105 protein-coding genes and 2 tRNA genes (2 of these 107 running past the window's edge) are annotated in these 115343 nt (G+C 48.9%); 52 read left to right on the forward strand and 55 right to left on the reverse strand.

Annotated elements, in window-relative coordinates; all coding sequences use genetic code 11:
• Together H6F72_RS18850 and H6F72_RS18855 are read right to left on the reverse strand one after the other, a co-directional pair.
• Positions 1-192 carry the 5' portion of an alpha/beta fold hydrolase gene (locus tag H6F72_RS18850; RefSeq protein WP_190439106.1) on the reverse strand. 567 nt of this gene lie to the left of the window's left edge, so the window shows 192 of its 759 coding nt (coding positions 1-192); its start codon is at positions 190-192; its stop codon lies beyond the left edge, outside the window.
• 69 nt (positions 193-261) lie between these two features.
• Positions 262-594: a hypothetical protein gene (locus H6F72_RS18855; protein WP_199299177.1), complete on the reverse strand. Its 333-nt coding sequence runs from the start codon at positions 592-594 to the stop codon at positions 262-264.
• Between the two features lie 127 nt (positions 595-721).
• Here H6F72_RS18855 and H6F72_RS18860 point away from each other — a divergent pair, with 127 nt between their 5' ends.
• The 3 genes from H6F72_RS18860 to H6F72_RS31185 all read left to right on the forward strand — a co-directional run bounded on the left by H6F72_RS18860 (position 722) and on the right by H6F72_RS31185 (position 4191).
• Positions 722-1048, forward strand: a complete 327-nt coding sequence (locus H6F72_RS18860; RefSeq protein WP_190439107.1) for a carbohydrate porin — start codon at positions 722-724, stop codon at positions 1046-1048.
• A 106-nt stretch (positions 1049-1154) separates the two neighbouring features.
• On the forward strand, positions 1155-3383 hold the full coding sequence (locus H6F72_RS18865; RefSeq protein WP_190439109.1) for an ATP-binding protein: 2229 nt from the start codon (positions 1155-1157) through the stop codon (positions 3381-3383).
• 178 nt (positions 3384-3561) lie between these two features.
• Positions 3562-4191 carry a PspC domain-containing protein gene (locus H6F72_RS31185; protein ID WP_348252030.1) on the forward strand — a complete coding sequence of 210 codons (630 nt, stop codon included), beginning with the start codon at positions 3562-3564 and terminating at the stop codon, positions 4189-4191.
• Between the two features lie 40 nt (positions 4192-4231).
• Here H6F72_RS31185 and H6F72_RS18875 read toward each other — a convergent pair whose 3' ends face one another.
• The 5 genes from H6F72_RS18875 to H6F72_RS18895 all read right to left on the reverse strand — a co-directional run bounded on the left by H6F72_RS18875 (position 4232) and on the right by H6F72_RS18895 (position 9890).
• Entirely contained in the window at positions 4232-4864 is a 633-nt protein-coding gene (locus H6F72_RS18875) for a glutathione S-transferase family protein (protein WP_190439111.1), read from the reverse strand.
• 341 nt (positions 4865-5205) lie between these two features.
• Positions 5206-6909 carry an NAD(P)H-quinone oxidoreductase subunit 4 gene (locus tag H6F72_RS18880; RefSeq protein WP_304940952.1) on the reverse strand — a complete coding sequence of 568 codons (1704 nt, stop codon included), beginning with the start codon at positions 6907-6909 and terminating at the stop codon, positions 5206-5208.
• A 209-nt stretch (positions 6910-7118) separates the two neighbouring features.
• Positions 7119-8510, reverse strand: coding sequence for a sensor histidine kinase (locus H6F72_RS18885; RefSeq protein ID WP_242017018.1), 1392 nt, complete (start codon positions 8508-8510; stop codon positions 7119-7121).
• Positions 8476-9027 carry a heme NO-binding domain-containing protein gene (locus H6F72_RS18890; RefSeq protein ID WP_190439113.1) on the reverse strand — a complete coding sequence of 184 codons (552 nt, stop codon included), beginning with the start codon at positions 9025-9027 and terminating at the stop codon, positions 8476-8478. Before H6F72_RS18890 ends, H6F72_RS18885 begins: the two co-directional genes overlap by 35 nt.
• A gap of 281 nt (positions 9028-9308) precedes the next feature.
• A complete protein-coding gene (locus H6F72_RS18895) occupies positions 9309-9890 on the reverse strand; it encodes a hypothetical protein (protein WP_190439116.1) in 582 nt (193 codons plus the stop codon).
• Between the two features lie 300 nt (positions 9891-10190).
• Here H6F72_RS18895 and H6F72_RS18900 point away from each other — a divergent pair, with 300 nt between their 5' ends.
• Positions 10191-10727 (forward strand): hypothetical protein, encoded by a 537-nt coding sequence (locus tag H6F72_RS18900; RefSeq protein WP_190439119.1) that lies wholly within the window; start codon positions 10191-10193, stop codon positions 10725-10727.
• A gap of 103 nt (positions 10728-10830) precedes the next feature.
• Here the strand turns inward: H6F72_RS18900 and H6F72_RS18905 are convergent, their stop codons facing one another.
• Positions 10831-11040 carry a hypothetical protein gene (locus H6F72_RS18905; RefSeq protein ID WP_190439122.1) on the reverse strand — a complete coding sequence of 70 codons (210 nt, stop codon included), beginning with the start codon at positions 11038-11040 and terminating at the stop codon, positions 10831-10833.
• Between the two features lie 102 nt (positions 11041-11142).
• Positions 11143-11895 carry a hypothetical protein gene (locus tag H6F72_RS18910; protein WP_190439124.1) on the reverse strand — a complete coding sequence of 251 codons (753 nt, stop codon included), beginning with the start codon at positions 11893-11895 and terminating at the stop codon, positions 11143-11145.
• Positions 11896-12015: 120 nt separating this feature from the next.
• Between H6F72_RS18910 and H6F72_RS18915 the strand changes: the two genes are divergently transcribed.
• Entirely contained in the window at positions 12016-12276 is a 261-nt protein-coding gene (locus tag H6F72_RS18915) for a hypothetical protein (protein ID WP_190439131.1), read from the forward strand.
• Between the two features lie 175 nt (positions 12277-12451).
• Here the strand turns inward: H6F72_RS18915 and H6F72_RS18920 are convergent, their stop codons facing one another.
• Positions 12452-13222, reverse strand: coding sequence for an ATP-grasp domain-containing protein (locus tag H6F72_RS18920; protein WP_190439134.1), 771 nt, complete (start codon positions 13220-13222; stop codon positions 12452-12454).
• Between the two features lie 123 nt (positions 13223-13345).
• Between H6F72_RS18920 and gntT the strand changes: the two genes are divergently transcribed.
• Complete coding sequence (gene gntT, locus H6F72_RS18925) at positions 13346-14686, forward strand: guanitoxin biosynthesis MATE family efflux transporter GntT (protein WP_199299178.1); 1341 nt, start codon at positions 13346-13348, stop codon at positions 14684-14686.
• Between the two features lie 74 nt (positions 14687-14760).
• On the opposite strand, the gene H6F72_RS18930 is transcribed toward gntT, so the two are convergent.
• On the reverse strand, positions 14761-15096 hold the full coding sequence (locus H6F72_RS18930; protein ID WP_190439136.1) for a hypothetical protein: 336 nt from the start codon (positions 15094-15096) through the stop codon (positions 14761-14763).
• 431 nt (positions 15097-15527) lie between these two features.
• Here H6F72_RS18930 and H6F72_RS18935 point away from each other — a divergent pair, with 431 nt between their 5' ends.
• Both H6F72_RS18935 and H6F72_RS18940 read left to right on the forward strand, forming a co-directional pair.
• Positions 15528-16043, forward strand: coding sequence for an HNH endonuclease (locus H6F72_RS18935; RefSeq protein ID WP_242017019.1), 516 nt, complete (start codon positions 15528-15530; stop codon positions 16041-16043).
• A 52-nt stretch (positions 16044-16095) separates the two neighbouring features.
• A complete protein-coding gene (locus tag H6F72_RS18940; RefSeq protein ID WP_190439142.1) occupies positions 16096-16479 on the forward strand; it encodes an alr0857 family protein in 384 nt (127 codons plus the stop codon).
• Between the two features lie 130 nt (positions 16480-16609).
• Here H6F72_RS18940 and H6F72_RS18945 read toward each other — a convergent pair whose 3' ends face one another.
• Positions 16610-17164: a GNAT family N-acetyltransferase gene (locus H6F72_RS18945; RefSeq protein WP_190439145.1), complete on the reverse strand. Its 555-nt coding sequence runs from the start codon at positions 17162-17164 to the stop codon at positions 16610-16612.
• A 191-nt stretch (positions 17165-17355) separates the two neighbouring features.
• A complete protein-coding gene (locus H6F72_RS18950) occupies positions 17356-17925 on the reverse strand; it encodes a DUF6438 domain-containing protein (protein ID WP_190439150.1) in 570 nt (189 codons plus the stop codon).
• Positions 17926-18178: 253 nt separating this feature from the next.
• Here H6F72_RS18950 and H6F72_RS18955 point away from each other — a divergent pair, with 253 nt between their 5' ends.
• Positions 18179-19318: a glycosyltransferase gene (locus tag H6F72_RS18955; RefSeq protein ID WP_190439152.1), complete on the forward strand. Its 1140-nt coding sequence runs from the start codon at positions 18179-18181 to the stop codon at positions 19316-19318.
• 24 nt (positions 19319-19342) lie between these two features.
• Here H6F72_RS18955 and H6F72_RS18960 read toward each other — a convergent pair whose 3' ends face one another.
• Positions 19343-20359 carry a glycosyltransferase family 2 protein gene (locus tag H6F72_RS18960; protein ID WP_190439154.1) on the reverse strand — a complete coding sequence of 339 codons (1017 nt, stop codon included), beginning with the start codon at positions 20357-20359 and terminating at the stop codon, positions 19343-19345.
• A gap of 582 nt (positions 20360-20941) precedes the next feature.
• On the opposite strand from H6F72_RS18960, the gene H6F72_RS18965 reads away from it, so the two are divergent.
• Entirely contained in the window at positions 20942-22558 is a 1617-nt protein-coding gene (locus H6F72_RS18965) for a glycosyltransferase family 39 protein (RefSeq protein ID WP_206755449.1), read from the forward strand.
• Here H6F72_RS18965 and H6F72_RS18970 read toward each other — a convergent pair.
• A complete protein-coding gene (locus H6F72_RS18970) occupies positions 22536-23267 on the reverse strand; it encodes a C40 family peptidase (RefSeq protein WP_190439160.1) in 732 nt (243 codons plus the stop codon). The two genes, H6F72_RS18965 and H6F72_RS18970, sit on opposite strands and share 23 nt — an antisense overlap.
• A gap of 242 nt (positions 23268-23509) precedes the next feature.
• Here H6F72_RS18970 and H6F72_RS18975 point away from each other — a divergent pair, with 242 nt between their 5' ends.
• Together H6F72_RS18975 and H6F72_RS18980 are read left to right on the forward strand one after the other, a co-directional pair.
• Positions 23510-24460 (forward strand): serine hydrolase, encoded by a 951-nt coding sequence (locus H6F72_RS18975; RefSeq protein WP_190439162.1) that lies wholly within the window; start codon positions 23510-23512, stop codon positions 24458-24460.
• Between the two features lie 243 nt (positions 24461-24703).
• On the forward strand, positions 24704-25639 hold the full coding sequence (locus H6F72_RS18980; protein WP_190439164.1) for a hypothetical protein: 936 nt from the start codon (positions 24704-24706) through the stop codon (positions 25637-25639).
• 138 nt (positions 25640-25777) lie between these two features.
• Here H6F72_RS18980 and H6F72_RS18985 read toward each other — a convergent pair whose 3' ends face one another.
• Positions 25778-27124 carry an ABC transporter substrate-binding protein gene (locus tag H6F72_RS18985; RefSeq protein WP_190439166.1) on the reverse strand — a complete coding sequence of 449 codons (1347 nt, stop codon included), beginning with the start codon at positions 27122-27124 and terminating at the stop codon, positions 25778-25780.
• 138 nt (positions 27125-27262) lie between these two features.
• Positions 27263-27354 (reverse strand) — tRNA-Ser (locus H6F72_RS18990).
• Positions 27355-28510: 1156 nt separating this feature from the next.
• On the opposite strand from H6F72_RS18990, the gene H6F72_RS18995 reads away from it, so the two are divergent.
• On the forward strand, positions 28511-29785 hold the full coding sequence (locus H6F72_RS18995) for a glycosyltransferase family 1 protein (RefSeq protein ID WP_190439168.1): 1275 nt from the start codon (positions 28511-28513) through the stop codon (positions 29783-29785).
• A gap of 185 nt (positions 29786-29970) precedes the next feature.
• Positions 29971-31407 (forward strand): TIGR04222 domain-containing membrane protein, encoded by a 1437-nt coding sequence (locus H6F72_RS19000; RefSeq protein ID WP_190439170.1) that lies wholly within the window; start codon positions 29971-29973, stop codon positions 31405-31407.
• Positions 31408-31585: 178 nt separating this feature from the next.
• On the opposite strand, the gene H6F72_RS19005 is transcribed toward H6F72_RS19000, so the two are convergent.
• Complete coding sequence (locus H6F72_RS19005; protein ID WP_242017020.1) at positions 31586-32422, reverse strand: mechanosensitive ion channel family protein; 837 nt, start codon at positions 32420-32422, stop codon at positions 31586-31588.
• Positions 32423-32641: 219 nt separating this feature from the next.
• Between H6F72_RS19005 and H6F72_RS19010 the strand changes: the two genes are divergently transcribed.
• From H6F72_RS19010 to H6F72_RS19020, 3 genes are all read left to right on the forward strand, one after another.
• Positions 32642-34555 (forward strand): OPT family oligopeptide transporter, encoded by a 1914-nt coding sequence (locus tag H6F72_RS19010; protein ID WP_190439171.1) that lies wholly within the window; start codon positions 32642-32644, stop codon positions 34553-34555.
• A gap of 191 nt (positions 34556-34746) precedes the next feature.
• Positions 34747-35040 carry a hypothetical protein gene (locus H6F72_RS19015; protein WP_190439173.1) on the forward strand — a complete coding sequence of 98 codons (294 nt, stop codon included), beginning with the start codon at positions 34747-34749 and terminating at the stop codon, positions 35038-35040.
• Between the two features lie 119 nt (positions 35041-35159).
• Positions 35160-35756: a DUF3177 family protein gene (locus tag H6F72_RS19020; RefSeq protein ID WP_190439174.1), complete on the forward strand. Its 597-nt coding sequence runs from the start codon at positions 35160-35162 to the stop codon at positions 35754-35756.
• A 13-nt stretch (positions 35757-35769) separates the two neighbouring features.
• Here H6F72_RS19020 and H6F72_RS19025 read toward each other — a convergent pair whose 3' ends face one another.
• The 3 genes from H6F72_RS19025 to H6F72_RS19035 form a co-directional block, all read right to left on the reverse strand.
• On the reverse strand, positions 35770-36306 hold the full coding sequence (locus tag H6F72_RS19025; protein WP_190439177.1) for a DUF2243 domain-containing protein: 537 nt from the start codon (positions 36304-36306) through the stop codon (positions 35770-35772).
• Between the two features lie 98 nt (positions 36307-36404).
• The gene (recQ, locus tag H6F72_RS19030; protein ID WP_348252031.1) at positions 36405-38264 is read right to left on the reverse strand and encodes a DNA helicase RecQ; all 1860 of its coding nucleotides are present in this window, start codon (positions 38262-38264) and stop codon (positions 36405-36407) included.
• A gap of 20 nt (positions 38265-38284) precedes the next feature.
• Complete coding sequence (locus H6F72_RS19035; RefSeq protein WP_190439179.1) at positions 38285-38479, reverse strand: hypothetical protein; 195 nt, start codon at positions 38477-38479, stop codon at positions 38285-38287.
• 45 nt (positions 38480-38524) lie between these two features.
• Between H6F72_RS19035 and H6F72_RS19040 the strand changes: the two genes are divergently transcribed.
• Positions 38525-39784 (forward strand): lipid-A-disaccharide synthase-related protein, encoded by a 1260-nt coding sequence (locus H6F72_RS19040; RefSeq protein WP_190439180.1) that lies wholly within the window; start codon positions 38525-38527, stop codon positions 39782-39784.
• Positions 39785-39843: 59 nt separating this feature from the next.
• On the forward strand, positions 39844-40608 hold the full coding sequence (locus H6F72_RS19045) for a hypothetical protein (RefSeq protein ID WP_190439184.1): 765 nt from the start codon (positions 39844-39846) through the stop codon (positions 40606-40608).
• Positions 40609-40645: 37 nt separating this feature from the next.
• Here the strand turns inward: H6F72_RS19045 and H6F72_RS19050 are convergent, their stop codons facing one another.
• Positions 40646-40870, reverse strand: a complete 225-nt coding sequence (locus H6F72_RS19050; protein WP_190439189.1) for a hypothetical protein — start codon at positions 40868-40870, stop codon at positions 40646-40648.
• 218 nt (positions 40871-41088) lie between these two features.
• Positions 41089-41823, reverse strand: a complete 735-nt coding sequence (locus tag H6F72_RS19055; protein ID WP_190439193.1) for a 2-phosphosulfolactate phosphatase family protein — start codon at positions 41821-41823, stop codon at positions 41089-41091.
• A 146-nt stretch (positions 41824-41969) separates the two neighbouring features.
• On the opposite strand from H6F72_RS19055, the gene H6F72_RS19060 reads away from it, so the two are divergent.
• Positions 41970-42551, forward strand: a complete 582-nt coding sequence (locus H6F72_RS19060) for a thioredoxin family protein (protein ID WP_190439196.1) — start codon at positions 41970-41972, stop codon at positions 42549-42551.
• Between the two features lie 228 nt (positions 42552-42779).
• Here the strand turns inward: H6F72_RS19060 and H6F72_RS19065 are convergent, their stop codons facing one another.
• Entirely contained in the window at positions 42780-42965 is a 186-nt protein-coding gene (locus tag H6F72_RS19065; RefSeq protein WP_190439199.1) for a hypothetical protein, read from the reverse strand.
• 78 nt (positions 42966-43043) lie between these two features.
• Between H6F72_RS19065 and H6F72_RS19070 the strand changes: the two genes are divergently transcribed.
• The 3 genes from H6F72_RS19070 (at position 43044) to H6F72_RS19080 (ending at position 46236) form a co-directional block, all read left to right on the forward strand.
• Entirely contained in the window at positions 43044-43727 is a 684-nt protein-coding gene (locus tag H6F72_RS19070; RefSeq protein ID WP_190439202.1) for a Crp/Fnr family transcriptional regulator, read from the forward strand.
• Between the two features lie 117 nt (positions 43728-43844).
• A complete protein-coding gene (locus tag H6F72_RS19075; RefSeq protein ID WP_190439204.1) occupies positions 43845-45632 on the forward strand; it encodes a M61 family metallopeptidase in 1788 nt (595 codons plus the stop codon).
• Positions 45633-45756: 124 nt separating this feature from the next.
• Complete coding sequence (locus tag H6F72_RS19080; RefSeq protein WP_190439207.1) at positions 45757-46236, forward strand: TerB family tellurite resistance protein; 480 nt, start codon at positions 45757-45759, stop codon at positions 46234-46236.
• A 197-nt stretch (positions 46237-46433) separates the two neighbouring features.
• Here the strand turns inward: H6F72_RS19080 and nadA are convergent, their stop codons facing one another.
• Positions 46434-47405 (reverse strand): quinolinate synthase NadA, encoded by a 972-nt coding sequence (gene nadA, locus H6F72_RS19085; protein WP_190439209.1) that lies wholly within the window; start codon positions 47403-47405, stop codon positions 46434-46436.
• Positions 47406-47726: 321 nt separating this feature from the next.
• Between nadA and H6F72_RS19090 the strand changes: the two genes are divergently transcribed.
• The 5 genes from H6F72_RS19090 to cobA all read left to right on the forward strand — a co-directional run bounded on the left by H6F72_RS19090 (position 47727) and on the right by cobA (position 53300).
• Positions 47727-48791 carry a hypothetical protein gene (locus tag H6F72_RS19090; RefSeq protein ID WP_190439212.1) on the forward strand — a complete coding sequence of 355 codons (1065 nt, stop codon included), beginning with the start codon at positions 47727-47729 and terminating at the stop codon, positions 48789-48791.
• A gap of 598 nt (positions 48792-49389) precedes the next feature.
• Positions 49390-50319 (forward strand): TIGR04168 family protein, encoded by a 930-nt coding sequence (locus tag H6F72_RS19095; RefSeq protein WP_190439215.1) that lies wholly within the window; start codon positions 49390-49392, stop codon positions 50317-50319.
• Between the two features lie 107 nt (positions 50320-50426).
• Positions 50427-50511, forward strand: a tRNA-Ser gene (locus tag H6F72_RS19100).
• 107 nt (positions 50512-50618) lie between these two features.
• Positions 50619-51473 carry a DUF72 domain-containing protein gene (locus H6F72_RS19105; protein ID WP_190439218.1) on the forward strand — a complete coding sequence of 285 codons (855 nt, stop codon included), beginning with the start codon at positions 50619-50621 and terminating at the stop codon, positions 51471-51473.
• A gap of 111 nt (positions 51474-51584) precedes the next feature.
• Positions 51585-53300, forward strand: a complete 1716-nt coding sequence (gene cobA, locus H6F72_RS19110; protein WP_370527537.1) for a uroporphyrinogen-III C-methyltransferase — start codon at positions 51585-51587, stop codon at positions 53298-53300.
• A gap of 8 nt (positions 53301-53308) precedes the next feature.
• Here the strand turns inward: cobA and H6F72_RS19115 are convergent, their stop codons facing one another.
• Positions 53309-54874 (reverse strand): hypothetical protein, encoded by a 1566-nt coding sequence (locus tag H6F72_RS19115; RefSeq protein WP_199299180.1) that lies wholly within the window; start codon positions 54872-54874, stop codon positions 53309-53311.
• Positions 54875-55379: 505 nt separating this feature from the next.
• On the opposite strand from H6F72_RS19115, the gene H6F72_RS19120 reads away from it, so the two are divergent.
• Complete coding sequence (locus H6F72_RS19120; RefSeq protein ID WP_190439220.1) at positions 55380-56210, forward strand: tetratricopeptide repeat protein; 831 nt, start codon at positions 55380-55382, stop codon at positions 56208-56210.
• 18 nt (positions 56211-56228) lie between these two features.
• Here H6F72_RS19120 and H6F72_RS19125 read toward each other — a convergent pair whose 3' ends face one another.
• Positions 56229-57569: an ankyrin repeat domain-containing protein gene (locus H6F72_RS19125; RefSeq protein ID WP_190439223.1), complete on the reverse strand. Its 1341-nt coding sequence runs from the start codon at positions 57567-57569 to the stop codon at positions 56229-56231.
• A 65-nt stretch (positions 57570-57634) separates the two neighbouring features.
• The gene (locus H6F72_RS19130; protein WP_190439226.1) at positions 57635-57829 is read right to left on the reverse strand and encodes a hypothetical protein; all 195 of its coding nucleotides are present in this window, start codon (positions 57827-57829) and stop codon (positions 57635-57637) included.
• 385 nt (positions 57830-58214) lie between these two features.
• Here H6F72_RS19130 and H6F72_RS19135 point away from each other — a divergent pair, with 385 nt between their 5' ends.
• Entirely contained in the window at positions 58215-59426 is a 1212-nt protein-coding gene (locus H6F72_RS19135; RefSeq protein ID WP_190439229.1) for an SGNH/GDSL hydrolase family protein, read from the forward strand.
• Here H6F72_RS19135 and H6F72_RS19140 read toward each other — a convergent pair.
• Complete coding sequence (locus H6F72_RS19140; protein WP_190439232.1) at positions 59383-60186, reverse strand: creatininase family protein; 804 nt, start codon at positions 60184-60186, stop codon at positions 59383-59385. The genes H6F72_RS19135 and H6F72_RS19140 overlap by 44 nt on opposite strands.
• Positions 60187-60572: 386 nt before the next feature.
• On the opposite strand from H6F72_RS19140, the gene H6F72_RS19145 reads away from it, so the two are divergent.
• From H6F72_RS19145 to H6F72_RS19165, 5 genes are all read left to right on the forward strand, one after another.
• Positions 60573-61187, forward strand: coding sequence for a lytic transglycosylase domain-containing protein (locus H6F72_RS19145; protein ID WP_190439235.1), 615 nt, complete (start codon positions 60573-60575; stop codon positions 61185-61187).
• A 236-nt stretch (positions 61188-61423) separates the two neighbouring features.
• Positions 61424-62386 carry a polyphosphate kinase 2 family protein gene (locus H6F72_RS19150; RefSeq protein ID WP_190439237.1) on the forward strand — a complete coding sequence of 321 codons (963 nt, stop codon included), beginning with the start codon at positions 61424-61426 and terminating at the stop codon, positions 62384-62386.
• Positions 62387-62512: 126 nt separating this feature from the next.
• Positions 62513-63856: a cytochrome P450 gene (locus H6F72_RS19155; RefSeq protein ID WP_190439242.1), complete on the forward strand. Its 1344-nt coding sequence runs from the start codon at positions 62513-62515 to the stop codon at positions 63854-63856.
• A gap of 447 nt (positions 63857-64303) precedes the next feature.
• Complete coding sequence (locus H6F72_RS19160) at positions 64304-64729, forward strand: TIGR02391 family protein (protein ID WP_190439245.1); 426 nt, start codon at positions 64304-64306, stop codon at positions 64727-64729.
• 163 nt (positions 64730-64892) lie between these two features.
• A complete protein-coding gene (locus H6F72_RS19165; protein ID WP_190439249.1) occupies positions 64893-66431 on the forward strand; it encodes a tetratricopeptide repeat protein in 1539 nt (512 codons plus the stop codon).
• 6 nt (positions 66432-66437) lie between these two features.
• On the opposite strand, the gene H6F72_RS19170 is transcribed toward H6F72_RS19165, so the two are convergent.
• From H6F72_RS19170 to H6F72_RS19195, 6 genes are all read right to left on the reverse strand, one after another.
• Complete coding sequence (locus H6F72_RS19170; protein ID WP_190439252.1) at positions 66438-67793, reverse strand: FAD-binding oxidoreductase; 1356 nt, start codon at positions 67791-67793, stop codon at positions 66438-66440.
• Positions 67794-69131: a cytosine deaminase gene (locus H6F72_RS19175; RefSeq protein ID WP_190439254.1), complete on the reverse strand. Its 1338-nt coding sequence runs from the start codon at positions 69129-69131 to the stop codon at positions 67794-67796.
• Positions 69132-69146: 15 nt separating this feature from the next.
• A complete protein-coding gene (locus H6F72_RS19180; RefSeq protein WP_190439255.1) occupies positions 69147-69947 on the reverse strand; it encodes an ABC transporter permease in 801 nt (266 codons plus the stop codon).
• Positions 69948-70132: 185 nt separating this feature from the next.
• A complete protein-coding gene (locus H6F72_RS19185; RefSeq protein WP_190439257.1) occupies positions 70133-71008 on the reverse strand; it encodes an ABC transporter ATP-binding protein in 876 nt (291 codons plus the stop codon).
• A gap of 83 nt (positions 71009-71091) precedes the next feature.
• Entirely contained in the window at positions 71092-72147 is a 1056-nt protein-coding gene (locus H6F72_RS19190) for an ABC transporter substrate-binding protein (RefSeq protein ID WP_190439259.1), read from the reverse strand.
• A 90-nt stretch (positions 72148-72237) separates the two neighbouring features.
• On the reverse strand, positions 72238-73017 hold the full coding sequence (locus tag H6F72_RS19195; protein ID WP_190439263.1) for a sulfite exporter TauE/SafE family protein: 780 nt from the start codon (positions 73015-73017) through the stop codon (positions 72238-72240).
• Between the two features lie 152 nt (positions 73018-73169).
• On the opposite strand from H6F72_RS19195, the gene H6F72_RS19200 reads away from it, so the two are divergent.
• The 4 genes from H6F72_RS19200 to H6F72_RS19215 are packed head-to-tail and all read left to right on the forward strand — an operon-like array spanning position 73170 to position 77412.
• Complete coding sequence (locus H6F72_RS19200) at positions 73170-74480, forward strand: ABC transporter substrate-binding protein (RefSeq protein WP_190439265.1); 1311 nt, start codon at positions 73170-73172, stop codon at positions 74478-74480.
• Positions 74481-74502: 22 nt separating this feature from the next.
• A complete protein-coding gene (locus H6F72_RS19205; RefSeq protein ID WP_190439268.1) occupies positions 74503-75417 on the forward strand; it encodes a carbohydrate ABC transporter permease in 915 nt (304 codons plus the stop codon).
• Positions 75414-76313 (forward strand): carbohydrate ABC transporter permease, encoded by a 900-nt coding sequence (locus H6F72_RS19210; RefSeq protein WP_190439270.1) that lies wholly within the window; start codon positions 75414-75416, stop codon positions 76311-76313. The genes H6F72_RS19205 and H6F72_RS19210 overlap by 4 nt, the downstream gene beginning before the upstream one ends.
• Positions 76314-76326: 13 nt before the next feature.
• Positions 76327-77412: an ABC transporter ATP-binding protein gene (locus H6F72_RS19215; protein WP_190439273.1), complete on the forward strand. Its 1086-nt coding sequence runs from the start codon at positions 76327-76329 to the stop codon at positions 77410-77412.
• A gap of 21 nt (positions 77413-77433) precedes the next feature.
• Here the strand turns inward: H6F72_RS19215 and H6F72_RS19220 are convergent, their stop codons facing one another.
• The 3 genes from H6F72_RS19220 to H6F72_RS19230 all read right to left on the reverse strand — a co-directional run bounded on the left by H6F72_RS19220 (position 77434) and on the right by H6F72_RS19230 (position 79020).
• A complete protein-coding gene (locus H6F72_RS19220; protein WP_190439276.1) occupies positions 77434-78300 on the reverse strand; it encodes a bifunctional 2-polyprenyl-6-hydroxyphenol methylase/3-demethylubiquinol 3-O-methyltransferase UbiG in 867 nt (288 codons plus the stop codon).
• Positions 78301-78419: 119 nt separating this feature from the next.
• Positions 78420-78704, reverse strand: coding sequence for a hypothetical protein (locus H6F72_RS19225; RefSeq protein WP_190439278.1), 285 nt, complete (start codon positions 78702-78704; stop codon positions 78420-78422).
• A 79-nt stretch (positions 78705-78783) separates the two neighbouring features.
• A complete protein-coding gene (locus H6F72_RS19230) occupies positions 78784-79020 on the reverse strand; it encodes a hypothetical protein (RefSeq protein ID WP_190439931.1) in 237 nt (78 codons plus the stop codon).
• Between the two features lie 297 nt (positions 79021-79317).
• Between H6F72_RS19230 and H6F72_RS19235 the strand changes: the two genes are divergently transcribed.
• Entirely contained in the window at positions 79318-79551 is a 234-nt protein-coding gene (locus tag H6F72_RS19235; protein WP_190439281.1) for a helix-turn-helix transcriptional regulator, read from the forward strand.
• A 1-nt stretch (position 79552) separates the two neighbouring features.
• On the opposite strand, the gene H6F72_RS19240 is transcribed toward H6F72_RS19235, so the two are convergent.
• The 15 genes from H6F72_RS19240 to H6F72_RS19310 all read right to left on the reverse strand — a co-directional run bounded on the left by H6F72_RS19240 (position 79553) and on the right by H6F72_RS19310 (position 95291).
• Entirely contained in the window at positions 79553-81781 is a 2229-nt protein-coding gene (locus H6F72_RS19240) for a tetratricopeptide repeat protein (RefSeq protein ID WP_190439875.1), read from the reverse strand.
• Positions 81782-81883: 102 nt separating this feature from the next.
• A complete protein-coding gene (locus H6F72_RS19245) occupies positions 81884-82285 on the reverse strand; it encodes a hypothetical protein (protein WP_190439283.1) in 402 nt (133 codons plus the stop codon).
• 85 nt (positions 82286-82370) lie between these two features.
• The gene (locus tag H6F72_RS19250; RefSeq protein WP_190439285.1) at positions 82371-82931 is read right to left on the reverse strand and encodes a Uma2 family endonuclease; all 561 of its coding nucleotides are present in this window, start codon (positions 82929-82931) and stop codon (positions 82371-82373) included.
• A gap of 146 nt (positions 82932-83077) precedes the next feature.
• Complete coding sequence (locus H6F72_RS19255; protein WP_199299196.1) at positions 83078-84691, reverse strand: NAD(P)H-quinone oxidoreductase subunit 4; 1614 nt, start codon at positions 84689-84691, stop codon at positions 83078-83080.
• Between the two features lie 80 nt (positions 84692-84771).
• The gene (locus H6F72_RS19260; protein WP_190439291.1) at positions 84772-86856 is read right to left on the reverse strand and encodes an NAD(P)H-quinone oxidoreductase subunit 5; all 2085 of its coding nucleotides are present in this window, start codon (positions 86854-86856) and stop codon (positions 84772-84774) included.
• Between the two features lie 382 nt (positions 86857-87238).
• Positions 87239-87598, reverse strand: a complete 360-nt coding sequence (locus tag H6F72_RS19265) for a co-chaperone YbbN (protein WP_190439293.1) — start codon at positions 87596-87598, stop codon at positions 87239-87241.
• A gap of 41 nt (positions 87599-87639) precedes the next feature.
• Positions 87640-88353 (reverse strand): NnrU family protein, encoded by a 714-nt coding sequence (locus H6F72_RS19270; RefSeq protein ID WP_190439298.1) that lies wholly within the window; start codon positions 88351-88353, stop codon positions 87640-87642.
• Positions 88354-88459: 106 nt separating this feature from the next.
• A complete protein-coding gene (locus H6F72_RS19275) occupies positions 88460-90457 on the reverse strand; it encodes a protein kinase (protein ID WP_190439301.1) in 1998 nt (665 codons plus the stop codon).
• A 13-nt stretch (positions 90458-90470) separates the two neighbouring features.
• Complete coding sequence (locus H6F72_RS19280) at positions 90471-91127, reverse strand: V4R domain-containing protein (protein ID WP_190439303.1); 657 nt, start codon at positions 91125-91127, stop codon at positions 90471-90473.
• 91 nt (positions 91128-91218) lie between these two features.
• A complete protein-coding gene (locus tag H6F72_RS19285) occupies positions 91219-91689 on the reverse strand; it encodes a hypothetical protein (protein ID WP_190439305.1) in 471 nt (156 codons plus the stop codon).
• Positions 91690-91800: 111 nt separating this feature from the next.
• Positions 91801-92121, reverse strand: coding sequence for a hypothetical protein (locus H6F72_RS19290; protein ID WP_190439308.1), 321 nt, complete (start codon positions 92119-92121; stop codon positions 91801-91803).
• Complete coding sequence (locus H6F72_RS19295) at positions 92118-92801, reverse strand: V4R domain-containing protein (protein ID WP_190439311.1); 684 nt, start codon at positions 92799-92801, stop codon at positions 92118-92120. The genes H6F72_RS19290 and H6F72_RS19295 overlap by 4 nt, the downstream gene beginning before the upstream one ends.
• Before the next feature lie 367 nt (positions 92802-93168).
• Complete coding sequence (locus H6F72_RS19300; RefSeq protein WP_190439313.1) at positions 93169-93651, reverse strand: phycobilisome protein; 483 nt, start codon at positions 93649-93651, stop codon at positions 93169-93171.
• Positions 93652-93825: 174 nt separating this feature from the next.
• Positions 93826-94308: a 2Fe-2S iron-sulfur cluster-binding protein gene (locus tag H6F72_RS19305; RefSeq protein WP_190439315.1), complete on the reverse strand. Its 483-nt coding sequence runs from the start codon at positions 94306-94308 to the stop codon at positions 93826-93828.
• Between the two features lie 29 nt (positions 94309-94337).
• On the reverse strand, positions 94338-95291 hold the full coding sequence (locus H6F72_RS19310) for a hypothetical protein (RefSeq protein ID WP_190439318.1): 954 nt from the start codon (positions 95289-95291) through the stop codon (positions 94338-94340).
• 247 nt (positions 95292-95538) lie between these two features.
• Between H6F72_RS19310 and H6F72_RS19315 the strand changes: the two genes are divergently transcribed.
• The 5 genes from H6F72_RS19315 (at position 95539) to H6F72_RS19335 (ending at position 103779) form a co-directional block, all read left to right on the forward strand.
• A complete protein-coding gene (locus H6F72_RS19315; protein ID WP_190439320.1) occupies positions 95539-96546 on the forward strand; it encodes a LysR family transcriptional regulator in 1008 nt (335 codons plus the stop codon).
• A gap of 25 nt (positions 96547-96571) precedes the next feature.
• Positions 96572-98005 carry a serine/threonine-protein kinase gene (locus tag H6F72_RS19320; RefSeq protein WP_190439322.1) on the forward strand — a complete coding sequence of 478 codons (1434 nt, stop codon included), beginning with the start codon at positions 96572-96574 and terminating at the stop codon, positions 98003-98005.
• 9 nt (positions 98006-98014) lie between these two features.
• Entirely contained in the window at positions 98015-99091 is a 1077-nt protein-coding gene (locus H6F72_RS19325; protein WP_190439324.1) for a PstS family phosphate ABC transporter substrate-binding protein, read from the forward strand.
• A gap of 6 nt (positions 99092-99097) precedes the next feature.
• Positions 99098-100516, forward strand: coding sequence for an ABC transporter substrate-binding protein (locus H6F72_RS19330; RefSeq protein WP_190439328.1), 1419 nt, complete (start codon positions 99098-99100; stop codon positions 100514-100516).
• 572 nt (positions 100517-101088) lie between these two features.
• The gene (locus tag H6F72_RS19335) at positions 101089-103779 is read left to right on the forward strand and encodes a GAF domain-containing protein (protein WP_190439331.1); all 2691 of its coding nucleotides are present in this window, start codon (positions 101089-101091) and stop codon (positions 103777-103779) included.
• A gap of 120 nt (positions 103780-103899) precedes the next feature.
• On the opposite strand, the gene H6F72_RS19340 is transcribed toward H6F72_RS19335, so the two are convergent.
• The gene (locus H6F72_RS19340; RefSeq protein WP_190439334.1) at positions 103900-104583 is read right to left on the reverse strand and encodes a Crp/Fnr family transcriptional regulator; all 684 of its coding nucleotides are present in this window, start codon (positions 104581-104583) and stop codon (positions 103900-103902) included.
• Between the two features lie 460 nt (positions 104584-105043).
• On the opposite strand from H6F72_RS19340, the gene H6F72_RS19345 reads away from it, so the two are divergent.
• Positions 105044-105907 carry a DALR anticodon-binding domain-containing protein gene (locus H6F72_RS19345; RefSeq protein WP_190439337.1) on the forward strand — a complete coding sequence of 288 codons (864 nt, stop codon included), beginning with the start codon at positions 105044-105046 and terminating at the stop codon, positions 105905-105907.
• A 277-nt stretch (positions 105908-106184) separates the two neighbouring features.
• Here the strand turns inward: H6F72_RS19345 and H6F72_RS19350 are convergent, their stop codons facing one another.
• Entirely contained in the window at positions 106185-107057 is an 873-nt protein-coding gene (locus H6F72_RS19350) for a Cof-type HAD-IIB family hydrolase (RefSeq protein WP_190439340.1), read from the reverse strand.
• Positions 107058-107245: 188 nt separating this feature from the next.
• Between H6F72_RS19350 and H6F72_RS19355 the strand changes: the two genes are divergently transcribed.
• From H6F72_RS19355 to H6F72_RS19380, 6 genes are all read left to right on the forward strand, one after another.
• Positions 107246-108457, forward strand: a complete 1212-nt coding sequence (locus H6F72_RS19355) for a chromate efflux transporter (protein ID WP_190439342.1) — start codon at positions 107246-107248, stop codon at positions 108455-108457.
• A gap of 88 nt (positions 108458-108545) precedes the next feature.
• Positions 108546-109490 carry a cation diffusion facilitator family transporter gene (locus H6F72_RS19360; RefSeq protein ID WP_190439344.1) on the forward strand — a complete coding sequence of 315 codons (945 nt, stop codon included), beginning with the start codon at positions 108546-108548 and terminating at the stop codon, positions 109488-109490.
• 38 nt (positions 109491-109528) lie between these two features.
• Positions 109529-112528: a DNA polymerase I gene (gene polA, locus H6F72_RS19365; RefSeq protein ID WP_190439346.1), complete on the forward strand. Its 3000-nt coding sequence runs from the start codon at positions 109529-109531 to the stop codon at positions 112526-112528.
• 51 nt (positions 112529-112579) lie between these two features.
• Positions 112580-112891, forward strand: a complete 312-nt coding sequence (locus H6F72_RS19370; protein WP_190439348.1) for a hypothetical protein — start codon at positions 112580-112582, stop codon at positions 112889-112891.
• Positions 112892-113003: 112 nt separating this feature from the next.
• Positions 113004-113843 carry a transporter substrate-binding domain-containing protein gene (locus tag H6F72_RS19375; RefSeq protein WP_242017022.1) on the forward strand — a complete coding sequence of 280 codons (840 nt, stop codon included), beginning with the start codon at positions 113004-113006 and terminating at the stop codon, positions 113841-113843.
• A gap of 23 nt (positions 113844-113866) precedes the next feature.
• Positions 113867-115343, forward strand: partial view of an ATP-binding protein gene (locus tag H6F72_RS19380; protein WP_206755450.1) — the 5' portion only. The gene runs 428 nt beyond the window's last position; only the first 1477 of its 1905 coding nucleotides appear in the window; its start codon is at positions 113867-113869; the stop codon falls past the right edge of the window.

The raw sequence follows: 115343 nt of genomic DNA on the forward strand, positions 1-115343 counted from the left end.
CGCAGCTTGGCTCGTTTCTCCCGCATCTCGGTTATCAAACAAAATGACTTTGTAATGCCGTGAGAGCAGTTCCGGTAGCTCAGTTCCCCAATCTAACAAACTAAAACTGAGCCCCATAATCATTAGGAGTGGATCTCCTTCACCATAAATTTTGTAGTTGATATCAAGACCATTCACATGAATTTTGGGCATATCAGCTGATTAAAAAAGTAATGTGGGGTCATCGCAGAACCCATGCTATGAACAATGCGATCGCCTCCATCATAAATCCCGGTCGCTAATGATCTCGTATTCGTCACCCAGCTCTGTACGGATCAGCGCCAATAGCTGGCTCACTGCCGTATTGAAGCGCTCGCATTCTTCTAGTGGCCAAGGGCTAGGGCCAAGGGGATCGCTCCAATCTAGTGCGGTGTCGTGCCATGCGCCGAGCGATCGCAACTGCTCAGAAATTTCAGCGCTTAGTCCTAACTCCTCAGGCTCAATAGGACCGACACCAAAGCGATCGCGGGCTGCATCATTGCCACACCAAAACGGTGAATCACATCCCCAATCATAAAAAAATCGAATTTGGCAATGCCGCTTTGAGCTACTCACAATGTTTTTAGTCAATTAGGAGGGCACAAAGTTTACGGCAAGTTGCATTAAGTTTCATTTTGCTAATGATGTCGCTTACTTCAAGAACAAGTTTGGCAGAATACTGAGGCTTAATGTCGTTATAGCTATGGCGATATTAAGCCTCAAACCGATTGATGAAGCTGTTAATACCCAGTCGTTCCAAGTTGGATTAGGATTTCCTGATTTAGGCAAACCAGGAGCGTTACGGGTACTCACTTTTGTTGTGCCGATAGATATTGTCAAAGGGCGAAAATATTTCGTGTCAGATGGGGGAGATGGCGGCACGATGTTAGAGCTAGAAGCTTCCTATTATTACCCTCTCACGGATAATTTGGCGATCGCTCCAGCCTTCTATGTCATCTTTAACCCCAATAATTTCGATAGAAATCCCGGTATTTACGTAGGCAATCTTCGCACCCAATTTAACTTTTAAATTCCCCTACAAAAAGAATCATTTCTAATTGATTGGAGCGGTATATCACAGAACTTGCTGGGAACTCTGATCTGGATCACATCGGTACGAGCCGTAAATTCTGGTCATGAAAATGCGTCGTTCCAGCAAAGTCAAAGCGCTGTCTCTCCAACTAGTCCTCATTGTTCCCTTCGTGCTCCAAATCTTTGGGGCAGTGGGGCTAGTTAGCTACCTGTCCTTTAGAAACGGACAGAAGGCGGTGAATGATCTAGCGGCTCAGTTGATGGAACGCAGCAGCGGTAAGGTCAATCAGCATTTGGATTCTTATCTCTCAGTTCCTCACAAAGTAGCTCAGATTAATGCGGATGCCATTCGGATGGGGCTGCTGGATACTCGCGATCGCCAAACCGTAGGCAAGTATTTCTGGCATCAGATGCAAGCCTATGATGTGAGCTACATTGGCATTGGGCTGACGACGGGAGAAGGAGTGGGAGCCGCTCGTTATGACGGCAAAACAGTCACAATGGACGACTGGGATGCCCGCCCGCGCAACAATTGGATCAGCTACGCTCTCGATGACCAAGGCGATCGCACCCGTGTGCTAGAAACCTTGGATTGGAGCAACTTTGAACAACCGTGGTACACAGGCCCTGTCAAAGCGGGTAAACCCGTTTGGTCCCCAATCTTTGTAGTCAATTATCCTAACCAAGTCTATATTGCCACCTCAGCAGGTCGCCCGATCTACGACGCGAATAAGCAGTTGCTGGGTATGGTAAGTATCGATGTTTCTCTCCTCAAGCTGAGCGACTTCCTGAGGAGTTTAGCCATCAGTCGCTCAGGTCAAGTTTTTATTCTGGAGCGAGACGGCACACTCATTGCTAATTCTGGCCAAGCTCAACCGTTCAGCTTGGTGAAGTCAGAAATCAAGCGGTTGGAGGCAATCAATAGCCCTGATCCTGTAGTTCAGCAAGTTGCCCAACAAGTTCAACAACGCTTTAACGGCTTCCAAAATATTGCTGGGTCTCAAGAGCTACGGCTGAAATTAGAAGGAGAGCCGTATTATGTCCATGTCACTCCTTGGCGCGATGAGTATGGCTTGGATTGGTTAGTCGTCATGAGTGTGCCAGAGAACTCATTTATGGCACAAATCAACACCAACACTCGCACCACCATTTGGCTTTGCTTAGGTGCTTTGGCAGTTGCTTCGGTGATGGGCATTCTCACCTCCCGCTGGATTATCCGTCCTATCTTGCGGCTCAACCGTGCTAGCGAAGCGATGGCATCTGGCAACTTGAACCAAGCCGTCGAGCAGAATGGCATTGAAGAATTCAACATCCTCGCTACCTCTTTTAACCACATGGCTCGTCAGTTACGCGAGTCATTTACAGCTCTAGAGCAAAGCAACGAAGAACTCGAAGACCGAGTAGAGCAACGTACCCTGGAATTAAAAAACGCCCTAGGAGAGTTGCAGCGAACCCAAGCCCAAGTAGTTCAAAGCGAAAAAATGTCTAGCTTGGGACAGTTAGTTGCTGGCATTGCCCACGAAATCAATAATCCAGTTAACTTCATTCATGGCAATCTGAGCCATGTGCAGGCATACACCCAGGATCTGTTGGAGTTCATGCAACTATATCAACAGCAATACCCCAACCCTAGCCCTGAGATTCAGGCGACAGCAGAAGAGATCGATTTAGAGTTCTTGCAGGCAGACTTACCCAAAATGCTGTCCTCAATGCGGGTGGGTACCGATCGCATTCGCCAAATTGTCTTGTCTCTGCGCAACTTCTCCCGCATGGATGAATCCGAGATCAAGCCAGTCGATATTCATGAAGGACTTGATAGTACGCTGATGATTTTGCAGCATCGCCTCAAAGCCCACCCAGAACGGCCAGAAATTGAGGTGATCAAAGAGTACAGCTCTCTACCTCACGTGGAATGCTATGCGGGGCAACTGAATCAAGTATTTATGAACATTCTCACAAATGCCATTGATGCGATGGAAGAGAGCAATGCCAGCAAGAGCTTTCAGAAGCTTCAGGTTAACCCTAATCGGATTACCATTCGCACCTCGATTGTGAGCGACCAATGGGTGCAAATCGCGATCGCGGATAATGGCCCAGGTATTCCCGACCTAATACAGCAACGTGTCTTCGACCCCTTCTTTACGACAAAATCGGTTGGGAAAGGAACAGGCATGGGAATGTCGATCAGCTATCAGATCATCACTGAAAAACATCACGGCAAGCTGGAATGTCTTTCCACGGTGGGACAAGGAACTGAATTTTTAATTCGAATTCCGATCTGCCAGCAGAAACAGTCAGTAGCGTTGGTGGGTGGAAGGCAAGAGAAAGGATGAGGAATAGCAAAGAACGACTAGTGATCGCTGCCTTGATCGCTCTACAGGATGACCTAACTGGGCGATTTCAGTTGGTTACAGAAAACATAAGCTGACTAGGTAGGAGCGGCTTTGCCAGGTCATCAAACCTCTTACGCTCATCCTAGACTAAATACCAACGATTCCCCCAACGACTGCCGTGGTTGAAGCTTTTAACGCTTTTCTGACTCAGGTTCTCTTTTTTGTCAGCTCCACTTTATCCTTTGGCTTGATTGGATTACTATTTTTCATTGGGCCAGCTTTGGGAGCGATCGCCGTTCGGCGTTCTCTGTCACTGCGTTGGCATTTATTTCTGTTGAGTATTTGCATTTTCTACGGGGTTGTGCCACTGCTCATGGGCTGGGGAGGACTAGCTCTGGCTGAACACTTTAGCTGTGATGTAGAAATCACGATCTACAAGTGTGTGGGAAATCCCCAACTAGGGAATTTAATCACAGGCATGACCTTCGCCCCTTGGGGATTGATGCTCACCATTCCATCTAGTGTGTTGGGTACATTTGGACTCTTAATCTCTTTCGTTCTCAAAGTTACTAGGCCAAACCAAGGGATACAAACATCCCCAAGACCAACTGCTGCTTTTTATCGCAGCCACCGCCATCAGGTAATTGCAGGGGTTTGTACAGCGATCGCCCAGCGTTGGCATCTACCACTTTTAGGCGTCAGGATTGCCACAGTTGCCTTAGTAGTCATCATGCCAATGCTGGGACTACCGTTGTATCTCTGGTTGTGGTTGGCATTTCCATTTGAGCCAGCGGCAGAGTCCACTTAGGCGATCGCTCTCCTTATCCCTGGCACAGGCGCGATCGCCCTTAAGCACAAACCTTCTTAACCACAGGAAGTTGGCTCACTTCCTGCCACCATGCCTGGATTTTAGGAGACTGAGCAGTAATGGTGTTAAACTCCGGAGTTTGAGAAAAGTAAATAAAGATGGGAACTAAGAAGAAATCAGCAATGCTGATCTCACTACCCAAGAGATAAGGGCTACCAACGGTTAAAGCTTCAATCGCTTCTAAAGCTGTTTTTGCCGGCGCGATCGCGGCTTGAATTTTACTTTCATCGGGTTGACCACCCTGACTAGGCACAATGAGACGCTGGATCACGATAGTACCAATCACAGGTGCGTAAAGATAGCTATCAATGATGGCCATAATCTGCTGCATGCGAGCACGAGCCAGCGGATCAGTAGGACTAAATTTATGGTTGGCAACTACGCTGTCCAGATAACCCGTAATCGCAGAAGTTTCGTAAATGACTTCTTCGTCTACCTGTAAAGTTGGTACTTTGCCAAAAGGATGCTTGGCAAGATACTCCGCTGATTGATTTTCACCATTGAAGATATCAACACTCTCAAGGTCATAGTCTGTGCCTGCTTGCTCTAGCAGTAGCCGAACCGTCCGCACATAAGTACTAATAGGAGTGCCGTAAAGGGTAAGCTGGGTCATAATCTGTAGAGTATTAATTAGAAATTGAACAGCAACCTGAACAATCTGGCATTAATGTAAACCGATTTCGTGCTCCTTAGGTATAGCTTTGAATCAAATATTCTATTTTTGAAGAAATTAGCCAGAGACCAACATTGCAGTGGAAGCGCGATCGCTTCCTAGGCTACTCAATCCAGTTTTAGAAACTACAAAAAAGCGATTATTGCTGAGGGCAATTGTAAAACAACAAGCCACAAAACAATAATCGCTACGTCTAACTCTAGACTTTGGTTTAAATAGATTTTGAGGAGTAAAAAAACTTAGCGCTTTATTTCACTCCTCAAAATCAAGGCAGTCAAGTATTACTGCACCACTCCCAAAAGCGGAGGTGCTTTAGATTCTGAGATAGTCGAGTTCCAAAAACCCTTGGCATAGATTTGAGGATTCGCTTGAACTGCTTGACGGTAAGACTCGCGCACCTGAGCGTTCACCGCAACTGTTTTTACGTCATACATCTGCATTGCCATTTTGGGATAGAACCCAATTCCCACAATTAGCGCTAAGAAACAAGCCGCAATAAACAGCTCACGGGGATTGGCATCCTCAAACTTAGCGTCTACAGGTAGGTCGCAGTTGGTTCCAAAGCAAGAGGCTTCGTCATTCCCTTGACTCTTCAATTCGACATCGTCCAAGTCGCAGGAAGGCACCAGATCACACATCAGTTCTGAACTTGGCCCGTAAAACACCTGTCTCAGCATTGAGAGCAGATAGATAGGCGTGAGAATGAGTCCAACTGCCGAGAAAAATACGGTTCCTGTGCGGAAGGTGGAACTGTAAACATCACTCGTCGTGATGCCCATAAAGACAGCGATCTCACTAGCAAAACCGCTCATTCCGGGCAACGCCAACGATGCCAATGCCGCAATCGTAAACAAAGCGAATACCTTAGGCAATGCCTGACCGATACCCCCCATCTGATTCATCATCATGGTGTGGGTGCGATCGTAGGTCACGCCTGCGAGGAAGAACAGTACCGCTGCGATCAACCCGTGGGAGATCATTTGCAACAGTGCCCCGCTCACCCCTACATCCGTGAAGGAAGCAATACCTAGTAAGACGAATCCCATGTGAGAAATCGATGAGTAGGCAAGGCGACGCTTCATGTTTGTCTGGGCAAAGGAGTTCAACGCGCCGTAGACAATGTTGATTACTCCTAAAATTGCCAGAATCGGCGCAAAGTAGATGTGAGCGTTAGGCAAAAGCTCAAGATTTAAGCGAATTAAGCCATAGCCGCCCATTTTCAACAGCACGCCTGCCAAAACCATCGACACTGGGGAAGAAGCTTCCCCATGAGCATCAGGTAGCCAGGTGTGGAAAGGTACGATCGCGAGCTTAACCCCAAAGGCGACTAATAGCCCTGCGTATAGCAGCAGTTCGAGCGCCAGCGGAAACTGTTTTAGGTGAAGTTCTGCGATATCGAAGGTAGTATTGCTGCCGTAAAATGCCATCGCCAGCGCCGCCACCAAAATGAAGATGGACGCGATCGCCGTATACATCAGAAACTTGGTCGCCGCATAACGACGATTTTGCCCGCCCCAGATGCAAACGAGCAGATAGACCGGAACCAGCTCGATCTCCCACATGATGAAGAACAGCAGCAAGTCTTGAGCGACAAATACGCCGACTTGGGCGGCATATAGCAATAGCATTAAGCCATAGAACAATCGCGGTCTGCGATCGACTCGCCAAGCCGCAAATATGGACAGCGTCGTCACCAGCCCAGCCAACAGCACTAACGGGGCGGACAAGCCATCAACCGAAACTGCCCAGTTCAGACCTAACTGCGGTACCCAGGCAACCTTTTCCACAATTTGGAAGGTTGCACTGCTCGTATCGTAATGCGTCCAAAAGGTGTAGCACATCAAAACAAAGTCTATGACGCCTACAGCGAGAGCATACCAGCGCACCACTTTGCCACCTTTGTCAGGCAACAAGGGGATGAACATGGCAGCAATGAGTGGCAGTAGGACGATCGCGGTGAGCCAAGGAAATCGATCCATCATCATGTCGATAAAAACAGATACTCATCTGTGTAATGAAGGTATCTTACTAGACTTTGTGAAGCATTATTAATAAGTCTTTCTCGTAGGTATAAATTCAGCAAATTTATGCTTCATAAAAAGAAAACTTACTTACGCTCACCCATTCACAGCACTGATTCACTGAGAGCTACGTTCATTGAATCAGCACGCGCTTCTAACTAGAGCTGTATTGATTAAGCTTTAGCTACCAAAGAAATTGGAATTTTAATAACAAATTCCGTTCCCTTGCCCAACTCGGAGACTACCTCAATTGTGCCTTGATGCTTTTCGATAATTTGCTGGCTGATTGATAGCCCTAATCCTGTCCCTTTGCCAGCAGGCTTTGTCGTAAAGAAGGGATTGAAAATCTTCTCTTTAATTTCCGGGGAGATGCCATGTCCATTATCTTGAATGCGGATATAGACCTGCTTAGAGTCATCTACACTGGTTTGGATCACAATCTGCTTTGATTTTATATCTGCTTCAAGTAAGGCATCAGCAGCATTAGAAATAATATTCATAAATAATTGATTTAACTGAGCTGGATAGCACAGGACTTTTGGCAAATCTCCATATTCTTGAACCACTTCAATACCCTGCTTCAGCTTGTGGTTGAGAATTAATAATGTGCTATCGATTCCTTCATGTAAGTCCACATCTTTTTGTTCTGCTTCATCCAATCTAGAAAAGTTGCGTAATGACAGCACAATATCTCTGATCCGACAGCTTCCCATTTGCATCGATGCGACTAGACGTGGTAAATCACTCAATACAAACTCCAGGTCCATCTCCTCCATGAAATCAATGATTTCAGGAGACGCTTGCGGAAAGTACTGTTGATAAAGTTCAACTAGGGTAAGTAGATCCTGAACATACTTATCCGTGTAAGTGAGATTGCCGTTGATAAAGTTAACTGGATTATTGATCTCATGGGCAATTCCTGCCACCATTTGTCCCAGCCCAGACATCTTTTCAGCCTGAATCAGTTGTGCTTGAGTTTTCTGTAGGTTTTCGAGAGCTTGTTCTACGTCTCTAGCTCTTGCCTCAGCAAGCAGAGCAATCTCTTCCTTGCCCCTCAAGGTGTCTTTTAGTTTCAGTTCCCGTTCTGCTAGCTCATCCATTAACCGACCTTTCGCTTGCAATAGAAAGAGAAAATCGGCAGCAGAGTCGTGAATGGCAAAGTCTTTTAGTTTGATGCCAATCTGGTTTAGCTGGCTAATTTCCGTAACGACCGGAGAACCCAGGAAAAAAATAGCCCCACAGTCCTCAATAGGCATCATCTGCCCCCTGAGAGTCATTTCACTATGAAGTGATTTCAGCATGAATATGCTGTTAGATTGCCTAGTAATGGCAGCAAAGTCAGCAGTTTGAATGATCGGACGCTGAATCTGGAAGCACTTGTCAAGTTGTGCCCCGATGATGTCAGGAATCAGCCGCTGCAAAACTTCCCCAGACTGGACAATGGTGCGATCGCCTTTAAACACAAAATGGAAAGGAAATGCTTTTGCCAGCAACTGAGGTGACAAGGTGAACTGAGGCTGCATCAAAGGTTCAGTTGGGGTTGTACTGGATAGTGAACTCATCATGATCTGCACCATCAGACTTGCTTTGAGTCTGGGTGACTTCAACATCCGTATTCAAGTGTGTGCCCAAGCCTTTTACCAATCCCACCACCATCGGCGCTAGTCCGTCTCGATGAGAATGATAGTGAAGATGCAGCGTTTGTTCCTCCAATTCCTCACAGGCAAAAGATGGTGGCTGAAGTTTTGGAAAACTGACTCCGACCCGGGTATGCAGGTCGTCTAGGTTCTGTAAAAATTCGGGCAGCGTATCACCGCTCATGGCCATCAGTTCACCATACCCTTCCTCAGAAGTGTATTGCACCCAAAACTCGCCAAAGGCTTGCATGATTGCTGAAGCAGGTAAATCCAAAACCAGGCTCGCAGCCTTCACCAGTCTGTGGGTCAAGTCATCTGGGTAAGACTCCATGCTGATAAACGTATCAATCTCGACTTCCGCTTTACGCTGGATCTCATTCCAAGTTTCTTCACCGAAACGAGCACACACCATGTCGTGAATTGCTTTGTTGACTAAGCCGTACATAAAAGCTCCTGTGGTGCTGTTTCAAACTGCTGCGTAGTTTGCCTACAATCCCTCTGAGATTAGGTTGCTCGAAAGTTGATCGACAAAATACTCTTTCTATAGATTGCCCACTTCTGAAGTGAAGAGGTCTACCCTCTATACCATGTTAAATCAGTTCTTAAGTGTCAGGAAAAACTGTGAAGCGATCGTCTCAGAATCTGCTCTCATTCCTTCAAGCTAACACCTAGCGTAACCACGCCCTAAGTTCTTGGAGTTGGATGGCCGCCAGACTCATGCTGTGGTTAGCTGCGACTTGCCCAACCGAGGCTGCTCAGCACCGTCTCGGCTTCTCCTTTAGAACCCAAGACATCCGCGACCCTCTCCTCTGCCTCTTTCACATACCTACTTTGTAGGTAACTCTCCTCATCCGTCAGATCATCACCCGCCCCAACGACTACATCCCCAATGATGGCGAACGTCGTCACCATTGCCTCCAAGCTCCTGAATAACTCATTGGCATCCCAAGCTCCCCGTCCATGCAGCGCGTACAAAATCCTGCTAGAGGAGCGTGAGAAGATGAAGGGATCGCCGCCCTGATAACCGACAACGAACCAATCATCCGACCAACCCTCGAACCGCTCCATTGTCTTGGGGTGGAAGCGGTACCCTGCCTGAAACTCCCATAAATCAGCCAGAGAGGGAAGGAAGAAGGGGTTGCCGTAGGCATCAATGGTTACATCATCTGGACCTAGTTCAGCGTAGTAGCAAGCGACCTCAACGGGCAGAGAAAAATCTCCGCACCACTCCCCTTCCAGTTGCGGGACTAGCCGCTCCTGAGGGAAAGCGCGGGTGATAATTTCTTTCGCTAGGCTGTATCCTGACATCCCTAATAGAAGCTGCTAACTATTTGATGGATATTTGTGGAACAATTTCTCCAAAACAATGTTAGGCGATCGTTTCAGAATCCATCTTAGCAAAAGGGATGGCTAAGCCAGTACCAAGACAATGTGAACAAGCTTCCGAAAAATCTGCTTGGCTTTTGTAGAGATTTATATTTGCAGCCGAGTAGATACTTTGTAAGGAGTCATGTTGAGATGCACTCGCTCTATCTGAAAAGACTGATGCTTTTAACTAGCATTTTTTTGCTTACGCTGTCCAGTTGCACCAAACAGCCTAGGGAAACCTTGCTAACGCCGTCAGTTGAAGCAAGCGCGACACCTCTTAGTCGTGTAGAACAGCCCAGTAGTGTAGAACAGCGATCGCCTGCCTCAACCGGAAATCTACTCTCTCCAGGACAAGTGGCAAAATTAACAAAATTACCGATTCCAATCGTCGCTCCGACCTATGTTCCAAAAGGCTTTCGACTTATCAGCGCTGATGGGGCTAGCGTGAAGTATGCCAATGGAGGTGATGATACAGGATATTCGATCGCCTACGAAGGAGAAGATGGCACTTGTTTTGCGATCGCTTCCTCAAAAGATAGCCCCCGCAAATTGAAGCAGATTGGGGAAGTGGAATCTGTGGTTGGCGCTGTGAAAATGTATGAGGAAACCTATGAAGGAAGAAGTTCTATACAAAGTTTCATTCCTGTCAAAGGCAATCCCGTGATGATTTCCCCAGTTTGGCAGTTGAATTCAGCAACGGGTAGCCATGAGTTCTGCAAAGCCCTCAATCGCGCTGAATATGAACACATTCTCAAATCGATGGAGTTGGTGAAGTAAATATCGCGGTAGTTCTTAAAACCATCAATAATAGACAGCGATCGCCTCAAACCCATCTCATCGATCAAAATAGGCTACGACATTTGCTGCTGTGATAAATCCGTTAGTGGTAATAGTCAATTTCGTTAATGAATTCACAGTATTCGGTGGGAACGGTTCTCACTCGTGGTCTGCCAAGAACCGTATCAGAAACTTGCCCATACCAAATAGCGTAATGGTCTTCCGGAATGTTTTCATCATCTGGAAGCCCCACGATAATCCCAACGGAGCCACCTACATTGACGAATTTTCCGAGCACATCCTTCTCGTTCATAGATAACGCCTAACAGTGAAAACTAACAACGGCAAGTAACCTTTGCGACCTAAACCAAGAAGCAATGTTTTGATTCTAATCCGCAGTGACTTATCATTCAGCTTAAGCAGAAGTTTTCCCAAGAAGAAAGCGTGGTAGATCTTCTTCAGAAAGCCATTTTCGGCATATGTTCAGTGTGTTTAGCCATTCGTCTACAAACAAGTTTTCCTTGTGCGAATGTTCGTTACGATATCCCACACTGAGATTAACGCCAGTAATCTCTCGGCACAACGTGACAATATCAGTATAGGCAAAGCGATCGGGCTCTGTATACCCGGTCATACGCTGCACATAGTCCCGAAATTTATCTGTGCCAACCGAGTAACATTTAAAGTCTGAGCCATGCCGACGATCCAGTTGGATCATAAATTGGTGTTGAGTATTAATCTCGTCTGCAATATCAGAATTTTTTGGATCACTCATCAACCAACTACTTCCTAAACCTCCTGCTTCCTCGCCATCAGTTATTAATAGTGAATGACCTAAGTCTTTAAGCAACCACAATATTGCACATCCTGCTCTGTCATCAGCTCCAATCCCATAGACTGAGCTTGAAGATTGAAAAACACCGTTGGAGAAAATCAGCTCATGTTTTGCATTTTCAGGTATTTCAATAGAATTATCCCAAACTGTATCAGCATGAGCCACCAGCAAAACTTTATCCTTTCGCTGTCCTCGGATGTAAAGAAATCGCTCTGGCCGCTCACCTCGAAAAACGATCTCCTTATCGGGAATACTTAGAAAGTATTGAAAAATAGGTTCTGAATTTTCTAATGGAACTTCTAGAAACTTTTTAAGAATTTCAATATCGTTCATTCTTGAAAGTTAGAAACTTTTGCAGAGTTTGCATTCCTAATATAACCGCAATTTGCAGTAGAGCCGACACAGCGCATCTTCCATGCTAATCTCGACTTTAGTTGTCTAGTGCGATCGCTGATGGGTAGCCAATCTAAAGCTAAAACCATTTTTATCCTTGCCTCTATGGTGGGCTGGCTCATTGTGGGTGCAGCACTGATATATCTTTTTCCCGTAATTGCAGATCTAGTTGTCTCCTCGGAGCGCACCCATCTTTGGATGAAAACTCTCAGCCGTGGTGATTACAACCCTATGTTGGCGGAACTTGGAGGAGGGGCTGCTCTCATTATTACCGTAGCGGCGAATATTATCTGGTATCAGCGGTTTGAAGGAAAGCTGTAGGGTGTATGTCTGCCAATTCGCCATCTCCCCATTTTTCGTGTCGCTTCTATTGGTTGGCGATCGCCAATCTCCCTTCTAATTTGATGGAGCTATTGCAAGCTCTTGGGCTAGGCGATCGCTTATGTTTTCGTGTGAGGGCGATCGCGGCATGTAATAGTGCAGCAATCGATCAAGTTCATCCAAAACTTTTCTCCAAAGCACCCACAAGACAATCTACGTCTGCTTCGTAGAATCCTGACGAAGTTAAACAATTTATCTCAATGATCTTTGGTCCGTTTGGTGTTGTGGCTATATCTATCACGAATGCCCTGTCAGGTTGCCACACTTGCGCGGCAGACTCAGCAAAAGCCCTTGCCTCTTCATCGCAATCTTGAGAATAACGTAGATGGTCTCCAGCTTTGTAAAGCGAACCTGTGATCACTTGCCCGTCAATTACAAAGAACCTGTATTCTTCATAGATCAGTTTTGGTGTTGCTGACAAAACGAGAGTTTCAGGTGTCAACGTAGCATAGCCATCGGAAATACCGAATATTTGTTCTTGCCAAGCTTGCAACTTATCAGGCTCAATAATGAAACCCGCAAAAGTTTTGTGGTCAGAGCAAGGTCGCACAAAAATAGGTTCTTTAGGGTCAAGTTTACCGAATTCTTCGATAGTGCCATCCTCATTCAGAAGCAGCCCTTTATACGCTTCCTTCCATACAGAAAAGTCAAAGTTATCATTAAGGAACGCACCGGGCTTCCAGCCTCGCTCCATAGCAATTTTCGAGAGCGCCGTTGAGCCGGAAACGATGACAGCGTCCTCAGTGATATGCGGTTCTGATACAAAGTCATGGGAAAATGGAATTATCTTGATGATCTCAAAAGGTAGCGATCTTAAATTAATCGCCTGAAGCAACCTTTCAAAACCAATCTCATTCTTTAAGTTTTCCTGAATAACCCAAAACATTCGGTCTCATCCTTAATGAAATTATTTAAATTCTGTAGATGTTTGCCTAACTATTAATTAGGTATAGTTTTCCTCTCTGAATCTATCCTTTAAAAATTGGGTTCTACCGAGTAGCTTCCATTGATGTCTACCAATCTATCAACTACTGATTTTCTACGTCGTTTTTCTCGGTTGGCGATCGTCAATATCCTTTCTAATTTGATGGTGCCATTGGCAGGATTAATAGATGTCGCCTTTTTGGGTCATTTAGCCGAGATTCAACATTTGGCAGGAGTGGCATTGGCGACAGTATTGTTCAACTATCTCTATTGGACCTTTGGCTTTCTCCGCATGGGCACCACTGGGATGACTGCTCAAGCCATTGGACGGGGCGATCGCGATTCAGCCCTCCTAGTGGGTTTGCGGCATGGATTAGTAGCTTTAGGGATAGGGCTAGTAATTCTCCTTTTACAGTTGCCATTGAGAGCCATTGGATTTACTCTGCTCAGTGCCACAGCAGAGGTCAAACTCGCGGGCCAAGCTTATTACAACGCCTTAATTTGGGGCGCTCCAGCCACACTGATTAACTTTGTGCTCATCGGTTGGTTTTTAGGGCGAGAGCAGAGTGGCAAGGTTCTGTTACTCTCTGCCATTAGCAACCTGACGAATTCCTTCATGGATTATTTCTTTGTGGTGCGTTGGGGCTGGGAAAGTGCAGGAGCAGGATATTCTACCGCCTTAAGCCAATATCTCATGTTATTCACTGGCATGTGGCTTGTATGTCGAGAGTTCCGTTGGTCGCAGATACAGGCGATCGCCCCTAAAATTTGGGAACCTATCGCCCTTAAAGCAGCCTTCACCCTGAATCGTGAAATTCTCATCCGCACCTTTGTACTGATTTCTACCTTCGCTGTTTTTACCAATCTCAGTTCTACCTTTGGCACCAACGTTTTGGCAACCAATACGGTCCTGCTGCAAGTGGTAACGCTGGCGGCTTACTTTATTGATGGTCTCGCCTTTGCCACCGAGAGCTTGGCAGGAATCTTTCGGGGTCAAGGCACCAACGAGCAATTACGGTTGTTGCTGTGCATCTCTGGTGGAACCAGTTTCGTGTTTGGGTTAGGATTTGCGATCGCCTTTATCCTCAATCCCAATCTCTTTTTTGGACTACTCACCAACCACAGAGATGTTCTAGAGCGCATCAATCAATATGTGGTGTGGCTGTTACCTGTCCTAGCTTTTGGCTCGATTGCTTATATGCTGGATGGCTATTTTATTGGCTTAACGGAAGGGAAAATACTGCGGCAGTCAGTCGTCGTAGCGACTCTAGTTGGGTTTGCACCTGTGGCGATCGCGGCTTGGTACTTGCAGAACAGTCATTTGTTGTGGCTAGCTTTGGCTTTGTTTATGGTCGTGCGGGCAGTGACATTGGGTCAGCAAGTTCCTGCGTCTCTGCGCTCAGTTGAGAAATTGAAAGGCTGCTGATTGTTCGGCAGGTTGGATTGAACTTTGCGAAACCCAACCCACCGAAAGCGATCGCCAATACACCAATATAAAATTTATCTGGATAAACTTCCTATACTCAAAGGCACCATCTCTCCTTTGGTGGTAAAGCCTAATAACATTGCTTCTTGCGGTCGAATTACCTTGCCTGTCAGAGCGCAGCGTTCTTCCTGTTGAGCTGTGGCATCGACGCTGGCCCGAATATCTGAGAGTGCAATTTGGGGCTGAGAGTTACCAGATTTCTGCTGGACAAAATCCCACAAAATATCCCGAATCAATGCCTGATAGCCTTGATTGCCTGACAATTCTTTCAGGTGCTCTTTTAGCTCCCGTTCCAAACGAATGCTGGTAACTTCCATTTCGGTGGTGGGGGTGCGAGTAATCGTATGCATGATTTTTTTCCTCCAAGATCTGGACATGCTTGTAATACAAGTGTAGTATGTAAACAGTCAAATGCAAATTTATCGGTTGAGCGAGTCTTCAGTGAGTCTTTTACCCACCACCCACAATCCACGGCATACGGCCAATTGCATCAGCAGTTGGAACCCGAGCAACATGCCCGTGGAATTTTTGTTTGCGGCAGGCTATGGCCTATCGATAACAGAAACGGGGGTAGGCAAAGGATTGGCAGGATCGCAACGAGCATTTGATGGCATTAATGATCAGCTTGGCCTCCAAAACGAGGTAGAGCTACGAAGCGGGAGGTACAGGTGAGAGATGCTGTACCCATACAAAACTAGAAAACCCACCAGTAGTGTTTTCCAGCCCCCGCTTCTACCCAGCAGAAGTGGGGGTTTTTAGTATGAGGAGTCAAACCGTGAGGATGACAACGAGTGTTTTAGATCAATCGGTGGTGGTGTTCTCCAAGAACTACCTCCCCCTCAGCCGCATCAATATCAAGCGGGCAATTTCCCTCTTGGTCATCGGCAAAGCAGAACCGATGCTCTTAGAAGATACAGCAGAAGATACGGCAGGTTGGCAAGTTCGTTCTCCCAACGCGATCTTTTATGTACCTAATCACATTCGCCTCACGGTTGCCAGTACAGAACGGCTCTGGAAAATTCCTGCTGTGAGTCGCAGAGAGATATTGCGGCGAGACCACCACACCTGCCAGTACTGCGGCAGCACAAAGCGTCTGACGATCGACCACATTCTTCCCCGATCAAAAGGCGGAAAACACACTTGGGACAACGTAGTTATAGCCTGCGAACGGTGTAATCAGCACAAAGGAGACCGCACTCCCCATGAAGCAGGCATGACCCTCCGAACTAAACCCAAAGCGCCTATCCATCCCACAATCGCCTTTGCCGAACAGTTCTGGCAAGCCCACACTGACTAGAACAGAGGAATCGCATCCTCGCCCTTAATGGTATGCACCAGAGGAAACCTCCATGCTGAAACTCACCTACACTGACATGGGTTTGTACTTAGAGCGGCTAGCTCAATCGCCCGAAGAGCTAGTAGCCCGACGTGCCATCTTAGCGCTACGGATGTCTCAGAACTTGCATCTGGAACCCAGCCGAGCTGCCTTTTTGCTGCCTGCGGATCTCCCTGAGTTACCAATACTAGAAGCTGCAATTCGGCGAGAAGGAAAGGCGATCGCGCTCTGCTCAGTCTGTGATGACTACGTTGAGGTCAGCTTGCGCGGTATGTGGATCGCCCCAGAAGTCGATGCTCATGAAGGTATCTTCGTTGCCGTAATGAGCGATCGCCTAGAGTTTCTACTCCACAAGCTCTGGCAAGTCAGCCAAACGCAAGTTTCGTTCTTGTTATGAGCGGCTGGTCTAAACCAACAGCAAAGCTAAATTTGTGCGATTAGAGAGGATAGATGGCTACCCTCTCTAATTTTTTGCTCTCTTTTTTCAGCTCCTAGAATATGCAGTGCCAACTTTGCGATCGCTAATGCTACCGAAGCAACGCCAAAATCAAAGCTGCTATTAACAAACTCATCAACATGATCAGAGGGATATAGCTAGAATGTTTTGCTGGGTTAGCAGTTGAGAAAAGCTGCTTGTCTAATACAACGCAATCAATCCACTCACCTCCCTCAGCCCGAAAGCCAGCTTTGCGAAGTAGCTTGTAGCCTCTGGCTTGATAAAAAGCAACAGCTGTGAGCGATGAGATGACCCAAATGGAGGGATATCTTTTTTCGGTCGCGGCTGCTTCTAGTGCTTGTAAAATTTGAGTTCCAATCCCCTGTCGAGCAAACTGAGGATGGGTATAAACTGCGGTAATTTGTGGTCTCTGCGTTGACAAACCAGAGAAACCGACTAGCTCACCTGCGGACTCCGCCAGAAAGATCACCTCATCGCGTCCCCGCCAAGCTGCTTGTCCTGTAACCAATGCCTGAATTTGCTGGGCATTGTAGTTAGCAGAACTGAGGATTTCTAGAGCTTGGGTTTGTAACTCAATCACGCGATCGAGGTCTTCTGGTCGAGCTAGACGGATCTGGATGTCCATGCAGTAGTGAGACTGATAATATTTGTACTGCCGAGTTTTAGAGGGAGGGTAATAGTCTCATCGGAGGTTGGCGTCGCGACGCGATCGCTGAGTTTTTTAAGTACTATTCAGCACCAATTTAGATAGTCACTACCATCTACCTGCGATTGATTGTGGAAGCTCACCCTAAAATTCCCGGAACATTAATGTAACTAGCAATACCACTGAATTGATTTTGTTTTTTGGCGATCGCTCTCTGTACCAATCCATTGCTGCACGTTGACAGTCGCATCTATTTTGGCTTCTAAATCTGTCAACGTTTGAGGCGCATCCGGTGAGGCTAGGTAATGATGTACCGTTTTAAACCTACGACCCATTTGGAAAGAAGTAATCGCCGAAGGAGCGTCCGTAGAGCCGCCTTCATATCGATCTTGCAAGTTGAAGTATTGCATCCGCTGAAATTCCAGCATTAGTTGTCTAGCCTTCAGGGGGCTGATTCGAGTAGTTTTAATTCCCTTAACTTTGACGAACTGATTCCCTTCATAAATAACTCTGCCATCAGCGTAGATAGTTAGCTTGTACATTGGGCAGAACCCAAAACAAGCGGTTCGCTCTAGAGTAACCACAGATTGCCGAACTCCACGGCGAGGTTGCGAGAAGAGTTGAGCTGACAAAGTTGAATCGTCAGCTATTAAGAACGGAGACATAGCAGCAGACGTAGCTAAAGCATTGGGGCTTAAGGCTAGCAGCAAACCCAGACTCAAAAACATTGGGAATCGCATTACAGTTCCTCCATTAAAGCGATCGCTACTGATTAAGAATCCGTTTCGCGCTTGCACGTTCCGCCCGATAGGCTGCTCTAAATGGATAAATTTGGTAACGAGATTGTGGCCAGCTAATGAAGCGATCGCCCAGCAAGGGCATAGTTCAACCTACTCGCTTTACTTCAGCTCTTGCTATAAGTAACTAAGTAACCAGGAAGCATCTGCGATCGGCGATGTTTGCTAGCAATTAAGGCGAGGGGAGTAGCAGAGGATGGCAGCCAACATCAAAGTCGCTTTGGTGCATGACTACCTGCGTGAGTATGGAGATGCAGAGCGGTTGCTCCAGGTTATCCATCGTCTTTATCCAGACGCACCACTTTACACGGCTTTTGTGGACTATCAGCAATTAGGCACTGAGGCAAAACGCTTTGCAGGCTGGGATATGCGGACCACATTTGCCCAAAAGCTACCTGGCATTGCTCATCCTCATCGCTGGAGGGGCTTGCTTCCCTACCTCTGGGAAAACATAGACCTATCTGAATTTGATTTAGTGATTTCTTCGTCTGGTGATTTCGTGAGTAAATCAGTCTTGACCAGAGCTGAAACACTACACGTTAGTTATTGCCACACACCGCCTCGCCATCTATGGGAACGCTTGCGATCGCACCCCCAATCTCTCCACTGGTATGACACTTGGTTGGATACTCGCTTGCGGCAATATGACTTTTATGCATCACAAAGAGTCGATCGCTACATCACCAACTCCCACACTGCCGCTCGCCGCATTAGTAAGTTCTATAACCGTCCAGCAGAGGTGATTCCACCCCCGATTAAAGTACATGGCGAAGGTCAGGCAGGCGATCGCTACTACCTCTATGCCGGCAAGCTAACTCGTCAAATGCAAGTAGAGCTGGTAGTTAGAGCTTGCACGCAGCTAGATCGCCCCCTGTGGATTGTAGGCACAGGCCATGATGCGGAATATTTAGACTCACTCCGTAGTCTGGCTGGCCCTGAGGTGAAATTTTTAGGAGAAGCTCCCGAAGAGGCTTTGCCCAGCCTCTATGCAGAAGCCAAAGCTTTAGTTTTTCCTTGTAGCAGTGCTGACTTTAGCCGAGAAGCCGTTGAAGCCATGGGACATGGTATCCCTGTCATTGCGTCCCAGCAAAGTGGACTGCGAGAAGTGGTGTTAGATTACCGAACTGGAATACTCTTTCCTCAACCCACAGTCGAAAGCTTGGTGGATGCACTCAATGAGTTTGAAGGACTCCGGTTCTCCTCCGTTGCCTGTATTGAGCGGGCTGAAGAATTTGCCGAATCTGTTTTTGTGGACAGGTTGCAATGGTTTATCGCTCAAGCCCTCGATGCCCACCATGCGATCGGAGTCGAGCCAGAACGCGATTCCTTTGCGTAGCGAAATTTTTTGATTTAGCGATCGCTAAACAGTTTCTGTCTCTGTGCCTACGACTTCACGCACCCGGTAGATAGGTCTATTTTGAGATTCATGATAAGTCCGCATCAGCAGTTCTGCGAGCAAACCAAAACTAAATAACTGGATTCCTGCCAGGAACAATACCACCGCCAGAATCAGCAACGGGCGATCGCCAATGCTTCGTCCCAAACCTAACTTCAGAAACGTCAAATAGCTGCCCAGCAGTACACCACCTATCATTGATGCCAGACCAAAGGTGCCGAAGACATGCATTGGGCGAGTCAAAAACTTCTTCATAAAGAAGATGGTAAACAAGTCCATCAGGACTCGTAGGGTCCGACCTAAACCATACTTACTCTGACCAAAGCGCCGCGCATGATGACGCACTGGAATTTCAGTGATCCGTGCCCCTTCAATAAAAGCTAAGGCTGGCAAGAAACGGTGTAGTTCTCCGTAGAGATTCATGTCTGCAACGAGTTCCGCTCGATAGGCTTTAAGCGAGCAGCCGTAGTCGTGCAGTTTCACTCCAGTTACATTGCCAATCAGCCAGTTAGCAATTTTGGAAGGCAGGAGTCTAGTCAAAGCCGCGTCTTGCCTTGCTTTGCGCCAGCCACTTACCAAGTCATATCCTTCATCTAAACGAGCCAGCAAGTGAGGAATATCGGCTGGATCGTTCTGCAAATCGCCATCCAATGTAATCAGCACCTTACCAGTAGCATGCTTGAAGCCAGCTGACATCGCTGCTGTTTGCCCATAGTTACGTCGCAGGATGACAGCCCGCAAATCAGTCCGAGCCTGGGCTAGGTGCTTGAGCAAATCAGTCGAGCCATCACTGGAGCCATCATCCACGCACACAATTTCATAACTAATCTGGCTCTCAGTGACAGCCGTGGCGATCGCTTCGATTAGGTGAGGGAGACTCTGGACTTCATTGTAAATCGGCACGATGACGGACACTTGAGGTGTCGGATTAGAGAAGGCAGGATTCGAAGCTTGAGAGCGGGTGCTAAGTAAGTTGCTCATTGTGGTAATTACTAATCCTCTTGACTCTTCAAGATACCTAAAGATGGCTTGCGGCAATGCTATCAGTATCCCGGCATTAACTGATTGGCTGTTAGCTTATTCACTACAGTCTCACAAACTTCTCAGAACGGCTAACTGAGTTAAAGAGTTAATAAAGTCATTGTGAAACTATAGAACCAATTTAATATGTTCGAATAAGATGTTTGCTTAGTTTAGTGTAAACAAGCGACTAAAACAAGCAAGAAATTATTAAACAAAATCCGGCCAGAACATATATTGATTCGTAAATCGCATCAATCAATACAAAAACCAGAATAATAACTACTATTCTCTTGCAATCTTTAACGCCAAGACAGGAAGTTTTTTTATATCTGAGCATGGATTAAGTTTTGAAATTCAGTTAATTGATAAGCACTCCTCATTAATGCGATGAAGCTACAATTTATTTCAAGTAAACTGCACGAAGGAGAAGACAGTCAATGCAATCAACTACATTTACTTTTTAATTGACATATTCTGCTTTCAAGCTTGATAGGCAAAAGAATCACGAAAGACTAATACTCTCTTAAGCAGCCACTCGTTATGACGTTCTCCAAATGGTTTTCATCATTCACTTGGTTTAAGGCTTTAATTATTCTAACTTTGAGCTTGAGTATTATTTTTCGGTTTATTAAACTTGATCAGAAGGTTTACACTGTTGATGAAGTGCGGGGTATTCTTCGAATCGAAGGTTATACTAGCCAAGAATTTACTGACCAAGTTTACAACGGCAAGATTATTAGCAATCAGGAAATCCAACGATATCAATATCCTAGTTTAGAAAAAAGCTTTTCTGATACTGTCAAGGCTTTGGCGGGTAATCCAGAGCATCCTCCTCTGTACTACTTAATTAGCCGATTTTGGATAGATTGGTTAGATCATCCTGTTGGTGCTAGAGTTTTGTCTGCTCTCGTCAGTCTCTTTATATTTCCTGCTTTGTACTGGCTTTGTATAGAGTTATTCGAGAGTCCTTTATCGGGTTGGATTGCGATCGCCCTTGTTGCAGTTTCTCCTTTTTATTTAATGCTGGCTCAAGAGGCACGTCAGTATAGTTTATGGACGGTTTTTATTCTAATATCTAGTGCCTCACTGCTTCGGGGACTACGTACTTTATCGAGAAATAGTTGGATAATTTACACAGCAGCGATCGCATTAGGGCTTTATACCCATTTATTTTTTGTTTTTGTATTATTAACCCACGGATTATACGTTTTACTGACTGAAAAACTCAAAAGCAAACCTACAATATTCTACTTAATTGCTTCTTTCTGTGGCTGTATTACTTTTACTCCTTGGATTTGGGTGATTTTAAGTAGCTCTAGTCGGGTGAAAACTACGACTAGTTGGGTAGCTTCTTTCAAGATTGGTTTATTTAAACGCTTTACTTATTGGCAAGCTAACTTAAGTAGTATTTTTTCGGATTTCAACGATCCTAAAATTAATCAACTTGTTTCTTTTGCTGTTCTGGTTCTAGTTTTATATGCCATTTATTTTCTTTGCCGCCATGCTCCCAAGAAAGTTTGGCTATTTGTCTTACTACTAATTGGTAGTACAGCTTTAGCCCAAATAATTCCTGACTTGATTTGGGGAGGGAGGCGATCGATTCTCTCTCGGTATTTAGTACCTTCTTATTTAGGTGTCCATCTAGCGGTTGCTTACTTATTCACTCAACAACTTTTTAGGGTCCAGGTAAAAGTAAGCCAGCAACGACTATGGCGCTCTATTTTTGCGGTTTTACTCTCTGTTGGCATCATGTCTTGTGCCGCTAGCGCTCAGGCCAAAGACTGGTGGAAGGGTTCTAGCTCAATCAACTTACAAGTGGCACCACTAATCAATCAAGCGCCTCAACCCCTGATTATTAGCGATAGCAACCTTACTTTTGTATTGCCCTTAAGCTATCTTTTAAAGCCTGAAACTCAATTTCAACTATTTGAGAGGTCAAGACTAGAAGAGCAAAATTTTCAGACTGAGCTAAAAAACTCAGTCCAGAAATTTAAATATGTTTTTCTATACTCTCCTTCAAAACAATTGCTTCAGTTGCTAGAGCAAATGAACCAGCCAAGCGATTACAAAACTACAGTTGTAGTAGGACAGTCGCAATGGTTTCAGGATCGCAATTATCTTTACCGCATCCAACTCAACTCTGCGGTTGATAACTAGCCATTACACGGCCTGCACCTCGTAATTGTCGATAATAAGTTTGGCTCACAATATCTCCTTGCTCAGACAGGCGATCGATGCCAATACCATTTCGGCCCTGCTCTTTACCTGAGCTATGGATGTAGGAATGATCCCCAACATATAAGCCCACATGAGTTGCCTTGGCAGGAGAGCCAAAGAAAACTAAATCTCCTGGCTGCAACTCTTCGATCGCCACAGGCTGAATAAATGCTTCTTGCTGATAAGCGTCTCTTGGTAGCTGGATACCCACAGAGGTGAAAGCCGCCTGCATTAATCCAGAGCAATCATAATTCGGTCCCACAGTGCCACCCCAGAGATAATAGTTTGCTTGCTGCATCGCTGCATAGGTAAAGGCAATCGCCTCTGGTAGTCGAGTTTGAATTTCTGCTGCGCTCAAAGCGATCGCTTGATACGCTGTGGCTGCAATTGCCAGTTCCGCAACATCTTCAACTCGCAGCCAGCCGGGGTAGTCGTCCTCGCACAAGCGCACTGGGATAGCTGTCGCACCATTAGAGCTTGTTGCCGTTGGAATCGATAGGATCTGTAAATGCCTGCCTTTGGCCGCTTGGGTGGCTAAGCGATCGCTTTCTGGTCCGTCGTAAAGGTTTAAGTGAGCTTGGCACTGATACTCTACTGGCTGAGAGGAGCTAGCCTCGAAAGCTGCTTGTAAATCGGTGAGAGAAACCATGAATCAAAAATTGGGAGAGAAGCACTTAGTAGTAATCACTTAGTTTTATGCATAATCGGGTCTGAAACCAGAGGCCGCGAAAAACTGCTGATTCGAGCCGCTACCCAGAGTCAGTCGGACTGGTATAAGTGATACTGCTAGAGCAATCTCAAATGGGTTGTTAGAGGCACACTCCACCAACCTGATAAATCCTTTAGGACTGCTATATCCTATTCCTCTATTAAGTTACCCATCGAGTCACAATGGCATTTTTCCGTAAAGACGAACAACTTGAAACCCTGGGCGATCGCGTCCTAGAAACGACTTGGGCCGAGTTTCCCGGATTGGCTCGCAACCAAATCGCGCTTACCTGGGTAGTTTATGATCCCCCAGTCTCCGTCAATACTGGAGGTGCCTTGAGTCCAGATGCCTTCTGGAACCATGCCGTGAGAGGGTTTAGCTATCGAGGAGTGGAGCGAATCTATCCAGCGAGTGTAGTGAAATTGTTCTACTTGGTGGCAATGCATGAATGGCTAGAAAAAGGCATGATTCAGCCGTCAGCCGAGTTAGAGCGAGCCGCCCGCGACATGATTGTGGATTCTAGCAATGATGCCACTAGCTTGGTAGTTGATGTTTTGACTGGCACAACTAGTGGCCCAGAACTACCCCTTGGCCCTTTCGAAACCTGGAAACAGCAGCGCAATCTAGTCAACCGCTATTTTCAATCGTTGGGTTGGCCAGAACTAGAAACCATCAATCTCAACCAGAAAACTTGGTGTGATGGTGCCTATGGCCGCGAGCGGGCGTTTTTAGGAGAACTGATGGAAAACCGCAATATGCTGACGACAGAAGCATCAGCTCGTCTGGTACACAGCATTGTGGGGGGGGTAGCGGTGTCATCCGAGCGATCGCAAGCCATGATGGCCTTAATGAAGCGCAGCCTCGACCCGAACGACCTAGCGGCTGATCCAGAAAATCAAGTTACTGGCTTCTTAGGCGGAGGTTTACCTCAGGCAGCCCAGGTTTGGTCAAAAGCAGGTTTAACCAGTCAAGTGCGGCATGACGCTGCTTATGTTGAGCTTGCTGGGAAGCGGCCTTATCTTCTAGTTGTTTTTACGGAAGGCAAAGCCCATAGCCAGAACGAAGCGATTCTGCCATTTGTGTCGCAGCAAGTTGCCGCTGCAATCGCTTCTATCGCGGCTGACAGTGCTTAAGATTATCCCCTAGAAGTTGCTGGATGCTGGTAAAACTGGCTACAAGCCAGTAATCCTCTCAAAACAAATTAAAACAGAATCTATGTCTTAGGAAGTGGCAAAATTGTTCAAAATTCCCTAAATTAGCGGTATGGCGGTCAATTTGCCGATACATTTACCTATAGCGAAAGATAACGAGAGCTAGCTAAAGCTTTAGGTTGGCCTAAGTTTTAGTTCAAGATACATTGAGGAGTGCTTGTGAATATGACTTTTTTTAGACGCGTTTCTTCCCTACTCAGCCTCAGCGCTCTATTGGTGATTTGTGGTACCTTGTCAGCTCAAGCCGAAACCACTACCTCCCTTGAGGCAACTTTAGCAACGCCGTCTGCTCAGCCAGAAGTAGCGACCCAGCCTGATACGGCTGACACGACAGTTACTGCGACGCAAGTTTCTGAGTCTGCCAATACTTATTCTTTCAGCGCCACTGCGCCGACGTTGTTTGCCAACCACACGGAGTCTACTAGTTCTGCTGCCGCTCAAGTAGAAGCTGCTGCTCCATTGGCAGCGACAGAAGCACTACCAGAAGCATCCGCAGAAATGTCTACGGAGATGTCTCCAGAGATGTCTGTAGAGACGGCTAAGACAGCCCCCGTTCCTGGAACCACTGTTACTTCTGCTCAAGTTTTGAACGAGCAACCAGCGATCGCTCCTACCACGGATGAAGCGGCAGTGCCTACCGCCGAAGCAGAAGCACCAAAAATTGCTCAATCTGTTGAGCCTGGTCGTGGCACTCGTTCTGGTTCTAGCTACGTCGGTGTCGGTCTTAACGTGGGCATTACTGGAGATACCGCTCTGGGCGATACGAATTTCACAGTCCTCAGCAAAATTGGTTTAACCAGAACCATTTCGGTCAGACCTTCCGTGATGATCGGGGATGATGCAGATATCTTGATCCCAGTCACACTAGACTTCCCCAGCTACACCGCTGATGAGATTGGCATCTCAGCCGCTCCTTATGTAGGTGCAGGTGTCGCGATTACAACTGGAGATAGTGATGTAGTCAGACTGTTGCTGACTGGCGGTGTTGATGTGCCTCTCACCCCACAATTCACTGCAACTGCTGCTGTCAATGCTGCCGTGTTTGATGATACGGATATTGGTCTGCTACTAGGCGTTGGCTATAACTTCACTTCTCGCTAAGGTCTTGCTCGCTGAGTGAGCCTAAGTTAATTGAACCCCCTGAAGCTGTGGTTAGCTGGCAGGGGGTTCCGTTTTAGGTGCTTGATTTTCTTTCAGGTTGAGGGCGATCGCTTGACTCTCCCTTTCTCTAAGGCTCCCTTATTCAGGCTTCACTTTGCTGATATTGGCTAACGTGCCATCATCTTTGACACTCCAGACATCGTAGCTACCGATGACATCCCCGTTTTCGTCAATATCCACGTTGCCGCTAGCACCCTGGTAGTTAATATCTTGACCAGTACGCAGTAGCTTCAACCCTTCACAAACATCCGAAACTTCTGTGCCGGGCGCATTAGCTACATCCCGCAACTTGCTCTGCACCCCTTCCCCCGTATTTGCCTTGGCTGCCTCCGCCGCTAGCATCAACAGCACTGCCGCATCCCAAGAGTGCGGTACGTAGGCGCTGACGGATTGTCCTTTCTTTTCTTGCCAAAGCTTAGCTAATGCGTCCAGAGACTTGCCATCAGCTCCGGGCACTGTCCCGATCGCGTTGGTAATGATGAATTTGCCGTCACTCGTTTTGCCTACCTGTTTCGGAAATTCATCGCTCTTGACGCCGTCGGTCAACATAACCTGGACTCCTTCCGTCAAGCCTTGCTCATAGGCAGATTTCAGCAGTAGGCTCCCTGTCTCGGCGTAAAGCACAGCCACGACCGCATCGGGTTTACCGCCAAAAGCAGCGGCGGCTTCCGTTTCAAAGGTGGTGGCTTTAGGGTCGTAACGGGTGGGTTTGGCTTCATTGACTACGGTGCCACCTTGTTTCTTAAAGGCTTCCACAAATTCTTTTTCAAACCCAACGCCGTAGTCGTTGTTAATCACGACCGTTGAAACTCGCTTGAAGCCGCGATCGCTCGCCAACTTCGCCAAAGCTCTGGCTTGATAGGTATCGGGGGGTGCGGTTCGAGCCCAATACCCTTGAAAGTCACCTTTTTTCGCCCGTTCTGTAAACACAGGGCTCGTACTTCCCGGTGAAATCAGCATCACCTTGTTGCGAGCCGCTACATCCACAGCGGCACTAGAAACGCTACTAGCAAACGAGCCGACTACACCAGCAACTTTATCTGCTTCAGCCAGTTTGGTCATCCCTTCAGCACCTGCGGTGGGATCAGTCTGATCATCCTCTGCTACCAGCGTCACAGGTTCACCATTCACGCCCCCACATTGGTTGGCTTGGTCCACGGCCAAGGGCACAGAAGCTAGCATGGCCTGGCCGATCGGCGCTAAGTCCCCTGTAGCGGGCAGCAAAGAACCAATTTTCAAGCCCTTAGCATTAGCAGTAGAGGCTGCGGGAGTCGAACCCGTCGAGCTCGTCTGGCCTTGGTTGCCTTGATTGGTGTTGGTAGCATCTTGGCAGGCAGTCGCGAGTAAACCTGTAATTAAAGTTGTGATGGCTAAAGTGATTGCTAGGCGAGGCCTCAGACCACTTGCTGAAGCAAAATTTTTCATTTGGACCTAGTACTCTTCTATGGTGCAAATGAATCATGACTGAATTGCTGGGGAAACTCAAGTTTGTTGCGAGCAGAGCGCTACAAACAAAAAAGACCCAGATAGTCCTGAGCCTCAGTCTTGAATGTTCTTTTTGAACGGAGAGGGAGGGATTCGAACCCTCGGTACGGTCTTACGATTCGTACAACAGATTAGCAATCTGCCGCTTTCGACCACTCAGCCACCTCTCCAGGGTGACGGTAAACTATCATAGCAGACTTTTCTCAGAATGAACACAGCAACCTATAACTTTCGGTAGATAGTTTGCTGGCTCTGCGGCAAGCCGTAGCCATGAAGCTCAATCATTCTACCGTACTGTTGGAATTATTTGACTATTTTTTTGCAGAGAATGTCTAAAAAGTTCATTCTGGTCAGTTACCGGGCATCTGCCAGCAAAACTGGTTGTTGTTGACCTCACTGCAACTCATGCCGAAGCTAAATGTCTATCGCTCATTGTTCAGAGTGATACAGTTTGGATTTGCTTGGGTGGCTATGCTGCTAAACGCCAGCGATCGCGCCTTCTATTCCTCAACTCATAATTAGAGTTGACCATGACCTAGCAAATTTAAGCAGTCTAGCGCTAGCCCACTGCATCTTCCAGCACGACTTTTCAGTTGCTAATAAACATATTTGGCTGCTCAAAAATTAATGTTTTCTTTATTTATCTAAATTCTACTGAGATTATCTCTCGGCTAGCACGGATGGGCTATATTGCACCAATAAATCCTGTGTAGGCACAACTCGTTTTCATGGTTAACCAGCTAAAGGTTCGATTATGGCGTGATCCCCGCTGAACTTACTAACTGTAATTCGCTAATATGTTGCTTGGATTTAATACGTAATGGTAAAGGCGATCGCTTTTTTAGATAACAGCAATAAAATTTAGATTCAAAATTAATTGAATTTCCATCGCAGCCAGCAATTTCACTTTTTTTGAAAAAAATGAATTAACGTAGTATACTATCGAGCAAACTTAATAAACCTTCTGGTACCGCAATGCTGAATCACTCAATCAGTGATTCCAAGATCTGAGATAGCTCTGTGCTCAATTTGTAGTTTTTATAGGCTACATCAGGTTTTCAAGCAAGAAGTTCATTGAAGTTTAGCGAACGGGAGAGGTTCCATGCACAAGACAAAACGTGGTTCTCCGGAGCTGTTTTTATAGGAATATCCTCAGTTAGTCTTTCGATTCTATTTGCTATCAAAAGCCTGGATTTAGCAAGATATATCCTCTGACTGATGCCTTCAGCAGCCGCTAATCCTAGTATTTGAATCGTAAGAGCAAAAGCAATTTTTGAGAGCCATTTCGCTCAGTTTTTTATTAACTTTAGGTATAAGCTTAAAGCCATGTTTTCTCTGAAAAATCAGCATGTCGCCCTGATTTCCGTCCACGGCGACCCTGCAATCGAGATTGGCAAAGAAGAGGCTGGGGGACAAAACGTTTACGTACGGCAAGTGGGTGAAGCACTAGCCCGCCAAGGGTGGCAGGTAGATATGTTTACCCGCCAGAGCAGCGCCGACCAACCCGCTATTGTGGAGCATGCTCCTAACTGCCGCACCATTCGTTTAGTTGCAGGCCCTGAGGATTTTGTACCTCGGGATGAGATCTTCGAGTTTCTGCCAGAATTTTTGCAAAAGTTTCTTGATTTTCAGGCAGAGTCTGGGATTGAGTATCCGGTTGTTCACACCAACTACTGGATGTCTTCCTGGGTGGGAATGGAGCTAAAAAAACGCAAAAAAATTCAACAAGTGCATACATACCACTCCCTAGGAGCGGTGAAGTACAAGTCAATTTCTACAATTCCTCTGATTGCTAGCACTCGTCTGGCAACGGAGAAAACTTGTTTGGAAACGGCTGAGCGTATTGTGGCAACTAGCCCTCAAGAGCGAGAGCACATGCGATCGCTGGTTTCCACTCGCGGCAAAATTGACATTATTCCTTGTGGTACTGATATTCAGCGGTTTGGCTCGTTCTCACAATTAGAAGCACGGGAAAAGCTGGGCCTTAATCCTGAAGATAAGGTGGTGTTTTATGTGGGACGATTTGACCCTCGCAAAGGCATTGAAACCTTAGTACGGGCGGTAGGTCGCTCGAAGTTTCGCGATCAAGCGAACCTGAAGTTGGTGATTGGTGGCGGTAGTCGTCCGGGACAAAGCGATGGCATGGAGCGCGATCGCATTGAGGGGATTGTCAAGGAGCTAGGTCTGAGCGACATGACTATTTTCCCTGGTCGTCTGGGTGACGACACGTTACCCGCCTTCTACGCTGCGGCGGATGTGTGTGTGGTGCCTAGCCATTACGAACCGTTCGGTCTGGTAGCGATTGAGGCAATGGCCAGCGGTACGCCTGTGGTTGCGAGTGATGTGGGTGGTTTGCAGTTTACGGTAGTCCCGGAAGAGACGGGCCTACTGGCACCTGCTCAAGATGATGCTGCCTTTGCTGAGGCGATCGATCGGATCTTGAGTGATGCAACTTGGCGCAATCAGCTAGGGGTTGCGGCGAGACATCGGGTAGAAACTTACTTCAGTTGGGAAGGTGTAGCCTCACAGTTAAGTGAGCTGTACCAGAAGCTGATGAGCCAACCTGCTGCTGAGAAGGAGTTGCAAAAGGTAGGAGCATAACCCGCAAATTCTTGAGGTGATAAGTCACTCAAACCTGATGGCTGTGCTTTGGTGCAGTTGTCAGGTTTTTTATTGACTCTCTGTACGAGCTACTTGCCAAAATTGCTACTGAAGACACTGAACTCGAAGCGTTGTTAGGCTGGGTCTGGTTTCCATCAACCTAGATTTAGGTTCAGTTAATTGTGATGAACTTGCAACAAGCAGAGCTGTATCAGCGGATTCAAGCCTTTTCACTTGACAACCCCCATGACTCACTCTCTTTTAGCAAACGCTTAGCTCGTGAGAATGATTGGATTCTGGACTATACCCACCGAGTCATTCAGGAATACAAAAAGTTGGCATTTCTGGCAGTGGTGGCAGGGCATCCAGTCAGCCCTTCACAACAGGTAGACCAAGCTTGGCATCTCCACTTGGCCTACACTCGCTCTTACTGGGAAGAATTTTGTCCCAAGGTTTTAGGCACCCCACTACACCATGAACCGACTAGGGGTGGTAGGGCAGAGCAAGCAAAGTTTGATGACTGGTACAACCAAACGCTGAAGAGTTATGCAGATTGGTTTGGTGAACAGCCACCTGTAGATATTTGGCCTCCAGCCCATCTTCGCTTTGCTCAAGATGCAGAGTTTATTAGAGTTGATCCACAGCAGTATTGGGTTTTGCCTAAACTACGACTGCCTAAGCCCGCGATCGCACTTCCGGCATTGCTTCTGGCCCTGGCGGTTGTCGGTTGCACACCACTGATGGCGTTGGAACTGGAGAATCCGCTTAATTTCAGAGGGCCAGAGTTTTTAGAATTCTATGTGCTGTTGGCAGTGCCAGTGATAGGGCTGGCTAGTTTATTACGCTGGCTGCTGCGCTATCCCAGTCAAGGTGTCGTTGCATCTAGTGATCTCGACTTGTACGAAACTGCATTTTTAGCAGGAGGACGACAGCAAGCTATCGATACTGCCATTGTTCGCTTAGCACAGCAGCAATACTTACAACCCAAATCTCGGATGCAAGCAGTATCCATCACTCAGCCTTTGCCTAGTGGGAGTCATCCTCTAGAACGGGCAGTTGAAACAGCAGTTAAGGTAAACGGAAGCGTACACCACATTAGGGGAGCCGTAACCGATGTTGCTGAAGCCATTAGCGATCGCTTGCGAGAGAAAGGATTGTTATTGCCTTATTGGCGAGCATTTCTAGGCCAATGGGTTCCAGCTTTGTTAGTTGTTGCTTTGCTCCTATTAGGGATTAGCAAAGTTAGTGTTGGTCTTGAGCGTCATAGGCCCGTAGGATTTTTGATGATTCTTTGCCTTTTCACAGGCTTTGCAGCAATTCGCTGCCTGATTCCGATGAGGTTGAGTCGCTATGGTCAGAAAATTTTGCAGAACTTATTGCAGGAGAAGGCCAGTTTGAAGCAAGCAGTTTTGAATGGCACAGTGGAGCATAGTCCAGTAGGGTTGGCATTTGCTCTCTTTGGAACTGCATCTTTGTCAGGCAAATCTTTCGCGGATTTACGCTTTGCTCTGGGGCATTCAATCAGTTCTCGTAGCAGTGGTTTTGATGGTGGGGGTGGTTGCGGTAGCAGTGGTTGCGGTAGTAGTGGTTGTGGAGGTGGTTGTGGAGGCTGTGGCGGTTAAGAAAAGGGTGTAGACTTCAACTCTCTGGAAACAGCCTTGGGGGATTCTCCCCCAACCCCTCGATTGAGGGACGGCTGCGTCCCCCAAACCCCCTCCAGAGCGCATGGTGAATATGTCGCCTCGAATTGTCAGGAGGTTGTGGGCTTGGTTTGGTTGTTATGGCTACTGGTCTGTTTTATTAGTCGATGATTTCGGATTCTGGGTCTGAGGCTATGTCGGGATCGGGTTGTTGTAGGGTTTCTTTCACCATTTGTTGGATTTCCGATCGCACTTGTTCGTAAGCTTCGGCGGCGCACCAGGGTCGTAGGTACAAGACGGTGGTGGTGGGGGAGACGGAGTGGACGTGGCAGGTGGGTTTGGGGTCGTTGAGGACGAGGGGATGGGGGAGGACTAGGGCCAGCAGCATGGTGATGGTGGAGTCGATGGAGCGATCGCCGATGTCAATTTCTAGATCGACCCGGCGGGTGCCCAAGGTGGTCATGTTTTTCAGGGTGCCGCTGAATAGGTTGCTGTTGGGAACGGTAATTTTGACGTTGTCGCGTGTGACCAGGGTGGTGTAGAACAGGCCGATACTATCCACGACGCCGAATACGCCTGCGCCTTCTACATAGTCGCCGACTTCAAAGGGACGGAAGGTGATGAGCATGATGCCTGCCGCGAAGTGGGACAAGGTGTTTTGCAGCGCTAAGCCGATCGCCAAACCTGCGGCACCCACCACAGTGACTAGGGTGGCGGTGGGAATTGCTAGAGCGGTTAAAGCAGCGCTGATGCCTACGACTAACGTGATAATTTCGGAGGCTTGCACCAAAAATTTGCGAATGGTGGGTTCGGTGCGGTTGAGGGTCCGACGCATCACCCGTCCCACCAAACCGATCGCCAAACGAGTCAGGACCAAAATGCCAATGGCCCCAAAGACTCTCGGTACGATGTCAAAAGCCAATTCAATCAGGTTTTGGGCAACCTGCGGCGTGACGGCAGCTAGCAAAACGGTCATAGGCAATGTCGAGAATGTCATGCGGATCTAACGCTCCAAAGTTTAGCGTTTTAGGGGTCTAACTAGATGCGGTCACATGGGTAGGAAGTGATGGGATCAGGCGATCGCTTCTAGACTCAGTTCGTCACTTCCGACACCGCGATTCGTCAAGAATTTTGAATAATCTATTTCGCAAAACGGAATTTAGCGATTCACTAAACACAAAAATTAGTTTCTATGCCAAGCAAGACGCAGCCGAAGATGGTACTACCACGGGAGGCTTACCAGGCGTTGCCTCCAGAGGAACGTTATACACCTGTGGTGCCCAATGAATCCGAGATGCCTGAGTTGACACCCAAGTCGTTACTGGTGGGGGTGGCGGTAGGGATTCTTTTTGGTGCGGCGAATGCTTATCTGGGATTGAAGGTAGGGCTGACGGTTTCGGCTTCAATTCCAGCGGCGGTGATCGGGGTAGCAGTGTTTCGGGCGTTGCGGCAAGGCAGTTTGCTCGAAACCAATATGGTTCAAACCATTGGCTCAACCGGAGAATCTTTAGCGGCTGGGGTAATTTTCACCTTGCCCGTGTTGTATCTTTGGGGCGAAACACCAGGTTTCTGGCCGATTTTTCCGCTGTCGCTTTCGGGCGGGCTGCTGGGCGTGCTGTTTATGATCCCGCTGCGGCGATTTCTGATCGTGCAGGAACATGGACGACTCACCTACCCCGAAGGAACTGCTTGCGCCGAAATTTTAGTGGCATCGCAGGCGGGAGGGCCACAAGCCAAGCTGTTATTCAGTGGTCTAGGTGTCGGTGCCTTGTACTCGGCTCTAGAGCGGTTCGGGCGGCTCTGGCCTGCGGAACCGGATGTGGCGATCGCCCAAGCGGGCTTTCGGACTTCGATTGGGGCGAGTGTCACGCCAGAATTGCTAGGGGTGGGTTACATCATCGGCCCTGCGATCGCGGCGGTGATTTTGGCAGGAGGGGCGATCGGTTGGCTGGTAATCATGCCCTTGATCTACTTGTTTGGTAGTGGCGTACCGACACCCATTCCACCGGAAACCGTGGCTCGCATTGCCGATATGGATAGCTTCAGCATTTGGAGCCGCTACATTCGCTATATCGGCGCAGGGGCGGTGGCCTTTGGCGGCTTGTTTAGCTTAGTCAAATCTGCCCCGACGCTATGGGAATCGGTGCGATTAACCGCGATCGCTCTCAAGCAACGCAGTACTCAGCAAGCTGAGCGGACAGATCGTGATCTGCCCTTGTCCCTAGTGGCAGCCAGCTTAATTGTGATTGGCTTGCTCGTGGCGTTTTTACCGTTGCGAACCGGAGGAGCGGGCCCGCTAGGACTATTAGCAGGTTTAGCGGTAGTCGTGTTTTCCTTCTTTTTCGTCACGGTCTCCTCGCGGATTGTTGGCATCATCGGCAGTTCTTCTAACCCAATTTCGGGAATGACGATTGTGACAGTGCTGATTTGTGCGCTGTTGTTTGGCTCAGCCTATAGTCTCCAAGAAGCTAAAGTCGCTGTGCTCACCATCGGCGCTTTAGTTTGTATTGCGGCGGCTAATGCGGGGGATACTTCTCAAGATTTGAAAACTGGGTTTTTGATCGGAGCCAGCCCCCGGAATCAACAAATTGGCGAAATTGTTGGGGTCGCTACCACTGGATTGGTGATGAGTGCAGTATTGGAGCTGTTCCGGGCTGATATTGTCTCTGGAGCCTTCAAAGCACCCCAAGCCAACTTGATTCGACTTGTGATCGATGGCGTTTTGGGTGGCAACTTACCGTGGGGCTTGGTGTTAGTTGGTGCAGCTTTAGCCGCTTGTGTGGAAATGATGCGCTTGCCCACGCTCGCGTTTGCGGTGGGGCTGTATCTACCAATTCACCTTTCAGTTCCGATTATGGTGGGTGGTTTAATTCGACTGGCGGTAGAAGCTTGGTCTCCGCCTCGGAGCTTAGAGCGCCGCCGAGAAGCAGGGGTTTTGTACGCATCAGGACTGATTGCGGGAGCGGCTTTGCTGGGTGTCGTTGGAGCCGCGATCGCTTTCTTCAACCTACCATTCGCTCAGGCAGAACCTTCAAGTCCAACGAAATGGCAAGGAGCTGCGATCGCCTTTACTCTCCTGAGCGCCAGTCTCCTTTGGGTTATCTCCCGCTCTCCACGACGACGGAAGTAACAGCAGCGCAGGATACGTCGTCCGAACTACCTGAATTCCCTCGCAAGGCTCAGGGGACTTGCTGTTGATTTTGTTGCAATGGGGATAGGTGCAATTTTAATAAATCCTGACTTTACGGACCGCTGATTTTACAGACCAAACCATTTTTTAACCTGTTTTAGGAGAACCGCCCTGGTTTCAGGGAGGCACTTATGGCACAAATCACAGAATGTCCCAATTGCGGCAAGAAAGGACTCGTGCAACGCGGTAACGACGTGTTCCAATGCCTGTCTTGTAACTTTAGTCGCGACCTCTCTGAAGCAGAGCGTGGCAATGATATTTCTTGGGTTCTCATCGTTGGGCTAGGGGTGGCTGTGTTGTTGAAGGTATTGCAAGTATTTGATTCGTCTCAGACTCCCAACTACAACAGCCCTAACTCTAGAGCTGCGATCGCTCCTCAAGTGCTGGTTTCTAAAGTTGTAACTTCTTCTGACTTTATTACGTAGTTGTTGCATTCGGTTCATGCGCCTGTTGAAGACTGCCAGAGGGTCTTAAGATAAGAGGGGCAAATCTTGGCCTCTACGGAGGTCATTGCTTTCCGTGTGAATTCCGCCGTAGATGAGTTATGCAAGATCAACTCTGGTTTGAACCGCTAGTTTGGACAGACTACCGACTGGCCCTTCTGTTTGCTGTCCTCTTTCCTTTAATTCTGCTGATTTGGGCTTTCGTGCAAAAAAATGAAACCATTCAGCATCTGTTAACCATTTACTGGCGGGTTTCGAGCTTGCTAGCCGTCACGGTCTACTTGATGATTGCAGCAGTGCCCCTCAGTTTTATCTCAGGGCTCATGGCGCGGGTACTCATTCCCATTGCACTGTGGTTTTGGGTTGACCTCAACGAAGAGATAAACGATCAATCGCGGACTCCCTTGAAGCTAGCGTTCAATTCTTGGCGTTGGGCTATGACGGTCTATAGCGCTTTAGGAGCTTTAGCCAGCTTGCCTTTCCTGCAATGTGCGATTTCTCAGACAGCCTTAAATACAAGATTTTGTCGAGTTTGGTTTGATCCACCGCTGTTGTTCAAGCAGTATTTTCATGCCAACACCAGCGTCCGCTTTCTTGGCTTTCTGGGAGTGGTAGGTCTACTCGTCTACGTAGCTTGCCTTAGCTATTTCGTCTTGGTGAAGCTGTCCAAGCAAGGCCGCTCTGCCACTCAGCAGTAAAGCTAGCGTTGCTTTATTTGTAAGTTGGTTGTTGCTGACCCGCGCGTAGCAGCAGCCAACCCAGAATGGCTAAAGTCGCTCCCAACGCTAGAAACCCCAAATCCCAAGCCAGTTCATTAGGACCTGATTTGACGTGGTGGATACCTAGAATGTGGTGATCGATGATGCCCTCTACCACATCAAATGTCCCCGCTCCAATGAGCAAAGCTCCCCCAAATACTTTTGACGACCAGGCCAAATTGCCCCGCTCCAAAGCTCGCCACAACACCACTAACCCACTGAGGGTAAAAGCGTAAGTGACGACATGAAACAGTCCGTCGGCTAGGGTATTCAGCTTCAGGCCCGCCACGGTGGTATCGGCATAGCCTGCACTGGTGAGCATATGATGCCACTGCAAGATTTGGTGCAGAACCACGCCATCAAAAAATCCACTAAATCCCAAGCCGAACAAAACTCCAGCGGCAACAACTGATTTGCGATCGCCCTTCTGGCTTGCCCTATCCAATTGGTTTGGGCTATCCAAGGGAGTTTGGGGAGGATTGGCTGTCATGAATATCACTCTAGACTTATGCTGATCGCCATCAGACTAGCCTCAGGAAATTTGCTTGTTAATCAGCATCAAGAGAGATTATTGCTAAACTTGGCCTGCTAAACTCGGCCTTGTTCTTGCCGATAAGCCCGGATTTCAGCCGTAAACTTTTCGCCATATTGCTCTAGCTTGCGGCTACCGACTCCGGAGATTTGGGCGAACTCGGTCAAGGTTTGCGGCTGCTGTTGGGCCATTAGTTTCAAGCTGGAATCGCTGAAAACCACATAGGGTGGAACAGCTTGCTGATCGGCCAATCGTTTCCGCAGCGATCGCAACCGTTGAAACAGGACTTCTACATCAGCTCTGAAGCCATCGGTATCAGTTTCTTCAGCATAGGTAGGAGTGGGAGGTACAGCAATCAAGAGCGATCGCTGCTTCTTCAAGATCTCCCAGCTTTGGGCATTGAGTTTGAGTACCGAGTAGCCGTCGCTGGTTTCTTCAACTAAGCCTTGGTGCAGCAACGCCCGCCCCAAAATTCGCCATGCATCAGCGGTCTTGTCTTTGCCAATGCCGTAGGTGGAGAGTTTGTCGTGATTATTTTGTAAAACCTTTTGATTTTTCGAGCCGCGCAACACATCAATAATGTGGTTCATGCCAAAACGCTCTTGGCAGCGAGCAATGCAAGAGAGAAACTTTTGTGCTTCAATCGTCCAGTCTTCAATCGGTTGTGGGTACAGGCAATGATCACAATTACCACAGTCCCCCGGAAAACCTTCGCCAAAATAGCTGAGTTGAATCGTGCGGCGACAGACAGTGCCTTCGGCATACCCCACGACCTGCCGTAGCTGTTGCCGAGCAATTAACTGGTCTTGCGCATCGTTTTTTTGATCAATCAAATACTCAACAGTTTTGATGTCACCTAGGCCAAAAAACAGCGTGCAGTGAGCAGGTTCCCCATCTCGCCCAGCACGGCCCGATTCCTGGTAGTAACTCTCGATGCTACGCGGCAAGTCGTAGTGAATCACAAACCGCACATCTGGCTTGTTAATGCCCATGCCAAAGGCGATCGTGGCCACCATTACCCGCACATCATCTCGAATAAACCGAGTTTGATTCGTAGCACGAGCTTCGTCGCTCAACCCCGCATGATAAGGCAACGCCTCTACCCCGTCTTGCTGCAACTTGCTGGCCAATTCTTCGACTTTGCGACGACTGAGACAGTAAATAATTCCTGAACCATCGGTTTGTTGAACCTGATGTAGCAACTCCTTGTAAGCTTGCTTTGGGCTGGGTTTGGGCCGTACTTCGTAGTAAAGATTGGGCCGATTGAAGCTGGCGGTGTGAATATAAGGCTCCTGCAGCCACAACTGTTCGATAATGTCTTGCCGCACCCGCTCTGTAGCTGTGGCGGTCAGAGCCATGATGGATACATCTGGATAGCGCTGCCGCAATCGCTGCAACTGCCGATATTCAGGTCGAAAGTCGTGGCCCCAATCGGAAACACAGTGAGCCTCGTCGATGGCAAACCCAGCGATGCCCAAGCGCGATCGCACGTAATCTAAAAACGGCAAGCACCGCTCATTCAACAAGCGCTCTGGAGCCAGATAAAGCAGTTTGATCTCGCCATCTAAAATCGCCACCTCCCGCGATCGCGCCTCCATCGGATGCAAGCTACTGTTGAGGAACGTGGCCCCAATGCCGTTGTCTTGCAATGCCTGCACCTGGTCTTGCATCAAGGCGATCAGCGGCGACACCACCACCGTTAAACCGGGTTTGAGCAGGGCGGGCAATTGAAAGCAGAGGGATTTGCCGCCGCCTGTGGGCATCACAATCAAAGCATCCCGGTTTTCTAAGGCAGACTCCACAATCTCACGCTGGCCCGGACGAAACGTTTCATAGCCGAAGAAATGTTTCAGCGCTTGTTCTAGTGAGGAGAATTGAGTTGGTGTGGCTAGGAGGTTCGCTGACATTGATTCCATCTTGGCTACCCATTGCCTCGCTACCCCGCTGATGGCGATCGCAGGTGCAGAGGAGAGAACTTGGTGAGAACTTGAAGGGGCGATCGCGGGTGAGTGCGGCTCCAGAGACTCTTTAGCTTACCAAAATCTCGGTGGTCGTCTTGCAGCCAATTGGCGGTAGTTGCCAGCCCCTGAGATAGTCTAGAAGAGTTGTGAGTCTTGGCCTGCCTCTTCATAGAGAATCGCCTGCTACAATCTGCTACGCCTGCTAATTGAACCAGATGAAGATACTTTGCCTAAGTAACGGTCACGGAGAAGATGCGATCGCGGTGCGGATCTTGCAAGCCTTGCAGCAACAGCCGCAAGCACCAGAAATTCCCGCTCTACCTCTCGTCGGCAAAGGTCAAGCCTACATCAACCACAATATTGCGATCGTTGGTCCCGTCAAACCCATGCCTTCCGGTGGCTTTGTCTATATGGATGGTCGCCAATTGGTACGGGACGTCAAAGGCGGCTTGCTGCAACTGACGCTAGCGCAGATCAAAATCGTGAAAACTTGGGCGAAAGAAGGAGGAGTCATTCTAGCGGTGGGTGACATTGTGCCGCTGTTATTCGCTTGGCTGAGTGGTGCTCCCTACGCTTTTGTGGGCACGGCCAAGTCAGAATATTATCTGCGCGATGAAGTAGGCCCACTGCCCCGGAATTCCTGGTTTGAGAAAATGGAAGCTTGGTCAGGCTCGGTTTATTTGCCTTGGGAACGTTGGCTGATGAGCCGCCCTAAATGCCGAGCGGTTTTCCCGAGAGACAACCTAACTACTGCTGGGCTAAAGCGTTGGTCAATTCCTGCTTTCGACCTCGGCAACCCGATGATGGACAGCTTGGAGCCTAGTGCCGCCGCGATCGCTACCAAAAGCCAAGAAAACCCACCCCTGACCATTGCCCTGTTGCCCGGTTCTCGGCCCCCCGAAGCCTACGCCAACTGGCACCAAATCATCCAAGCGATCGCCAGAATACTCGAAACCTTTCCCAATCGCCCCCTGCTATTTCTAGGCGCGATCGCCCCTGGCTTAGATTTGGATAAGCTGCGCGAACCCTTAGAAGCTCAAGCTTGGCGACTCAGCATCACCAATCATATTTTTAGCTCTGACCCAACTGCGCTACGTTTCACCCAACGCAAAGCCACGTTAGTCCTTACCCAACAAGCCTTTAATGACTGCTTACACTTAGCAGATTTGGCGATCGCGATGGCAGGTACCGCCACCGAGCAATTTGTGGGTTTGGGGAAACCCGCAATCACGCTACCCGGACAAGGGCCGCAATTTACCCCTGCCTTTGCCGAAGCTCAAACTCGCTTGTTGGGCTGTTCCATCACGCTAGTCCAGCAACCTGCACAAGTGCCAAAAGCGATCGAAGCTTTACTCAGTAACCCCGATCGCCTGCAAATCATTGCAGATAACGGCCAGCATCGCATGGGTGCTCCTGGGGCTGCTCAGCGTATTGCGACTCAGCTCATCCAGCAGTTCGGGAAACTTCATGTCTGACGTTGAATTCCTTAGGAGTAACCTGGGCACGCTGATTAAAGCCAGGCTTCTAAGTAGCCATGAAAGTTGTCAAAGAAACCCCGAATCAATTAACTCTGTTGCACCGCCCCATCTGGTTATGGCTATTTGGTCTCATATTTGCCGGGGCTGGTTTAGCGGCGATCGCAACTTTTGGCAAGGTCGTCACGCTCAACTGCAACCGTACTGCACCCGTACAGAGTAATTGTCAGCTCAAAGCCGCAGGACTACTGGGCTTGGCTGCTCAAGAGACGGCCCTTGATAGCTTGCAGAGCGCCAAAGTGGAACGGAGTAGCAGTAGCGATGGGGATACCTTTCGAGTCGTGCTGGTAACCAACCAAGGCGAGGTTCCTTTCACCGACTACTACAGCTCTGGAGAAAATGGCAAGCAAGAAATTGCCACCCAAATCAGTACTTTTCTCAGCAGTCCTCAAGCCTCATCCTTAACGCTTCAACAGGACGACCGCTGGTTCATGTTTATGTTCGGCAGCGTTTTTGTCATCGCGGGGCTTGCTGTCGCCATTGGCATGGGTGAAATCGTCGTCTGTGAATTTGACCGAAGCTCAGATAGCCTGATCCTCAAACGTCATGGCTTGTTTGGGACTAAAGTTTCTGAGCGCCGAATCCACGAGATTGAAGCTGTGCGAGTTGAAGAATCGCGGGATAGTGATGGCAGCACCTACCGAGTCAGCTTGATGTTTACCGTCGGCGATCGCCTCCTCCCTCTTACTTCGTACTACAGCTCCGGGAGACACTCTAAGCAAGCAATCGCGGATCAGTTACGAAAGTTTCTTCAGCTCAATTAACAACAAAACCTTGCGGATTGAGTCTAAAGTATTACAACTAGCTCTTGAAGCGAAATCTACAGCGGAAGCTATCATCCCAATAGTGCTGAGCAGAGCTGAAGGTAATGGGTAGCGTTTGGACTAAAGCGGTTAGTTCCTCTAGATTGCTGTAGAGCTTGCTGGTAAAATGCGGACTCTCTAGCCAGTAAAACTCTTGATCATTAATGGTTTCTGTTTTTAAGAGACAGCCTCTAGATACAACCAAATCAGAAACATTATTCATGGTGGTTCGAACCGTCACGTAACCAGTATTGGTTTCCAATTGTCATCATCTAATGACTCATGGGTGCAACTCATCAGCAAAGCAACTGACTTCTCTGCGCTGAATGATGGATGTTTGGTTGCTCACCTTTTGATCCTCAACCACTGCCCAAAGCCGATAAATTCGATTGGCAGGCAGTGGCTAGATTGAGCCAGCCCTAGAGCTAGCAGCAGATGCAGTTACTTGCTAACCAAGACTCCAATCTCTCGCTGAATTGGCAATACATCCAAAATGTCCGTTGTAGCGCAGTACTTCAGATCTTCATGGCAATTGAGACGGAGGAGACGTTGACCGTGGCTAGCGTGGTGCAGTAGTTCTAGTAAGCGGTCTTGCCATTGCGTATAAAGCGCGATCGCCGCAACCATTTCATCATTGCCCGCCAACTCATCCAGCTTGGCTCCACTTTCCGTCCAGACCGTATGCGCGATCGCCCCAGCACAGACCGTATCTTCCAACGAATAACTACCTTCCCAACCAGAACCCGCAATCCAGACCGTTTTTGGTTGTTGCGCTAGTAGATAATTAGCCACTGCGCGACGATTGATCAGCGCCCCCGCCAATACCGTCTTCGCCTTCTGCACCTTTTGCAGACACCGAGTGCCATTAGTCGTGCTGATGAACAACCGTCGCCCCTGAACGCGAGCAGCAGTGCAGTCCAACGGAGAGTTACCCATATCGAACCCTTCCACCGTTGCACCGCCCCGCTCCCCAGCACGAATTCGCTGCTCAGCAGGCCATTGCTCACTCACTTGCAGCAACTCTGACAAGTCACTAAAAACTTGCACCGCCTCCGCACCCTCCGCCAAGGCCGTCGCCATTGTGCTGGTGGCTCGCAAGACATCAATCGCGATCGCGCAATCGGGAATTGCGTCAGACGGAACCAACTCAGGCGTGTGATAAACAAATAGCTTCATGATCAATCGGGCTACAAAACAAAGACGACGTGGCTTCTAATTTTTACCGTTTCTCTAGAGCACATTACAAGCCATTGGCTCAACTTCCCAAGCGAAGGCGTTAAGATGCCAAGGGTGTTCGAGATGAATTGTAAGGAGTTGATCACATGGCCCGCACCGCTTCTACCATGCTGGCACTAGGCACCCAAGCCCCAGATTTTCAGTTGCCCGATGTCGTGTCTGGTCAAACCATTTCCTTATCCACCTTTGCTGACAAACAAGCCCTACTCATCATGTTCATTTGTCAGCACTGCCCCTTTGTCAAGCACATTCAAGATCAACTCGCCCAACTCGGCCAAGACTACGCTACCCAAAACCTCAGCATCATCGCCATCAGCGCCAACGACGCCGAGAAATACCCCGACGACGGCCCCGACTCCCTCAAAACCATGGCCCAAACCCTTGGGTTCACCTTTCCCCTGTGCTACGACGAAACCCAAGCCACAGCCAAAGCCTACACCGCCGCCTGCACCCCCGACTTCTTCTTGTTTGACGCCAATCACCAGCTGATCTATCGTGGTCAACTCGACGACAGCCGCCCCGGAAACAACAAACCCGTCACAGGCCAAGACCTAAGAGCCGCGATCGACGCTGCCCTAGCCAACCAACCCATCAACCCCGACCAAACACCCAGCATCGGCTGCAACATCAAATGGAAACCAGGTAACGAACCCGCTTATTACGGTTAAAGTCAAAAAGCCACTTTTGGAGGGGGTCTGGGGAACGCAACCGTCCCTCAGCGGGGGTTTGGGGGCGCGTGACCCCAAGGGCTTGGATTTAGTCAAAGGAATCTCATCAAACCCATTGATCTTTCACGCAGGGAAACCCCAACAGCCCCTCCATCGTCCACCAAACCATCAAATATTCCTATGAAAAATTATTCCTCAGGGTGCTTCATGAACCTTAGCATTAGACTCTCACTCAAGACCCCAACCGCAAGCTGTAACATAGAAGGAACAGGTTAGACAGCGCAAAAATAAGACTTTGTCCCCTAAATCTGCTGCCCAGCGATCGCTAATATTACCGAAACTCACTTCTAAGAATCCGTAAATTCCCGCTTTAGCTACATCCACCCGCCCTATCATCGTAGAGAGGAACAGCATCTTCACTGCTCCCTCTAGAGCCTCGGTTTTCTAGTTTTGAATTGCTGCTAATCCTACGTCCTATCCTAAAGATCCTTCATGCAGACTGAAGCTTTTAACGAGCTTTTTCCTCTCTTTAACGCCGCCAACCCCGAAACCTTGGAATGGCTCATGTCCATTGCCACAGAACACGACTACCCAGCGGGCCGTGCGGTTTTAATGGAAGACGCTTGGGGTAACGCGGTTTACTTTGTGGTTTCCGGTTGGGTGAAAGTGCGTCGTCACGCTGGAGAAGATGTGTTGACCTTGGCAATTTTGGGTCAAGGGGACTTCTTCGGTGAAATGGCCATCTTGGACGAATCTCCCCGCTCCACCGATGTCATCGCTCTCTCAGCCGTTCAGCTAATGAGCATCTCGGCCCAGCGATTTATCCAAACCTTATTCAAAGACTCCCAGCTTCACCATCGCATGCTGCAACTGATGGTCCGACGGCTGCGGCAAACCAACATCCGGTTTCAAATGCGGCATCAGCCTCCTGCCGTCAAACTCGCTAATACCCTTGTTTCTCTAGGCGAAAATTACGGTCAAGCCTCCAACAAAGGCACCGAAATCTTCAATATCCCATTCCAAGACTTGGCCGACGTAGCTGACATTGGGGTAGAAGAAACCGCCAAGATTATGGAAAAACTCAATGACAAAGGGTGGATCAAAATTGACTCAGCGAACCAAGTGGTTCATTTGGTGCATCAGAAACAACTGGCCCATCTAGCTGGCAAAGCCTAAACCGCCAAATTTTGCAGAATGACCTACCCTGAAGGGATGGGTTGAGTAATGCCTTAGGCTCGCTAGAGCTGCTAGCTCAAACCCTTGCTGACACTTCTTGCTGCTTAACTATCCACTATGACTGAAGCGACGCAGACGCGCCCTAGCAACCCACCCCGCACCAACCTGGAGATTCGCTACCAGGTAGCAATGCCCAACCCTCAAACCCACTTGTTTGAAGTCACCTTGCAAGTACAAGGATGGACCTCAGCAGTTTTGGACCTGAAGCTACCCGTCTGGACTCCGGGTTCTTACTTGGTGCGTGAGTATGCTAAACATCTGCAAAACTTTAACGCAGCAGGTCAAAACGCTTTACCTTGGCGCAAAGTCAGCAAAAACCATTGGCAAGTAGACACCCTAGGACAATCTGAAATCACCGTTCGCTATCGCGTCTTTGCCAACGAGCTATCTGTCCGCACAAACCATCTAGACAGTACCCACGGCTACTTTAATGGTGCGGCGCTGTTCTTTTACGTCCCTGGGTTTGAGCAACAGCCAATTCAAGTTGCGATCGCCACTCCCTATCCCAACTGGCAAGTCACCACGCCACTTCCAAGCGTCCCAGGCCAAGCCAATACCTTCTACGCCGCTGATTTTGACACCTTAGTTGATAGCCCGTTTGAAATTGGCACCCATACCCTGTACGAATTTGAAGCCCAGGGTAAGCCTCATCAACTCGCGATTTGGGGCCAAGGCAACACAGACCCTGAGCGGATTATTCAGGACACACAAAAGATTATCGACGTAGAAGCTAAGCTATTTGGTGGCTTACCTTACGACTCCTACCTGTTTTTGCTGCATTTGTCCCCTCAAGGCAACGGCGGATTAGAGCACAAAAACGCTTGTTCGCTCAACTATCCTCGCTTTGGCTTCCGCGCGAAAGAGAAGTATCAGCGGTTCATGCAGTTGGTAGCGCACGAATTCTTCCATTTGTGGAACGTCAAGCGGATTCGGCCCAAGGCGCTAGAAGTATTTGACTACGAGCAGGAAAACTACACCACCTCGCTCTGGTTTAGCGAAGGTACCACCAGCTACTACGACCTTAACATTCCCTTCCGTGCAGGCATCTACGACGCCAAGACCCTGCTGGGCAACTTAAGCAAAGAAATTACCCGCCTGCAAACCACACCTGGTCGGCAAGTACAGCCTGCTAGTGAATCCAGCTTTGATGCCTGGATCAAGCTGTATCGCCCCGATGCCAACAGTGCCAACTCGCAAATCTCCTATTACCTCAAAGGCGAAATGGTGTCATTCTTGCTGGATCTGCTGATTCGGCAACGGCATGGTAACCAGCGATCGCTCGACGACGTGCTGCGACAAATGTGGCAACAGTTTGGCAAAGACGAAATTGGTTTCACACCAGAGCAGCTAAAAGCTACCTTAGAAACCGTCGCCGACACCGATTTATCTGACTTCTTCACCCGCTACATCGACGGCACCGAAGAACTCCCCTTTGATACCTTCCTAGAACCCTTTGGCCTGCGCCTACAAGCTGAGGGCGACAACGACGATCAACCGCCATTCGTAGGGTTAACCGTCAAAACTGAAAATAGCCGCGAACTGATCAAGTTTGTCGAGACAGGTTCACCTGCTCAACAAGCAGGGATTGATGCTGGAGACGAATTATTGGCGATCAACGGCTTCCGGATTAGCACCGATCAACTGAGCGATCGCCTTAAAGACTATCAACCCGGACAAAGCGTCGAGATTACCCACTTCCATCAAGACGAGCTACGCAGCAGCACCGTTACCTTAGCGGCACCCCGCCCTACCCGTTACCAGATTGTCGCAGTTGAAAACCCCTCAGCCACTCAAGAACAAAACTTTGCGAGTTGGTTAGGAGTTCCACTCAAAGCGATCGCCTAGCTCAATCCCAGAACTCATTAAGAAGCACATCAACTCCTTCAGCGTCTCAGGAGTTGTATGTTAGCGTGAGGGCAAGCATTTGATGTTTGTCCACTTCTTGACGCTTCCCGATGGGAGGGAAACTATGCCGACTCAACCGCCCCCATCCATTACCCCTCGCCAGATGAATCTGTTGCGAGCTGTGGCTTCAATGGCTTGGTCTGACGGCCACCTGGCTACCGAAGAAATTGACCTCATGCTCGACCAATTCAGCCGCCTGTTTGCCAACGACCCTAAACAGCAGCAGAGATTGCAACAGGAATTGCGAGACTATCTACTTCAAAACATTCCCCTAGAAGAGATCATCCCAAAACTCGATCGGCAGGAAGAACGCGAATTAGTGCTACGCCTAGGTTACGAAGTCATCCGCTCCAGCGCTCGCACCCCCAACGAACCGGAAATCAACGAAGAAGAAGCCAAAGCCTACGAACGCCTAAAAAGCCTACTAAACCTGTCACCCGACGCCGTCCAGCGAGTTGAAGCCGAAGCCCAAACCAGCCTCGAAACCCAAGATGGCATTGTCGAGCTGTTAGTCGTGCAAATTCAGCACTTTATTAATGGGTAAAGAACCTAACCCCCCAGCTCCCTTCCCTAGAGGGAAGGGGAGCCAGAAGTTAAGAGGTAAGACCCCAAGCCTCGAAACACTACCGTCACGTTCGTTTAGAGAGGGTCTGGGGGACGCAACCGTCCCTCAGCGGGGATTGGGGAGCGAGTGCCCCCAAGGCGCGGATTTCTCAAAGATATTTAACTAAAGAAAGACGTTTAACTCATCTCCAGCATCCGCTGAATCGGACGCAGTGCTCTTACCCGCACATCTTCCGGTAACGTAATCTCCGGCGATCGCTGCTTCATCGCCAAATACAACTTCTCCAGCGTATTCAACCGCATGTGAGGGCATTCATTGCAGGCACAATTATTCATGGGCGGTGCAGGAATAAACCGCTTGTGAGGGGCTTGCTTCTCCATTTGGTGAATAATCCCCGGTTCCGTCGCCACAATAAAAGCTTGGCGATCGCTTTGCTCTGCGTACTTCAGCAACGCCGTCGTCGAGCCAATGTATTGAGCACGACGCAGCACCGCAGGTTCACATTCTGGGTGAGCAATCACTTCCGCGTCGGGATGCGCCATCTGCAACTGCACAATCTTCTTCTCAGAAAAAGTTTCGTGTACCATGCAGCTCCCTTGCCACAACACCAAATCTCGCCCGGTTTGCTCCATCACATAACGACCTAAGTTGCGATCGGGTGCAAAAATGATCGGTTGGTCTTCCGGGATTTGGCGCACAATCTTGACCGCATTGGAGCTAGTGCAGATGATGTCGCTCATCGCCTTAATCTCAGCAGTGCAGTTAATGTAAGACACCACCAAATGATTCGGGTGAGCTGCTTTGAACTCGGCAAAAGCTTGGGGTGGACAACTGTCTGCCAAGGAGCAACCCGCATCTAAGTCGGGCAGCAACACCAACTTGTTAGGGTTGAGAATTTTGGCAGTTTCCGCCATGAAGTGAACGCCCGCAAACACAATCACATCGGCATCAGTTTGGGCGGCTTGTTGCGAGAGGCCCAGTGAATCCCCTAAGTAGTCGGCGACATCCTGGATGTCTGGGTCTTGGTAGTAGTGAGCCAGAATAATCGCGTTCAGTTCTTGCTTCAGCGCTTGAATCGCTGCGAACAAGTCTTGGGGAAAAGCGGTGGATGGGTTGGAGCGTTGCTGAGGAAGGGCAGTGGTAAACACAGTTGCAAGCCGCCTAGAGTGCAAAGAAGTGTGAAGTATCCTTCCTATTGTACTTCAATTATAGTGTTTTTCACCAAAAAGCACAGGATTGTGGCTAAATTTCAGCAATACTGAGAGCAACTTCTATAAAACATCAAGAAAGTTCCCCACTAACAAATAATACTTCTGTTCAAAGATAAAAGGTTTTGATGAGGATATCAGGATACATACTTCACCCACCAGGGTAATGTCGCAGTTAAGCCACGTCCAACATACTTGAAGAAGTTTGCTAACGTGCCGTCTGCTAGAGCAATTAACTGACTTTAAGAGGAGTTACAGTTGATGGAGCCAGCGATTTCTCTCGTTCTACAAGCATTAGCTATTGGTGCTCAAGATGTTGTCAAAGATGTTGCTAGTAATGAGACGCGGCATCTTTATGATTGGCTAAAATCACGTATTCAGGAGAAATGGGTTGGTAAGCCTGATGCAAAGACTATTCTGAAGGCATACGAAGAAGACTCTGAGTCGTTATCAAAAGAGGTCCTTGCCCAAAAGTTGAAAGAGTCAGGTATTCATCAAGATAAAGACGTTCGTCGACAAGCAGAACTCTTGATTCAGCAAGCAAACTCCTCAACCAACATAGCAGGTTCTCAAATTGAAACGAAAAATGACTATAGTAGACGTAACTCTAATGGGGATACTCAAGTTGCAACGGAAGGAGCAAGAGTTTCCAAACATAAAGTACTTAGTCTTGGACGTGCCTCCATTAATGAAGGAACACATTATGAGACGACTCACAACTATAAACAAACTAAGCTTGCCGTATTATTTGGGCTTCTTACATTAGCTTTGGCTGGCATCATTTTCTACTTGATTAAAACCGAAAAGATTGAAATACCAGGATTAACCACGCCTCCTTCCGAGAAAACGCCTCCAGGCTCTTTGTCTCCCTCTCCTTCAATGCCAGCATATACAAGTTCTTCGCCATCCAGTGCTTTATCATCAGCACTAGTATCGGCTTCAGCATCCAATCAGGTTAATGAGTGTAGAGAGCTTTATACTGCTATCAAAAGAATGGAATCCGATCTTAATAGCCTTAATACAGAGAAAGAAGCAGGCCAGCCCGCTCAGGGAAATCAATTGGCTGACACTTTAGATCAATCCATTGGCTCAATACAATCACTAAGCTTAAGCGATGAGAAGCTAATAGAATACCAAAGACAGTTTACTACTTTATTCCGAGAAATAAGTCAATCATCCAGAACGTTAGCACAGGCTTCTCAATCATCAAACGCAATAGATGCTGCTTATACCATACAGGCTCTCACAAATCTCAATGTGTATTTTCGGGAATATCAATCATTAGCAGTCGAGTATAGTCAATTTTGCCAAAGTATCGATAAGTGAATGTGAAAAGCTGCTCATTTGGTGTGTGAGAACGTAAGTTATTAGCGTGTTATCTAGCAAAGCTACAATTTTCTCAAAGCAGATAAGTGAAAGTCAGAAATCTTAAAACTTAAGTAACTTAAATCTGCAATTCTCTCACTTTTTAATGATCTTGAGAGACTGAGATCATGTTTTTTTGACCTATTTTGACCTAGATTGTCAGCATTAGGATGAACAGCCAGAGAGTGATGTTGCAGAGGGTAAATTAGAAGCATTAGCTCAAGAGGTGAGTTAAACAGCAGGCTTTCAAACTGTCCGTGAGGGATTGCCCTGCATTGGTGATAAGTGCCATCATTGAATCTTTGCAAAGTTCTCCTAGTCCTTTATCTGAGTGCTCCAGTGCGATTAGGCAAATGCGAGGTTTACTAAAAACAGACCAGCCAGCACCAACAGATGCAGAAGTGGCTGCAATGCTAGAAGAGAAACGGTCGGAGAAATATCTTCAAGTGAGAGTTCCGATTTCCCAACTCTGTCCTAAAGTCCTGTTAAAACGCCCAATGCTTGCCTATCCTGGAAAAGGGTTGTTTTAGTCAACCCCTAGCGACGAAAAGGAATAGGCATGAGCAGTCAGAGCGATCGCAACCAAACCATCAAAATTGCAGTGATTGGTGATGTCCACGATGCTTGGGAAGCCGAAGATGGGCAAGCCTTGAAACACTTAGGCGTGGATTTAGCGCTCTTTGTGGGCGACTTTGGCAACGAATCCGTGGAAGTGGTACGCGCGATCGCTGCTGTAGACTTACCCAAAGCCGCAATCATGGGTAACCACGACGCTTGGTATAGCGCCTCCGACTGGGGTAGAAAAAAGTGTCCCTACGATCGCACCAAAGAAGACTGGGTGCAAGACCAGCTAGACTTGCTCGGTGAAACCCATGTGGGCTACAGCAAGCTCGACTTTCCTGCCTTTAACTTAACCGTTGTGGGTAGTCGTCCGTTTAGCTGGGGTGGTTCCTCCTGGAAAAACGAACAGTTTTATCGCGATCGCTATGGCGTGAACGATTTCCAAGAATCAACTGCCAAAATTTTAGAAGCAGTCCATAGTGCAGCTTACGAAACCGTGATTTTCTTAGGTCACTGCGGCCCCACAGGACTCGGCGATCGCCCAGAAGACCCTTGTGGCCGAGATTGGATGCCGATTGGGGGAGATTATGGTGATCCTGACTTTGCTGCTGCGATCGCTCAAACTCATCTCCTTGGTAAAGCAGTCCCCTTGGTTACCTTTGGGCACATGCACCATAATCTCCGCCACACCAAAGAGCGCTTAAGAACGTCTGTCTATGAAGACGTTAAAGGCACCATTTACCTCAACGCCGCCAATGTGCCTCGGATTAAGCAGGTAGAGGGCGCTCGCTTACGCAATTTCTCTTTGGTTTCTCTGCAAGCGGGAGTGGTAGAGCAAGCGTCTTTGGTTTGGGTGAATCAAGACTTTGAGGTGGTTTCAGAGCAATTGATGTACCGCAAAACCAATGCCGTAGCCGAAGCAGTGTAGGAAAAATACCGGATTGCAACAAAAACCTAACAGTTTGCAGCCGAACGGGTTAGAATATTCTTCGGTTTGGGTTCCTCTAAATGAATTGGCACCTTAACCAAACGCCTGGAGAGGTGGCAGAGTGGTCGAATGCGCTCGACTTGAAATCGAGTGTCTCGAAAGAGACCGTGGGTTCGAATCCCACCCTCTCCGTTTTAACTACTTGCTCTAGAAATTCCAGACGCTCCAGGCTTGAAAAGCGAAAATGTGAAGCGGGTCTTAGTGGAACCGGAGGGAGGTTTCAGTCTAGGATCAAAAACATGAACTTTTTTCTAGGCTGTGCCGTTTGGGCTTACAAAGATTGGGTGGGTGACTTGTTTCCTGCCAAGAGTCGTCCTACCGATTTTCTGCAACTTTATAGTCGCCGCTTCACCACGGTTGAAGGCAACACCACGTTTTACTCGGTGCCTGATGCGGAAACAGTAGCGCGATGGGCGGCTGAAACTCCTCCTGGCTTCGAGTTTTGCCTTAAGTTACCGCGCGACATTACCCATCAAGGCTTGTTAGCACCCCAAATTCCCGCAGCCTTAGGCTTTCTAGAACACATGCAAGGGTTGGGCGATCGCTTGGGGCCAATGTTTGTGCAGTTGCCACCTAGTTACAGTCCTGCTTGGCTGGACGACCTCACCGCTTTTCTCCAAGCGTGGCCGCGCGAAACCGCTCTCCTAGCCCTAGAAGTGCGCCACTTGGATTGGTTTAAGTCCACCCACGCCACGCAACTCACTGCCCTTCTGGAAGAGTTGGGCGTGGGACGAGTTTTGCTTGACACTCGCGCTGTCTACAATGGCCCTAATGATCCGCAGCTCAACTCGGAACGACGCAAACCTAAACTTCCCCTCCAACCCACTGTGACCGCTCCGTTTAGTTTGGTTCGCTTCATCAACCATCCAGAGCGCGAAGTTAATGAGGAATATTGGGCAGAGTGGGTCACGCATGTAGACCAATGGCTGCGTCAAGGCACTCGTGTTTATTTCTTTATGCACTGCCCTCAAGAAGCGCGATCGCCCGGTTATGCCCGCGCCTTTCAACACCTACTCGAAAAACAAGGCGTACCCGTCCCTGCCCTACCGTGGGATAGCTTCGATCAGCCGCCCGCCCAACTTAGCTTGTTTTAGCTGGTATCAGCACTTGCACGATTTAATGAACACGAAGCGGTCACATAGAGAACCTAACCCCCTAACCCCCTTCCCTATAGGGGAAGGGGGAACCAGAACCATACGAGGGATATGGGGAACCAAAAGCTCCTCCCCGAAACGGAGAGGGGTTGGGGAGGGGTGAAGATGATTGAGCAGGGAGGCAAAGTTTATCTAGTGGGTTCGGGGCCAGGGGATGTGGCTTACCTGACGGTGCGCGGATACCAACTACTGACGCAAGCTGAGGTGTTGATTTACGATGCCTTGGCTGAGGAAGAGTTACTGCAATTCGTTTCAGAGAAATGCCTGAAGATAAATGTGGGCAAGCGGGGCGGACAACCGAGTACACCCCAAACAGAAATCGATCGCCTGTTGGTGGAGCATTGCCTGCAAGGAAAACAAGTAGTGCGATTGAAAAGTGGTGATCCGTTTATCTTTGGTCGCTCTACTTCAGAAATTCAGGCTTTGGTTGCAGCTGATTGTGCATTTGAAGTGGTGCCAGGGATTTCTTCTGCGATCGCCGCTCCTTTATTTGCAGGTATCCCTCTCACCGATGTAACCTTGAGCCGTTGCTTTGCCGTTGCCACTGCTCACGACCTAGAAGCACTCAATTGGCCCGCGTTAGCTCAGATAGACACGCTCACCTTACTAATGGGCGGCAGAAATTTAGCTGAAATTGTGGCGCGGTTGCAGCAACAGGGGCGATCGCCCGACACCCCAATCGCGATCGTGCGGTGGGCAGGACGACCCCGGCAGCAGGTTTGGGTGGGCACCTTGGCAACCATTGCGGCGCAAACAACAGGGGTATCTCTCTCCCCTTGCGTAATTACCATTGGGGAAGTTGTGCAACTACGGGACTACCTGCAATCGCCCACAAACAGGCAGAATGATACACAGCCAAACCCGATGAATGGTTTGGTGCTGCATTCTCTGTTACCTACAACTGAAACTGTGGTTAGCACTCCTGAACAAGCCCTGACAACTCCGCTGCCCCTCGCAGGTAAAACTGTCTTAGTCACTCGTTCGGTCGGCCAGTCGAGTGAGTTTTGCGATCGCTTGCAAGCCATTGGTGCCCAAGTGGTAGAAATGCCCGCTTTGGAGATTGGCCCGCCGTCTAGTTGGCAGGAGTTGGATCAAGCGATCGCCCAGCTCTATACCTTTAACTGGCTGGTGCTTACCTCAACCAACGCTGTAGATTACTTTTTTGAACGCTTAGCCGCTCAAGGCAAAGATGCGCGAGCTTTAGCAGGGGTCAAAATTGCCGTAGTGGGCCAGAAAACCGCCGCTAGCCTGGGGCAACGTGGCCTGAACGCAGATTTCACTCCGCCTGATTTTGTCGCAGATTCCTTGGTGGCTCACTTTCCCGAAGCTAGTCTGCAAGGTGCAAAAATTCTATTTCCTAGAGTTGAGAGTGGGGGGCGAGAAGTCCTAGTGAAAGAATTCACCGCTCAAGGTGCGGAAGTGGTGGAGGTAGCGGCTTACCAGTCGGGTTGCCCTGGTGCGATCGCCCCTGCTGCTCTCAATGCTTTACAACAGGGTTCTGTGGATATCGTCACCTTCGCTAGCTCCAAAACCGTGAAGCATTTCTGCCAGCTCGTCGAAGCAGCCCTAGGACATTCATTTCTGATTGATGAACTCAAAAGGGCCTGTATTGCTTCCATTGGTCCCCAAACCTCCAAAACCTGTCTAGAGCGTTTTGGGCGAGTCGAGGTCGAAGCGCAGGAATACACTTTGCCAGGGCTGACTCAAGCGATCGCTCAATGGGCCAGCAAGGGAGCCACAGAGAGGGCCAGAGAAAACCAGCCCTAGCTCTATCTCTACTTCGCTTTACAAGATTTGCGATCGCGGTCAGATTGGGGTTCTTGCCAGGAATAGGCAAAGTGGCTCACTGCATTAATTTGCGGAGCAGCTTGGCGAATCGCTTGCATCTGAAGTTCCAGAGACGGACGGTTGCCAAGAGACTGTCCCCACGCTCCTGCGATCGCGGGGGTAATTCTGGTCCCTGGAGGAGACATACTCACCACCCGCCGCACCAAAGACACCACACAGCTAGGGTCACCACAAACGCCATAGGACATTGGGTGCCACTCGATTGAAGTTGGGAAGCGCTCCCACGGCTGCAATCGCGAATCAAACCCTTGCCCAATCGTCTGATTACCATCCGGGAAAAAGACAGCCCCCGACGCAATTCCTTGCTGTTGCACTTGCGAGATCGCCAGGTTCAAGAAATCTACAATTCCTTGCAGCGCATGAGCGACTGTCAAGAGCCACAACTCTTGTTGCAGCACGGGTTGGCGTTGGGCTGCGGGCAATGCCTTAAGTAAGCGAGAAGGAGTGCGCCCCTGCCACATCGGCTCTGCCTCTTGGGGGTACAGCTTATCTGCCGCAGCTACATCGCCCGCCGTAATATACCCACGACCCAAGAATCGTCGCATTAGCTCTAAACCTTTATTGTTCAAAGCGCGTTGATATAGAGCCTGCTGGGCTGAGTCGCCATAGATCCATAAGTCTTTAACTTTACTGGAAATCGAAGCGGCACCTGTGCCTCTGGGATAGCGAATGTAGTCAAACAGCACCCCGTCTGGACGGCGACGGACTACCGCTTGCACCATTTGGTAGTAATCTTGTTTGGCTTGAATACTATAGGGATCGATAAAAGTTTCATCTGCAATCACCACCCCCGTTTCCCCGTTAGGGTCAAAAATACTGCGGGTGGTCGTTGTCGTCTCGCCGCTGCCATTGCGAGCGATCGCTTGCTGACGATCGGGACGTTGCGAGTAAGAATAGCCAAAGTTCATCGTGAACATCCAGGCATAAACTTTCAGCCCCCGCTCACGGCCCTTCTGGATCGCTTGGGCTAGCAAATCAGCTTTTTCAGAACCTGGGACTCGCACCACTGAAGGCCAAGCTGTGGGATTCTCCGCCATTGGCAACAAGACTTGCCCGTTGTAGAAAACTTCTACATAGACTTGGTTGTAGCCACGATTGATGATGCGATCCATGACGCTTTCTAGCGCCCCTGGCTGCAAGTCGCAAGGGTAGAGGCGCAACCAAACGGCTTGTGTTTGCGGCCAAGTACGGCTACGGCACTGCTGCATTTGCGCTGCATGCTCACGAACTAAGGCTTTGTAACGCTCTTTAGCTTTCTCTTCCCCTTTCATGGCTGCTTGGCGAGCTGCTTCTTTTTGCGCGATCGCCTCGGCTGAAAGCTGACAGTAGGTTGCTGCTTGTGCTTGAGGGGGTTGGGTCCAGACGGTTTGGCTGATGAGGCTGGTTGTCAAGGCAGCAGTAGCTACAAAACCGCGGTAGTAGGACTTCCAAGAGGGAGGCTTGGGAATTTGGCTCTGATGACATACAGAGGGCAACAGTCGCGAAAATCTCATGGAAAGGTGGAACACTCCTTCAGACGCACAAGAACAGGACTAAACAAAACTGGCTTGATGCAGCCCACGGCAGTTCAAATTCTTCAACCAATTCACTGATTGAAACAAAGTATTCCCATAAAGTTCCCTGCTCTAGGCTGAGGCACAACGCCAAGCTTGACGTTAAAAGCAAGTAAATAGAATTGCATCAGCAGACATCTTAAACCATCCTGGTTCTGTGAACTGAGAAACTCTACTTTCAGCGCGTCGCGCTCCGGTTTCTAGCTGGCAAAGAATGATCAGGATTGGATAGGGTCAGTGAGCAGTTGGTGAGCGATCGCCTTAATTCACTTTTCCCGGGCTTTGCCTATTACGGCGTATAACCGTGGGCTGACTCACAGGGTGCAACAGTCTCTCTTTCGCTCGGTGAACTAGGTGCGTGAGTTCGGTAGATTGGTAAGCAAATAATAAATATTTATCAGACGAGACATCGCAGCGAGCCGATTTTTAGCAAGTGGAGACGACTATGACTAGCAGTGGCATCCAACCTTTTAACCAACCCTCTGAGGCTGATGACCTCACAACCGCGCCATCCCACTTGGACCATGCAGAAAGTCATACTTTGGCTGAGCAACTCGGTACAGATCCAGTCACAACGACAGTTGCGGCGGCTGTGAGTGGTGGTGTCGCAGGTGCTGCGATTGGACGCTTATTTGCGGGTCGTGTCGGAGCCACGATCGGTGCTGTGGTAGGAGGTATTGCTGGGGCGGCCATTAGCAATGACGACAGCCCAAGTACCACCCATGCCATCGAAGGAGTAGTCAGCACTGTCAAGGATGCTTCTGAGCAAGTTAAGACTTCTGCAACTCATATGGCTGACTCAACTCAGGAGGTTGTTCAGTCATCTCAAGCAAAGCTAGCTGACACGGCTCAGACAGCTAAACAAAAAGTGCAGGAATCTCAAGCTCAACTCACTAGCGCTGCTAGAAAAGCTGCTGAGCACCTACGCCAGCAACAGCAACCGCAACAGGCAACCCATGGATCTCATCACTTCAGCTTGGAGCAAACCTACGAGCTTTCGGCTGAAATGCACTATCAGATTGGTGTTGCTCTAGGGCGACAAGGAAAACTAGATAAGGCGATCGAGGAATTTCAAGAAGCGCTCGATCTGGCTCCTGACTCTGCGGAAACTCATTACAACCTAGGTGTAGCATTGAGCAAGCAAGGAGATGTGGATCAAGGTTTAGATCACTTGCAGCAAGCCGAAGAGCTGTGTTTAGCTCATGGTAATCCTAAGGGAGTCAGGCTGATTAAGCGGGCAATTAAGCGGATAGACCAGAGTTTGGTGTCGCATTAGTCTTGTAGGTTGCTGGCTCTATTCAATTGCGCCACGACTTCTGAGAAGGCTGATTTCTCCTTGAAGACCAGCTTTTTTAGCTAACTGTATCGGTGTATTGCCAGCGCGATCTTTAGCATTAATTTCGGCTCCTGCGGCTAAGAGAAGATCAAAGGCTTTTCTCTTTTCAATGGCAGGGGTGGCAGCTAAATGATGTAGGGCAGTTTTGCCTTGGTTATCCTCGGCATTTACATCTGCACCTTGGGCCAGCAGCAGTTTGATTTTGTCTCCTTTCGCGTCTGGAAATTGCGCAGCGATCGCTAGAGGAGTCATGCCATCTTTGCGCTTAACCCGAACATCAGCTTCTCTCGCCAAAACTAGCTTGAGAGCTTCCACTTGGCTAGATCTCGCTGCCCAATGCACTAGAGTCATGCCATAACCATCTGGCAAATTGACATTAGTTCCTTGGCTCAGCAGCAGTTCTACCATTGCTGGCGAGGAGAACTCCGCGGCTAAGGAGAGTGGGGTTCTACCATCTCTACGTCTAGCCATTGGGTTAGCTCCTTGGCGTAGTAGTAGGTCTGCCACATCGAGGCGCATTATGGCGGCTCCATGCAAGGGAGTGTTGCCGTCCTGTGCTTCGGCTCGAGCCTCAGCACCAGAAGCTAGCAGGAGCTTCACAGTTTCTGTATTTTGGATCGTTGCTGTTGCTGCATGTAATGGCGCTTTGCCTTCGCGATCGCGGGCGTTCACCTCGGCACCTTGTGCTAAAAGTAGCTTAACGATGTTTCTGGTGGTCGCATCCGTGGCAGCTACATGCAGGGGTGTGCTGTTGTTTAAGTCTTTGGCGTTAATCTCGGCCCCTTTTGTGACTAACAATTGGGCGATCGCTTGGGTTTTGGCTAGATGCAGGAGCGTCTTGCCGGACTCAAATTTATGATTAACATCAGCTCCTTTTTCGAGAAGCGTTTCTATCGTGAGCTTGCCGCTGTTGCCACTATAGCGAGACACAGCATCATATAAAGCTTGATACCAATCTAAATCTGGCTGAGCCAGCAACAACTCTGCTACCTGTGGATTGGCACAGCCCAATAAAGAGACTTCCTGCTCAGTACTTCCCTGTCCGAGGGTAGTCATTGCATTGGGATTGCCACCACTATTCAGATAACGCCTCATGGCGGCAGCATCTTGGCAAAGATTGGGATTGGGTTGAGCGCCTAGTTTGCTTAAGAGCAGCCATTGATAAGGATTTGGCACAGCAGCAGTCGCAGCCGTGAAACCGATGAAGGCGATCGCCAGCCCTGCTAGAGATACCAAAAACTTATTTCTCATGACCTGTTCTAGAGCTTGGTAATCCACTGACCCTGCGGGGGTCGCCACTGTATTACCTACGCTCTAGAGCTTTAGCTTTTCAGGAAAAATCTGCCAATTATGTTAGCAAAGGCTTAATAGCTGTCTTCACCGGGAACCGTGTCTGCACCAGGCTCAGAAAAGTCTTGCTGCATTGAGCCTTCGCAGATGGCTTGCCATTGGCAGAAAAGTTCGTAGCCGTGTAAATCGGTATTCCGATAGCGCTTAATAGCTTGGTCCAACTCTTGAGGAGTTCGGGGAACTGGAACTGTGCAGGTAAGCTCAGGCATAGTTAAAACCTCGACTGACAGAACTAAATGCTGTGACTGGAAATGCTGTGACTGGAAATGCTGTGACTGGAAAACCGTGGCTGAAATACAGAAGTTGAAATGTCTTCTAACTCCAATTTAATCAAATCAAGACAGGAATGGTATCTAAAGTTACAATTTTTAGACTGTGGATAGGGTAAGGGGCAGGAAGCTCATTCTGGCGATCGCATTTGCGACATAGCTGAGACTTCACTTCCTTAGCCCCTGTTGTAACATCGGTTTTTGATTGAGTGGTGAATTTCCTGTGAAGTTATTTCGAATACTGAGTGGTTTTACGTAAAGCTTGCTACAAACTAAAGATCGTTCTTGCAACGAATTTTCTACAAAGTTAGATTGAACAGGCTTTATGAGAACAGTACTAACAGGAATTTCGGGAGCTGCGATCGCGATCGGCAGCTTGACCTTAATTAGCCAGCCCAGCACCGCCGCCACCTTAAGCTTCAATCAAGTGTATTTTTTTGGCGATAGTCTGAGCGATCCTGGTAACGCCTATAGAGCATCAGCCGGGTTAGTGCCCCCTAGCCCTCCTTATGCCCAGCGATTTAGCAATGGCCCTGTTTGGGCGGAATACTTATCAGGTCAATTGGGTCTTAGCCCTGTCCCTAGCACTCAGCTTTCGGCTCAAAACCCGCCGCTGCAAGGAGCCAATTTTGCTTTTGGGGGTGCCACCTCAGGCACAGCCAATACTGTAGTTCCCCTTTTCCCAGCGCTGCAACAGCAAATTGCCCAGTTTCTTAGCTTGCAGGCTCCCGCAAATCCGAATGCGCTCTTTGTGCTGTGGGCTGGTGCGAATGACTATCTACCAACAGAAAGTACTTTTCAACCCTTTACCAATCCCAAGCCCTCTGTCACCAACATTACTACAGCAGTTAGTGCGCTAGAGGCGGCTGGAGCACAAAATATTCTGGTGGTGAATCTACCAGATTTAGGCACTTTACCGCTAACCCGTATTACCACTGATGCTCCGAGGCTGAATGCCTTATCCAAAGCTCACAATAATTTCCTCTTTCGCCAAATGAGGCGCTTAGAGCGATCGCCTGGTTTTGATGCCAATATCATTCCGCTTGATGTCAATGCTTTGTTTCAGCAGGTCATCAACCAACCGTCTCAGTTTGGCTTGACCAATGTCACCGATTCTTGTTTTGTTCAACAACCATTCAGCATTTGTAGTAACCCCAATGAGTATTTGTTTTGGGACAGAATCCATCCCACCACAGCCGCTCACCAGTTGATTGGTAATTTCGCCTTCGATAACCTCGTTGCTCTATTTCCACCGACAACCGCAGCAGCTTTCGCCGCACCTGAACCTACCAATGCAGATTTGGCAACTTCAACCTTTGCGGCTCTTAAATCTGCGTCAGCTCCAGACTCCGCAACTTTGACAGCACTCCAATCTACCAGCCAGGCTTCAGCTTCTGTCCCTGAACCCACGACTGCTTGGGGGCTTCTAGCCTTAGCAGGTTTGGGAATCAGTCAAGTGTGGCGGCGTCGAGAAGTTTTGGCCAATGGTCCTGCTAGCGTTGTCGAGGCGGCTGAAACGCATACACATCTCGGATAACTTGAACCCAACCTGCTGCCAGCGACTCTAAGAGACGATCGCCCTTTTCGGCGCTGGCAGTCGTTGGGTCACCAATTACTCCACTTTGGCTCAAGTCTCGCGTAGTCCAAGCAAAAGGTAGTTTACCTTCTATGCTCAAAAGACTGCCTTCAGGCTGCTCTGGGGGATATTCCGCGATCGCCTTTTCCATCCGAATTTGGTTTGGCAAAATCGCCAGCATCAAGCTGGTTTCCGCATCTCCCGCATGAATGCCCAACTTCAGTTCTTGAGGGCTGAGGAGTTCTTTGGCAATGTGTGGAGCTTGCCAAACGAACAAAGGAAAGATACTAAAATCTTCGTACTTGACATGCAAATCCCGCGCCGCAATTTCCAGTACTTGGGGCTGTCCACCGTGGGAGTTCATCAGCACCAACTTACGGAATCCCGCTCTGTAGACACTTTCGGCAATTTCGCTGATTGTTGCCAATAAAGTTTGAGCACTGAGCGTAATTGTGCCCGGAAAATGCCAGTGCTCGTTGGACTTGCCATAGTACAGCGGTGGTAAGGCATAGGCAGGAACGCTGGCCTCTAGCTGCTGCAACGCTTTACCCAAAACCGCTCCCCCGATCGCCGCATCCACAATTAGCGGCAAATGCGGCCCATGCTGCTCGATCGCGCCTAGAGGCTGCACTAGCACCACATTGGCTTTATCGGGCATCGCTTGAACTTCTGTCCAAGTGAGATAGGGGAAAAACCGCTCCGGAGGAATAAAGCTATGCATAAATTAAAGTCTTTATTAAAAAAATATCCTGATTCATTCAATACTGTAGTTCACGGATTGCTTTGAGCTAGTTCACAGCCTCTCATAGTCTGGAATTCCATTCAGTTCAGTATAAGCACGAAGGTTTGGCTTCAGCGATCGCCCCAAACATCGCTAGCTCAATCACACGCGATCGGCGCTTGATTTAATTCCGACGCTAACTCGAACCACAGAATCGGTCTTGCAGCGATCGCAGCGTCAAAAATTTCCACTAAATTCTCTCAGCAGAGAGCCGATAGCCGTAGATTCACTGATTTGCTGGTTTAGGAGCACAGGCATCGTAAGGAGACTTGAGTTTTGGTCACTCAAGTTATGCCGTGTGAAGTTGATTTTAGGAAGGTTAGATTTTGCTAAAACAGTGGACAAGTTCGCGCTCCCTCACAGCCGTAACCACTCTGGTCGTCCGAGGTTTGTTGATGGGAGGGCTAGCTCTGCCCGTGGTAGTTCCTGCGGCTCAAGCCAGCACCTATGATTTTCAGGTAGAACCATCATCAACGACCCCCTCGCTTCCTCCTCAAGTGATTGCGCTCCGCCGCGCCATTATTGGACAAGAAAGTGGCGCTAATTTTCGAGCTGTGAACCGCCATTCAGGAGCCTTGGGCTACGGCCAGGTCATGCCTGCCAACATCCCCAGTTGGACGAAAGAAGCCCTCGGTCACTCCATTACAGCTTCAGAATTTCTCAACAGCCCTGAACTCCAACTCCAAGTGATTGACTTCAAACTCAATCAATATTGGCAAGCTGCTTTAGTTGCCAGTAACGGAGATGAAGCGATCGCCGTTCGTCGGGTGGCTTCTCATTGGTACAGCGGCAAGCCTTATCGCTATAACCACACTACAGCCAGTTATTATGGCGGACACCGGTACCCCAGCGTTGCCGAGTACACGCTAGCCATCTTGCAGCGCTATGAACAGCAAAAAGGATTGTTAGGAATCGACCAGCTAGGTTACAGCCCTTGGTAAACGGTTGGAGTTATGTGGGGTGGGCAAAGCCCGTTCCACAAATCCAGTTTGGTGAAATATGTATATCTTGAGAAAGCTTGCCAGGTGACAGTGCGGCTAAATGTGGTCGCTAGAATAAGGCTGAGAGCGATCGCTAGATTGTAAAAGAGAAAGCGATCGCTTCACCTTAGAAAACAGACAGCCTGAAGTGATGCACTCACTCAGGTGAGTCAAGCTGGTAAGCCAAGGGAAAACAGATGGGCAAGAAGAAGCAGGCAGCCAAGAAAGCAGCAGCAGAGAACGGCATCAGTACAGAGATGTATCAGGCTCAAAAAGCCGCCAATCAAGCCACCGATGCAATTGCTGATGTGATGACTCCGGAGGATAATGTCGGCGATCGCCATCCTAGGCCAGATTATCCCCGGTATCGCGTCCGTCCTGGGCACCCGATTGTTCTAGCCGATCTCGACCCTAACGAGTCGAATGCTTACCAGAATAAAAAAGATGCAGAACAAGAATTAGAACGACAAAGGCAACGCCTCCAAGAACTACAAGCCCGCTTATTCGCTGAGCAAAAGCAAAGCCTATTGATCGTGCTGCAAGCCATTGATACTGGAGGCAAAGACGGCACGATCAAAAGTGTGTTTCAAGGCGTGAATCCCCAAGGTTGCCAAGTTTGGTCATTTAAGCAACCTAGTGTCGAAGAACTCAATCACGACTTTCTCTGGCGGTATCATCAACGCACACCGGGACGAGGCATGATCGCCATCTTCAACCGATCGCACTACGAAGATGTGTTGGTGACGCGGGTGAAGCAGTTGGTGCCAGAACAAATTTGGCGAGGGCGCTACCAGTTGATTAATGAGTTTGAGCATATGTTGGCTCTGAATCACATCACGGTGCTCAAGTTCTTTCTCCACATCTCCAAAGATGAGCAAAAGCGCCGCCTCGAATCTCGCTTAGCGGAACCCGATAAACGCTGGAAGTTCTCGATCAATGATGTCAAAGAACGTCTCCTTTGGGACGACTACCAAATAGCATTTCAAGATGCGCTCAATTCTTGCTCGACGGAATATGCGCCTTGGTATGCAATTCCTGCTAACAAGAAGTGGTATCGCAATCTGGTAGTGGCTCGCACGATTGCAGATACTTTGGAATCCATGAATCCTCAGTATCCTGCTGAACCCCCCGGATTAAATGAGATTGTAATTCCCGATTGAGCGATCGCGCCAGATCATCAGGCGCTACTAGTCTTGGGGTTGGATGGGCTTTGCCCACTTAACCTGACAAATCCAATTTGGTGAATTAGTAGCTCTAGAAATAGATCAATAATCAGCAGAGAGATTATGCCGAGCCCATTACCAAATCCGGTTAACACACCTGCTTGGTGGCAATTGCTCAATTGGATTGCCGACCCGATCCAATTTCAACAGAAATACAGCCAGCAGTATGGGGATATGTTCACGTTGCGGCTGGGGAGTCTAGGAAGACCAATCGTGGTAGGCAATCCGCAAGCGATCCAAGACATCTTTAGCCAAGATGCCAAATTTGATATTGGTCGAGCCAATGCGATCGCAGAACCCCTGATTGGGCGTAACTCTCTGATGTTGATGGATGGCGATCGCCACCGTCGCGAACGCAAACTGTTAATGCCGCCTTTTCATGGAGAAAGGCTCCAAACCTACGCCCAACAGATCTGTTTGATCACAGAACAGGTTGCCAGCCAATGGCACGTGGGGCAAACGTTTGTAGCTCGGACTGCCATGCAGCGAGTGAGTCTAGAGATCATTCTGCAAATCGTCTTTGGCTTGAGTGAAGGAGAGCGCTACGAGCAACTTAAACCCCTCCTCACGCAATGGCTAGATATGACGGATTCTCCACTCCGCTCTAGCTTCCTATTTCTGAAATTTTTACAAAAAGATTGGGGAACCTGGAGTCCTTGGGGCCAAATGCGGCAGCGACAACGTCAAGTACATGCTCTCCTTCAGGCAGAAATTGCAGAGAGACGTACACAAGGAGAAACTGGTCGTAAGGATGTCCTGAGTCTGATGATGGCGGTGCGAGATGAGCAGGGGCAAGCCATGACCGATGAGGAGATCCGAGATGAACTCCTGACCATCTTGTTTGCAGGACATGAAACAACAGCAACCACTCTAGCTTGGGCTTTCTATCAAATTCATCGCAACCCTCAGGTGCGAGAAAAATTACTGCATGAACTAGACAGCATGGGCGATCGCTCCGCCCCAATGGAGTTGGCTCAGTTGCCTTACCTCAATGCTGTTTGCCAAGAAGCATTGCGGATGTACCCCGTTCTTCCAGTGGTTTTTCCCCGAGTTGCCAAATCACCTGTGCAAATAGCAGGCCAGGAGTTTGCGCCTGAAACCACCTTTATCCCCAGCATTTATTTGGTGCATTACCGAGAAGAGCTGTATCCCAATGCTCAACAGTTCCAGCCAGAACGGTTCCTAGAGCGGCAATACTCCCCTTCAGAATATCTCCCGTTTGGTGGAGGCAGTCGGCGGTGCTTGGGATACGCCTTAGCGCAGTTAGAAATGAAGTTGGTCTTGGCAACAGTTCTCTCTCAATATCAACTAACCTTGGCAGAGAACGAGCCTGTGAAACTCCAACGCCGTGGCTTCACCCTCGCTCCTAAAGGTGGGGTACGAATGGTGATGGCTGGGAAAAGATGAGTTAGGGATGTTGGTTGAATCAAAGATGGGGAGGGGCGATCGCATCATTCACATTTTCACCTAAAGGTCGAAAACGAGGGTAATATACGGAAAAACATACATTCCACCTAAGCATCTGGATTGTGTGAGTAGGCGGAAAAAGTACACCTAATAAATAGTTGACTCACGAGTGAGACCGATATGGTTTTTTCTCTTCACGAACTATCATCTGAGGAGATTCAGTTACTACCCATTGATCGCCTGGGTATTCTCGTCTTGAAGCATCTCGTCGAAACTAGGGAGTGGAATTCATACAACTTCTTGAATTTGGGAAGGGAACAGCGTGTGCCTGAACCAACCCTTAAATGTTGGTCCGAAGCTCTCAACTGGCTTATATCTAAAAATCTTGTTGCTCGGGGAACACCTGGACAATCAAATTCCGATACGATATTTGTTACTCGTCTTGGAATGAAAACTTTGCAAACAGGGCCTGAAGCAATCCAAGCTGCTGAGCGTCTGGATGTGGCACTACATCATCGCCTTGAGCACGTAAAGTCACAGTTTTTACTCGGACAATATGAGCTAGCAGCATTTGCAGCGATGCGAGAAGTAGAAATTCGAGTTCGAGAGCTCTCTGATTCTGAATCGTCTCTGATTGGTGTGAAGCTCATGCGAAAGTCTTTCGGGGAGGGTGGAAAACTAGCCGATCCAGAGCTAGATCCAGGGGAACGAGTTGGCATTATGGAGCTATTTGCTGGAGCTATAGGTACTTTCAAAAACCCTCCCAGTCACAGGCAAGTTAACTATGCTGACCCTACAGAGGCCTCGGAGGTTGTTCTGCTCGCAGACCTTCTAATGAGACTATTGGATCGCACTGCGGCACGAGTCGCCTGAGCCATGAACTAACAAAAGTACAAAAGCACAGAGACTACACCTCGGATTCATCTGTGTTATAGAGGGCAACTTAGACTCAAACTTAATTTTTTTGATAATTTCCGACATTTTTTACAGTTGTGCTTAGACTGTGGAAAGCTCGTATCAAAAAATACCTCTACTGATGCGTCTTACCCAAGTTTCAGCGATCGCCCTCACGCTTGTCTTTTCTCTTCTACCCGTTCACTTGCCTGGATGGTCGAGTTCGGTAGCAATTGCCGAGGGCAAACCCCCTAAAATCGATCGCCGAGAACGAGCAATGCTACTGATCTCTAAAGCAGAGTGGGTATATTCGGCCAGGTTTCCAGAAGCCAGTCTGCCTCTTTACGAGCAGGGATTTCGACTCCTGCAGGAAGTAGGCGATCGCACTCAAGAAGCCGATGTTTTGATGGAGCTTGCAAATAGGATTCGCTTCAGAGGACGGCTTCAAGCAGCGCTGCCCTACTATCAAAGAGTTTTGGCACTTCATCAGAAAGGCATTGTGGTTGCCGCTCCGCAGCGTTTGCCGCATCGAGGGAAAGCATCTGCCATTGCGATCGGCGACATTTATCAGGCAGCAAGACAGTTTGACCAGGCGTTATCTGCCTATGAACAGGCATTAGCCTTCAAACACGAGATCGAGGGGGAATGGACGGATGCTAACATCGTCACCAAGATGGGGACAGTTCACCATCTAGCTGGACGACCAGAACGAGCGATCGCGGCTTATCAGCAAGCCCAATCTCTATATCGGCGGACGGGAGACAACTTACCGGGTGTCTTCTTTCAAAAAACCAAACTGCTCAATCGCGTCGGATTGGTGCATCAATCACAAGGACAGCCCAAGTTAGCGTTAGCCGCTTATCAGCAAGGGTTAGCGGCTCTGAAAAACAAACGCGGAGAGCCTGAAAGAATTGTCGATCGAGTTTTGACGCTAGAAAATATCCGCGATCTTCATCAGGCACAGGGAGAGAAGGCACAGGTTGCTGCCTATACACAACAAGCAAAAGAGGCGCTATCAGAACCGCTGCCAGCCCTGGATGTGGGTGGAACCGATCACTTTCGACGAGCGGAGGTGTTGGCAACCATTGGTAGCTTTTACCTGGAAGCGGGACAGCTTAAGCGTGCCAAGCACTACTATGATCGGGCAGTGGCGATCGCCCGTGAATCCCCCTTTACGCCTGCCGAAGATAACATCCTGAGCAGGATTAGAACCGATTATCGGCAGCTAGGGCGGCTGGAACAAACTCTATCTGTGCAACAGCGACAAATGGAGATTTCTCGATCCAAGGGACAGTCGATTAACATTGCTGCATCGCTACGGTTCTTGGGGGAGACGTATCAGCAATTGCAACAATGGCAAGCTGCCCTGTCAGCCTATCAGCAGGCATTGTCCACCCTTCAGTCCAGCCAAAAGTCTAACCGCGAGCCTCTCACAATTGCTCTGTTACGCTTTCGAATTGGCACGGTTTATCAGGCACAGGGGCAACCTGAACAGGCTTTAACTGCCTATCAGCAGGCGTTAGCACTTTATCAAGAATTTCGGTTTCCTGAAGGACAAGTGCAGGTGCTTCAGCAAATCGGCAAACTTTACGAAGCTCAAGGTAAGGTTGAACTTGCACAACAGCATTATCAGCAAGCAGAAACGCTCCTCAATCAGCTTCTTTCATTTTTTCGAACATAGCCGCCTTTAGCGTTCTAGCCAAGCTCGCATCTTACCTGGATTGAGCAAGCCGTAGGGGTCTACCATCTCCTTAAACTTTAGTTGCTCTACGTTAATCGTCTTCATGCCTCCATCTTCCAGGATGTAAGTATGGGGATTGAAAATAAAGGCTCCCTGCGCTTCGTGGTAGGCAATAATCTCGTTGAGGCGAGCTTCTGTGGTGTAGCGCACCAACTGGAGAGCGGCAGGACGGGCCACGCCACCGACGCGGAAGAATTCCAGGTGCATCATCAACTCATCAGCGAAATGATGATAGATGTGCTCTACTAATTTGAGGTTTTTGTCATCTGGAAAGAGAGTTTGTAAATAGGTAAGAGAAGGATCAACACTGCGGGCATGGAGTGTGGTGTGATTCCAGGAAAACTCTCCCAAGGGCATGCCGTGACTGGCTTCCTGGGCTGTTTTTTGCTGGCAAACAGTACCGCCATATTCTTTAACTAAATCTGCTAGAGATTCCAAGCAGGACTCCGCCACCATTAGCAACGCACAGTGAGAGCCTTCTGGGATGCAGGAACGGAGCGCTGCAAAGTAGGTAGGAACTGGCCAAGCGTGGATACTAATTAGTTTCTTGATGATGCCATCGGAGTCTGCCAAGGTTTGCCCAAAGCGAGCCGCCGTCATGAAGTCAGGAAAACTGACAACCCACTCGGCCCAAGGATAAGCAGGCCCCAGAGGAATCTCCAATTCGGTGATAATGCCATTCACGCCATAGGCATGGTTTACCTTCTGCACCTCATCGCCCCGTAGCTCGATCACACGGGGTTCATCTTCCATTGTCACGACCCGCACTGCCAGGAGATTGCCGCGATCGCGCAGTTGCCCATAGGTAATTGAGCCAATACCACCACTACCTCCTGCAATAAACCCGCCAATGGTAGCGGTGCGGTAGGTGGAGGGAGCCATGCGAATCTCCCAACCGATTTCTCGCGTTTTCTTGTCAAGGTTGGCTAGCTTCACCCCTGGTTCTACACAAGCCAATCCCGGTTTGACCCAACGAATCGCTTGCATCGAACTCAAATCTAGAATCACCCCACCATTGAGAGGAACACACTGCCCGTAGTTGCCAGTTCCCGCTCCCCGTACCGTTAAGGGAACTCGGAACTTGACACAAGCTGCGGCCACGCGCAACACTTCTGCCTCACCCGCCGCCCGCACGACTAAATCGCCCTTTTTGCCCGCTAATTGCGGCTGTAGCACTGGGCTGAAGTTGTAGTAGTCCTGTGACAGCTTCGCGACCTGCGTTGGGTCAGTGATGATTTCTAACCCTACCAGTTCCGCAATCAGGGCATCGAGGTTCATCGTGTTGACAGGGGTCGTAGTCATCTAGCTAATCTCCGTAAAGCCGCGCAGATGATCTAATTCAGCATAATCAGGTGGGGTGGTGTCAATAGCTCGGCCGGTTCGCACAACCACTCGATCGTGCTGCGATCGCGACAGTAACTCACTAAAAGTGCGCCCCTTGAACAAAATCAAATCAGCGGGTAGACCCGCGCCAATGCGCCCAATCTCAGGCAGTTGCATCAAATCAGCGGGGGTTGTGGCGATCGCACGGGGCCAGTCACCATAGGGGCGATCTAAATGAGCAATCTTGGTTGAGAGTGTGAAGACTTCCAGACAATCATGATCGCCAAAGCCATGAAATGGGTCACGGCAATTGTCACTAGCGATCGCCACGGGAATGCCTTGTTGCCGCAGTTCATGCAGTAGAGTCACCCCCCGCCAACGCGGAGTCCGTTGAGGTACACGGTCTTGCAGATACAAATTGCACAGCGGCAAACTGACAATACCGATCTGAGCTTGCCGCACCAAACTCAACGTCTCCGCCACTTCTTCAGGGTTTTGGACTGACAAACTACAGCAGTGCCCGCAGACAATCTGCCCCGTGAACTCGTGACGCAGGGCTGCTGCTGCCACTTGCCTCAGCGTTTTGCTGTCTGGGTCGTCGGTTTCGTCGGTATGGAAATCTAAATTCAGTCCTCGCTCCTGAGCTAAGACGAACACGCGATCCAATTGAGCATCTAGTTCTGGATGAACAGGCGCAAATCCTCCCAACACTCCTCCCAACTCTGCTATTTTGTCTGCCAGAGCTTCTCCTTCGGGGGTGAGAAACATTTCTAGAGGAGCGAGGCAAACGGCTTGCAGTATTAGGCGATCGCGCCACTCCTGCTGGAGCAACCGAAACGCTTCAAAACTCTGCTGGGAAAACTCCCCGATCGCATCAATGTGAGTCCGAATAGCTCGCGTGCCGTGGGCGTAGCTGCACTTGAGACCAAACTCCATCCGCCGATACACATCTTCCAAGTCCCAATGTTGAGTGGCATCCTTCTCGACTGTGGTCAACGCACTGGCAAACGTGCCGTCAGGATTTGTTGCTCGTTCCCAAATATGCCCTTTATCAAGATGTGTGTGAATATCCACAAAGCAAGGCCAAACCTGCCCACCTCGAAGGTCTAAGGAGGGTAAGGGAGATGTTTCCTGATTGGGATTAGGCCGCGATCGCGCCACCTGAATCGCCTCCACCAACCCAGCCCGAATCTCCAAATTAACTAATGCTAAGCCATCGGCATTCTGTTGAGCCGCAATCTCAGGGCGATCGCCTGCCAGCAAACAAACCGGAATATGGGCATTCAGGAGCCAGTAATGATCAGAAGTTGGCAACATGCAAGGGTTAAAGATTTAATTCTCACGCTTTATCGCACTTTCATGCCAGTGGCGCAGTAAGAAATCAGACAACAACGTCAGTACCACAAAGATCGCCACCCCTAAACCAGTCGTCATCAACAGCGCCGCAAACATGCGCGGAATCTGCAAGTTATAACTCGCCATCAAAATCTGATAAGCAATTCCCGCACGTGCCCCACCTGTCCCCGCCACAAACTCAGCCACCACTGCTCCAATCAACGCCAACCCGCCACTAATCCGCAGACCACCGAGAAAATAGGGCAGCGCACTCGGCAAACGCAGATACCACAAAGCTTGCCAGCGGGAAGCTCGGTAAAGCTGAAACAGATTCAACAAATTATGGTCGGCACTATTTAACCCCAACGTCGTGTTAGCAATGATGGGAAATAGCGCCACCATCCAAGCGCAGACCACCAACGCCGCAAATGTGTTATTCCGCAACCACACAATGATCAACGGCGCGATCGCCACCACAGGCGTAGTTTGCAACAGCACCGCATAGGGAAATAAACTCCGCTCAATCCACTTACTCTGAGCAAACAAAACTGCGATCGCCACCCCAGAAACCACCGCCGCCAGAAAAGCCACCAGCGTAATTTGTAGCGTCACCAACAACGCCGGAAATAACTCAGGCCAATCCCGAACCAGCGTCCGCAATACCAAAAGCGGCCCAGGCAATAGATAAGGGGGCATCCCTGTCACCCGCACAAAGATATCCCACCCGAATAGAGCGACTACCGCGATCGCCAACGGTGGCAGAATATCAACGCCCAGTAGCACTTTTAATCTCTGCATTTCACTTAAAACCTAACCCCCAGCCCCTTCCCTTGTAGGGAAGGGGAGTCAGATTTGTATACCAAGTAGCCCAAAAGGAGAAATAATTGAAAATACCTTTTGGAGGGGGTCTCGGGGACGCAACCGTCCCTCGGCGGGGGTTTGGGGGCGAGTGCCCCCAAGGCTCGGATTTCCAAAAACATAACTCAGAACCCCGCTCCCAAAGATAAAGCCCCCGAAACCTCCCGACAATACTCATTAAACAGCGACGACAAACGAAACTCCTCCGTGCGGGGATAAGGAACTGCAACCTCCACCTCCGCCACCACCCGCCCTGGACGCGCCGCCATCACTACCACCCGATTCGACAAATACACCGCCTCATAAATGTTGTGCGTTACAAACACCACCGTCCAGCGCTTCTGACTCCACAAACTCAGTAAATCACTATTAAGCTTGCTCCGCGTCATCTCATCTAGCGCTCCAAACGGCTCATCCATCAGCAAAACATCAGGCTGCGTCACCAACGCCCGCGCGATCGAAACCCGCATCTTCATGCCGCCCGACAACTCACGGGGATAGGCTTGCTCAAACCCCTTCAGTCCTACCAGCGCGATCGCCTCAGCCACCGCTGCCCTAGCTGCCAGCTTGGACATTCCTACCAACTGCAACGGCAACCGCACATTCTCCAGCACCGTCGCCCAGGGCATCAGCGCCGCTTCCTGAAACACAAAGGCTAACTTTGGTGCCAGTTTTGAACTGAATGGACGCTGCCAAAACTTCCTCGCCGCCTTAACGTCCGCTTGAACTGCGCCCCACGCAATCTCCCCAGAACTCGCCTCCCCCAAGCCTGCCATGATCCGCAGCGCTGTGCTTTTACCGCATCCCGAAGGCCCCACCAAACTAATGAACTCAGACTCCGCAATCTTTAAGTTCATCTCCTGCAAGGCGGTCGTGCCATTGGAGTAGACCTTACTGACTTGGTGGAACGCGATCGCACAAGAATTCTTAGCAAAACGAGACTCAGGCAAGTCTGGCTGGTGGCAGGATTCAGGGCACTCCTGCGCTGAGGGCGTATCCATTCCCCGCAATCTCCTTATCGTATGACCACAGCCTTAAAGATATCTTGGCAAATATCACTGCTTGTAGGAACAGCTCAGACTCTTTAAGCTTGATAAGCTTGGACTCCCTTATTCACAAACTGAAGCGTATAAGCCTCTTTGTAGTTAGTATTGGGCTGATATACAGACGCCGCTACCATGCTGTCAAAAAATACTTTCCAGCGATCGTCTGTCATTGCCCCGATTCCCAACTTCTCAGCATCACCAGACACCACGATGCCATACTGCTTCATTTTCTCCAAGCTATAAGCCAGCTGAGCATCAGTCATTTCAGGGTTAGCTTTTTTAATTAACTCATTACCCAGCGCCGGATCTTGAAAGTAGCTATACCATCCCTTGATCGAAGCATCCACAAATCGCTGGACCAAATCAGGCTGCTTCTCCACTAAATCTTTGCGGGTTTCGATCGTAGTGGAGTAAGGTCTGTAGCCGTAGTCAGCCAGCAAAAATGCGACTGGTTCAAACCCGCCTTCTTGCTTGATTTCAAAGGGTTCAGAGCTTAAATATCCTTGTTGCACCAAGGTTTTATCAACTAGAAATGGCCCCACATTAAAGTTGTAAGGACGCTTTTGGTCATCTGTGAAGCCATACTTGGACTTGAGAAATGGCCAAAAGGTTGTATTAGCTGCCGCAGAAATTAGAATAGGAGCGCCTTTGAGTTTTTCTAAAGAGTCACGGCCTGTTCCAGGATGAACCAGCAGCACTTGAGGATCTTTTTGGAAAATGGCAGCCACCGTTACTTTAGGGATGCCCTCTGCGATCGCTTTAATGGCATCTGACCCATATCCCATAAAAAAGTCAACTGCTCCTCCCATCAACAGTTGAGTCCCGTTGACCTGCGGCCCTCCCATTTGAATCGTCACATCCAAGCCATGTGCTTGGTAGATGCCAGCCGCCACGGCTTGATAAAATCCCCCATGCTCGGCTTGGGCAAACCAATTTGTTCCGTAGTTGACTTTATCAAGCTGGCCGTTCCCCGCCGCTGAACCTGCACCGCTAGAAGTAGATGGCTGGTTGTTGTTGGCACAAGCGGCCACAATACCACTGCCTAGTGCCAGCGTGCTATAGCGAATAAACTTGCGGCGGTTCAGTTGCCCCATGATCACCCTACCTTGTCCCCGAAAACTTAAAAATCAACCTTGACTCCCAGGAGATTAGCATTCCCTGGTTCTAGCCTGGGTTCTGTCAATTTAAGACAGGCTACTGTAACTTTGCCAAGCTTGCCAAAAAATATAGAGCGATAGAATCCCCAAAAATCCCCGAAAGATCAGGCTGACGATCGCATCTGGTAGTTTAGGGAGAAACCGCGTGCTGATCTGTGCTCCTACTAGCCCCCCCAGCCCCAAAAGCAAACCTTCCGTTGCTAGTACGTTGCCTGCTAGCGTATGCCCGACGGAAGCTGAGATAGCGGTAAGCACAATGACCCCCAAACTAGTTTGAATCGCTGTTTTGATCGGCTCTCCCAGCAGCAAGATTTGCAAAGGCACCATAATCACGCCACCCCCGACGCCAAACAAGCCAGCCAAGATGCCAGCGGCTCCCCCAGTTCCCAAACGCGCCATGAGTGGGTTGATCCGAGTCTGGGTCGCATGAGGCTCCTTGGCAACGAGGCGTTTGCGCAGATCGACCAAGTAAATATTCAGTAACAGCAACAGTCCAAAGGCTGCCAGCAAAATGTACGGGGCAATGCGGCTCGCCAAGTAAACCCCAATTTGGGCGGTCGCCAAGGCGGGAAACCCCAAGTAAAGCACTTGCTTGGCATTAAAATACCCCATCCGCCAGTTCTGGACAGTTCCAGAAATAGACGTAATCAGAATCGCTAAGCTACTCGTCGCCACTGCTTGCACTGGGCTATATCCCAAAGCCACTAGCAATGGCACCAAAACAGTGCCGCCGCCAATCCCTAAGAGCCCAGCTAGAATCCCAGAGAACAGACCGCCACTGGCAAGAATCAACCAATTTGCTGGCATATTAACTTAGTTGAACTTACTTTTAATTTATTTTCATATACTCAAAGCTTTATCTATTCAATTGTGAAATCGAGATATCACTAGGATGTAGGCTACGTAATTATGGTGACCTATATTTTTAAGCTCAAGTTTATTTAAGTGTTCAATGATTCATGACATTCCAGCAATTCTTTAGCAAATTGAAACCTGTTTTTCAGAAATTTCGGCGATCGCGCTTCATCGCGTTGTGGGTCGCTGGCTTAGTTCTAACCTTGTTGGTCGTCGTGCCTGCGTTCTCCCAGCCAACCGTTACCCTCAGCTTTCTGATTGGCGCACCAGAGCGACCCACCTGGGAACCGATCATTAAAGACTTTGAGGCGACGCATCCAGGGATTCGGCTCAACTTTGTGGAAGGCCCGAACGCTACCAATGCGGTTGAAGATCTATACACATCTTCCTTTCTTTTAGGCAGCTCTCCCTACGACTTGGTGTACATGGACATTGTCTGGGTACCTAAGTTTGCCGCTGCTGGTTGGTTAACAGATTTGTCGGATAAAGTTGCGGATACTGATCTCGCAGACTTCTTGGAAGGAGACGTAGCGGGAGGGCGGTATCAAGGTGGGCTGTACCGAATGCCTGTGCGATCGGACGCGGGCATGCTTTACTATCGCAAAGATTTACTAGATGCAGCAGGTTTCAAGCCACCAGAAACTTTTACAGAGTTGATGCAAATCTCCCAAGCGCTACAAAAAAGCGGAGCCGTCACTTGGGGCTATGTTTGGCAAGGTCGCCAATATGAAGGGGCTGCCGCCATGTTTGTAGAAGTGCTTGCGGGTTCTGGTGGTTTCTGGATTGATCCCCAAACCAAAGCCGTTGGCTTAGATCGGCCCGAATCAGTTCAGGCTGTGAAATTTTTACTAGACACTATTAACACGGGCGTTTCCCCTCGGGGGGTTGTGACTTACCAGGAAGAAGAAACGAGACGATTGTTTCAAAGCGGTACCGTCGCCTTTCTGCGAAACTGGCCTTACGCTTGGCCGCTAGCGAATGCCGAAGATTCGTCCATTCGCGGCAAAATCGCTATTAAGCCAATGGTCCATGCTGTTGGCGCTGAGAGTGCGGCTTGTCAAGGTGGCTGGGGCTGGGGGATCGCCAAAACTACAAGACACCCCAAAGAAGCTTGGGAAGCAGTGCAATATCTCACCAGCATCCAAACCCAGCGTAAGGTGACGCTTAGCACGGGCTATTTACCATCGCGGCGATCGCTCTACAACGACCCCGAAATTGTCCGCAAATACAACTTCTTCCCCGCCATGCTAAATGTGATCGACAATGCGGCATTGCGGCCCCCGATCGCTCAATATGCTCAAGCCTCAGATATTTTGCAGCGCTACTTGAGTTCAGCTTTAACCGGACAAATGACCCCAGAACGAGCCATGCAAGCCGCTGCTAATGAAACTCGTCGATTGCTAGGAACCGCTTGAGCTGTAGGAGCACCAAGGCCCAATGACGACAGATACAATTCGTCGAAGAGAACAGACGACAGGCTGGATTCTAGCTATTCCTGCACTCCTGTTGTTGCTATTAGTATTTGCTTATCCGATTGGTCGGGCGTTTTGGGAAAGTTTTTTCACCAAAAACCTCGGCACCGAACTCCAGCCTGTGTTTTCGGGTGTTGAAAACTACACGCGCATGGTGTTTGATGGCCGCTTTTGGGAAAGTTTGCAAAACACAACTATATTTACAGTTGCTTCTGTAATCCTAGAACTGCTGATTGGCATGGGCATTGCGCTGGTCTTGAACCAGTCTTTTCGCGGTAGAGGAGCCATCCGCACGATCGCGATTCTGCCTTGGGCGCTACCAACTGCCTTAATTGCCCTTGCTTGGACCTGGATTTTCAACGATCAGTACGGCGTGGTCAACGACATCCTTCTGCGCTTAGGGCTGATCCAGACGGGAATCAACTGGTTAGGTGAACCGACGCTGGCTATGATTGCTGTGATTATTGCCGATGTTTGGAAAACCACTCCTTTCATTAGCATTCTGTTGTTGGCTGGGTTGCAATCTATTTCCAATGATTTGTACGAAGCTCATGCTCTCGATGGAGCTAGCGCTTGGCAAAGCTTTCGGCAAATTACTCTACCGCTGCTAATGCCGCAGATTCTAATCGCTGCGCTGTTCCGATTTGCTCAAGCCTTTGGGATCTTTGACCTGATTGCCGTCATGACTGGAGGGGGACCGGGAGGGGCAACCGAAACCGTTTCTCTCTATGTCTACTCTACCGTCATGCGCTATTTAGACTTTGGTTATGGCGCGGCTTTGGTCGTCGTCACCTTTTTACTGCTGGTGTTGGCAGTCGCGATCGCCAGCTTCTTGCTCAGTAAACTCAGAGCCAGAGCGGCAGGAGTGGAATCAAGATGACAACTACTGATCGTCCTACTGGCACTCCATCCGAGGAAGTAGAAGCCGCAAAGCTACCCCCATCAGGTTTTTCTCGGCGACGCTTGGGAGTCGCGATCGCCGCAGTTCTGATTGCGCTGTTTTGCTTGGCTCCCATCCTGTGGCAGCTACTCACTTCTGTCAAAGTTAATGCTGATATTTCAGCCGTACCTACGGTTTATTTCCCCACCCGCTTTACTCTGAATCACTATACAGAACTGTTTACCCGCCGCCCGTTTCTGCAATATGTCGGCAACAGTTTTCTGGTCTCGATCCTCTCCACTCTTTTAGCGTTAGGTCTGGGAGCCCCCGCCGCCTATGCCTTAGCACGTCTCCGCATTCCTGGTGAACGGGTAGTTCTAGCCGCAGTCCTAATCGTGACTCTGTTTCCCTACATTCTGCTGTTCTTAGGTCTGCTAGAAGTAGTTCGGGCTTTAAATCTAGGCAACAACTATTTAGCTTTGATCATTCCCTACACCGCCATTAACCTGCCTTTGACCATTCTGGTGATGCGGAGCTTTTTCCAGCAACTCCCCCGTGACCTAGAAGATGCCGCCAAAGTAGACGGTTTCAACACCTGGCAAATGCTGACCCAGATCGTGCTGCCCATGACCTTGCCTGCCCTCGTCACCACAGGCATTCTCACCTTCATCTCTGCCTGGAATGAATTTATCTTTGCTCTCACCTTCATCACCCGTGAGGACATGAAAACGATTCCTGTCGCCGCTGCCCAGCTCGGTGGTGCCTCCATCTTTGAAATTCCCTACGGTCCGATCGCCGCAGCCACCGTTCTCGGCACCTTACCCCTCGTCATTCTAGTGCTGTTGTTCCAACGCAAAATTGTTCAAGGACTCACTGCGGGAGCGGTGAAAGGATAAATCTGAAATCGTTATGGCTAAACTTGAACTACAAAATTTAAACAAAACCTATACTCCTAAAGTTGTTCCGGTTAAGGATGTCAGCGTGAGTGTAGAGGATGGTGAATTCTTGACACTCTTGGGGCCGTCGGGTTGCGGCAAATCTACGATTTTGCGGTTGATTGCGGGGCTAGAAGCACCAACGCGAGGTCGCATCACGATCGCAGGTCGAGATGTCAGTCGCATGAGTCCGGGCGATCGCAATATTGCAATGGTGTTCCAGAGCTACGCCCTCTACCCGCACCTCAGCGTTTACGACAACATTGCTTCTGGCTTAAAACTCCGGGGCAAGCTCTCTGGTGAGGAAATTCGCCAACGGATTAGTGAGGTATCTCATGTGCTGGGTTTGGATGAGTTGATGAGCCGCAAGCCAGGGCAACTCTCTGGGGGCCAGCGACAACGGGTGGCAGTAGGACGAGCCTTGGTGCGCCGACCGGATGTGTTTTTGTTAGATGAACCGCTGAGTAATTTAGATGCTTTGCTGCGCGAGCATGTGCGAGCTGAGCTGAAGCAACTGTTTGAAGCCCAAAACACGCCAGTTGTCTACGTCACCCACGACCAAACAGAAGCCATGACCCTTTCGACCAAGGTTGCCGTACTTTCCAACGGTAGTGTGCAGCAGCTTGCCTCTCCCCAACGCATCTACACTCATCCCGCCAACCAGTTTGTCGCAGGGTTTGTCGGTAGTCCCCAAATGAACTTGCTGACGCTGCCTTGTCAGGGCCAGTATGCCTTGTTAGGAGACACCAAAATTCCTTTACCCGCAGGCATTACTGCCCCCAAGCAAATATCGTTGGGCATCCGACCAGAGCATGTGGCCTTAGTTGGCGATGAAGTTCCTCAAGCCGTAACGGTGCAGGGCAAGATTTTTCTAGTGGAGAATCTGGGAATGCAGAATTTGTTAAGTGTCCAGGTGCAGCATCAGCAAGCCCACCAAATTAAGCTGCGGGCTTTACTACCCGCAGATCATAAGTGGGATGGTGAGGTAGTAAGTCTCGCTTTGCCCTTGGACAGAATTCACTGGTTTGATGTGGAAACGGGCGATCGCCTCAATCCTTAAATTCTCAAACCTAACTTAGGTCTAAACAGGTTCCAAAATCCAGTAATACCCCTCATAAATCACTTTGAAGCCAGCCTCCCGGAAAATTTGCTGATTCGTTTCTTGATTTTCTGGCGAGGCAGGCAGGAGAGGCACACTGGTATATAGCAGGCCTTGGGGCGAAATTGCTTTTCTGAAGTTACGGAAGAAGTCAGTGATTTGCTCGGGTGAGCTGTAGGTATAGAGAAAATCAGAACGACTAAACAGATGTAGGCAGGCAATGACATCAAACTTCTCTTCGGCAGAGGGCAACCAGTCGCCAATCTCCGAGAACTCCATGACTTTGTGCTTGTACGAAAGAGGGTGTGAGTACTCCTGTTTGTTGTGTGGTCTGGGTTCAATTCCAGTGACTTGTGCCCCTAGAATTTGCAGGATTTCGGCGGCGATCGGTGGGTGATCGTTGTAGAAGTGCACTAGTAAGTCTTCATCATCTGGAGAAGGTGCATAAGAGGAGAGGGCACCGCAGCCAATATCTAGAACTTTAAAGCCATACAAAGGGCTGGTGTTCATGTGGTCAAAATTGCCACATAGTGTCCCAGCTAAAAATAGAATATGCGGACTCAGAATATGGTCTTTTAGATCAATCTTGAATCCCTTAAAGCTAGGATTGCTCCTCATCATTTGAATGACGATTTGCTTGCCAAAACTATTGAGGTTATGGATCTTCGGATATTCATCAATCTGGACATCAAAGTTCTCTTTGATACCAAGCTTTGTGTGAAGTAAATCCCGTGACAAAGCTTCGATTTTAGCGGCTTCGCTCACTATTAGCTTAACGGGGGGTAATATCCTACGGTTGAGGATTTTAGAACTTCCACTTGCTTGTCTTTTAGAAGCATCAAAAGACATAAGATTCGGCCTAGACGTAGATGAATTGATCCATACGGATCATATCTGACGGAATTCAATTCTGACCTGTGTTAAGTTATTTTCCCAAATTGCCGAAGTTCAAACCATGCCTCACTAGTTCAGTTGACAACCTTTAGCAAGCCTCGGTGCAGCAGCTCATAAACTTGCTTGAGTAGGTTTTCTTCTTGAGTAGTTAGAGCAGCTTGGCAAGAGGCTTTCATAAGCAGGCGTTGGTCGAGGCGGCTAATTTGGCGGGAAGCGATGATTTTAGCGATGATTTGTTCGAGGGTGGCTTGGGGGGCAACAAGTTCAACTGACATCTGCGTGTGGGGAACATCGACATATTTAATATCGGTGATCCCTCGGTTGCCACAGGTGATGTGCAATCTGGGGGAATGTGACAATTTGAGTGGGTGTCGGTGATTTAGATTACGAAGCTAAGCGATCGCCTCCCAGAACCCCTTTTCTGTAAACCTTTGCGGTTCACTCCGGTTCTCCATTTTTGCTTACACAAGGGCTAGATTCAGGCTCCAAAATACTTAAGTTGGAAGTAACAGCATCAAACATAATGGTGCAAGTGGCTGTGGGCAAAATTCGTCGCAAGATTTGCAGATGAGATTCTGCTTCACTGCGCCGCCGAAACCGAGCCACGGTGATCGATCGCGCCTGAGGTAAACACCGGACGATGCACCAAGGATGCAATTGGTCTTTATAAGCCATAGAAACTCCTTACGATCGCCTGTTTCGCGATCGCGCTTGGGGATAATATGAGCAGGCCATTGCCTCAACACAGCCTGAACTGTCGCCAATTAGCAAAATTTTTGGCGATCGCTGGTGAGAAATGCCTACAAGTAGCGATATTGATGAGACACTTGGAAAGAAGCAAGGGACAAGCAGCCAAACCTTGGAGAAGGGGCTGTTGAAGTCACCTGCTTATTTATTGTGTAGTCAAACTATAAGCCGCTTATATTTCTTGTGTCAAGCCGCTTATATAAGCCGCTTATAAAAAACTTGAGTATGACGGAAGAACGAGCAACTGAACAAGAATCTCCTTTGAAGCAGCGTCGAGAAGAACTGGGCCTGACGCAGAGAGATGTTGCAGTTGCGATTGATGTGTCAGTGCAGACGGTGAGTAACTGGGAAACGGGACGTTATAAGGAAGCCAAGCTCACCCTTCCTCAAGTAAAAGCCCTTTGCCGTGTGTTGAATTGGACGGTTCAGGACTTACCGGATGATCTTGGGCCGTGTTAATTTACGCTTGAGGTTCAGAGGTAGAAGTTTGTTGTTGAGAGGCGATCACGATCTGTACATCGTCTAAATTCTTACGAAAAACAACGGTGTTAGGATGATTTTTTCCTAAAGACTGCTCTGCGATCTCAAGTGCCTGCTCATATAGCTGCTTTGCTTCACCATAACGCTCTTGAAAACAGCGAAGCAGAGCTAAGTTATTGAGACTAGTAGCTACATCAGGATGTTTGTCTCCTAGCAAATCTTGTCTCATTTTCAGCCCTTGCAAGAAAAGGGGTTCAGCTTCGTTGTGCTGTCCCTGATAGAGGTAGAGCGCTGCTAAGTTATTGATGCTTGTAGCGACGTCTGGGTGGTCTTCCCCTAACAAACGCTTACTCAATTCCAAACCTTGCTGATAGAGGGGTTCAGCTTTGTTGTATCGCCCCTGAGAGTAGTAAAAAGACCCTAAGTTATTAATACTTTGCGCGACGTCTGGGTGGTCTTCTCCTAATAAACGCTTACTCAATTCCAAACCTTGCTGATAGAGGGGTTCAGCTTTGTTGTACTGCCCTTGGGCTTTATAAAGCAATGCTAGATTGTTAAGACTGGCAGCTACATTAAGATGATCTTCTCCTAGTAAGTGCTTATGGAGTTCTAGGGCTTGCACTAATAGAGGCTCAGCTTGTCTATATCGACCCTGAGAATAGTAGAGCGACCCTAAATTGCCGAGGCTAGCAACTACAACAGGATGTTCTTCTCCTAGGAGATGTTTGTTAAGTTCTAGGGCTTGCACCAATAGAGGCTCAGCATCACTATAGCGTCCTTGCGCTTTATAAACTAATGCTAGATTGTTGAGGCTTTGTGCTACATCTGGATGTTTATCCTCAAACAGATATCCTCTGAGTTTTAGCGCTTGCTGATTAAGAGATTCAGCATCAATGTAACGCCCTTGAGAATAATAGAGCAATGCTAGATTGTTTAGGCTGATAGCTACAACATAATGCTCATCCCCTAAACGTTTTTTTACTACTGCTAAGCATTGCTGATAATAAGGTTCTGCTAGTGCATAAAGTCCCTGCCGTTCATAAAACTGCGCTATCCCTCTAAAAGGCCAAACTAAGTCTTCATCTTTAACTGCTGCTATCCAATTCTGCGTTGTTTCAATTAAGTGAGGTATAGCTACGGAAAAACTATGAATGTTTTGAGAAGTTGATGAGTTTGAAATTTGTTGGGCAATGGTTACCATTGCGGCAGCAAATGCTTGCTGGAGCGCCTGAACTTGCTCTGAGCCTTCCAGCTTATCCTGCAAAAACTCTCGGATCAGAGGGTGAACTCTATAAATTCCCAGGCCTTCTCGCTGAATTAAATAATGGCTGTAGAGCTGCCGCCGAGAGGTTTCCAGAGCCGACTCATCCCAAGCCAAGTTCTGCGCTGCTAACTCCACCAATTTCCAAGGAATCACCTCTGGCGCAAACAAGCTCAGCAACCGCCCCACATTAGCTGTAAATTCATCCAGCTCTTGCCAGCTCAATTCAAAAGCAGCTCTCACGCCTCGTTGCGCTGTCACAAAAGGGGCTTCCTGCTCTGGCTGCGCCTCTAGATCAATCGCCTCATGTTTCAAACGTTGTCTTTTTAAGCGCTCTAACATTGTAGCTAGAGATAAGTCTGGGTCTTGCTTTAGATAAATCCCTACCAACTGCAATCCCAGCGGTAAATTCCCTAACCACTGGCACAATCTCTCTGCGGTTTCTCTTTCTCGCTCAATCTGCCCCGCATCCTCCACCAGACTTTTCAATAGCTCTAGAGCAATCGGCTGAGGCAACACATCCAAAGCCAGCTCAAAGAAAGTCCCTTGCAGGCGCTGTCGAGTCGTTACCAAAACCCGAAAACGACTCAAGTTTTTTGGTAGCACTGGGTGACATTCACCCCAATTGGTGACATCATCCAGCACCAACAACACCAAGCCTTCAGGTGGCTGCCAATTTCGCCAGCACCAAGCCACTTGTTCTTCTGTCGTCAGCGATTGTCCTCGCCACTCCTGCCGTACTTTCAGTCCCAAGTCCAGCTCAGCAAGTTGCAAAATCTGAGCATCAAGCTTCCCCTCCCGCGCCTGTAACCAGCAAATTCCACCCGAATACTCAGCTATATACCGTTGCGCGTACTGAATTGCCAACTCTGTCTTGCCAACTCCACCCATTCCCTCAATGGCGGAGATCACGATCCGATCTGTCCGCTGCAAAGCTTGATGCAATATCTCAAGCTGTTCTGAGCGCCCAACGAATTTGTCAGACGCTCGGCTAGTCGGAACGTTTTGTAGAGGATTTAACTTTGCCCGTTCCTGCTCAGGCGACTGTAGTCAGTTGAAGTTAAAAGTGTTGCCTGAAAAATTTGTCGTACCTTGATTAACGATGCCAATTCTTTCAGCAAGCTGAGCCATATTCTGAATGGTGAAAGGCTGAGCTTTTGCTGCGGTTGCCACATCTTCAACGGCTGCTTGCACTTCTGGATCTGCCTTTGCAGCCTCTTCCACTTTAGTAACCAACACTGCTGTGCCATAATCTGCGGGCTGTTGTTCTGCCAGCCCTGGCGTTTCAGCGACCTTCTCGATCGCCAGTGCTGTTTCTGGAGCCTTATGCCTCAAAAGCTTTAACAGCTTTCCGCCCTGCTCCCAAACTTTTTCTCCAATCTGTTCACCTGTTTTCTCAAAAGCTTTGGTTACAACTAGGGTTGCGATCACAGTAGCCGTCAGCGGTTCCATAAATTCCTGATTTTATTCTTCCTGCATCTTTTATAGCTTTTTCAATCAAGTAACCAAGTAACTTGCAAGCGGAACTACAATAGCTTTACCCCAGCACTTCATCTACAGCAAAACTACCATCTGTAAATGCCTGCACCGTTAATTCTTGCCCTTGCCGTAACTCTTCCACCTGTCCATAAACACTCAAACTTGGTTCTCGATATATCGCGATCGCATTCTGGTTCAAATCCACTAGCCACACTTCTCGCACCCCGCTCTTGGCGTAAAGAGGAATCTTGATCTCGCGATCAAACTCAACGGTTGTATCTGCCACTTCCACCAGCAACAAAATATCCTGCGGTTGGGGATGGCCCGCTTCATAAAAATCTGGGCGAGGTTTCAGTAATGCTATATCTGGTTGAGGTTCTGAGCGATCGCTTAACTCCACCGGATTTTGCACCCGCACAATCGCCCGCTCTCGGAGGCGATCGCTAAACAAACGATTCAGGCGGTCAACACAAGCAGCATGACGGCGACCAATCGGTGACATTTCAATAATTTCTCCCTCGAGCAATTCCACGCGATCATCCTCAGTCAAAATGCCAGCCTCAACCATTTGATGATATTGCGCCACCGTAAACTGCCGCCGGAGTAACTGAACCGCCATCGCTGCTTCACCTCACGCAATTCGGGCCATGTTCCCATTATGCTTAACGTATTTGGTAGGAAGTGCGATCGCCCAACAAAAAACCCCAGCGGAGAGCTGAGGTCTGTCGAAAGTTTTAGCTAATGAATTGGAGGGTTAGCGAAGGGTTAGCGATCGCCCAGCGTCGGAGCTTGCAGCGATTGTGCTTTGATCCCTAGCGGTAAGAAAGAAGGTAGCGTCGAAGCTGTGGTTGATTGTGGCCTTTGAGCAACCGTAAACACAGAATCACGCAAGCGAGCCGTAAGTTGTTGGGTTTTAGCGTCGTAGACCTGTGTCAACAGCTTGGGGTAGAAGCCAATCCCGATAATAGGGATGAGCAAGCAAGCCACGATGAACACTTCACGCGGCTCAGCATCAATCAGCGCTTCGTGAGACGTGAGTTCCTTATTTTCTGGCCCAAAGAAGATTTCTCGCAGCATCGAGAGCAGGTAAATCGGAGTCAGAATTACCCCGATCGCGGCTAAAAAGACAATGATCACCTTAAAGGTGGAGCTGTAAGCATCACTGGTAGAGAAGCCGACAAACACCATCAACTCAGCCACAAATCCACTCATCCCAGGCAGAGCCAAGGAAGCTAATGAGCAAGTGGTAAACATTGAGAAAATTTTGGGCATTTGTTTACCCACACCACCCATCTCATCCAAAATCAGCGTATGGGTGCGATCGTAAGTAGCCCCCACTAAGAAGAAGAGACTGGCTCCAATCAGACCGTGGGAGACCATTTGCAGCACCGCGCCACTCAAGCCCAAATCGGTGAAAGAGCCAATCCCAATCAGCACAAAGCCCATGTGCGAAATCGAAGAATAGGCAATTTTTCGCTTCAAGTTGCGCTGGGCAAACGAGGTCAGCGCTGCGTAGATGATGTTCACCACCCCTAACACCACCAAGATGGGGGCGAAGTAGGCGTGGGCATCAGGCAACATTTCAGCATTCATCCGAATCAGGGCATAACCGCCCATCTTCAGCAGAATTCCCGCCAGCAACATGTGGACTGGAGCCGTCGCCTCCCCGTGGGCATCGGGTAGCCAAGTATGCAAGGGGAAGATCGGCAGCTTCACCGCGTAAGCAATCAAGAATGCGGCATACAGCCAGAATTGCAAGTTGACAGGCAGATGTTTATCCATCAGCGCCCGCATGTCAAACGTGACCGTATCGCCGTAGAAGGCCATCGCCAACGCTGCCACCAAAATGAACAGCGATCCCCCAGCCGTATAAAGGATAAACTTGGTCGCGGCATAGAGGCGCTTTTTGCCACCCCAAATCGCCAGCAGCAGGTAAACCGGGATCAGTTCCAGCTCCCACACCAGGAAGAACAGCAGCATATCCTGTACAGCAAACACCGCAATCTGACCGCCATACATCGCCAGCAACAGGAAGTAGAACAGTTTTGGCTTCAGGGTGACAGGCCAAGCTGCCAAAGTTGCCAACGTCGTAATAAAGCCTGTGAGCAAAATCAGCGGCATGGAGAGGCCATCAGCGCCCACCGACCATTTCAGGTCTAGTTGCGGCACCCAGGAATAGCTCTCCACCAGTTGCAAGCCTGGGTTGGAGAAGTCGTATTGCGTATAAAAAGCGTAAACCAGTAGGGCAAAATCGAGCAGTCCCACAACTAGGGCATACCAGCGGACAGTGCGACCATCCTTATCTGGAATGATGGGCAAGAGCAAAGCTGCCGCGATCGGAAACAAAATGCTCGTACTGAGCCAAGGAAAATGTGTCAAATCCATAACAGCTTAAAATCACAATCAATCAAAACTCAGTTTTAAACCGCAAAGGGCGGGATGGTCCCGCCCCTGTCGTTTTAGGTAATGCCAGAGAGAATTACCAAGCCCAGCACCGCCCCAAACACAATTAAGGCGTAGAACTGTGCTCGACCATTCTCTAGATATTTCAGACCTTCGCCTGTAATTAAGGTAACGAATCCAGCTAGGTTCACAACCCCGTCTACAATCCGCACGTCTACCTCTAGCACTTGACGAGCCAGACGACGGCTGCCTTGGATGAAGACTGCGTCGTAGATTTCGTCAAAGTACCACTTATTTTTGGAGAGTTTGTAGAAGGAAGGAATCTTAGCCGCGATCGCCCCTGGATCAATTTGGTGCCGCAGATACATCAGCGAAGCCAGCGTGATCCCAATCAGGGAAACGCCAACGGAGCCGCCTGCCAACACCAGAAACTCATTCAAGTTAAAAGCTTCTGCCGCTTCCATCACCTCATGCGCCGCTTCCGTGGGTGGGTGAATGAACGCTTCAAAGTAGTTATTGAAGGGAGTCCCTATCAAACCAATCAGCATCGAAGGCACTGCCAACACCAACAGCGGCAGCGTCATGGTGATCGGCGATTCATGGGGAGAGCCACTATGCTCGTGCTCGTCCCCACTATGCACTTCATGATCCTCAGCTTCTCCTAGAGTTAGCTCTTGAGGATTCATCGCCCCAGGGCCAAACGCTAAACCACGAGCTTGCAGCGTTTCAATCCGAATTTTCTGGCGAATGTCAGAGTCTGCACCTCGGAATGGGCCTTCAAAGGTTGAGAAGTACATGCGGAACATGTAGAAGGCAGTGATCCCAGCGGTTAGCCAGCCGACCGCCCACAGAGCGGGATTGGCAGCAAAAGCAGCTCCCAAAATCTCATCTTTAGACCAGAAACCCGCAAAAGGCGGAATTCCAGAGATAGCTAGGGTGCCAATGAGGAAAGTTAAACCTGTGATCGGCATATACTTCCGCAGACCACCCATCAACCGCATATCCTGGGCGTAAGCTGGATCATGGCCTACCACGGCTTCCATGCCATGAATCACAGAGCCAGAACCCAAGAACAACATCGCCTTGAAGTAGGCATGAGTCATTAGGTGGAACAGCCCTGCTGTGTAAGCCCCTGCTCCCATCGCCATCACCATGTAACCCAATTGGGACATGGTGGAATAAGCTAGACCTTTTTTAATATCGTTTTGGGTAATCGCGATCGTGGCTCCTAGGAACGCTGTGAAGGCTCCTGTCCAGGCAATCACGTCCATCACGAGGGGAATGCCCTCAAATACCGGGAACATCCGTGCTATCAGGAATACACCCGCTGCCACCATCGTTGCCGCGTGAATCAGGGCAGAAATGGGAGTCGGGCCTTCCATCGCGTCGGGTAGCCAAACATGCAGCGGAAACTGAGCCGATTTCGCGACTGGTCCTAAAAAGACTAAAACCGCAAATAAAGCAGCTAGCCCTGCACTCAAAGACCCAGAAGCCGTGAGTTCATGCAGGCGATCGCCAATCACATCAAACTCGAAGCTATTGGTGGCCCAGAATAAGCCCAAAATTCCTAGCAGCAAACCAAAATCACCGACTCGGTTGGTGACAAAAGCTTTTTGGCAAGCATCGGCAGCAGCTTTGCGATCGTACCAAAATCCGATCAGCAGGTAGGAGCACATCCCTACCAGTTCCCAAAAAATGTAGACCTGCACCAAGTTTGGGCTAATGACCAGACCCAACATAGAGGAGCTGAACAAACTCAGGTAGGCGTAGAAGCGCACATATCCTGGGTCATGAGCCATATAGCCATCGGTGTAGACCATTACTAGGAAGGCCACCGTCGTCACAATCACCAGCATCAGTGATGTGAGGTGGTCAATGGTATACCCCATCGCTAGCTGGAAATTGCCAGCTGCGGCCCAATCAATCATTTGGGTATAAGTTTCGTGTCCTTGCCACTGACTCCAAAGCAACGCAAAGGAGAGCACCATTGCCGCTCCAATCAGCGACACGATGAAGACTGCGCTGACACGTCGCAGACGGGCTGTGGTTTCTCCGTAGGAGATTAGCCCTAGGCCCACTATCATCGCGCCTAGCAGCGGTAGCACTGGAATCAGCCAGGCATACTGATATATCGGTTCCATCACTCGCGCCTACTTTAGTTTTTCTACCTACTCTATGTTGGCAAAGCCCTTAACATTCTGGCATACACTTGGGACGGAGACTGTCAAGTAGAAATCAACGTCTTTAGCTTGAAGCAGGGCTTAGCCAAGAATTAACAGTAGATGTTTTCGACTACATCTACGGCCTTAAATGCAAAACAGTCAAGGTGCCGTCAGTATTCCCAGTTTTCATCTCAGCATAAATTTCCCCATTCAAGCATCCTGAATGGGGATTGACGCAAAGAATTAATTTGAAAAAAATAATTGAGTTAATGTGACTCGTTGGGTTGTTATACGCGCTTTTGCAAGTGTTGATAGTACCAATTAGGTTAGGTCTGTTTAAGTCTGTATCAAAGGTTTGTTGTTATGGAGAAGTCGGCAATTTACTAGCAGAGAGCGTCCGGCTCAGGGCAATTTTCTCTAAAGCCAGCCGTAGGTCGTCACGCCCATGAAAGCTGTCAATCCGATGCAGCACCTTGCCCCCTTCAAACCAAAGTAGGGTCGGCAAGGTAGTGAGTCGATAGGTGCTAGATAGCTTGAGGCTTTCGTCTGCGTTGATCCCCACTAACTTCACTTGCTCACCCCACTCCGCCTGGAAGTGGCTGAGCAGAGGATTAATCATGCGGCAAAGACCACACCAAGGAGCCCCAAAATTTACTAAAACGGGAGTTGGAGATTCTAAAACCTCTTGTTTAAACGTCCGCTCATTCACAGACAATTGCATGATCCCTCAAGGTTTGTTATTTGATCTCGTTTGGGATCATGCTACCAGCCTACGCTCCCCGTGGCACGCATTAAAAGTGGATGTGCCCACCAAAAAATTAGGACAAATCCTGCTACTCCTACATAAGCAGGACGCATAAACTCCCGCCAACTAAGGGTTTGATGACCTTGCCAGACCGCTAAAAAAGGAATTACGGAAGTGCGGGATTTTAGGGTTTCAAAAGATTCACCATAGCGCGCTTGGAGACGGCGATCGCCATGCCACACGGCAAAGAGATGATGCGCCATTAGACCCACCGAGGTCAAAAGTGTAAAGGTAGTGCCCAACCATAGCGTATGAGCAATACACCAAATTAGCTGCCCTACCATTTGCGGATGGCGGGTAACCCGCATGATCCCCGTCTCAAACAAATGGACTTGAGGTTTTTGGATGGCTGCAACTTCCAACAAGTTAAATGTCGCTGGATAAAGAAACAAAAAGGAAATAGCCGAGAGAATCCAAACTGTTTCTTTGACGCCAGGGACCCCTTGCACCTGCCAAAGCTGCAACCCGTCGTAGCGGTGATTAAAGAAGTAAATAATTAGCACTGAGGCGAAGGGCAAACTCACCAGCGCAAATAAAACTCGATAGAGGCGAGGGCCAATCAATTTCTCGCCACGGGATCGCAGGGCTGCCAAGCCACTATGGGCGATCGCAAATCCCAAGAGCAGCCCCAGCATAATCAAGTGGCTAGAGGTCAACCAATCGTAGGACATTCTAAAGTTGGAGAGAGCAAATTTAGTTACCAGGTTATAGGGTATCGTTTTTTGCCAACTGCCTTACGCTCTAACCTTGCCCCTCTATAGCCGTGCCCCTTAACTGCTAAAACATCAAATCTAGGTCAAACTCTCTCAAGTCAATCGTATGAATGTGCCCTTGCTGAGTCGCTTGCTGCCAGGTCGCCAGCAAAACCCCAAAATTGCTAAAAGTAGCGATCGCTGTAGCTAACGTGGGGGAATCCGCAGAAGTAACGGTGGGGGCAGCGATTTGACCTAATTGTTGGCCTTCTTCGTCTAATAAAACTAGTTGTCCCTGGCGATCGGCCAAAACATAACCCCAAGCTGTAGCAACAAATATGGCTGGCTCTAGATTGACTCTAATTCGCCGTACTCGCAGCGGCTTGAGATCGATTAGCACCATTGAGTCTGTACAACCTGCCTCTTTTCCCAAGACGCGGTAGGGAATCGCACTCGAAATGAGTGAGTCAACCGCCAAAGGCAGTAACCAAGAACCCAGCCGCTGTCCCCGTCGGGTGTAACCGACAATTAAGGTTCCAGTAGACACACCAGATTGGCCGCTTCCACTTAATGGCTTGCTACTGCTAGAGAGTACGCCTGTGGAGGAGCTTTCTGTGGAGTTGTCACCTAGGGTAGAGATCACCGCAAGATGTCGCGAATCTAATGCCAGGATTTGGCAGGAACTAGCGGATTGATGCTCGATCGCCGCTTGAGCGACAAATTGTTGGTCTGGTTGTCCAAGCTGATGACGCCAAATCGTGATTGCTGTTGCCATCGTCTCATGCTGATGAGCCGCTGTTGCTAACCAATTGCCTTGGGGTGCGATAGTAGCCACAAATTCGGAATCGAGCTGCACTAGTAGTCGAGTTAAGAGACGTCCATCATCACTAGCAGCAGGAATCACCGGATTTAAGGGCAACAGGTAAATCGAGCGAGACGCGATCGCAAAACAGCCCTGCGGACGAGCTACCAAAGCCTGAATCCTCTCCGGAACTGCGATCGCACCCACCCGTTGTTTCCGAATGGCTAGAGGGATGGTTGGAGAAGCCATCAACTGATCAGCAATAATCTCTCCATTACAAGCGAGGTTTGTGCTGCGATAAAGCCATTGGCCTGCGGAAGAAGCTATCACTGCCAAGCTAGCCATCGAAGCGATTAAAGGCTCCTGCTCTACGCTATGAAAGGTGCATTGGGGCGTTGAGGAGTGAGGAGAGGGCAAGAGGGGCAAGTAAATCGACTCTAGCGGCAACCTAGCACCTAGTTCTTCCACAGCCAACTGAGCAGCAGCCAACATTTCTTCAGCCGTCTGGAAGCGTCGAGCTGGCAGTTTTTGTAGCGCAGTCAGCACGACTTGACTAAGTTCGGCTGGGACAACCTCTGAAATATTGACGGGTGAGTTCAAATGAGCCGACATCAACTCCACAGGCGAGCCAGAAAAAGGGCGATAACCGAGCAGCAGCTCGAAAAATAAAATACCCAACGCGTAGAGATCAGAAGAGAGAAAGTACTGCCCATAGAAGCGCTCAGGAGCCATATAGGCAGGCGAACCCGTATTCCCCGCTTCTTGAGCGAGTTCTCGACTTAAGCGAGCAATGCCAAAATCTGAGATCCTTGCCGTCCAGCCGCGAGGTTGGGTATTGAGTAAAATGTTTTCTGGCTTAATATCACAATGCACAATGCTGCGCTGATGGGCATGAGATAGCCCCGCCAGAATATCTAGCATCAGCTTTAGACCTTGGGCCAAAGTTAGGGGTGCCGCCCCCTCCATTAAGCTGCGTAGTGTGCCACCCTCGCAATAATCCATGACTAGGTAGCGACCGCGACGAGTATGCTCCAAAGCTTGGCAGGTCACAATGTTGGCATGCTGTAAGCTCAGCAGAAAACGCAACTCGCGGAGGAATTTATGCGTAGGAAAGCGTTGATGATCTAGCTCTTTGAGCGCAACCAAACGACCTGTTTTACGATGACTGGCGCAAAAGACACGACCAAATTGCCCCTGACCTACCAACCCAAGCAATCGATACTTGGAGCGTTTTAGGGGTTGGGAAGCAGGTGGATCAGGACGGGCTAACCGATTTGACACAAGTTAAGCCAATTTAAGCGCAAAGTTTTTGCATAATCGCTTCATGGTCTAGCTGATTCTCTACCATAGCTTCTGCTGGCTCCAGCCGCTTGGCTAAGCCTAAGATAAAACGATTGCGATCAGCGCCCATTGATTCACAGGTCGTCTGCACACAGTAAAGGTCTTTATTGGTTAGCTGGCTGAAGAACGAGCTGAGAATTCCAGCTTCTAAAAAGCAGACCGGACGATTGAGTTTAGGAGCATGCTGAGCAAAGGGAGAATTCACGATCTCTACCACCAAAAATCCTCGGTTTTGATGGGATTGATCTAAATCAATTTTCCCCCAACCGTGAGTCAGCCAACATTGCTGTAGAGATTGCAAAAACTCAACCATTGCCATGTCAGCTAAGGCAGTGCCGTAATAATCGTTCAGCTCTTCGCAAAAGCGAGCATAAAAGTTTTTACCCCACCAGCGACCACAGTTCATTAAAACTAAACGAGTCGCTTGGCCTGTTTCTTTATCTAGGCCCGCATAAATGCCTTGAATCAAAGTCTCAGGCAAGGCCAATAAGCGATCGCCTCGACGGTTTTCCAGTAGGCCCAGTTCTAGGTCGCCCTGAACATAAGCATCGGTCGCAAAATAATTGCCAGGAATACGATTATCAATCAGTAGATCAGCAACAGAAATCATAAAAACTGCTCTAAAGAAATTCAGTGACGAATGGCTAGAAGTTTGTCAGAAAGTGAAGAGAATCGCGATCGCTTCAGGCTATCTCAAAACTTTAAGCCTTACCCTGGTTTAGTAACGTATTTTGAGCCAACGCTAGCGGCGGTTTCAACAAGTTCAACTGCTGGGGAGTGAGAACTTGGCTTAAACGCTGATTCAGGAACCGATACAGCGTCATGTCAACCGTTTGCGTATTATAGGTTTGGACCGTGCGAGTCAGCCAACTCAGCAAGCGATTCTGCACGAAAGAATTGTCATTAAGCAACATCGACATGGCACAGTAACGCAGCAGCAGCAAAGCATGCTTGATGCTCCGCTCTAGAGTTTCTGTTTCTTCCTGGGGCAGCGCTGCCTGCAATTGATTAGCGACCTGTTGCATCACGTCCAATTCCTGATCCCGCAGATGCCGATAGGCTTCTAGTCGTTGAGGCAAAGAGTCCACATACTGGCTTAAGACACCTAGTTCTTCAGGTTTTAAGTAACGACTCTCAGCTTCATCGAAAAGCGATTCAATTTGTTGGTGCATAATTACAGGCCAGATTTAGAAGTTGCAAGAAAGCGCTCACCCAAAAGCGAGCTGAGAGTGGCAAGCTAAGCTAACTATGAGAAGCCAAAGGGACAAGCTAAAAGCGGCAGCCTAAAAAAGGCTAGAGAAATCATCCAGGGTCAAGTCATTCGCTACCGATACAGGTTGCGATGTGGGAGCTAAAACTGCCACAGGAGCCGCTGCCACCACACCTTCCCAGTTGATGGCACCAAAGAATTGGTTCACACTCAGAGTCAAGCTCAAAGGAGTGTTGGTTCCTTGTAATCCCTGAAGTTTCAGCTCTTGCACTTCAGCTGACTGGTCTTCCCAATTAAAACCTGTAAAAAAAGTTTGAACTGAGGACTGCAACCAACTCTTGGATTGGGTTTCAGGTTTAGTGCCATTGGGTGGAGCAACAGTGATAGCAGTCATCCCAATCTATCCCCCAAACGTAGACGCTTCTCAATATCTCGTGCTGTAGCACCTTCATTGAGCCAGAAGGCAGCTGCATCAATCCGATCTTGTCCACCCAACAAAAACTTGCAGTAGGTCTCGCCCATTGAGTAGCACTGAATTTCAATGCAGCTCAGTTGCTTTTTCACCATTTCTGTAAAGAAGCCCGCAAATAAGCCTGCGTACAAATAACAAACAGGCTTGCCAACGTCCCCTAGGGAGCGAGCGACGGCTGAGTCAAACAGGTTGATGAACATAAATCCCTGTTTGCGATCGCCCAAGTCTACTTCCCAGCGTCCCCAACCTTGCGAGGTAAAAGGCCACCACCAAGTTTCTAGGAGGAACAATAAGTTAGTTTGGCGCATGTTGCGTTCAAACTCTTTCTCAAACCATTTTTCAAAGAAAAAAGAATCTTTCTGCCCCCACTCACAACCAATGGTGTACATGATGGCGGCAGAAGCATCACCGACTTCCTCTTCCAGACCTTCGACCAAGCCAATAATAAAGTCTTCACTGGTCAGAAGATTTTGACTACCGTTCCAATCTACGATCGTGCCGCGATCAGGATCAAACTGAAAGAAGTCTTTGAAGCCGTAGTGATTATGCTTCTTAGCAATTTTGTTTTTAAGGGCTTGGGAGCTGTTAGCTGCGATCACCATAGGATGCTCTTGGCAAAGTGCAAATGGACTGAAATAGAAACAAACGTAAGGGTTTTAATTTGCGCTCTCACTCAGCTCACTGATCCGCAAAAATGGCTAGAGCAATGCGGCAGGCTGATGTTTAACAAAACTGCGTTCCTATTTTAAGGGCTGGCGAAACTAGAGGTTGTTGGGTCTTTACAATGCTTAGTCTCTTAGGATCACCCACGGAGCATTCCAATCTGAAACAGTCTGCAACGGTCCGGGAAAATCCCAGCTTCCCCACTGATCAATATTCCCTAAATGCTATAAATCTAACAGTTATAAATCTATAGCAGCCCTAAATCATTGGAAAACCAGCCTAGTTTGTCAGAGTTGTGCTTCTCACCTAAGAATCCGGCGAGCCCCCTAGCAAAGCACGATTTAGCTCTAGGATGGGACAAAACAAACGGGCTTCTGGAGGAGTTAAGTGTTGCTGCACCACCTCTTGCATGATCTGATAGGTGGCATCGCAACTCCGTTGGGCTCCAAACGCTTTCATCACTGTTTGCATCCAATACAGTAGGCGATCGCGCAGCCAATCGGCATCATTGAGCAACATTGCGATCGCAGAGTAACGCAATACTCGGATGGTATCTCGTCGCCATTTCCCAGTTACATCTTCCGAGCCATTTTGAAGCAATGAGGGGTCGAGCGATCGCAGCTTGGCTTGTACCTGTTGAACAATGGTAGCCTCAGCTACTTGGAGTCTGGCATAAGCACTCAGGCGAAGATTAAAAGACTGAAGATAGTCACTGATGAACTGTAGCTCTTCATCCGTGGCATATCGACCATCTACTGCTTGGCTCAGATATTGAATTTGACTCAGCATGGGTGTGGAGCGTTGGCCAAAGGCTTAAGTTCTCTTAATAATGCCCCAGGTTTGAAGATTAGGAACACAACCAACCCCAACCTATGCGCTAAAGCGAGGAAAAGCTAAGGCAAAAAAGCTAGATCAATAGGGTCACTAAGTTGAAGATCGGATTCACTCCCCTTAGAACAGCCCTTAAACATCAGTGGTATGAGGGAAATATTCTCCGACTTTGAAACTCGTGTCTTCTAGTTGCTTCAGCATAGAACGAGTAATCAATTTTCCGACTTCAACTAGGACTTGGCCTGTAATCGGGTGGAGTAAATCTTGCTCGGCTCGTCGCCCGATTAGCGCCTCAATATCCTGTAACGAGTTGATGTACATACCAGGTGGTAGCTCCACCACCACACCATTGCCTAACACTCGCGATTGACAAGCGAGGCGGGAGTTAGGTTTGCATGTAGTAATGATTTCTAAAGTTCGCTGCTCCCGGCGGTTCATGGGGGAGAGGGAGTCCATCCCCTGGCTCACATAAACGTGACAGGTGGCACACATGCCTCGCCCACCGCATTCTTTGAGCACGTCTAAGTCTTTGTTGATCAAAATTGAGAGCAGACTGCCGTTGGTTTCAACCGAAGTTTGCTGGGCGATCGGTTCTAGTCGAACAATTTTAGCCATATTTTTAACACCGAATTCTGTAGAAAAACTTATGGAGATTGCTGTAATAAGATTTGTTTTTGGCGGTCATTTAAGGCTCTTTGCTCAACAATGGTGGGAAAGTCACGAATAACTTGAGAACACCGTTTGATGAACGCAACCACCCACTGCTGAATCCATTGCTGTTGTTCAGTCGTAATTGGTTGGTTGGTGCCTTGAGCCAGTGGGCTAGAAAAGGTGAGCTGAGCTGAGCGATCGACCTGGAAGTTATGCAACCAATCCAAATCCGGACGACTAGATTTCCAATAGTTGGTGATCACTGCCGTACCAAGGTACTGGGTGGTGAACTGGCTCAGGTGATTGAGTGTTGTCAGTAGCTCCTTTAGATCTACAGGGGCATAACTAGGGGCATGGGACTCTAGGCCAACCGGAGGTGGAGTCTGCGGGGGTGTAGATGAACTTTGTTTACCATTTAAGGGTGTAACAGCAGGCTCTAAGTCTGAAAGGGATGGATTGATAGCAGCGGGTGAGTCGCGACTAAAAGAGCGAGCACCTGTGGTTAGGCTGGAGTCTAGAGTGCTGGTGGGGTTGCCATCAATCCGCTGTTTCCAGTAGTTGTGGCCTGACATGGTGACATCGCTGGCTAATAAGCGGAAAGTTGCGATCGCGGTGGTGATGTCTTCTTGCAAAGCGGCTTTGAGGTTGACGATCGCTTCTAAATAGTCTGCATAAACTAGCTGTGAGCGTGCTAACACCAACAAAATAATGCCGTGCTCAAGTTTATAGATGAAAACTTGGTGCCCCGTGAATTGAAAGACGAAAGATTCAAATCCATCTGGGGTCGTTTCAACTACTTGCCGAATTCCTTGAGCGAGTGCTTCTTTCTGTTGAAAGTTTAATGTTTGATCGACGCCACAAAAGTAAGGGCGCGATCGCCCATCCATTAGGGCAACACCCGCAATTCCTGGTAAATTCAGAAAGTCCCGGACAACCTCCCGCTTCATAAATGCTTCAAACGCTAAGTTTCATTTATTTTCAATTTCGCTGCAATGGATCCGGTTTAATTTGTGCCACAAAGTAGTGTGGGGAAGAAATCTGGTTTCCGATTGCCTAACTAGCATCATCCTAGAATCCATACAATACATGCACCCACCGTCGCAAATTTTACATTTCCCTAAATTCTGTAAATTCTGTTAATTTCTGTTCATTGACTTGGTGCTACTAGGCTCCTTTTTCGCAGGTTTAGCCGTTATGTCTGACCTTCCTTTTACCTTGGATCAACTCCGTATTCTCAAAGCGATCGCCGCTGAGGGAAGTTTTAAGCGAGCCGCTGACAGCTTGTATGTCTCTCAACCCGCCGTCAGTTTGCAGGTACAGAATCTAGAGCGGCAACTCGATGTGCCGTTGTTCGATCGTGGTGGTCGTCGGGCTCAACTGACTGAAGCAGGTCACCTACTCCTCAGTTATGGGGAAAAAATCTTAACGCTGTGTCAAGAAACCTGTCGCGCGATCGAAGATCTGCAAAATCTTCAAGGTGGCACCCTAATTATTGGCGCGAGTCAGACGACGGGAACTTACCTACTTCCTCGCATGATTGGCTTATTTCGGCAACAATACCCTGATGTCTCGGTGCAGTTGCATGTTCATTCCACCCGTCGAACCTCCTGGAGTGTAGCGAATGGACAAATTGACCTAGCGATCATTGGAGGTGAGGTTCCTCCTGAACTGCAAGATTCATTAGAAATTATTCCCTACGCTGAAGACGAACTCGCACTCATCTTACCTGTGTTTCACCCTTTTGCTAGGGTGAGCACGATTCAGAAAGAAGACCTTTATAAACTGCAATTTATTGCCTTAGACTCTCAATCCACGATTCGCAAGGTGATTGATCAAGTTTTAACGCGCTGTGGGATTGAAACTCGTCGCCTCAAGATTGAGATGGAACTCAATTCGATAGAGGCGATTAAAAATGCGGTGCAGTCGGGCTTAGGAGCTGCCTTCGTCTCAGTTTCTGCCATCGAGAAAGAACTTCAGATGGGGGTCCTCCATCGAGCCAGGATTGATGAGGTCGTCGTTCAACGGATGCTCTCTGTCATTCTCAATCCCAATCGTTACCGCTCGAAAGCCGCTGAAGCGTTTCTCAATGAGGTTTTGCCTCGATTCAGCAACCCAAATCAGGCTATGAAGCAGCACGAGGCTGAACTTTTAGGATCACCTGCTTTGACAACCGTGGTTCCTAGCTCTAGTGGTATGGATTAGCCCAATTGCCATCACTTGAAAGCTCATGGATCTTTACTGCACCCGTCCAGGCTGCCTAAGACCGCAAAATTCGTTTGCTGATTTAGATAACACCCAAGTTTTGAAAACAGTGCCACAAAAGTATTGCACCACTTGTGGCATGTCTTTAATTTTGCTGGGTCGTTACTTGCCACTGAAGCTCTTAGGCAAAGGTGGCTTCGGGGCTGCATTTCTGGCTCGCGATCGCTACACCCCAGCAATGCGCCAATGTGTGGTTAAGCAGTTCCAGCCGTCAGGTGACTTGAGTGCTGATCAGATTGAAGTAGCTAAAAATCTTTTTGAGCGTGAGGCCGAAGTTCTAGAGCAACTAGGCAACAACCACCCCCAGATTCCTGATCTATTTGCTTTTTTCTCCTTGACGGTGCCGAGCCGCACTTCTAATAAGCAAGACGAATTTTTCTACTTGGTGCAGGAGTTTATAGACGGCCAGAATATGGAGGAGGAGCTAGCTCAGAAGGGGCAGCTTTCCCAGGATGAGGTGGTGGAAGTTTTGGTGGAAGTACTGAAGATTTTGCGGTTTGTGCATGACAATCATTCCATCCATCGCGACATTAAACCCTCCAACATCATGAGGCACCGCAATGGTCGTATTTATTTGCTAGACTTTGGCGCGGTTAAGAAGGCGGCAGGCGCTACCTCAAAATCCTCAACTGGAATCTACTCCACTGGCTATGCCCCACCCGAACAAACCTCCGGCGGCCAAGTGTACCCCGCTACAGATTTATACGCCCTTGCGGTCACTTGTATTCATTTATTGACAGGCAAAGAACCTGGTGACCTCTTTGACTCTTACAGCAATTCCTGGAATTGGCGATCGCAGGTAACGCTTAGCGCTCGCCTGGCTGATGTTTTAGATCGGATGCTCTTAGCCACACCAAGCCAGCGCTTCCAATCTGTAGCCGAGGTCACGGCAGCACTGGCACTAGGGGCTACCCCGTCAGTTTCTCCCCCGCCGCCTGTTTCCCCAGGTACTGCAGCAACTCCCCCGCCGCCTGTTCCAGTTTCCACTTCCCCGACTCCTCCACCACCACCTGTTGTTAGTCCTCCTGCCCCACCCTCGATGACTCGGCCTCGCTTCTCCACGCTGGAACTACTAGGTGGCGCGGCATTTACAGGGTTTGAGGGAGGACTAATTGCGATCGCGCTTACGAGCTTGTTCCAACCGCTTTGGATTGGGGTTGGAGTCTCGCTGTTGGTTTTGAGTGTCTTGGTGTGGGCTCAATCTCGGCGTGTGATCGAAAAGGTGGATCTGGTGATTATTACCGGAATTACGCTGGCTCTAATGTATCTGCTTAGGGGGTTCTGGACGTTGACGTTCTTCCCCAACATTTTAATTGTCGTGACCTTTGCTGGACTGATCGCGATCGCAGTGGCCGCTCTATTTCGTCTGGTTTACACCCTATTGTCTCGTTTTCTGTAGGCAGGATTCATGGCTCAGAAAAATGAAACGGCTACACTCGTCTTGGCGCTTTTAATTACCCTTGGTTTAGTCGGCGGGGGTACTGTGTGGCTCATGAGACGCTCTGGCGCTCCATTAGGTGGGTTGCTACAGCCAACGTCACAAAAGAAATCTGACTCACGTAGTGATTTGCCACCAGCCGTTGCTAGCCAGCCAGGAAGCAAACTTCAAGGCTTTGCAGACGTTCAAAATATACCCTCTGGGTCCTTTAAGTACGGGGGCAGCACTTCGTGGGCTCCTCTGCGTTTAACCGTTGACTCCGCAGTTCAAGCAGCCAGACCTGAATTTCAACTGCGTTACTTGGGACCTGATTCAGGCTCGGCCAGTTCGGGTAGTGGCATTCGCATGTTAATCAACGATCGCTTGGCCTTTGCTCAGTCTTCTCGACCGATTTTGGAGTCAGAGGCAAATAAGGCAGAGCAACAAGGGAAAGAACTCAAGCAGATTCCAGTTGCGATCGATGGGATTGCCGTTGCGGTGAATCCAGGACTCAACTTGCCAGGGCTAACACTGGCGCAACTCAAAGCCATTTACACAGGCCAAACTACCAATTGGAATCAGGTGGGAGGCCCTAACCTTAGTATCACACCATACACCCGCCCCACGAACTCCGGTGGTACAGTTGAACTGTTTGTCGAAGATGTGTTGGGAGGGCAAACGTTCGGCCCTACTGTAGAATTTGTTTCTACGACCACACAAGCGATTCGCAAGTTGGCGGAAGATCCTGGGGGAGTGTACTTTGCTTCCGCTCCCGAAGTAGTGCCCCAATGCACAATTAAGCCTTTACCTTTGTCTCGTCAGGGCAGCAGCTTCATCGCTCCCTATCAAGCGCCACTGGTTACCTCCTCGCAATGCCCCGCTCAGAGAAATCGGCTGAACACAGATGGATTTCAACAGGGACAGTATCCTTTAATCCGAAATTTGTACGTGGTGATTCAACAAAATGGTCAAGCTGAAGAAAAAGCAGGCGAGGCTTATGCCAATTTTTTATTGACAGAAGAAGGCCAAAATCTAATTGCCAGAGCAGGTTTTGTCAGGATTCGCTAAGCCGCTATGTCACCCAAAAATGAAACTGCCGTTCTTGCTGCCTCATTGTTAATCACTCTAGGTCTTCTGGGGGCTGGTGCTTGGTGGATGACGCATCGCACCCCTGGTTCTGGCATCAGCACGCTGCTCAATCCTAAAGCGGGTGAGTCTCCTGATGCCAAACTGGATTCCCAGCAACCCATCATTAGTTTTGGGGAACAGACGCTGAGCCCAGGAGCACCCAGCCCCCGCAAAGAGAACGGCATGAAAGCCCTTGCTCAGGAAAGCTATGACCAAGCAATTGGTAGTTTTACGGCGGCTTTGAAAGAGCAGCGCAATGACCCCGAGACTTTAATTTTTCTGAATAATGCTCGTGTTGGTCAGCGCAAAAGCTATGCGATCGCAGTTGTAGCTCCTGTGAACACGGACCTAAATGGAGCTTTAGAAATTTTTCGCGGGGTAGCTCAAGCGCAAACTGAAATTAATCGGGCTGGAGGCATTAACGGCACATTGCTCAGGGTCGCGATCGCCAATGACGACAACAATCCAGAGCTTGCCAAACGAGTTGCTGCGGCCTTAGCAGAAAACAATCAAATCTTAGGGGTGGTGGGTCACTTTGCTAGTGACGCTTCTTTAGCAGCAGGCTCCGTTTATGAAGCTGAAGAGCTGGTTGCCATTTCTCCTGTCAGCACTTCTGTAAAACTATCAGGCTTTAGCAATTATGTTTTTCGCACTGTCCCTAGCGACTATGTGGCAGCCAGAGCATTAGCAGATTACATGCTGAGCAAGTTACAGCAAAAGAATGCCGCGGTTTTCTTCAATTCTCAGAGTAACTACAGCAAATCTCTCAAATCTGAATTTGTCAGCTCGGTTCTGACGCGAGGTGGACAAGTAACCGCAGAATTTGATCTGGCTGAGGCCAACTTTAGTGCGGCCAAAAGTATTGAGCAAGCCGTGAAGCAAAATGCTGAAGTGCTCATGTTAGCCGCTACGACCGATAGCCTAGACAGAGCGCTCCAAGTTGTTCAGCTCAATCGCAAACGCCTTGATGTTTTAGGTGGTGATGATGTTTACACCCCTAAAACCTTAGAAATCGGGGGCGATGCCGCCGCAGAAATGGTCTTGGCTGTGCCGTGGCATATTAACACTGATCCAACTTCTCCCTTTCCCCAGGAATCTCAAAAACTGTGGGGTGGTGATGTCAACTGGCGGACTGCCCTGGCTTATGATGCGACGCAAGCGCTCTTTGCAGCCTTAAGGCAAAGCCCAACCCGAGCAGGCATCCAACAGGCGTTATCTAGTGCCGACTTCTCTACGACAGGCGCTTCAGGCACCATTCGATTTCTGCCTTCTGGCGATCGCAATGCTTCGGTTCAACTCGTCAAAATTGCTCCTGGCTCGCGATCGGGAACGGGTTATGATTTTGTCCCTGTGCCATCACAGTAGTTGCCCACTCAGTTCCCGCAGTAATATTCCACCTCACTAATTTTGGCTTCGCCTGCCTAGGAGCACCCTAAGTTTAATCTGGCGAAGTAATATAGCAATCCAAATGGGTTGTGCCTGTTATAGCAAGCAATTAATTTTGATTTCACTGTCAATTTAGCGAAATCAACTGGATTTACACTGATATTTTCTGGCTTAACTAAAGATATACTGCTGTGGCAATCAGTACGAGATAATACTAAAACTGGACCTTGTCGCCTGCCAATTAACTTAGTAAACAAGTTAACAATATTAATCATTTTATTCTTGTATAGCAGTTTCCAAGAATTTGGGAATAAATAGGATTTGGGACAGATATATCCTTTACGCGCATCACTCATTCACTACTTTAGGATAGCTATATATTTTTTTATTGAAGAACTAGTTAAAGTCCGGATTGAACAAAGAATTATTCCTACACTAGAATGAGTGGACTTCACCACTCTCAAGCCATCTTTACTAAATCCACTGCTTTCGCAGGGAATTAAAATAACAAGAGCTTGAAACAATAATTTTACAGCTTAGCTTTGCTGCCGATGGATAGTGTAAATCAGCTATTAAAGCATGCGCCAATTGGCATTCTCTACGAAAGTTTAGAGGGTGGTATTTTAAAGGCTAACTCAGTTTTTTGTCGCTTGATTGGTTATAGCGAAGCTGAACTACGACGGCTAGATTATCGCAGCATTACTCATCCAGAAGATTTACCCTTAGAACTTAATTTACTACAGCAAATCATTCAAGGCCAGCCAAGTGAAACGGTAATAAAAAAACGCTTTTTCTCTCAGGATGGCTCGCTTATCTGGGCAGAAGTGAAACTGGCTTTAGTTGGTGAGCCAGTAGATGAAGACAGTTACCTGATGATTTTTGTCACAGACTTGAGCGATCGCCAGCGTGTAGCGGAAGAAATTCAACAGCGACGAGAACGCGAGGCCTTACTAAGTGACATTTCGGCCCAAATTCGCACTACGTTTGATTTCTCAGCGATCGTCCAGCTTGCCGTAGTCCGACTACAACAGGCCCTAGACACAGATCGCGTCTTAGCTTATCAGTTGCTACCAGATCAAAGCGGCACCTGTATTGCCGAGTCAGTTAGCTTGTGCTATCCAGCAATGCTGGGGCAAAGTTTTCCAGCGGAGTGCATCCCTCCGCCTTATATAGAGGCATACCGTCTAGGCAAGCTTTGGTGTGTAGCCAATGTAGAGCAAGAACCTTTGGCAGACTGCCACCGAGCCATGCTCAAACAAGTGCAGACTCGCAGCATGATTGCCGTTTCTATTCAACGCATTCAGGAAACAGTAGATCCACAAAAGCGGACCTTGTGGGGCTTGCTGGTCGTCCACCACTGTCGAACTCCGCGAAACTGGACGACCGATGAGCAGCAATTAGTTCAAGCGGTCGCCGACCAAGTCACGATCGCGCTAGAGCAAGCTAGCTTACTGCAACAGTTGCAAACCTATGCTCAAGAATTAGAAGATCACGTCAACCAACGCACTCGATCTCTAGAGCGATCGCTGCAATTTGAGCAACTCATCCGCAGCTTAACCGAAACCCTCCGCAAAGACTTATCAGAAGATCAAGTCCTCAAAGCCGCTGTAGAAGGCTTAGTCCAAACTTTAGCAATCGATGGCTGTTATGCCAGCCTGTTTCACCCCCGTCAGCGATCGCTAGAAGTTCGCTATGAACACTCCTCCCCTCCCTCAGATCAGTCCTTAGTCGGGCAACGCTTTGCAATCCAAAGTTGGCCAGAACCATGCCGTCAAAAGCTCTTAGCGGGCGAAGCCTGTATTCATGAAGTTTCCTGGGCATCCCTTCGAGAGTTACCTTTACCCATATTGGTTCGCAGCGATCGCGCTGCCTCAGAACCGTTAAACTCTGACTCAACAGTGATTACCCAACTGATTAGCCCCATCCTGGATAATCAAGGTTTGATTGGAGCCTTGTGTGTCTACCACACTCAACCCCGCCACTTTGAGCCAGCCGAAATCAAGCTGATAGAGCAGGTAGCCAACCAATGCGCGATCGCCTTACGCCAAGCCTATTTGTATCGCCAAGAACATGAGCAACGCGCTAGCGCTGAGCATTTCCGTTTATTTCTAGAGAAATCGATTGATATCTTTGTCGAATACGACCAAGAGCAGCGGTATATAGCCATCAATTCCGCTGGCCTCGCCTTGTTGGGATACCCGCTACCCGAAGTTTTGGGTAAAACCAACCGAGAGCTGCTAGGTTCCTCCGGGCAGGAGCTTGATCAACTCATTGCCCAAGCCTTCAAAACCGGAGAACCCGTTTTCGTCGATCACGAGCTTTCTCTACCATCAGGCACCAGACTGTTTGAAACAATCTATACACCCATCGCTGATCCAGCCGGAGTTGTGCAGCGAGTCGTGGGAGTCTGTCGAGACATCAGCGATTTTAGAAGACAGTGGCAACTCTTAGAAACTCAAAATCATCAACTCACTGAAACAACTCGGCTAAAAGAAGAATTCATTGCGACTACTAGCCATGAATTGCGGACCCCTCTGACCGCGATTTTGGGGTTCTCCAACGTTCTATTGCAAGAATTTTTTGGCCAGCTCAATCCCAAACAAAAAGACTATATCGAGCGCATCCACCTGAGCGGGCAGCACCTGCTCGACTTAATTAATGACATTTTGGATTTGTCACGCTTAGAGGCCGATCGCCTAGAACTCGAACCTCAGCAGATTTTTATCAATGATATTTGTGAAAGCGTCATTAGTTTGATTCAAGAGCATGTCGAGAATCAAAATCTGAGCTTAGAAATGGAAGTTGAGCCAGAACTAGAATATATCGTGGCTGATCCTAGACGCCTCAAACAGATGTTGCTTAACCTACTGACCAATGCCGTGAAGTTCACTCCAGCGGGGGCAGTGGGAATGAAAGTCTACCGCTCTCACCAGCAACAATCCGATAGTATCCCAGATACCGTTAATTTTCTGGTGTGGGACACAGGAATTGGCATCGCCAAAGCCGAGCAAGATCTACTATTTACGCCATTCTCACAAATTGACAACTCTCTGTCTCGGCAACACCAAGGCAGCGGACTAGGGCTGGTAATTACCCGCAAGTTAGCAGAACTCCATGGCGGCTCCATTACACTGGAGTCTGAGAGCGGAAACGGGTCACGCTTTATCCTGTCCTTGCCACTACAAGAGTCTGCGCAGCCCTTGCTAGGCTTGAATTACATAGCCATAAAGCCCATGACCTAGCGTGACCGCATTGGGCTCAAACCACAACTGGCATGAGCGACTAGCTAGCACCAACTGGGCTAGTTAGCCCTCATACTCAGCACCCTAAGAATAGATTGTCAACAGAAATAATAAATAGTTTTAGCGATGCGCGATAGATTCGGCAGGCAAGCACAGCAGATTATCGCCTTGGGTGTAGATCAAGCCCTTCTGTCGCAGCTTACCCATCAAGCGGGTTACCGTGACGCGAGTAGAGCCGATCGCACTCCCAATCTGAGCATGGGTAAGAGACCAAGGAAGGAAATAACCATTCTCGCAGGGTTCACCAAACTCTTCAATTAGCAAAGTCAGAAACCCTAACAAACGGTCAATGGTCCGACGCTGGCCCAAAGTACTCAACCACAGCAATTTGCGTTGGTGTTGGTAGCGGAAGGCGTCTAGTACTTCTCGGCGAAAATGTGGCCAATTATCTAGATCGTGCCAATACATCCAAACCACCGAGGTTTGGTCTACGTGAGCATAGCTTTGCAGTGTGAATGGAGACTGAGCTACAATCTCAAATGGCTGTCCGGCACCCACAAAACCTAGAAAAGCTTCTTCTGGACTAATGCGGGGAAGGCGCGAATTGCCTGTGGCACTGACTTGAGCACTTCCCACTAGGCGGACAGAGCCCTTTTGTACTAGATACAGTAAACCAGGACGAGCAGGGATTTTCTCGTCTTTGCTGAAGACACGACAGCGGTAGTGCTCCTGAGACCAATCTAAGATGCGCTGCCAGGTTAGGAAAGGTCGAGATGCTTCTGAAGGTGAGGATACTGAGTACATAAGACCAGGCTTTTAGAAACTAAACAGATAAGGACCTAAGACAGCAAACTTGTTAAGGGGGGCACGGACGATTAAGCTCAAATTAACTCCTCAGGCTAGGTCAATTTTATACAGCTAGCTTGGCTTGACTCTGTTCAGTGTTTCCATCTCTGTACTAACAATCGTACATGAAGAAATGTATAAACACGGAGAAGGTCAAATGCCATGAACTCTCATTTTTCAAGAAAGTTCCGACGCTCTGCTGACCTATTAGCCTAAAGTGAGCAGGTTAAACCTGGTTATCCTCGTACCATACGTGAGTAAGAGTTTACCGATCGTTACCTACCCTGCGCTGCAATTATTGTTACTGAGGCAGTTACAAGAGGTAATCTGCCTACGGAGTGATGTTTTCCCAAAAGTTTGCTCTTTAACAACACCAACGATAGAATCCAGCCTGCTACCAAATGGAGAGCCAAAACTGGTGATTTCTGTACAGCGGGTCAAGGGAAAAATGCCGATTTTGTACAGTTCGGCGATCGCTTTACAACTCGCCAAGCATTGCCAGAAGCCAGCTATAGAGCTTGCAAGGCTAATCACTGAGCACTTTTCCCAAGCAGCGCTCGTTCAGAATTCACCTGACGAACCTCTCTTAGCAGGCGTGAGTTTTAGCTTAAGGAATTTTACGGTGAAGTTTGAACCGTCTGGTTGGCTTTATTTTGAACTGATACCCCAAGGCTTGGCTGATTGGTTACAGTGCATGACGTATCATTCGACCCCGCAATTGCAACAGTCAGTTGAGGGGGTTAGGCAAGAACTGAGCCCAGTAGTAGCTCCACAAAAGTCATCAAAGGTTAATCAAGGTCATATTTTTGACCCGTTTGCAGTTCAGTATACTCACGCTCGCTGTTGCTCTTTGCTACGTTTAGCGCGGGAGCAGGGATTACTAGCTGAGGAGTCTGTCTATATAAATAGCTTGACTTCAAGCGCGATCGCAGCCCCAAGGAATCCTTGGTTAAACTCACAGAGCGAACTACGTTTAGTGCATCCCGCTGAACAAAGTTTGATTTTTGCCCTGATTGATACAGTCGATGAGTTACAGAGCCTGTTAGCCGCAGCGATCGCATTGCCTTTAGAGCCCAAAGGGTACCGCATGGTTGAGAGGTTAGTCGCAGTCTTGGCAAAAGCGTTTCTAAGTTTCTACGATGCTTGCCGTTTTTGGGGGCATGTTCAGCAGAGCGATCAAGCTTTGGTGCAAGCGCGGCTAGGTTTGGTCTTGGCGACTCAGCCTCTCTTGCAAGTACTAATACAAGAGGTGTTGGGCTTAGTAGCCCCTACCGAACTATAGAAGTATGCTCAGCGCTAAGTCAGCACTAAGACAGAATTTTGGCTCAAAAGCGGTTGGCTAAAGCGTTCAAGTCCTAAGGTTATTACCATAAAACTCTCATATTGTGGATATCAAATGTAGTATCTTATGAAATTTGTTTGAAGAGGGGGTGACAAAGCTGTGTCAGTCAGTTATATTAAATCTTGTGTGAGGAGCGAACCAGTCAGGGCACCGAGACGAAACACGGCCAGTCGTCGGTGCCCTTTCTGACTTTTAAACCAGCATTTCCCCATCCAAATTACAGAACAAACTCTTCGATCGCAGCGGCAGCTCCATCCAACTCTACGCTGGGAGCAACCCAACTCGCGATCGCTTTTACGTCATCTGGTGCATCTCCCATCGCCACACCAACTCCGGCGTATTCCAGCATTTCTAGATCATTAAAGTTGTCGCCTACGGTCATCACATTTTCGGCTTTAAGACCTAGCATCTCTTCGGTGAGGTATTTCACAGCAATGCCTTTATTCACTAAAGGATTAGTCGCCTCAAAGAAAGTCGCCACTGATTTGGTCAGGTAAAGTTCTGCGGGGGTGTAACGTTGGCGCAACCCACCAAATAATCGCTCAATCACTTCTGTGTCATCGCTCAAGGCCAATACTTTTGTGGGTTCATCGGTCAGCGCTCGACGCAAATCTCCCACCACAATCGGCTCTACTTCGGAGCGCTCAGCATAAATCTTGGTTTCTGGCGTCAGTTCTCGAACATAGAGCTGATCATTGATATAGAAATGCACCGATAGCAGCGATCGCAACTCTGGCTGCTCGAAATAATCTAATAAATGGTGGGCTGTTTCCTTAGAGACAGGCCAATGACGGAGCGTTTGTTGAGTCGATACATCTTTAATCAAGGCTCCTTGATAAGCTAGGAGCGGCAAGTCAGAGCCAACAGCTTGGTGGAAACGCACCGCTGAACAAAACATCCGCCCTGTGGCGATCGCCACCTTTACACCTTTGGCTTGGGCGGCCCGAATCGCTTGCTTGACAGGTTCACGAACTTGGTTGGAAGTTCCAGCGATCGTGCCATCAATATCCAAAACCAATAACTGAATGTCTTTGGGCGTTACCTCGGTAGACTTTGCTGAAGCGGGTGGAGTGGCTGTAGATTCCTGCATCGTGACTTCCTCAGGTGCTAGCTGGTAAAGGCTGAACTGTTGTGTTGGTATTCAATCCTCAGGGTATCAGGCTCAGCCGACCTGCCTTCAGGTAACAGCGAAAGTGCAATCGCCCGTCTTAGATTGACACAAATGCAGCGCTTAATCTGGCACGATCCTGATCTAACCATCAACACAGGAGAGTTGCGGTGACGCAGGAACCTGAGGAGTTTCAGGGACAGGCAGCAGAGAGCGATCGCGCTCCAACTACGAAACAAGAGCGACTAACAGAACTCGCAATCGTGTTTTTGCGACTGGGGACGATCGCTTTTGGCGGGCCTGCTGCCCACATCGCCATGATGGACCATGAGGTGGTCAGTCGCCGTCAATGGATGAGCCGGGAGAAACTGCTCGATTTACTCGGGGTCACGAATTTGATTCCTGGTCCCAATTCGACAGAGTTAGCCATTCATATCGGTTACGAACGAGCCGGATGGCGAGGCTTATTGGTAGCAGGAACTTGCTTTATTCTGCCTGCCATGCTGATTGTTTGGGCATTGGCTGCTATTTATGCTCGCTATCAAACTGTGGCCCAAGTGTCATGGCTACTCTATGGCATCAAACCGGTCATTATTGCCATCGTGATACAGGCGGTGTGGAATCTAGGAAAAAAGGCAGCCAAGGACAGGCCCACCATTATTGCAGGGGTAAGCGCGATCGCGGCCTACTTAGCGGGCTGGAACGAAATTTTGGTGCTCGTTTCGTTAGGTATCGCGGTCATGCTTGTGAAAAACGGGCTAAGTAAAGGCAAGCCTTGGGGAGCATTCTTCTTGCCGTTGTCGGGAGTCGTGTCTCAAATCAGTGCCCCTGCAACGACCGTCACCTCAGTGGGTTGGGTGAGTGTCTTTCTATTCTTTCTCAAGCTTGGCTGTGTGCTTTATGGCAGTGGTTACGTCTTACTGGCATTTTTACAACGGGATTTAGTCGAGCGTAACCATTGGCTAACATCCCAGCAGCTTTTAGATGCCGTTGCCATTGGTCAAATTACACCAGGTCCAGTCTTCACCACGGCGACGTTCATTGGCTATCTGCTGGCAGGAAATGCAGGAGCGATCGCTGCGACTCTCGGCATCTTTTTACCTGCTTTTTTGCTGGTGTGGGTGGTTAACCCTTGGGTGCCCAAGTTGCGTCAATCTCCCTACGCTAGCGGATTTCTCGATGGGGTAAATGTGGCTTCTTTAGGACTCATGGCAGGAGTGACCTATACCTTGGCGCAAGCGGCATTGATGGATTGGCTCACAGTAATCGTGGCAATTTTGAGTGCGATCGCGGTGTTTCGCTTCAAAATCAACTCTATGTGGTTAGTGCTAGCAGGAGGAGCGATCGGATTTGCCTCACATCAACTAGGATTTATCGGCTGAGGATGCTCAAACCCCTAGAGACAGAATTTCCCTAAGTCCTTAGAATCATTCACTGAGGCAGGAATAAATTGTGATAGCCTTTGGGTCTATGGCAGAGGCATACAGTCGCCGTCGAGCGATTCATCAAGTTTTATTGGCTACTCTTTGGTTGACACTGCTAATTTTTGCAGTGAAGGTTTGGGCTGGCTGGGCAGCTAAATCCCTTAGTCTTTTAGCGGAATCGGTACACACCTTAATCAATGGTTTTAGTACACTTCTCAGCCTCTTAGCAGTCACTTCTCCCCATCGCACTTCCGGGCGAGAAGTCTGGGGGCATGGGCGGTTAGAGTCAATCGGAGCTCTCTTCCTCGTAGCCTTACTAGGGTTTTCTAGCCTGAGCTTGCTGGGTGGGGCGTTGAAACAGTTAGAAGCTTCGACGCGCAACGCCGCTGTTCCCTTTGAAGTCAGTATTAATTTGCCGCTGATTCAACTTTTGGGTGTAGCGATCGCCATTGGGATTTGTTTGGCCTTTTTCGAGCGCTACGAAGCTAGAGTGTTAGAGAGTGCGGCTCTCCGGCTGAATGCCAACCATATTTTGCAAGATGCTTGGCTGAGTGTGGTCGTGTTGATTGGCTTAGTAGGGGTCTGGCGCGGTTATGTGTGGCTTGATCCCCTGCTGGCGATCATAGTGATCTTCGTCGCGATCCGCAGTTGCTGGCGCGTGCTGAACTGGCAATTACCTTTACTAGTACGGCAAGTGGCGATCGCCCCAGAGATTTTGGCACAACTGGCACGGCAAGTCGAAGGCGTTACTCATTGCTACCGGATTCAGTCGCGTGGAATTGTGGGTCGGCAAGTGTTTGTTGAAATGTATTTGGTCTTGCACCCAGAATTTCTCGGAGCCGCCCGTGTGATTGCAGAACGAGTGGAGGGCACAATTCGGGAACGCTACGGCCCGGTGCAAACCATTATTCATATAGACACTGATCAATCGTCGGCAGAAAATCCCTACGACTCTTTAGGGGCCAACAACACCAACGACAAACCCAGGTGAGAACCAGGTAAGGAGCGGAACTCGCTAGAATGGGATCTATGGCTCAATCTACTTCTGCTTCTGATTTGTCTACTCACAATTCCCTCCCAGAAAAGCACCCCAAAGTGATTCTGATTGATGGTCACTCTTTAGCTTTTCGCTCGTATTTTGCTTTCGCCAAAGGGCGAGATGGCGGGTTACGCACGTCCACTGGCATTCCCACGAGCGTGAGTTATGGCTTTCTCAAAGCGTTGCTAGAAGTGATGGAATCTGAGCAGCCAGATTATGTAGCGATCGCCTTTGACCTGAGTGCGCCCACGTTTCGCCACGATGCCGACGAAACCTACAAGGCAGGTCGTCCAGAAACGCCAGAAGATTTTAAGCCCGATTTGCAAAACCTGAAGGAATTGCTCCAAGCCCTCAACTTGCCCGTAGTCACTGCTCCCGGTTATGAAGCCGACGATGTGATTGGCACATTAGCGCGGCGAGCTAGTGCGGCGGGGTACCCTGTCAAAATTTTGAGTGGTGACCAAGACTTATTCCAACTGATTGATCCCGATCAAAAAATCAAGGTGCTGCATCTGGGCAATCCTTTCGCCCGCGGCACCACTGGCCACCCCAACGAATTTGGCGCTGAGCAAGTGCAAGCCAAATTGGGCGTCTTACCTAGCCAAGTTGTCGATTACAAAGCCCTCTGTGGAGATTCTTCCGACAACATCCCAGGGGTAAAGGGCATTGGCGCGAAAACTGCGGTGCAGTTGCTGAGTACCTATGGCTCTTTAGAACAGATCTATGCCTCCTTAGACGAAATCAAGGGAGCCGTAAAGCAAAAGCTGGAAGCAGGACGGGAAGAGGCGCGGCACTCGCAATGGATGGCCCAAATCCATCTGGATGTGCCCCTGGAAATCAGCTTAGAAGACTGCCAACTCAAGGGGTTCGATCGCGAAGCAGTAGTGCCATTGCTCGAGAAACTAGAGTTTCAGTCTCTGATGAAGAAGACGCTACAACTGCAAAAACTTTTTGGTGGCGCAGAGGCTGACAATGATGCCACCCCTGACTTCTCAGAAACCGACGGAGCCAAAGCTGCATCAGCGATCGCTACAGGAACTCCTAATAACCCGTTTCTCTCAGACTTTGAAAGCGAGGATCTGGCTTTCTTCAGTGCCGAGGAAACCGATGCAGCTCAGCAGCAAAAGCAAGGCCCTGCCCTAATCCACCCCCAAATCATTCAATCGTCAGAGCAGTTAGCCGAACTGGTACAGCGGTTACAAGCCTTGACCGATCCAGCAACCCCCGTGGCTTGGGATACTGAAACCAGTGACCTAGAGCCACGCGACGCCGAACTAGTGGGAATCGGATGCTGCTGGGGAGCGGGTGAAAGTGACATGGCTTATCTGCCCGTAGGACATAAAACCGGTGCCAACCTGGATAAAGCCACCGTTTTAGAAGCATTACGACCCTTCCTAGAAAGCACTAAATACCCAAAAGCCCTACAAAACGCCAAATTCGATCGCCTGGTGTTCCGTTGCCAAGGCATTGAGCTAGCGGGTGTAGTGTTTGATTCCATGCTGGCTAGCTACGTGCTTGACCCAGACAACAGCCATAATTTGACCGATTTAAGCCGCCGCTACCTGGGCATCACACCACAAAGTTATACCGAACTTGTTCCCAAAGGCCAAACGATCGCAGATATTGATATTGCGAGCGTCGCCAACTACTGTGGCATGGATGTCTATACTACGTTCCATTTGGTCGCCAAGCTGAGAGACGAGTTAGCACCCGTTCCAGAAATACACCGCTTGCTACTAGAGATCGAACAGCCCCTAGAACCCGTGTTAGCCGAGATGGAATACTGCGGGGTTCGCATCGACCAGGAATATTTGCGGGACTTTTCGCGATCGCTGGAAAAAGAGCTAGCTTTGATCGAGGCCCGAGCCTACGAAGCTGCGGGTGAGAAATTCAACCTTGGATCACCGAAGCAATTGAGTGAGCTGCTATTCGAAAAACTCGGTCTCGATCGCAAAAAATCCCGCAAAACTAAAACAGGCTACTCCACGGATGCCGCCACATTAGAAAAGCTGCAAGGTGATCACCCTGTCGTCGATGCCATGTTGGAGTCTCGGACTCTGTCCAAGCTCAAGTCTACCTATGTCGATGCGCTGCCTAATCTAGTGCGGCCTGACACCCACCGAGTCCATACCAACTTTAACCAAACAGGCACCACTACGGGCCGACTTTCTTCCTCCAACCCCAACCTGCAAAACATTCCGATTCGGACTGCCTTTAGTCGGCAAATTCGCAAAGCCTTTATTCCAGAGGAAGGCTGGCTTCTCGCAGCGGCTGATTACTCCCAGATTGAGTTGCGGATTCTGGCCCACCTCAGCCAAGAACCTGTTCTAGTGGAAACCTACCGCAATAATGAGGATGTCCATACCCTCACCGCCCGGTTGTTGTTGGAAAAAGATACCATCACCTCCGAAGAACGCCGCTTGGGTAAGATCATCAACTTTGGCGTCATCTACGGCATGGGTGCGCAACGGTTTGCCCGCGAGTCCGGCGTAAAAGCCTCAGAAGCCAAGCTTTTTATCGATCGCTTTAACCAACGCTACCCCAAGGTTTTTGCCTATTTGCAAACCATGCAACAACAGGCGATCGCACGAGGCTATGTTGAAACTATTTTTGGGCGTCGGCGCTATTTCAACTTTACGAACGACAATTTATTGAAGTTGCGCGGTCGGAAACCAGAAGAGATTGATCTTGATAGCTTGCGGCCTGGTCAGTACGATGCAGGTTTGCTGCGAGCTGCCGCCAATGCCCCAATCCAAGGCTCCAGCGCCGACATCATCAAAATCGCGATGGCAAAACTGCACGAGATTCTCCGCTCTTATCAAGCCAATCTGTTACTACAAGTCCACGACGAACTGATCTTTGAACTACCTCCAGAAGAATGGGAGTCACTAAAACCTCAAATTAAATCCACTATGGAAACTGCTGTTCAACTCAGCGTGCCGCTTCTAGTGGAAATTAATGCAGGTAAGAACTGGATGGAAACCAAATAGCAAGTTAGTTTGAATTAGCAATTCCTCCTTTCCGACTCAAGGAGCCTTAGCGTGGCCTTCCGGAAACCAATTACCACTTTGGGTGGCCTCATGTGGTGGCAAAACATCAAGCAGGACATGTATTTCTTGATGCAAGAGCACAAAGTTGGTTTACCAATGTGGCCTTATAAATATCGCATCCTGCTGCGGGAGAACAGAATGGAGATTGCTAACTCTAACGATCTTCAAGACATTGAGTTGGATTGGGAATATTTACAGGTTCATGCAGTACCTCAACTGAATCAAAAGATTGACTTAGGAGCGATAAATCCTGTTGATACGATGACAGTTTTGGCAGGAGTGCTCAAAATCCTGGTTCTATAAAATAAAGTGATGAGCGTCACAAGCAGCCCTAGGGAACCTTGATAAAGGATGTTGCTGTAGCTTTGAAGGTATGACCATTCGGAGACGATTTTTCCTTCAAGCTGGCGCAGGAATGCTACTGACCTCAGCGGCTCATGGTTGTATTCAATCGCCACAAAGCGGCTCAACCCTCAAAGCCAGCAATGCTTTGCTGACCCAAATCAAGCAACGAGGACATTTATTAGTTGCTACTGAGGATGACTATCCTCCTTTCGAGTTTTTGGTCAATGAAAAGCCGATTGGTTTCGATCACGAGTTACTAGCACAGCTTAGAAAGACCGTTGCATTTGAGATTCACCAAGAAATTCTGCCTTGGCAGGGCATTCTTCCGGGAGTAGCGGACGGTAAGTATGACTTAGCCCTAACCGCAGTGGGTATCACCGACGATCGCGCCAAAACTTTAGACTTCACCATGCCGATCGCCGAATCCACCGTTGCTTACATCAAACGCAAAGATGATCTCACCATCAAAACCCTTGCGGACCTCTCAGGCAAAGTTTTGGGAGTCCAGCAAGGGGGAGTTTCTCTAGCAGCCATCCCTGACCTTGCCGCTCAACTAAAGCAGCAGGGCGGCACCCTGGGTCAAATTAAGCAGTATCGCGGCTTCGCACAGGCTTATCAAGATTTGCTGAATCAGCAACTGGATGCAGTCCTCCACAACATTGTCTCCCTGTCGGTATTGGTCAGCGAAAAACCCGCCATTTTTGAGTTAGGTGAGCGAGTCAGCCGCAAATCTTATGCAGCCTGGGCTGTGAAAAAAGGCAATCAAGATCTACTCGATCTCCTCAACCGTTTCTTGGGTGATTTGCGTACCCAAGGAGAGCTTAAACGCCTTCAGGAAAAGTGGTTCAAGATTACCTTTGCCAATTTACCGACTCAACCCCTTCTCCCCGGCGATCGCCCTCTGTCATAAGCAATTCTCTGCTGCCGCGCACTATGAAAATTTTTAGAAAATACTTTAAGCCCCAACGTTATTTAATGAATCTCGTGATTGGCGGCACAACCCTGATTGTGAGTTTAGGAGCTTATTACAGCTACCAACTGGTCCGCCATGTGATGTTGGAGAGTTTGCAGCAAAACGCTTTTTTGGAAGTAGAGCAGGGTGTAGACGAGATCGATCGCTGGCTGGCAACTTTAAAGGTTCATATAGAGACACTGGCCAATACCACAGTCGTCAAATCAATGGATTGGTCGAGCGCTGAACCGTACTTGAAAACTGAAGTTTTGCGCTTTAACGATGTTTATGCCATTGCGATCGCCCAGGCTGACGGTCAGCGCCAAGTGATCGGCGGGAAACCTGCAAATGTCAAAGATCGCGAGTACTTCCAAAAGGCAATGGCAGGACAGACCAATGTCAGTGATCCCCTCATCAGTCGAGCCGCCAAAATCCCCACCATCTCAGTGGCGACTCCGATCCGACGAGGATTTGATACGACCAGTCCTCCCATTGGAGAAATTCATAATTTAGTACGGCTCGATCGTATTGCTTATGTGGTGGATAGCCTCCACTATGGCGACAATAGCTATGCCTTTGCGCTTGACTCCAAAGGACAAGTCATCGCACATCCCAACTCGGAGCTGATGTTTACATCAGAGCAGCCATCTGCCAACCTGCTAAAGTCAGCGGACAAAAGCTTAACCGCGATCGCCCAACAAATGGTGAGCCAACAAGAGGGAATCAAGCTATTTCCCGTTGATGGCACCTGGAAATATGTCGCTTACCTCCCCCTCAAAGAAGCCAATTGGTCAGTGGCACTGGTGATTCCACGCGAAAATATTGAGTCACAACTGCGATCGCTAGATGTAATTGCCCTAGTGATTGTAGGGTTGACCGGAGCCATGATTGTCGTGCTCTGGCAGGTACAGGCTCGCGAACAAGGCCAACTAAAAAAATCCAACGAACTTCTAGAGCAACGGGTCGCCGAACGCACCGCCAAGCTCTCCACCACCTTAGACCAACTCCAACAATCGCAACTCCGACTCGTGCAAAACGAGAAAATGTCGGCTCTAGGCAGTTTGGTTGCTGGAGTGGCTCATGAAATCAATAACCCTGTCAACTTCATCTCTGGCAATATTAGCCATGCCAACGAGTATGCGCGAGACTTGCTCCAACTGCTTCAGCTTTATCAAAAACACTACCCTCATCCGCACCCAGAGGTGAGCGACTGTGCAGACACGATTGATATCGATTTTTTGGCTGAAGACCTGCTAAAAATTCTTACCTCAATGCGTATGGGGGCTAACCGGATTCAGCAGATTGTCCTCTCCCTCAGAAATTTTTCTCGCCTCGATCAAGCAGAAGTCAAGCCTGTGGATATTCATGAAGGCATTGGCAGCACGCTATTGATTTTGCAACACCGCTGCAAGGCAAATTCTCAGCGTCCTGCGATAGAAATCATTAAGGAATACAGCC

Origin of the sequence: Trichocoleus sp. FACHB-46 (assembly GCF_014695385.1) — a bacterium.
In the GTDB taxonomy this organism is placed as follows: domain Bacteria; phylum Cyanobacteriota; class Cyanobacteriia; order FACHB-46; family FACHB-46; genus Trichocoleus.

Coding starts and splice junctions, on each gene's coding strand:
- H6F72_RS18995 (WP_190439168.1), top strand. CDS start 28,511: ATGTTTTCTCTGAAAAATCAGCATGTCGCCCTGATTTCCGTCCACGGC.
- H6F72_RS18915 (WP_190439131.1), top strand. CDS start 12,016: ATGGGTAGCCAATCTAAAGCTAAAACCATTTTTATCCTTGCCTCTATG.
- H6F72_RS19230 (WP_190439931.1), bottom strand. CDS start 79,020: ATGGCTTATAAAGACCAATTGCATCCTTGGTGCATCGTCCGGTGTTTA.
- H6F72_RS18960 (WP_190439154.1), bottom strand. CDS start 20,359: ATGAGCAACTTACTTAGCACCCGCTCTCAAGCTTCGAATCCTGCCTTC.
- H6F72_RS19180 (WP_190439255.1), bottom strand. CDS start 69,947: ATGCAGAGATTAAAAGTGCTACTGGGCGTTGATATTCTGCCACCGTTG.
- H6F72_RS19335 (WP_190439331.1), top strand. CDS start 101,089: ATGGATAGTGTAAATCAGCTATTAAAGCATGCGCCAATTGGCATTCTC.
- H6F72_RS19250 (WP_190439285.1), bottom strand. CDS start 82,931: ATGGCGGTTCAGTTACTCCGGCGGCAGTTTACGGTGGCGCAATATCAT.
- H6F72_RS19175 (WP_190439254.1), bottom strand. CDS start 69,131: ATGTTGCCAACTTCTGATCATTACTGGCTCCTGAATGCCCATATTCCG.
- H6F72_RS19045 (WP_190439184.1), top strand. CDS start 39,844: ATGAAAGTTGTCAAAGAAACCCCGAATCAATTAACTCTGTTGCACCGC.
- H6F72_RS19025 (WP_190439177.1), bottom strand. CDS start 36,306: ATGACAGCCAATCCTCCCCAAACTCCCTTGGATAGCCCAAACCAATTG.
- H6F72_RS19075 (WP_190439204.1), top strand. CDS start 43,845: ATGACTGAAGCGACGCAGACGCGCCCTAGCAACCCACCCCGCACCAAC.
- H6F72_RS18905 (WP_190439122.1), bottom strand. CDS start 11,040: ATGAACGAGAAGGATGTGCTCGGAAAATTCGTCAATGTAGGTGGCTCC.
- H6F72_RS18965 (WP_206755449.1), top strand. CDS start 20,942: ATGACGTTCTCCAAATGGTTTTCATCATTCACTTGGTTTAAGGCTTTA.
- H6F72_RS18865 (WP_190439109.1), top strand. CDS start 1,155: ATGAAAATGCGTCGTTCCAGCAAAGTCAAAGCGCTGTCTCTCCAACTA.
- H6F72_RS19020 (WP_190439174.1), top strand. CDS start 35,160: ATGCAAGATCAACTCTGGTTTGAACCGCTAGTTTGGACAGACTACCGA.
- H6F72_RS19285 (WP_190439305.1), bottom strand. CDS start 91,689: ATGCACCAACAAATTGAATCGCTTTTCGATGAAGCTGAGAGTCGTTAC.
- recQ (WP_348252031.1), bottom strand. CDS start 38,264: ATGGAATCAATGTCAGCGAACCTCCTAGCCACACCAACTCAATTCTCC.
- H6F72_RS19035 (WP_190439179.1), bottom strand. CDS start 38,479: ATGAAGAGGCAGGCCAAGACTCACAACTCTTCTAGACTATCTCAGGGG.
- H6F72_RS19320 (WP_190439322.1), top strand. CDS start 96,572: ATGGATCTTTACTGCACCCGTCCAGGCTGCCTAAGACCGCAAAATTCG.
- H6F72_RS19185 (WP_190439257.1), bottom strand. CDS start 71,008: ATGGATACGCCCTCAGCGCAGGAGTGCCCTGAATCCTGCCACCAGCCA.
- H6F72_RS19060 (WP_190439196.1), top strand. CDS start 41,970: ATGGCCCGCACCGCTTCTACCATGCTGGCACTAGGCACCCAAGCCCCA.
- H6F72_RS19000 (WP_190439170.1), top strand. CDS start 29,971: ATGAACTTGCAACAAGCAGAGCTGTATCAGCGGATTCAAGCCTTTTCA.
- H6F72_RS19170 (WP_190439252.1), bottom strand. CDS start 67,793: ATGACTACGACCCCTGTCAACACGATGAACCTCGATGCCCTGATTGCG.
- H6F72_RS19120 (WP_190439220.1), top strand. CDS start 55,380: ATGACTAGCAGTGGCATCCAACCTTTTAACCAACCCTCTGAGGCTGAT.
- H6F72_RS19015 (WP_190439173.1), top strand. CDS start 34,747: ATGGCACAAATCACAGAATGTCCCAATTGCGGCAAGAAAGGACTCGTG.
- H6F72_RS19205 (WP_190439268.1), top strand. CDS start 74,503: ATGACGACAGATACAATTCGTCGAAGAGAACAGACGACAGGCTGGATT.
- H6F72_RS19290 (WP_190439308.1), bottom strand. CDS start 92,121: ATGACTGCTATCACTGTTGCTCCACCCAATGGCACTAAACCTGAAACC.
- H6F72_RS19360 (WP_190439344.1), top strand. CDS start 108,546: ATGGCAGAGGCATACAGTCGCCGTCGAGCGATTCATCAAGTTTTATTG.
- H6F72_RS19210 (WP_190439270.1), top strand. CDS start 75,414: ATGACAACTACTGATCGTCCTACTGGCACTCCATCCGAGGAAGTAGAA.
- H6F72_RS18935 (WP_242017019.1), top strand. CDS start 15,528: ATGACAACGAGTGTTTTAGATCAATCGGTGGTGGTGTTCTCCAAGAAC.
- H6F72_RS18945 (WP_190439145.1), bottom strand. CDS start 17,164: ATGGACATCCAGATCCGTCTAGCTCGACCAGAAGACCTCGATCGCGTG.
- H6F72_RS18930 (WP_190439136.1), bottom strand. CDS start 15,096: ATGCATACGATTACTCGCACCCCCACCACCGAAATGGAAGTTACCAGC.
- H6F72_RS18890 (WP_190439113.1), bottom strand. CDS start 9,027: ATGTACGGCTTAGTCAACAAAGCAATTCACGACATGGTGTGTGCTCGT.
- H6F72_RS19095 (WP_190439215.1), top strand. CDS start 49,390: ATGAGCAGTCAGAGCGATCGCAACCAAACCATCAAAATTGCAGTGATT.
- H6F72_RS19055 (WP_190439193.1), bottom strand. CDS start 41,823: ATGAAGCTATTTGTTTATCACACGCCTGAGTTGGTTCCGTCTGACGCA.
- H6F72_RS18985 (WP_190439166.1), bottom strand. CDS start 27,124: ATGAAAAATTTTGCTTCAGCAAGTGGTCTGAGGCCTCGCCTAGCAATC.
- H6F72_RS19310 (WP_190439318.1), bottom strand. CDS start 95,291: ATGAAGCGGGAGGTTGTCCGGGACTTTCTGAATTTACCAGGAATTGCG.
- H6F72_RS19305 (WP_190439315.1), bottom strand. CDS start 94,308: ATGGCTAAAATTGTTCGACTAGAACCGATCGCCCAGCAAACTTCGGTT.
- H6F72_RS19350 (WP_190439340.1), bottom strand. CDS start 107,057: ATGCAGGAATCTACAGCCACTCCACCCGCTTCAGCAAAGTCTACCGAG.
- H6F72_RS19005 (WP_242017020.1), bottom strand. CDS start 32,422: ATGACATTCTCGACATTGCCTATGACCGTTTTGCTAGCTGCCGTCACG.
- H6F72_RS18955 (WP_190439152.1), top strand. CDS start 18,179: ATGGCAGCCAACATCAAAGTCGCTTTGGTGCATGACTACCTGCGTGAG.
- H6F72_RS19325 (WP_190439324.1), top strand. CDS start 98,015: ATGGCTCAGAAAAATGAAACGGCTACACTCGTCTTGGCGCTTTTAATT.
- cobA (WP_370527537.1), top strand. CDS start 51,585: ATGGGGAACCAAAAGCTCCTCCCCGAAACGGAGAGGGGTTGGGGAGGG.
- H6F72_RS19130 (WP_190439226.1), bottom strand. CDS start 57,829: ATGCCTGAGCTTACCTGCACAGTTCCAGTTCCCCGAACTCCTCAAGAG.
- polA (WP_190439346.1), top strand. CDS start 109,529: ATGGCTCAATCTACTTCTGCTTCTGATTTGTCTACTCACAATTCCCTC.
- H6F72_RS18880 (WP_304940952.1), bottom strand. CDS start 6,909: ATGATGATGGATCGATTTCCTTGGCTCACCGCGATCGTCCTACTGCCA.
- H6F72_RS19330 (WP_190439328.1), top strand. CDS start 99,098: ATGTCACCCAAAAATGAAACTGCCGTTCTTGCTGCCTCATTGTTAATC.
- H6F72_RS18980 (WP_190439164.1), top strand. CDS start 24,704: ATGACTTTTTTTAGACGCGTTTCTTCCCTACTCAGCCTCAGCGCTCTA.
- H6F72_RS19065 (WP_190439199.1), bottom strand. CDS start 42,965: ATGCTGTTCCTCTCTACGATGATAGGGCGGGTGGATGTAGCTAAAGCG.
- H6F72_RS19315 (WP_190439320.1), top strand. CDS start 95,539: ATGTCTGACCTTCCTTTTACCTTGGATCAACTCCGTATTCTCAAAGCG.
- H6F72_RS18885 (WP_242017018.1), bottom strand. CDS start 8,510: ATGATGAGTTCACTATCCAGTACAACCCCAACTGAACCTTTGATGCAG.
- H6F72_RS19105 (WP_190439218.1), top strand. CDS start 50,619: ATGAACTTTTTTCTAGGCTGTGCCGTTTGGGCTTACAAAGATTGGGTG.
- H6F72_RS19150 (WP_190439237.1), top strand. CDS start 61,424: ATGGGCAAGAAGAAGCAGGCAGCCAAGAAAGCAGCAGCAGAGAACGGC.
- H6F72_RS19235 (WP_190439281.1), top strand. CDS start 79,318: ATGACGGAAGAACGAGCAACTGAACAAGAATCTCCTTTGAAGCAGCGT.
- H6F72_RS19115 (WP_199299180.1), bottom strand. CDS start 54,874: ATGAGATTTTCGCGACTGTTGCCCTCTGTATGTCATCAGAGCCAAATT.
- H6F72_RS19270 (WP_190439298.1), bottom strand. CDS start 88,353: ATGTCCTACGATTGGTTGACCTCTAGCCACTTGATTATGCTGGGGCTG.
- H6F72_RS19080 (WP_190439207.1), top strand. CDS start 45,757: ATGCCGACTCAACCGCCCCCATCCATTACCCCTCGCCAGATGAATCTG.
- H6F72_RS19215 (WP_190439273.1), top strand. CDS start 76,327: ATGGCTAAACTTGAACTACAAAATTTAAACAAAACCTATACTCCTAAA.
- H6F72_RS19220 (WP_190439276.1), bottom strand. CDS start 78,300: ATGTCTTTTGATGCTTCTAAAAGACAAGCAAGTGGAAGTTCTAAAATC.
- H6F72_RS19040 (WP_190439180.1), top strand. CDS start 38,525: ATGAAGATACTTTGCCTAAGTAACGGTCACGGAGAAGATGCGATCGCG.
- H6F72_RS18895 (WP_190439116.1), bottom strand. CDS start 9,890: ATGTCAGGATACAGCCTAGCGAAAGAAATTATCACCCGCGCTTTCCCT.
- H6F72_RS18920 (WP_190439134.1), bottom strand. CDS start 13,222: ATGTTTTGGGTTATTCAGGAAAACTTAAAGAATGAGATTGGTTTTGAA.
- H6F72_RS19160 (WP_190439245.1), top strand. CDS start 64,304: ATGAAAACTTTGCAAACAGGGCCTGAAGCAATCCAAGCTGCTGAGCGT.
- H6F72_RS19340 (WP_190439334.1), bottom strand. CDS start 104,583: ATGTACTCAGTATCCTCACCTTCAGAAGCATCTCGACCTTTCCTAACC.
- gntT (WP_199299178.1), top strand. CDS start 13,346: ATGTCTACCAATCTATCAACTACTGATTTTCTACGTCGTTTTTCTCGG.
- H6F72_RS19155 (WP_190439242.1), top strand. CDS start 62,513: ATGCCGAGCCCATTACCAAATCCGGTTAACACACCTGCTTGGTGGCAA.
- H6F72_RS18970 (WP_190439160.1), bottom strand. CDS start 23,267: ATGGTTTCTCTCACCGATTTACAAGCAGCTTTCGAGGCTAGCTCCTCT.
- H6F72_RS19195 (WP_190439263.1), bottom strand. CDS start 73,017: ATGCCAGCAAATTGGTTGATTCTTGCCAGTGGCGGTCTGTTCTCTGGG.
- H6F72_RS19200 (WP_190439265.1), top strand. CDS start 73,170: ATGACATTCCAGCAATTCTTTAGCAAATTGAAACCTGTTTTTCAGAAA.
- H6F72_RS19140 (WP_190439232.1), bottom strand. CDS start 60,186: ATGCATAGCTTTATTCCTCCGGAGCGGTTTTTCCCCTATCTCACTTGG.
- H6F72_RS19280 (WP_190439303.1), bottom strand. CDS start 91,127: ATGATTTCTGTTGCTGATCTACTGATTGATAATCGTATTCCTGGCAAT.
- H6F72_RS19135 (WP_190439229.1), top strand. CDS start 58,215: ATGAGAACAGTACTAACAGGAATTTCGGGAGCTGCGATCGCGATCGGC.
- H6F72_RS19260 (WP_190439291.1), bottom strand. CDS start 86,856: ATGGAACCGATATATCAGTATGCCTGGCTGATTCCAGTGCTACCGCTG.
- H6F72_RS19050 (WP_190439189.1), bottom strand. CDS start 40,870: ATGAATAATGTTTCTGATTTGGTTGTATCTAGAGGCTGTCTCTTAAAA.
- H6F72_RS18875 (WP_190439111.1), bottom strand. CDS start 4,864: ATGACCCAGCTTACCCTTTACGGCACTCCTATTAGTACTTATGTGCGG.
- H6F72_RS18940 (WP_190439142.1), top strand. CDS start 16,096: ATGCTGAAACTCACCTACACTGACATGGGTTTGTACTTAGAGCGGCTA.
- H6F72_RS19090 (WP_190439212.1), top strand. CDS start 47,727: ATGGAGCCAGCGATTTCTCTCGTTCTACAAGCATTAGCTATTGGTGCT.
- H6F72_RS19070 (WP_190439202.1), top strand. CDS start 43,044: ATGCAGACTGAAGCTTTTAACGAGCTTTTTCCTCTCTTTAACGCCGCC.
- H6F72_RS18910 (WP_190439124.1), bottom strand. CDS start 11,895: ATGAACGATATTGAAATTCTTAAAAAGTTTCTAGAAGTTCCATTAGAA.
- H6F72_RS18860 (WP_190439107.1), top strand. CDS start 722: ATGGCGATATTAAGCCTCAAACCGATTGATGAAGCTGTTAATACCCAG.
- H6F72_RS19245 (WP_190439283.1), bottom strand. CDS start 82,285: ATGGAACCGCTGACGGCTACTGTGATCGCAACCCTAGTTGTAACCAAA.
- H6F72_RS19190 (WP_190439259.1), bottom strand. CDS start 72,147: ATGGGGCAACTGAACCGCCGCAAGTTTATTCGCTATAGCACGCTGGCA.
- H6F72_RS18975 (WP_190439162.1), top strand. CDS start 23,510: ATGGCATTTTTCCGTAAAGACGAACAACTTGAAACCCTGGGCGATCGC.
- H6F72_RS19010 (WP_190439171.1), top strand. CDS start 32,642: ATGGTACTACCACGGGAGGCTTACCAGGCGTTGCCTCCAGAGGAACGT.
- H6F72_RS19300 (WP_190439313.1), bottom strand. CDS start 93,651: ATGCTGAGTCAAATTCAATATCTGAGCCAAGCAGTAGATGGTCGATAT.
- H6F72_RS18950 (WP_190439150.1), bottom strand. CDS start 17,925: ATGCGATTCCCAATGTTTTTGAGTCTGGGTTTGCTGCTAGCCTTAAGC.
- H6F72_RS19165 (WP_190439249.1), top strand. CDS start 64,893: ATGCGTCTTACCCAAGTTTCAGCGATCGCCCTCACGCTTGTCTTTTCT.
- H6F72_RS19375 (WP_242017022.1), top strand. CDS start 113,004: ATGCTACTGACCTCAGCGGCTCATGGTTGTATTCAATCGCCACAAAGC.
- H6F72_RS19265 (WP_190439293.1), bottom strand. CDS start 87,598: ATGCAATTGTCTGTGAATGAGCGGACGTTTAAACAAGAGGTTTTAGAA.
- H6F72_RS19295 (WP_190439311.1), bottom strand. CDS start 92,801: ATGGTGATCGCAGCTAACAGCTCCCAAGCCCTTAAAAACAAAATTGCT.